Genomic DNA, 115,343 nt, shown 5'->3' with positions numbered 1-115,343 from the left:
CAAATAACAAAAAGCCCTTGGATCAGCCGTTTTGGTACTCGAATAACGTTGACTTCTATTCTAAATAAAAAGCAAATCACGTTATGGGTCGCTTTTGATAGTATGACTGAAAATGAGTGGCGTAACTTCTCTCAGTTATTAATGCAATATCCAGATATTTAATACCTGGATATTAAATTTATAAATTTTCTTCTACTTCACGTAGAATTTGCATACACCATTGTGATAAACGTTCATCAGTTTCTTCAAACTGGTTAACGTCATCTAATGCAAGACCAACAAAATGCTTACCATCATCCGATAAAGGTTTTGGGCTGATAAATTCATACCCATCAACAGGCCAGAATCCAATAAACTTAACACCACTTGGTAATAAATGATGGTAGAGCATACCCAGCGCATCAAGAAACCATTCGCTGTAATCAACTTGATCGCCCATTCCATACATTGCAATAAGCTTATTTTTTAAATTTAATGTCGGCAATGTATCCCAAATATTGAGCCAATCTTCTTGGATCTCACCAAAATCCCAAGTTGGAATACCTAAAATAAGGATGTCATATTGTTCCATAAGCGTGAGATCACACTCTTGAACATTATGAAGATCAACAAACTCTTCACCGAGAATATCACGAATTTTTTCTGCTGCCATTTCGGTGTAACAGGTGCTAGAACCGTAAAATAGACCAATTTTCATAAAGGTTTTTAGGATATTTTTGCCAATAAAGGTCACTATTGTACCAGAAAATTTTTTTTATAAGGCATAATGTAAAGGCGATAAGCTAAAGAGAGGGAGCGCAAGACCGTGTCACAAACTAAATTATCGACAAAAAAGACAACTCATACCAATGAAGATACTGATATTATCATTGAACAATTTCTCGACAATATTTGGTTAGAGCAAGGCTTATCCGCTAATACACTCAGCTCTTATCGCTTAGATTTACAAGCACTAGGCCAATGGCTTGCACACCAGCAATTAGATTGGTTATCAGCCACTACTTTGGATTTACAATCTTTTCTCGCGACACGTTTAGATGAAGGCTATAAAGCCAGCAGCGCCGCTCGATTGCTTAGTACAATGCGTCGATTATTCCAATATTTATATCGTGAAAAATTACGTTTAGATGATCCTAGTGCATTACTTTCAACGCCTAAGCTCCCAAAACGTTTACCAAAAGATTTAAGTGAGCGACAAGTTGATGACCTACTCAATGCCCCCTGTATTGATGAGCCACTTGAATTGCGCGATAAAGCAATGCTTGAAGTCCTTTATGCGTGTGGACTTCGTGTTTCTGAATTAGTGGGATTATCCCTTTCTGATATCAGCTTACGACAAGGCGTGCTACGTGTTATTGGTAAAGGTGATAAAGAACGATTAGTTCCTTTAGGTGAAGAAGCTATTTACTGGCTAGAGCAATATCTGCAATATGGAAGACCCACTTTAATGCAAGGGAAAACGGACGATATTGTTTTTCCTAGCTTAAGAGGGCAAAAAATGACACGACAAACATTCTGGCATCGGATAAAACATTATGCCGTGATAGCAGGGATTGATACTGAAAAACTATCACCCCATGTGTTGCGTCATGCATTTGCGACACATCTCTTAAATCATGGAGCAGACTTGCGTGTTGTACAGATGTTATTGGGGCACAGTGACCTCTCTACAACACAGATTTATACCCATGTTGCAACAGAGCGCTTGAAGGCGCTTCATCAGCAACATCACCCAAGGGGATAGCCGCTAAATAGCTGGCGTTAAATAGGAATTCAAATGAAAAAGAAATTATTCTGGTTGCCAATCTTATTAAGTATGGTGTCAATGCCAGTGCTTGCTGACAATACTTCTATTGAAGCGCAATTGGCTAAAATGCAGATTAAAGCAGAGAGTATTCAACCAACGCCGATTGTTGGATTAAATGCAGTATTATCAGATAAAGGCATTTTTTATATTACAGATGATGGTAAATATCTGACTGCAGGGCCTATTTATAATATTAGTAGTGGTGAGCCAGTTAGTATTGCTAATCAAGTTATTATGAAAAAAATAGACTCACTTAAAAATGAAATGATTGTTTATAAAGCGCGTAATGAGCGCCATATGATCACCATTTTTACTGATATCAGTTGCCCTTATTGCCAAAAACTTCACCAAGAAGTGCCTGAACTGAATAAACAGGGTGTAACAGTGCGTTATTTGGCATTTCCTCGTAACGGTGTTGGCAATAATATCGTGAGTAAAGAAATGAATGCTGTGTGGTGTAGTGGTTTTCCTAATAAATCATTAGACAGTGCATTTAAAGGTGACAAAATTATCCCCATTGATGAATGTGCAAAAATCAATATCAATGAACATTTTAAATTAGGCACCATGATGGGTATTCAAGGCACTCCTGCTATTGTATTACCTAATGCCAGTATTTACGGTGGGTATATTTCTGCTCAAAACCTTGTTGAATTATTAGATAAAAAAGAGAAGTAATTACGTTTTATGGTCACTATTGAACCGACACTGCGTCGTCGAATTGCAAAGGCAACTCAATTACCGGATAACTTAGATCCCTTATTACGACAAATTTATGCTAATCGCGGAATAACATCTGAAGTTCAACTAGAACGATCGTTAAAAGGCTTACTTCATTATCAAGCATTAACAGGAATAGAAACGGCAATTTCATTACTGATTGAGGCGTTACAGCAACAATCTCGTATTGTAATTGTCGGCGATTTTGATGCTGATGGCGCAACAAGTACCGCACTTGCGATTAAAGCATTACGGCAAATGGGATTTAAGCAAGTTAGCTATCATATTCCTAATCGCTTTGATGATGGCTATGGTTTAAGCCCTCAAGTTGTTCATGACGTTGCTAAAAAGGGAGTTGATCTTATTATCACCGTTGATAATGGAATTTCCTCTTTTGAAGGTGTGGATACCGCTCATGAATATGGCATTCGTGTCCTCGTTACTGATCACCATTTACCCGGACAAACCTTACCCGCGGCTGATGCGATTATTAATCCTAACCTGACAGATTGTTCTTTTTTATCTAAATCATTAGCTGGTGTTGGCGTTACTTTTTATTTAATGACGGCATTAAGAGCTGAATTAGAAAAACAAGGTTGGTTTGAGCAACAAAACTTAGTTCGCCCCAATATGGCGGATTTTCTTGATTTAGTTGCATTAGGCACAGTGGCAGACGTTGTTCCTCTCGATGAAAATAATCGTATTTTTGTTTATGAAGGATTACGCCGAATTAGAGCTGGTCGTTGTTGTGTAGGAATAAAAGCGCTAACGGAAGTCTCTCGAAAAGAACTCGCTCAACTAGTCAGTAGCGATTTGGGTTTCTCTTTAGGGCCACGCTTAAACGCTGCTGGGCGTCTTGATGATATGTCTGTGGGTGTTGCTTTACTTTTAACCGACAATATTGGTTCTGCGCGTGAAATTGCTAATGAACTTGATGGATTAAATCAAACTCGGCGTGAAATTGAAGCGGGTATGCAAGAAGAAGCTTCAACCATTTTCCGTCAATTTATGGGAACACAACATGATTTACCAAATGGTTTAGCGATCTATCATCCTGAGTGGCATCAAGGTGTTGTAGGTATTTTAGCTTCTCGTATTAAAGAAAAATTGCATCGCCCTGTTATTGCTTTTGCACCTAGCGGTGATGGTTTGTTGAAAGGCTCTGGTCGTTCAATAAGTGGTGTACATCTTCGAGATGCATTAGAACGATTAAATACGTTAAATCCGGGGTTGATGGTGAAATTCGGTGGGCACGCAATGGCTGCTGGGCTTTCACTTGAAGAAGAGAAATTCCCACTGTTTCAGCGTCATTTTTCGTCTTTGATGGCAGAGTTGGTTTCCGATGAACAGTTACAAGGCGTAATTTTATCGGATGGTGAACTAACCGATAATCAACTTTCATTACCTATCGCCGAAATGCTAAGAGAAGCAGGGCCTTGGGGACAGGCTTTTCCTGAACCTCTATTTGACGGTAAATTTACGTTGTTACAACAACGTATTGTAGGTAGTAAGCATTTAAAAATGATGCTTCAGCCAGTGAATAGTCATTTAATGATTGATGCGATTGCATTCAATGTTGATATCAATATGTGGCCGGATAACAGCATTAAAACGGTAGAGTTAGCCTATCGACTAGATGTAAATGAGTTTAGAGGACAACGTAATGCACAACTGCTTGTTGAGCACATTTGGCCTTGTTAACACAAATAAGTAAGTAATTTATCGTGATATAAAGGGTAACGTTGTTATGGTAATAACTATCTGGTAGACAATTGTATATAAATGCTATAAACCCGCTGATATATCCGTTACAATATGCGGTTCAAAATTTATTCCAACTGTTTTTTGAAAACAACATAAAGACGAAAAAGTATGTTTGAAATCAACCCCGTAAAACACCAAATAGAAGAAGTCTCTGAAAGAACAAATGTTCTCAGGGGGTATCTTTGACTATGATGCCAAGAAAGAGCGTTTAGAAGAAGTTAACGCTGAATTAGAGCAACCTGATGTATGGAATGAGCCAGAAAGGGCACAAGCATTGGGCAAAGAGCGTTCATCTCTTGAGGCCATCGTAGAAACAATCGATCAGTTAGATCAAGGATTAGAAGATGTTTCTGGTTTACTTGATTTAGCGGTTGAAGCTGATGATGAAGAAACATTTAACGAAGCTATTGCTGAATTAGATGGTTTAAATAAAAAGCTTGAGCAATTAGAATTCCGTCGCATGTTCTCTGGTGAATATGATAGTGCGGATTGCTACCTTGATTTACAAGCAGGCTCTGGTGGTACAGAAGCGCAGGATTGGGCAAGTATGCTGATGCGTATGTACTTACGTTGGGCTGAATCAAGAGGCTTTAAAACAGAAATTATTGAAGAATCTGACGGTGATGTTGCAGGATTAAAATCAGCGACTATCAAAATTATTGGTGAGTACGCTTATGGTTGGTTACGTACAGAAACAGGTGTTCATCGCTTAGTTCGTAAAAGTCCATTTGACTCAGGTGGCCGTCGCCATACCTCATTTAGCTCTGCCTTTATTTACCCTGAAGTTGATGACAATATTGATATTGAAATCAACCCAGCTGATTTACGTATTGACGTTTATCGTGCTTCAGGTGCGGGTGGACAGCACGTTAACAAAACAGAATCTGCGGTGCGTATTACCCACGTTCCAACAGGTCTTGTCACTCAATGCCAAAACGATCGCTCTCAGCATAAGAACAAAGATCAGGCAATGAAGCAGATGAAAGCGAAATTATACGAGCTGGAAATGCAGAAGAAAAATGCAGACAAGCAAGTAATGGAAGATAACAAGTCCGATATTGGCTGGGGTAGTCAAATTCGTTCTTATGTTCTTGATGATTCACGCATTAAAGATTTACGTACTGGTGTGGAAACACGTAATACGCAAGCAGTATTAGACGGTGATCTTGATAAATTTATTGAAGCTAGCTTAAAAGCGGGCCTGTGAGGAAAAACATGTCGCAACAGCAACAAGGTGCGGAGCAGGCACCTGATTTAAATAACGAACTGCAAACACGCCGCGAAAAATTATCCGCTTTACGCGATAATGGTAACGCATTCCCAAATGATTTCCGCAGAGACGCTCTGTCTGACGAATTACATCAAAAGTATGATGCAATGAGTGCAGAAGAGTTAGAAGCAGCGAATGTGGAAGTTTCTATTGCAGGTCGTATGATGACTCGCCGTATTATGGGCAAGGCATCTTTCGCTACATTGCAAGACATGGGTGGCCGTATTCAGCTTTATGTTTCTCGTGATGATTTACCAGAAGGTATTTATAACGAGCAATTTAAAAAATGGGATCTGGGCGATATCTTAGGTGCTCGCGGTCGTGTTTTCAAAACGAAAACAGGTGAATTAAGTGTTCACTGTACAGAAGTGCGTTTATTAACTAAAGCACTGCGCCCGTTACCGGATAAATTCCACGGTTTAGCTGACCAAGAAATGCGTTATCGTCAGCGTTATCTAGATCTGATATCTAACGAAGAATCGCGCAAAACTTTCCAAATTCGTTCACAAGTTATGGCGGGTATCCGTCAATTTATGGTGAACAAAGGCTTTATGGAAGTTGAAACGCCGATGATGCAAACTATCCCTGGTGGAGCAAGTGCGCGTCCGTTTATTACTCACCATAATGCGTTAGATATCGATATGTATCTGCGTATTGCGCCTGAGTTATATTTAAAACGTTTAGTTGTCGGTGGTTTTGATCGCGTATTCGAAATCAACCGTAACTTCCGTAACGAAGGTGTATCACCACGTCATAACCCTGAGTTCACCATGATGGAACTCTATATGGCGTATGCAGATTATCGTGACCTGATTGAATTAACTGAGGAGTTATTCCGTACATTAACTGAAAATGTACTGGGTTCTTCGTTAGTGAAATATGGTGATCAAGAGTTTGATTTTGGTAAACCATTTGCCAAATTAACCATGAAAGAAGCTATCTGCAAATATCGTCCAGAAACTGCAATGGCTGATCTTGATGATATGGATAAAGCGGTTGCTATTGCTCAGTCTATCGGTATTAAGATTGAGAAAAGCTGGGGCTTAGGTCGTGTTCAATGTGAAATTTTTGAAGAAGTTGCTGAAAGCCACTTAATTCAACCAACGTTCATCATTGAATACCCAGCTGAAGTTTCTCCACTGGCTCGTCGTAACGATGATAATCCATTTATCACTGATCGCTTTGAATTCTTTATTGGTGGTCGTGAAATTGGTAATGGCTTCTCAGAACTTAATGATGCTCAAGACCAAGCAGAGCGTTTTGAAGATCAAGTTCGCCAAAAAGAAGCGGGTGATGCAGAAGCGATGTTCTTTGACCATGACTACATTACGGCATTAGAACACGGTTTACCTCCAACAGCTGGTTTAGGTATTGGTATTGACCGTATGGTGATGTTATTTACTGACAGCCATACCATTCGTGATGTTATTCTATTCCCGGCAATGCGCCCTAATAAATAATTGTTATTTTAAATAAATCCTTAATTTAACAATAGCATTAACGAAGAACAATATAGTTACAAGGCCACCGAAAGGTGGCTTTTTTGTTTTTAAAAACAGTGAGTTGTCTTTTTTGCGATGATTAAGTAATCATTTAAATAAGAAGGGGATTGTCGTTCAATTAGGGAAGCGTATAATCAAGAAAATCAATTGCGGGCGTAGTTCAATGGTAGAACGAGAGCTTCCCAAGCTCTATACGAGGGTTCGATTCCCTTCGCCCGCTCCAAACTCAAGTCTCTCCCGAAGTCTACCAAACTTAATTTTTCCTTGATAAATCAGCAGTTATAGCATTTTATTACTCTATTGAACTCGGGGGGATAATTGCCCCCTGCTATGCTTTTTTAACCCAAGATGAATTGCCAGAGTTTCTTTGTATTCTGAACACCTATGCCAGTAGGGTGCTTGCTAAAATAGCAATGCAATTGCTTATTTTGCTAGGAATCAAGGAAACCCGCCAGACCGGAAATGGTCTCTTCCTAGAATTTCAGATTGCCATCGCTGCAGTATGTACAATATTGATCACTGGCATAGTGTGCATCGGGTTCCGACATCGCATTCCTCAGGCCTAACAATACTTTTCGTGTTTTGACATATGATGTCCTTATGGTGATATCCTGATTAATAAACATATTAAATATGTTTTGTGCGGGTGATGCATCAGATCAAAGAAAAGGTGAAGCTCCCAGTATCTCCAGCCAGAAATACCGGGGACTTATTTTACCTGGCGATGAGCGCGAACACGCCCCAGCCAAAGTATTCTCTCGTGTACGTTACGTGACGTTTTGGCGAGATGTTTAGCTCGGCTCTGACTTCTGCTGCAAAGTCATCATCAGGATTGGCGTCCAGCCAGCGACGCATGGTCAGCCATTTCGCTGCCTCATACCGGTCCCAGCCTTCCTGATCTGCCAGTACCATTTCCACCACGTCATAGCCGAGGCCGTCGAACTCGCTGACAAGTCCTGACAGCGTCAGGAAATCGCTCGTCGAGCTGACGCCACAGGCTTGGGCTATTTCGTCTGATGCTGGGAACTGACGCCAGTAGGGTTCACCGATGAGCAGGATCCCACCTGGTTTAAGGCTCCGCGCCAGCAACTCAACCATTCCAACAAATCCACCGGCAATCCATGTCGCGCCGACGCAAGCGGCTACATCGCATTTTTCTTCTGCCACATACCCGGCGGCATCGTTATGAATGAAATGAACACGGTTGCTTACGCCGAGTTCTTCCGCACGCCGTCTGGCTTGCTCGCTGAACAACTGACTCATATCGATACCGACACCAGTAATGGCGTGATCACGGGCCCAGGTACAGAGCATTTCCCCCGAGCCACTGCCAAGATCAAGGATGCGAGTATTCGGCTTCATGCGTAATATTCGACCCAGTGTGTTGTACTTTTCGGGCGTAAAAGGGTTATGAATGCGGTGTTCGCTTTCGCTAATAGTAAAAATACGTGGGATATCCATGATCCTCTCCTTAACGGTTATCGAGCTGGGCGCGGACGTTATTCAGTCCGGTAGTGTTAATGCGATAAGGCTGACCGTTGACGGATTTGATCAGCTTTTTGGCTTTGAGTTTTTTGAAGACGGTGAGCGTGCAGTCGACAAGTAGCAGCCCTTCGCGACTGTAGCATTCAACGGCGGTGACGCGACCTGAAGCATCGCGGACGTGTGCAATACGTCCACCTTTGGCGAGAACGTGTAAGGTACGTTGTTCCTGACGGGATAAATTCATACTGGAAAACCTGTTTCATCATCATGTGTAAAACATGCAAACATACAGCGGTGTCCGCATTCGATTTTAGCGCATTGATAATCAGTCCGGCCTGTAAAGGTCGGGGAAACTGATTATCAGATGATGACATTCTCCAGCATCGAAGCCTCGGGTTGAGTTGAAAGGTATTTACGTGGTGAATGATATCACCTGTTTGTTATAAGTGAAAAGGGCGGAGTGATAAATGTGATCCCAAACAGGCAATAAAGAATCACCTTGTTTTGGCGCTTGTCTGGTACTGGAAGGAAACCGACTGCACTATCTGGCTGACCGAGCCAGCATTATCGGTGAATTCAGTAACGCAGAATTTTTGAAGTTGGATGAAGTATTCCCACGTTTTATCAGCCAGATGGAATAGATGTTGATGTTGACCATTGGTGACATCGATTCTCGTCATGCCAACGGCGTCGCCCTGAACCAAAGAAGCCCAGCTTTGCTTCCTCACTCAAGGAAGGTAACAAAAACTCTCTTTCGTTATGGATTTAAACCAGATGGTGAAGTTTGTTTCGACGATATTTGTTTCCGCGCTTCAGATTATTTTTAGATAAAAATAGAATTATTTAATTTTATTTATATTAAATAGGTGAGTCAGGTTGTATCACCTCATGTAAACGCCTTCCTCCTAATATCTATAATCGCACCTACTTACTTAAAATAACTCGAGAGTAGCCACTGTGATAATCAAATAAATAGTATAAAGCTCAAATGCTAGTTAAGTGATAATAAGATTTATTATTGGAAGAATTTTTATTCTTTAAATAAATTATTAAAGAAAGTAACTATATAAACAATATAGTTATTATTTTATTTCTTTAACTATTATTATTCATTTTTATCACCACTTTATTTTAATGATATGATTTTAAATGATTTTATATTTTCTTCATCAAGTTATAAAAAATGATATATAAGTAACACTTTTGCTTCTCCCCTCTAACTATTTTTATGTATAGAAAATTAAAAATAAATTTATAAAAAAAATTAGTAAAAAATTAAAATAAATTGAAAAAGTGTCGATAAGAGTACATTACGCCCAATTGGGATTACTTTATCTTGTTAGTTGAGAAATTCGATGCAGAAACTTCGTAATATTACTATTCGTCTGATGATGATAATCATTCTGGGGATATTATGTGTGTTATTTGGCAGTGTCAGTCTTTATAGCGCATGGTCACTATCACAAATATCTAAAGGCAATCAATCTGATAATCAAATAATAAAACAAATGGCTGCACTCAGTCAGGGAAATGATCAGTACTTTCGATTCACTTCTCGATTAAATCGTCTCGTTAAGGAGAAAGCAGAAGGCAAAAAAGTCGATTTTACACAAGCACAACTGGCGATGGAAAATATGGAAAAGCAGATTATATATATGAAGTCTGTTTCTCCAGGGCCGATGGATGCAAAAGTATCAAAAGAGCTAATGGATGTATGGCAAGCTCTTTTTGAGCAAGGAGTAAAAAAGCAGATGGAATTAGCGCTCAATGGCACCATTGAGCAATATGAATATCATGCAAAAAATGTAACACCTGCGTTGAGTCGCGAATTAGGTAATGTGAGTGAGAACTTTAATAATACTGCAAATATAAAAATTGATAGCACCATTGAAGAAGTGGATGAGCTTATTGAAGTGACACAAATTGTTATTATTATTAGCGCCATTTTAGGGGGAGTTATTCTGATCCTCACTGACCGTTATTTACTGGCAATGTTACAAAAACCACTTGAAAGCATTCGCCAACATTTTGTGAAAATTACAGAAGGCGATCTGAGTCAGTCCCTTGAGCCTTTTGGTAATAACTGTGCTGGGCGATTAATACCGTTATTAAATGATATGCAAAATAGTTTGCATGAAGCGGTAAGTACGATCCGAATGGGAAGTGAAAGCATCTATCGTGGTGCATCTGAAATTGCCAAAGGGAATAACGATTTGGCTTCTCGTACAGAAGAGCAAGCAACGGCATTAGAGCAAACAGCCGCGAGTATGGAAGAGATAACAGCTGCCGTTAACCAGAACATGGAACATGCTTACCAGGCGAGAGAATTGGCTGAAGTTGCATCAGTGACTGTTGAAAAAGGCAATGAATTAGCTGAATCTGTTGTAACAACAATGGATGGGATCTCTGATAGTTCAAGTAAAATTGCAGATATCATCGACGTTATTAATAATATTGCGTTTCAAACAAATATACTTGCTTTAAATGCGTCAGTAGAAGCGGCAAGGGCAGGAAATCATGGGCGAGGATTTATGGTTGTCGCCAATGAAGTGCGTAATTTAGCAGGAGATAGTGCCAAAGCCGCTAAAGAGATTGAAGTGCTTATTGCTGACTCCACTACGCGAGTAAGAAAAGGTGCAAGCTTAGTCAGTGATATGGAAAAAACGATGGAAGACATTTTGACGGGAGTTAAACAGGTAACGTCAATAATGAAAGAAATCACTAGTGCGTCTGAAGAGCAAAGTAAAGGTATTGGTCAAGTGAGTGTGGCTATTACTCAAATGGATAGCGTAACACAACAGAATGCCTCTTTAGTTGAACAAGTTTCAGCAGCAGCCATTTCATTAGAAAGACAAACCGAAGAATTACAGCTATCGGTACAAAAATTCAATCTAGCTAATCGTTGATATAGAAAAAATTGATAAAGTATGTGTCTAATGTGGTAAGTTTTTACTCGTTAGACACAAAAATATAATAAATCTAAAGGTTAAATTTTTATTATTCTTGTTTTTATTTAACAGTATAAATAAGCTTAACTTGCTCATTGATTGAGTGTTAAAGTGGTTATGTTTTATTATTTTCATCATGTGAAAAAGAAAATTATTATCCAAATTAAACGTTCTATAAATAGCAATGTTATTTTATTTATATTCAATAAATTAAAAAGTACTTTCCATTTTAATTTTCATAATCAATCAGTGATTATGTTAAAGCTTGAAGCGATTAATTTTTTAAAGATGTAGATATAAATCCTCTCTAATATAAATAATAATAAAGAGAGGGTGATGAAGAATAGTGTCTCAATGCTTAGAGCATTTTTTTTATATATTGTTCTGTCTTACTTATAACATCTTGGTATTGAGGGTGATCGATATAAGCATCATTGATGGTCTTATGTACATCCTGGATCACTATTTCTTTTTGTTTATCTGTCAAAGTCAATAACAAGGCTTTCAAAATTACTTTTACTGCCGCAATTTCATACTCTATATTGACAACTTTTTTTTCCATAAGATCCTCAAAAGAACGACAATTTATTGCTGTGTGATAGATTATTTTTCATATTAATTAATTGTTTAATTAAATCCAAGAAAAAATTAAATTGATAAAAGAATATGCAATTTTATCAATTTTTTATTAAAACAGTAAATATGAGGATATTTTAGATGTGGAAAATAGACATTCAGTAAATTTAACTTAGTGTTGTATTAATGAAAGAAAAATCACAGTGTATCCTATATAAAATAATCAATAGGATGCTATTAGCACCCTATAAAATTAGGGTGTAAACTTAATAGCAATAGCAAATAATCGTTTTCATTAGGCTTGGGTAAGTTTCTTCACATATTGCTCAGTTAAGTTAATAACTTCATTGAGCTGAGGGTATTTGTTTGATGTGTCCTCAAGCACTATAGATATATTGCCCAACATATCCCTTCGTTGTTTATCACTTAGTGTGGAAAGTAAAGATTTGATAACAATTTTTAGAGCAGCAATTTCGCATTCAATTTCTTTTAAATTTTTATCCATGATTTACCTGCCAGTATTTAATGGATGAGTAATATAGGTAATTTTTTTGTTTATCACAATTGTAGATGCATATTATTTAGATGTGTATCGCACATATTTAGATATGTATCGCACATTATGATGGCTAATGTTCTAGCCTAATATAAATTATTAAAAATAATTATCAAATTGTAAATTTTATATGTGGTAGTAAGTTGAAGTCTTATTGATATTTTCTGGCTTTAGGGCTAATAAGATAAATGATTGAAATTGATCTCGGATCTAGTTCTATTTAAATTTATTTATTTTTGTTTATATAATAAACAATTCTTAATGGTTATAATAAAAAATATCTTTTAATGATAATCTATTTTTGTCTTGTGTTATTTAATAGTGAAGTAAACAAGGATATTGTTACTCTTTACCTATGAAATACTAAAATTTTTATTTACCAGTAGAGATATTATAACCAAATAAATTACATTAACTTTGATGATAAAAAAGAAAAAGAGCTTATGTTTTTTACATGAAGCTCTTTTTAGCTTGTTGGATTATTGATTATTTTGCTTCACAAAAGCAACGTAGGCATCAATCCAGTTTTGCATAAAAGTTGCTGTTTTCTCTGAAAACTGTCCATTTTCAACCATGCCATCATACCATTTTAGATAACATTCTGGTTGATTTAGAGTTGGCATATTCAAGAAGGCTAACGAATTACGTAAATGCTGTTGAGCTATTGCTGTACTAATATTACCAGTTGAAACCCCAATAATACCTGCTGGAATTTTATCCCAAGCATTTGTCCCATAAGGGCGAGAAGCTTGGTCAATAGCATTTTTAAGCACACCAGGTATTGAACGGTTATATTCAGGGGTGATAAAGATGATGCCTTGACATGCTTTTATTTGTTGTTTGAAATCGACAACAGAAGAAGGGGTATGACTGTCATCGTCTTGGTTATAGAGAGGGAGAGTACTAATATCGATAAACTGATAGGTAAATTCTTGAGGAAATAACTTAATTAAGGCATGTGCTGTTTGTTTATTAAACGAATCTTTTCTTAAACTACCGACAACGATACCAATTTTAAAATGACTCATCTTAGTTCTCCTATTTTTAAGGATAAAATGAATACCAAAGCTTATATTAGATATTCATTTTTTGATTTTATCTCGGTATTAAAAAACAGCAACAAAATATAAGAGTATTTTTCACACGTAAATTGCGTAAATAAATGATAAAATTTTTATTATTATTTTTATTATTATCTGGTATTATTCCATCAATATAAAAAACGATCAGTTTATATGACAACATTTTTACTAAATAAATCCGATATTCAAGATTTGATGCATTTAGTGTGATGTAAGTAGTATTTTAAGAAAAAATAAATGAAATGATAGGCACACTCATTGCAACCAAGGGTGTTAGCTTATTTATTTAGTATGCAGTAGGTAATAGAAAATTATAATAAAATGGCTTAAAATGCGACAACTCATATGCTCTTATTTAAGACTGATCGGAATTAAGGAAAAATGATGTCCTTATTACAAAATAAAAAGAATGTCCTCGCTGTATTTATGGCAACCAGCGTCCTCGCCCTATCAGGGTGTGCGTGGACTGATCACTCTCGTCCAATTGAAACGCCAGCGCCAGCACAAACCACACAGCCTGTAGCAACTGCTCAACCAGCGGCTGTTGCACAACCGCTTTCTATGGCACCAGCTGCAGAGCCTGCTGATAGTGGCGTAGATGCAAGAAAATTGGGACTGGCACCGCAAAGTGCTTGTATCAAACAACTTGATTCTTTGAAAACTTTTTCTCCATCTGATTATCAATCGATGATGAGCTCATTTAAAGAAATTAGCGAAATCAATGCGATGTACCGTAGTGTTCAAGGTACAGCAAGTAAAGATAGTTTAGATTTATTAAAAATGAGTATTGAATCAAAAACAGAAGTTTTATGTGCAAAAGTTCGCTATTTGTCGATTATGTCAGTTAATTCGACATTAAAAAAATTAGGTGAATAATTACTATGAAATTAAAGCAGAGTGTTTGTCTCGCTTTTATGCTGTTTCCAACACTGTCGTTTGCCAATAATGAGTTTAATTCTGTTATTGAAGATTTTGACCGTTATTTTGAAACACAAAAGCCAATTAAAATTGAGCCTAAAACATCTGCTACAATTTCATCGTCAACGAGAACCGGTCAGGCTAATCGTGGAGTAAACCGCACCACAGCGACTCAACAAACAAAACCAGAGCAACGAGTTAAACCTTCTACGCCAGCTAAAACAGATAATCAGGCAGTCGAACTTGTTAAGACTCCTGATATCACGCTGGCAGAAAATTGCCCTGTGTTACCTGCTGATTATTCAAAATTAAAGAGTGACTATACTCGTTATTTAACTCCGTTGCTTTCATTTATTCCGATTAAACCGCAATTTACACCAGAGGATCTTAATCGTTATAGCTACAGAAATAATGCAACGGTTTATAACCCATTAGCTCTGTATTCGAAAGAGAGTTATGCAAGGCCTCAACGTAATGACAATTTCTTGTTAGATATTATTCCAGGAACATTTTATTCTGTTACGGCCATTCCTTTCCACTTTGCATATCATTTCAATCGCTCTGTACTCGATCATAAACAACCTCTTTTTAATAAAGAGCTATTAAATCGTTTAGCAGATACGAGAAATAAATACCAAACGCTATATCAAAAATACACTGAGCAGGTAGCTATAACAAAAGAGCATTTAGAAAAACTTCAAAATGCGAATAGCCAAATTAAACAACTTGAATTAACGCTGGCTGAAACAGAAGCAGAATTAGCGACGGCGAACAACTTGCTTACCGATGACACGTTAAAACAGGCTGTAGCCAAGCTACAGAGTGATTTAGATACAATAAAAAAAGAACGTGACTTATTAGTTAAGCAACTAGCCGAAAAAGAGAATGTATTACAGGCAACAACAGTAAAAAATACAGAGTTAGCAAAACAGCAACAAGATTTTGAGCAACAAGCGGGGATACTTAAAACCTTAGAGGCGAAATATACTCAGCTTGAACAAGAAAAAGAGCAATTACAATCTCAGTATCAACAGGCTCAAGCTCTGTTAAAAGATGATAGTGCCAAAAAAGAGATTGATAAATTACAGAATTCACTTGAAAGCATAAAAGTAGAGCAAGAAAAGCTAATAAGTCAGTTGAATGAAAAACAGATATTGCTTGCTAAAATTGAACAAGAAAAAGAAGCCATACAAGCTCAGTATGTCGAATCTCAGCAATTGCTAAATGATAATAATAAGCAAAAAGAACAAGAGTTAGATAAATTAGAAGCAGCAAAAAATCAAGAAATAACAGTGCTAGAAAAGTCGTTATTAACAATAACGGCCGAGCAAGAAAAATTAACCAAACAACTTTCAGATGTACAAAATCAATTAGCAACGATAAAGAAAGAGAAAGAAGATGTGCAGACTCAGTTTGCACAGGCTCAACTATTGTTAAAAGATGACTCTGCGAAAAAAGAGATAGATAAATTACAAAGTACATTATTGAAGATCACATCAGAACGTGAAGATTTATCTAAAGAGCTTGCATTAAAAGTCGCAGAAGCAGAAAAGCAACAAGATACAAATAGCAAACTTGTTGAAGAACAACGCAAAGAAATAGCACAACTAAAAACACAAGTTGAAAAAAGTAATCAGGAACAAACTCAACTTAATAAATCGCTTTTAGCTGTTCAACAGCAAAAAGAGCAAGTAGATGAAAAACTAAAAGAGATCCCAGAATTAAAAGCACAGTTAGATAACAAGGTTACGGAACTTGCTGACTTGAAGAAGAGTTTATCTGCTGGCGAAAAAGCCGTTGATAATTTAATTACTGATAAAAATAATCTGATAGCTAAATTAGAGAAAGCGCAAAGTGAGCTATCGAATAAATATCAAACATTAGATGCACAATTTAAAGAGAATAATATTGCACTAGCTCAAGTCACCACGAGCAAAACAGAGAGTGAGAAAACTTTAGCATTGTTAGAAAAACAACTCACTGAAAAGCAAAATACAACGGATAAATTGAGTGCTCAATTAGCTGAAGCAAAAGTACAATTAGAAAAACAAAATACAGAAAATGCACAGCAAGTTAGTATGTTAAAGCAACAACAAACAGAATCTATTGCTAAATTAAATGAGCAAATTAAAGCAAAAGATGCTGAATTAGCAAAAGTTAACACAGATACTAGTAAGATTTTAAAAGAGAATAAAACGCTAAAAGAGCAGCTTGAGAAAATGGCAGGTGAAGGGCAAATGATTGCCGGGCAACTTGCTTATGCTTATTCAATTATTGGAAAAGATAATGCCCAGCGTAATAAATCCATTTTATCTGAGATCCAAAAACAGAATTACGTACAATATGACGATAACACCTACTTTAAAATATTAAAACAGGGTAAGCCTGTGGTTTCAATAGCAGGTAAAACCGTTGTATTTACAATGCATGAAGAGTTAACTGATGGCACTGTAACTCTTAATTATGATAAAGCTAAGCCACTTATTTTACCTTACCGACAATTGCCGTTACCACTGAATACCTTTATTGCAAAAGCAGGTATCAATGGTAAAGCCAAAATTTATATAAAACCAGGTGGCGGTTATGGGAAGAATGGTGTGCCAGGACAAGTGCCACCAGAATCCATGTCCATAGTGACAATTGAGATCTTAGATATTAAATAGAATAATTAATAATTATTAGGTAACATCAGCTCTTCTCTTTTATTCAGAGAAGAGCTGATATTTTATTATCGCCATAAAAATTCATCGTTCTTTAGACAAAGTTCTCTTTCTAGTAGCCAATCTTTTAATTTCTGGCAGTTTTCAGGATATTCTGGAATCCTATTTAAAATCATCCATAATGGTTTTATTAATTCAGAATTTGGCATTATTTTTTGGATATAATCTAAAGTGTTATTAATTTCAACATTAAAGATAGGCTCATTTTTCCAATTATCGAGGAGTAATTGGATATCTTTTTGTAATAAGTCATTGATAACAATTAGTCTGACTGTATCCGCATTAAGCTTAATATTGATATCATCTAAAGATAAAAAAGGATCACTTTTATTTGATAGTTGTTTTTCTTCAAATGACTTAATATTTTCACACTGTTTAATTTGAAGTTCGAGCTCTCTTTTAGTTTCATAAAGTGTAAAAAGCTGGGGAGTAATGTGTTGAGCCCACCAAATAAAAAGCGGTTTTATTACGGCTTGAATTAAGCGCATATGTTCATTGATATTGACTGTTGCTCTTAATGATTTATCCCAATCTGCTGGTGTTATTGTTGAATGTGGCTGTTCTGCATGAAATGAATGTGCAAAATTAATAACATCACGTACTTCTTCTTTAGATATAACAACAAAACAATATTTTTTTCGTAAAAACCAAGTGGACTGTAATAAACTGTCTAAGCTTTCACGGCACAAAACACGGGATAGTATTTTTATTTGTTGCTCATTAACATCATATGCAGTAACGATATTTTCATTAGAATGAAAAGAAAACTGTAGATTAAATAAGTTATCTACAGTTTCTTCATTGTTGGGTGCCATTATTTTTTTCAGTAAGGCTAAATAGTCATAATAATGGGCTTTGGTGCTATATGTATTTTCTTTTATCACGATATACAACTCACTCATAAGAACAAATTTTAAGTATTCTAACTATGAATGACTTTTAGATATTATGATATTCAGTCGGATTTTTTATAATTTTGATCTGAGATTTCTCGCTTTACTAGGTGTCATATTAAAACGACGATGATAGCTTTGTGTAAAGTAAGACTGACTTGAAAAGCCAGATTCCATTGAAATATCAACAATACTCATTTCAGTGGTTAATAGTAGTTGGTGTGCATAAATAATTCGTCTTTCACAAATCCATGTTCTTGGCGAAGTACCATAAACATGATTAAAAAGCTCTTTAAACGTAGTTAATCCCATTCCAAATTCACGAGCAAATTGTTTAAGCTTCCAATTTTTTAAATGATTTTTTTCCATAAAAATCTTTAAGCGATCAACTTGACGATGGCTAAGTTGGCGCAATAACGCCATTAAGTCAGAACCTTGATCAGTTGAAAGTAATAGAATTAAAAGCTCTTCAATGCGCAATTGTATGAAGGCTTCAGGGCAAGATTGAATAGTAAGATATTCAAAGCCATTACTACAAAATTGAATAAGAGGTGAATTTTGAAAACAAATAAAGGCACTTGAAAATTCTTCGTCTCTTTCTATTTGGCACAAGATCTCATTGTACTTAGACATGAAATCTCTTAAAAAATCATCAGAGAGTGGGATACAAATAATATCGGTAGGCTCTGTACCTTGTGTTTTTATCGTATAGTTACCTTGTTGTAGAAAAAGAACTTGATTATCACTCACCGTCACTGTATCAGTGCAATTTTGCAATATAAGTGCATTTTTTCTGATAAGAAAAAGCGCTTTTTGTTCATTTTCTAGTATTTGGTATTGTGGATAAAAATAAGATTTTTTCTGAATAGCACAATCATATTGATCGTTTTTTTCATATTGTATTGTATTCATGGTTCGCCCAAAATTATTATATAAGTATCACTGTATTTTTATAAAAATAAATAGAAGAATATTTATAAGAATACCTCTTTATTATTGAGTGCTATTAAAAATAAAAAAGAGACTATTTTCTTCAATTTGATGTGGTTTTTTTTTAGATATTAGGCATTACATTTTGTTTTACTAATTTAAGATAAGTTATTTTGTTAATTTAAAGACATTCCTTATAAATTGCAAAAAGAAATTAAATACGAATAAATTCTTTTTCAAGGTGATAGCTAATAGTACATGTTAGAATGTAATTAATAATTTACATTTTATATTTATTTGAATAAAGTTATTATATAACAAAGGGTTGTTATCGTTTCTTCACTTTACAGTGTAAAAAAATAATAAGTGCATTTTAAATGTTAATTTTATTGTAAAGTGTTTTGTGTAATTATTATGAAAAATAATTGTTATAAAGAAATTAAAAAATAGAGTGTAAAATATAAATAAAAAGAAGATTAAAATTGAATGATAAATTGATTTCTAATGTGATTTTAACGTGAGTTATCATAACGATGTTTTTTCTTTATATGGAGTAGGCAATAAATTATAAACAAAAAATAAAATACAAAAAAAATCACTATTTATTTGTTATTTTAAATTTTATTTTTATTGATATTGTGATGATGTTATCGTTTTTTTTATCAAAATTTAGATTGGATGATATTTTAAATATTGAATTTTTTTGAATGATTTTTCATGAAAATACGGGATAGAATGTAAAATGTTAATTTTTAATAAAAAATATTTATCTAAATAGACTGGTAATCATCACTATTTATTCACATCAAACGTAAATTATTAAAATAGTGATTTTATCACTTAATTTAATTAAATCTTATTTCGGTCAAGGAACAAATCAAAAAACTAAAAGGTAATAATAGCCTTATTGCTGGCATTATGCTTGCCATCTATTTATTAGAATGGTGAATGCATAAGTGTATTTATTGTCAGGGAGGTAAGGATATAGCTAATTATGGAGAATAAGCGAACACTGCGAAATATTATATTCAGCGGGATATGGATCATTTGGACTCTTGCATTAATTGCCTTTTGGCGTTATCAGATGGCAGGCGAGTTTTTGATTATTCTAATCCTAATTTTTAGTATTATTATTTATTCTATGACGTTGAGGTTAAAAAAAGCCGCTATGTTTAGTCGTAAAACTGAAACACCAAAAGCAGCAGAGCCTGTTGCACCAGTAATAACAGAAGAGAAAAAACCGATGCCAGAGCAAAAACTATACACGATTATTGCAAAAGGAACGGTATTCCAAGGCGATATTAATGTTGAAGGCGATATCCAAATTTGGGGTAAAGTAGCCGGCAATATTAATGTCAAAGATGGCGTTATTCGTGTTATGCATGCGGGACAAGTTGAAGGTGAATTAACAGCACCTGATATTATTATTGATGGTTTTGTAAAAGGCATCTGTGCTGCAAATAATTTAGATATCTTAGAACACGGTGAATTACGTGGTACTAGTCGTTGTGGCAGTATGTCTATTAAGCGTGGTGGTATTTTTACTGGGCAATCAGAGCAAGTTGAACATCAAGCTAAATCAGTTGCTCAACAACGTGTTGTTTCAATAAAAGAAAGCTCTAATGCAAATAAAGATAAAGTTGCTACTCCAGTAGAAAACCAACTAAAAGAAAATAAAAAATAAAGTACCATTTTTCTTTTCATTGTTCGTTGCTTATCCTATTTTATCGCTATTGTCTTAATTTTATATAAATAGAGAATAACGATGAATTTAGATACTCCCAGACTACACCTAAGAGAATGGCGTGAGAGTGATAAAGCGCCATTTTTTTCTGAAATTAACTCTTCACCTGAAGTGATGCGCTATTTTCCTTGCACTTTATCTCAATTAGAAAGTGATAATATGGTTGAGACTATCCGCAAAAAATTTATTCAGCAAAATGGATGGGGAATGTGGGCTGTTGAATTAAAAGAAACTCAAGAATTTATTGGCTTTGTGGGGTTAAATATTCCAGCAGCGCCTTTGCCATTTAATCCCTGCGTAGAAATTGGTTGGCGGATTGCGCAAAAATTTTGGCGAAAAGGCTATACCTATGAAGCGGCTTTAGCTGTATTTAAATATGCGTTTGAAACGTTGGGATTAGAAGAGGTTGTTGCTTTTACCGCGGTTTCAAACCTTCCATCTCAAGGTGTAATGCAAAAACTAGGTATGCATCAATCTGATAATTTCTTTCATCCAGCATTAGATAAAGCACATCCTCTCGCTGAGCATGTTTTATATCGCTTGAAGAAGTCTGATTTTACTTTTCAGTCGAACGAATAGTCCGTTTTTTTTCAGGAAGAGGAGGAACGGGTTTTTTATCATCAATAAGATGGCGTATTGCTAAGATTGGATGATAAATCAACATTCTTGGACCAGCCCATCGCATGATCTGTTTCATCACTTCTCGTTTGGCTGGTTGATAGCAATGAATAGGGCATTGTTTACAGGCAGGTTTATCTTCACCATAGCGACATTTATCTAATCGGTTATAGGAATAATTGATTAATTGTTGATAATAATCTGAGTCAGCTTCAGGATGCGAATGAGCATAGAGGTGCACCATTTTTTGAATGGTTTTTTTCTCACGATTTATTCTTTTTCCTGACATATCTTCCTCTCTTAGTAATATGTTGCATTTATTATGCATCTTATCATTAAGCCGATAGAGACGCTAAAATATTATTTAATGCGTAATCATAAAAATTATGTCAAAAAGACTTTTCTTTTTTCTTAGAATATAATACTGTATTTATATACAGTTTATTTACCTTTAAATGGTGAAACCAATGCGTGTGGAAATTTTATTTAATAAACAATCTAAGATAACCGACTCATTATTTCCGCTCTTAGAACACGAACTGAGAAAAAAGATCATTCCAGAATATCCAGATATGCAGTTTCGTATTGCCTTTAGTAGCATGAACTCGATTCAAGTCACTGGCATAAAAGATGAAACTAAGCATGAACACATAATGGAACTTATTCAAAGCGTTTGGGAAGATGATGGTTGGTTGCAAACAGACGATGAATAAAGTGCAGTAAAAATTTAGTAAATAAAGTAATTACGATTGTCAGAATGAATTGGCTTTTTACTTGTTTATATAAAAAGCCAATGACATAGAAAAGGAAATCACTGGCAATCGGGCTTTAAAACTGTATATCTATCAATGATGACAAATCTTATTTTCACTCGTTGTAAATCCACCCTCTGCTGGAATAAATTTACCTTTCCTTTCTAAGAAATCAACTAATTCAGTCGCTGTCATATTTTCAGCTGAGCACGTATGAAAACGTGAGTCATTGCCGAATTGTTTATGGATAGCATCAATTAGCGATGTTTTAGTAAATGCAGTCTCTGAAGAAAGGATCATTTGTAAAACTTCATGACCATGTATTGATGACATATTGAGTACCCTAAAAAATAAAAGATATATTAATTATGCATCTTTATGAGAGGGTATCTTTGTTTTTAATCATAAAAAGCGATGACATTATATCATCGCTTAAAAAGAGCCTTATTTTTCACTTCGCTGAAGTATTTTTTGCATTTCATCTTTAAGGTGAAGCTTTTCTTTTTTTAGTTTGGCAACTTCGTCGTTATAGCCAGCTCCGTTTGGACCTTCTAGTTTAGCAATTTCTTGATCGAGTCGATGATGTTTATCGTAGAGAGCTTCAAAGCGGGGATCACTATTTCTTAATTGAGAAACAAGGGATTGTTGATCTGAGAACATATAACCTCCTATGAAAAGAAATTGGGTCTCTATTTCAGTATAATCATAGATTGGTTAGCTGCATGGTAGAGCATCACAAATTTACATTTCATGAAAAAACGTGATTTTTCTTTTTAAAACATTCAGAATTATCCACTCATAGTATTATTTACTAAGATGTTAGCATTCAAACACTAAAAATATTAGTATTCGGATAACGAGTAATAAAAACATCTGAATAATTTTGTTAACGGCGAAGTGTTCGCTGTAAATATGGAGAGAGTGATGAACAAAGTAATATTATCTTTAGTAGCAGCAATGTCTTTATCTGCGTGTGCACAAGCTACCGACAGTTTAGATAAAGTTGCACCTTATCCTAAGGCTCAAGAAAATCAAGTTCGTCATGTTATCGAGTTAGAGAAAAAAGATAATGAAAGCAATTACCAAGTTGAATTAATTATTGGTAAAGAACTGAAAGTAGATTGCAATCATCAGTGGTTTGGTGCGGATTTAGATGAAAAGAATTTAGAAGGTTGGGGTTATAGCTATTATGTTGTTGGCGATTTAAATGGCCCAATGTCAACAATGATGGGATGTGCTGACAATACGAAAAAAGATGCCTTTGTACAGGCAAATATGGGATCAGATGCCTTTATTCGTTATAACAGTAAATTACCTATTGTTGTTTATGCACCAAAAGATGTTGATGTGAAGTATCGTATTTGGTCAGCAGCTGAGACGACTCAAGATTCAGTTAAAAAATAACGACCAACTTTATTTAGAATAGATCACAGTTTATTAAAAAGCCCTTTGTTGTTGAGACAAAGGGCTTCGTTGTTATTTTAGCTAGATATTAGCGAATAACTAAAACTGACATTTTGGCATGGCGTACAATTGATGACGCTGTTGAGCCTAATAAATAAGAGGAAACATTAGGTCTATGTGATGCAATCGCAATTAAATCAGCATCAATGTGGCGGGCATATTCTAAAATTTCATCTTTTGCGTTACCAACGCCAACATTACATACAATTTGCTCATCAGGAATTTTTGCATCTTTAATCATTTCTTGTAGTGCAACAAAAGCAAGACGAGTACGTTCTGAAGAATCTTTGAATTTTTCAGGAATTGCAGCAAACTCGATACCAAAGAAAAGTTCAGCATTAGGAATAACGGTGAGGAAGTGGATCTCAGGTTTACCCACCTTTGCTATTTGTTCAATGTGAGCGATCAGTTCCTGAGAAAGTTCATCTTCTAAAATATCAATGGGAACTAGGATTTTCTTATACATTACAAACCTCACTTAGCGTTAGTTTAAAATATTTACCATTATCGCTTAATAGTAAAAAATAGCTGTGATCTGTGTTTTAAATAAGAGTGAGAATGATTATTTACTGCTTTAGATTATTAAGCATTAAAAATTAAAAACAGACTGAAATAATATTAACAATATAATGAAAAATAAGTTATATACCTTAACTTGTTGACAGAAAAGCACATTAATAATGTCGCATTAAAAATAAACTTCTCTTTTTTTCATTAAAAATAGAAAATGCATAAAAGAATGATTATCAATTATATTATTGTTCTGTATCTATAAGATTTTATTGATAAAAACAAGAGACAGAAAGATTTAAATATGGCATATTAATAGGCAATGGCATCTCAATATGATGTCTGGACAGCAATCTTAGTCCCTAAACTGGATTGTTATTCAGAGTCGTCCTTTATCCTCACCAATGAGTTATGGAACCTGAAATAACCTATGGAACTCTATTTATCTATGGTAATAGAGTAGGCTATTTAAAACCAAATAAGATTATTATTATGACACATAATCACATTGATGATATTGAGTTAGATCGGGCTGATAATAAACAGTCTGAAAAATTTAAGGCAGCTAAAAAAAGCACGTTAGTGAGTGTTTTTGTCAATATCGTTTTATCCATTTGGCAAATTACAGTGGGCTTTTTCTCACACTCTCAAGGTTTAATTGCTGATGGTATTCACTCGCTTTCTGATCTTATTGCTGACTTTGTTGTTTTAATTGCCAATAAAGGTAGTCAGAAAAAACCAGATGCGGATCATCCTTATGGGCATTTTCGCTATGAAAATGTGGCATCACTTATTCTTGGGACTATTTTATTAATTGTTGGTTTAGGAATGGTATTTTCTGCTATTCATAAAATTTTAGATCCATCTACTATTCCTGAAGTTCATAGTGTTGCTTTATATGTGGCTTTACTTGCATTAGCGGCTAAAGAAGGATTATTCCGCTATATGCTTGTGGTTGCAAAAAAAGTGGACTCAAATATGTTAGTTGCAAATGCTTGGCATGCGCGTTCTGACGCAGCTTCTTCATTAGTTGTTGCAATTGGTATTATCGGAAGTTTGGCGGGATTTAAATTTTTTGACCCATTAGCAGCATTAATTGTCGGACTATTTGTCGGTCGTATGGGATGGCGTTTTACTTATCAAGCTCTGCAAGATTTAATGGACAGAGGGGCAGATGAAGAAACGCTAGAAGAGATTAAACAGATGCTGGTTTCAACACCGGGCGTGCAAGGCGTTCATGATTTAAAGACTCGTCGTTCAGGTGATTATTTACTTGTAGATGTTCATCTTGAAATCCAAGGTGACCTCACTGTCAGTGAAAGTCATGAGATTGTTGTAAATGCACGTAATAAGGTCTTGCAAAATAAAGAGATCCTGAGTGTGATGGCGCACGTTGATCCCGCTTAAACTTATTTGAGTACCTAATAAAAAAGGTAATGATAGATTTTCATTACCTTTTTTTGTATCTCAAAAAGCACTTATTACCACTTTAGAAATTGACGCAGTTTTCTTTTATATTATTACTCAGTGCCGCAATCAGATTATCGACTGCACATTCAGCCATCGCATAGCGAGTCTCTTTTGTTGCAGAGCCAATATGCGGAACAGCAACGACATTCTTCATCGTTAATAAAGGTGAAGATGAAGATAGAGGCTCTTTTTCAAAAACATCCAGCCCAGCACCAGCGATCTCTTTTTGTTCTAATGCACTGATGAGTGCCAATTCGTCCACCACAGCTCCGCGCCCTGCATTAATTAAATAAGCATCAGGTTTCATCATCGAAAATTGTTTTTCACCCATTAAATGATGCGTTTCTGGTGTTAATGGTAACGTGATACATACGAAATCAGATTGCTGTAATAAGTCTTCTAAAGAGCAATGCTTTGCAGAAAATTTATCGTTCACTTCTGTATATTCTGTACGTGAATGATAAAGAATATTCATATTAAAGCCAAAGTGTGCACGTTGTGCCAAAGCTTTTCCTATTCGACCCATACCAATAATGCCCATGGTTTTATGATGAACATCAGTACCGTACCAATCAGGAGTGATACCTTTAACCCATAAACCTTGTTTAACATTATTAGCAAGTTCAGGAACACGTCTTGCTACGGCAAGTACTAATGCCATCATGGTATCTGCAACGGTATCTGTTAACACGGTTGGAGTATGCATTAGTTTGATATTACGTTTGGTGAGTGCATTAACATCAACATTATCATAACCAACAGAAACCGTTGAAACGGCTTTTAAATGAGGTGCTAGGTTAATAAAGTTTTCATCAATATTGCCACCAGCACCTAGTAGTCCAGAAGCATTGGCAAGTGCGGAACGAAAATCATCAGATTCTAAAGAGAGAGTTTTAAATTGTTTGATATCAGCAAAATCAGATAGTTTTCTGTACAGTTTTTCAGGAAGATCTTGGTAGAGCAAGACAATCGGTTTCATTATGTTCTCCATTCGATACTCGTCATACTTCGATACTTGCCATATTTCAAGCTACAGCGTTGTTGGCGCACTAGTCTATGCTCCTAGCGACTCATTCACTTGTTGCTGCCTAGCTGTGACTTGAATTATTTAGAGTATCTATGCAATAAAACACTTATTAAACTGCAAGTATTTATTGAGAGTGTTCTTACTCCGCTTAAACATATTAGCGGGGAAGTTAATAAGGTATGATAAAACGTATTGAATGTCAGTTTTATCATGTAATTAAGTAATTGATTGGAATGTAATCGTTTACTTTTAATGGGTGTTATTTTGAGTGATGAAGAGGCGGGGGGTATTACGTATTTTATTAACTTACTGTAATACAGTTCTAAACTAAGATTTTTATAAAATTTAAGTGTATGCGAAAAGCGTGTAAACGTTTACATTAAATGTCGGTTTGATCACGAAATGATTCGATTGATCTTGCTAAACTCTGTGTCAGTGAACAGAAACCGTCTTGCGCTTTTCCTTTGAATTGAATCAAAAGAGGTGAATGTGGAAATATTAGTGACAGGTGGTATGGGATATATCGGTAGTCATACTTGCGTACAAATGATTGAAGCAGGCATGACACCAATTATTTTAGATAACCTTAGCAATGCGAATGAAGAAGTACTTAATCGTATTGAAGCCCTAACAGGTAAACGCCCTCTGTTTTATAACGGTGATATTCGTGATGATCAGTTATTAGCATCAATCTTTGCTAAGCATTCTATTCAGTCTGTTATTCATTTTGCGGGATTGAAAGCGGTTGGTGAATCTGTTCAGAAGCCAATTGAATATTATGACAACAATGTTAATGGCACATTGGTACTAGTGCGTTGTATGCGTGATGCGGGCGTAAAAAGCATTATTTTTAGCTCATCTGCAACAGTTTATGGTGATCCTCAAGTTGTTCCTATTACTGAAGATTCGCCAGTAGGGGGCACAACTAACCCTTATGGTACCAGTAAATATATGGTTGAGCGCATTTTATCTGACTTATTTGTTGCGGATGAAAGTTGGTCTATTAGTTTGCTACGTTACTTTAACCCTGTAGGGGCGCATCCATCAGGTACGATGGGGGAAGATCCTAAAGGTATTCCAAATAATTTAACCCCTTATATTTCTCAAGTGGCAATTGGTCGTCGTGAACAAGTGGCTGTTTTTGGAGATGATTACCCAACAAAAGACGGTACAGGTGTTCGTGATTATATCCACGTTATGGATCTGGCTGATGGTCATATAGCAGCATTAAATGCGTTAGGTAAAAAAGCGGGCTTACATATTTATAATCTGGGAACAGGTAACGGTACTAGTGTGATTGAAATGATTGAAGCATTTCGTAAAGCTAGTGGTAAACCTATCCCCTATCAATTACAAGCTCGTCGTCCTGGTGATATTGCAGAATGTTGGTCAAGCCCTGCAAAAGCAGAGAAAGATTTACATTGGAAAGCTATTCGTTCAATTGATGATATGGCCGCAGATGCGTGGCGTTGGCAGTTACAAAATCCAAATGGTTATCTGAAATAAGATTTTAAGTATTCAGATAATCTTGAATAAATAAGAGAGAAGGTTATGTCGAAACTGATTTTTGATCCTGTTGAACATCCTCATCGTCGTTATAATCCGCTAACTGGCCAGTGGATTTTAGTTTCGCCACATAGAGCGAAACGACCTTGGAATGGTAAAGATGAAAAGCCTCAGATTGCGACACTTCCCTCTTATGATCCTCACTGCTATTTGTGTCCGAATAACACCCGGGTCTCTGGTGATAAAAATCCAGATTACACCGGAACGTATGTCTTTAATAATGACCACTCTGCGTTGTTACAAGACGAATATTATGTTGAGCCTTCATCAAATCCTTTATTTCAAACTCAAGCAGTAAGAGGAATTAGTCGAGTCGTCTGTTTCTCTCCTGATCATGGAAAAACTATTCCTGAATTACCCGTTAGTAGCTTACGTAAAATCGTTGATACTTGGGATAATCAAATAGAAGAGCTCAGCAAAGAATATCTTTGGGTTCAAGTGTTTGAGAATAAAGGTGAAACGATGGGGTGCTCTCAACCTCATCCTCATGGACAAATTTGGGCGAGTGATTTCTTACCTAATGAATTAGCGCGAAAAGATACGCAATTAAAAGCTTATTTTGAAAAATACGGGCGCAATCTATTAATCGATTATGTTGATGCTGAATGTAAAGATACAAGTCGCACTGTAGTTGAAACAGAGCATTGGCTGGCGGTAGTACCTTATTGGGCTTCTTGGCCTTATGAAACGATGTTATTACCTAAAGTACATATTCGCAGAATGAGTGAATTAAATAGTGCTCAGCGAGATGATCTTGCTATTGCAATGAAAAAATTAACTAGTCGTTATGATAATTTATTCCATTGTTCTTTCCCTTATTCTATGGGATGGCATTTTGCGCCTTCTTTTAAAGACAATAGAAATATCGATCACTGGCAATTGCATGCACTTTATTACCCGCCATTATTACGCTCAGCCACTGTACGCAAATTTATGGTGGGATATGAAATGTTGGCGGAATCGCAAAGAGATCTAACACCAGAACAAGCTGCGAATAATTTACGTCAATTAAGTGACATTCATTATAAAGAGCAACGTTAATGACCTGCAATATGGCAAGGTATTTTAATTAATCTGCTTTTTGCGCACGAAATAAATTAAATCAAACATATCATTATTTACATAATGTTGTGGTGGGATTTTTATTACTTAATTTTAAGCTAAGGATTTATTATGCAGGCACTTATTAATAATGTGACTCGTTCATTTTCATCTATTTTTGGTTACGCACCTACACATTTTATTCAAGCGCCTGGTAGGGTAAATCTTATTGGTGAACACACTGATTATAATGATGGGTTTGTTTTACCTTGTGCCATTAATTATCAAATGGTCGTTGCCGCAGCAAAACGAGAAGATAACATTATTCGTGTCATTGCGGTTGATTACCAAAATGAAGTTGATGAATTTAACCTCGATAATAGTATTGAGTTTTTACCTAATAAAATGTGGGCTAACTATGTTCGTGGTGTTATTCATTTTCTACAAAAAGATAACTACTCTTTTCATGGTATGGATATCGCGATATCTGGAAATGTTCCTCAGGGTGCAGGGTTAAGTTCTTCTGCTGCGTTAGAAGTTGCTATTGGTCAAACGCTTAAAACACTTTATCAATTACCTATTAGCCAAAAAGAGATCGCATTAAATGGTCAAAAAGCAGAAAACCAATTTGTTGGTTGTAACTGTGGCATTATGGATCAGCTTATTTCGGCTTGTGGTGAAGAAAATCATGCATTATTAATCGATTGTCGCTCATTAGAAACTTCAGCCGTAACGATGCCTGAAAATATGGTTGTGATGATTATCAATACCAATAAAAAGCGTGGCTTAGTTGATAGTGAGTACAATACCCGTCGCCAACAGTGTGAAGAGGCCGCTCATATTTTAAATGTGACTGCATTAAGAGATGCCTCATTAGAGGATCTAGTCGCTAAAAAAGCATTAATGAGTGATGTGGTTTATCGTCGGGCACGCCATGTTATTACTGAAAACAGCCGTACATTAGACGCCGCAGAAGCCTTACGCCGTGGTGATTTAACCACATTGAGTCAGCTAATGATGCAATCACATCTCTCAATGCGTGATGATTTTGAAATCACAGTCAAAGAGGTTGATTCATTGGTTGAAATCGTGAAATCGGTGATTGGTGATCGTGGTGGAGTAAGAATGACTGGTGGTGGATTTGGTGGTTGTGTCGTAGCATTAGTGACACCAGATTTAGTTGATAAAGTCGTTGACTCTGTTAAGGCGCAATACGAAGCTAAAACAGGATTAAAAGAAACTATTTATGTCTGCTCTGCAAGCCAAGGAGCGGGCTATTCGGAGGCAAAATAATGGCGACTAATGAGCTTCGTTTTCTTGAACCTGAACAAATGACAGCACAATCTGCATTAGATGGAAAGCCTGCACAAGTAGTGGTGCTTAAAAATCGTTTTGGTATGTCTATCTCTTTAATGGATATTGGTGCAACGTGGTTAACTTGTATTGTACCAGTTAATGGATACCGTCGAGATGTGTTGTTAGGCTCTGCGGATATGAATGCACATAAACAACAAACCGCGTACTTAGGTGCAACGGTTGGGCGTTTTGCTAATCGCATTGCAGGGGCTAAGTTTGTAGTAGAAGGTCAAGAATATAAAATTAGTGCGAATGAAGGCAAAAATACCTTACATGGTGGTAAGCAAAACTTTAGCCATCTACGCTGGGGGATCACTGCGCAATCTTCTCAATCTGTTACTTTCTCACTGATTTCTAATGATGGTGATCAAGGTTTTCCCGGTACTGTGAAAGTAAGTGTGACCTATACACTGACAAATAATAATGAAGTATGCATTGATTATCAGGCGATGAGTGATAAAACTACACCATTAAGCTTAACTAACCATGCTTATTTCAATCTTGCGGGTGAACATACTGAGCGCACAGCACTCGAACATGATTTAAGAATTTGTGCGACTCATTATTTGAAAAATAGTGAAGGCAATATTCCTACGGGTGAGTTTGCAAGCGTAATAGGAACAGGGTTTGATTTTCGAAAATTAAAACGTATTGGCCTTGATTTTATGGTAGATGAGTGCCAAAAAGCCGCAAATGGCTATGATCATGCGTTTATTTTAGATAAAAAAGTGATTGAAGATAAAACCCCTGTTGCAACCGTTATTGCACCTGAGGGTGAGCTCAAAATGGATGTCTTTACAACCATGCCTTCTGTCCAATTCTATACGGGCAACTTTTTGGTAGGAACAAGAGGAAAGAGTCGTGATTACGGCAATTACTCAGGATTGGCATTAGAAACACAATATTTTCCAGATGGCCCTAATCATCCAGAATGGAATGAAAACCAAGGTATTTTACCTGCAAATACATCGTGGAATAGCCAAACAATCTATAAGTTTTACTCGTAACAATAAAAGGAAAGTGTAAACGCTTTCCTTTTCACTATTTATTTGATCTTTTTGCTTTTTAAATTTTACTTCTTCGCTGATAATCATGCCACTTAAATTCTATAACTCCCTTTTTTCTTTGTTTGTAGATTAACGGCTCGTTATTTCTTAACCATGAATAAAGGTGATCCATAAGGGGTGGATATGGCGACTATCAAAGATGTAGCAAAAGAAGCGGGTGTTTCTGTTGCTACTGTGTCTAGGGTCATTAATAACTCGCCGAAAGCAAGTCAAACATCTATCGAAACCGTTAATGCAGCGATGCAAAAATTAGGTTATCGACCTAATGCGGCAGCAAGGGCTTTGGTTAGCCAAAGTACGCAAACCCTGGGTGTTTTAGTACACGATGTTTCTGATCCCTTTTTTGGCACACTAGTGAAAGCTGTTGATAATGTTGCAAGACAATCAGGAAAACACATCTTGGTTTGTAATGGTTATCATGATGCTCAAGATGAACGCCAATCTATCGAGCTATTGATTAATAGTCGTTGTGATGGCCTGGTGATCCACTCAAAAGCACTCTCTGATGAAGAATTGCTAGCTTATGCTCATGAAGTTAAAAGCATGGTGTTGATTAACCGCTTTATTCCTGAAATTGCTGAACGTTGTGTCGCTTTAGATAATTATAAAGGGGCATGGATGGCAACAGAGCATCTGATCCGTCAAGGTCATACCAAAATTGCTTATATTTCATCTACTCATCATATTGAAGATACAACTCAGCGTCTTGCAGGTTATAAAGCTGCATTAGAAGCCAATAACATCAAGTTACCTGAAAGCTACATTGAGTATGGTGAGCCGGAAGGTGAAGGGGGCGAAAAGGCAATGATGCATCTGCTAACTAAATCAATCGATTTTACGGCTGTAGTGACTTACAACGATTTTATGGCTGCGGGGGCTTTATCTGTTCTTGATGAAAATGAAATCCCTGTTCCCGAAAAAATTTCCGTTATTGGCTTTGATGACGTATTAATTGCACGTTATATTCACCCTCGTTTAACCACAGTGCGTTATCCGGTACAAATGATGGCAGAACAAGCCGCAACACTTGCTATCAGGCTTTCTAAGGGTGAAATGCTCGAACAAAAACAACGTATTTTTTCACCAACATTAGTTCAACGTAATTCTGTTTTTAATCTTAGCCACCTTTCTTAATCTTAATGACCCCATGTATTTTTTAGTCTAGTTAACCCTCTTAATGGCTTTATCAGATTAAGAGGTTATTTATTTTTGCCTAATTTGTGTAATCGTTATCATTTGTTCGTGCTTTTTCGACAGTTTTTAAAATGGTGGATATTAGCTGTTTAGGACTACTGCCATGTTTTAAGCTTAAATCCTGCATTACTCGTCATAGTAATCGTTTGTTTTTCTATTTTATGATCTATTCACGTAATATAAGCGATAAAATTGTGAACAGAGTAACGGAAAAAGACTGTGAAAACGTTTACATTAAAATCCTATTCTCTCTATGGGTCTGAAAGGAAAATATTATGCATACAGAAGGTGTTGGGTTAAGCACAATAGACTATGCAATTTTTGCCCTCTATGTCGTGATCATTATTAGTCTAGGATTATGGGTTTCTCGTTCTAAGGATGGTGAGAAAAAAGGAACAAAGGATTATTTTCTTGCAGGTAAAACCCTTCCTTGGTGGGCAATTGGTTCTTCGCTTATTGCAGCTAATATTTCAGCAGAACAATTCATTGGTATGTCTGGTTCTGGTTTCTCCATTGGTCTTGCTATCGCATCTTATGAATGGATGGCAGCACTGACATTAATTATTGTTGCAAAATACTTTTTACCTGTCTTTATCGAAAAAGGTATTTATACCATTCCTGAATTTGTTGAGAATCGTTTTAAAAGTCGTAACTTAAAAACCATTCTTGCGGTGTTCTGGTTAGCGTTGTTTATCTTTGTTAACTTAACATCGGTACTTTATTTAGGTTCATTGGCATTAGAAACCATCCTTGGTGTACCAATGATGTATGCCATTATAGGTTTAGCATTATTTGCGGTTATCTATTCACTTTATGGCGGACTCTCTGCTGTTGCGTGGACAGACGTGGTGCAAGTATTCTTCCTTATCCTTGGTGGCCTATTTACCACAGTATTAGCCGTCAGCTATATCGGCGGAGATGGTGGGATCATGGAAGGTTTGAGCAAAATGACACAAGCTGCGCCAGATCACTTTAAAATGATTTTAGAGAAAGATAACCCGCAATTTATGAACTTACCGGGTATCGCAGTGCTGATTGGGGGTTTATGGGTTGCTAACCTTTATTATTGGGGCTTTAACCAATATATCATTCAACGTGCTTTAGCGGCGAAATCTATCAATGAAGCTCAAAAAGGGCTAGTGTTTGCTGCATTCTTAAAACTGATTGTTCCTGTCCTTGTGGTTGTGCCTGGTATTGCTGCATTTGTTATTACCACTAACCCTGAATTAATGGCCGGTTTAGGGACAATGGCACAAGAACATATTCCAACGTTATCACAAGCAGATAAAGCCTATCCTTGGTTAACTCAGTTCTTGCCAGTAGGTGCAAAAGGTATTGTTTTTGCTGCACTTGCCGCTGCAATTGTTTCATCTTTGGCATCTATGCTTAACTCTATCGCGACGATTTTCACGATGGATATCTATAAAGAATATATTGGACCAAAAGCTTCTGAAACACGGTTAGTGAATGTGGGTCGTATTAGTGCAGTAGTTGCTTTAATTATTGCTTGCTTTATTGCACCATTATTGGGTGGTATCGATCAGGCATTCCAATATATTCAGGAATATACAGGTTTAGTGAGCCCTGGTATTTTAGCGGTATTCCTATTAGGTTTGTTCTGGAAAAAAACAAACGCAAAAGGTGCAATTATTGGTGTGGTCTTATCTATACCGTTCGCATTGTTCCTAAAATTAATGCCATTAGGTATGCCATTCCTTGATCAAATGATGTACACCTTTATGTTTACAACAGTCGTAATTGCGTTAGTTAGTTTAACTTCAACGAAAACAGATGATAGTGAAGGCGCGATTACATTAACAGATAAAACCTTTAAAACACAAAGCGGATTCAATATTGCTTCCTACGCCATTATGGTCATCTTATGTGTGCTTTATGCAGTATTCTGGTAATAACAAGATTGTGATTGGTTAATTTTCTAAATCTAAAAATACTCTACAAAACGATATAAAGCAGATGGTTATGCCATCTGCTTTTTTTGTGTTCGAGATCCACTATTTCAATGCTTAATAGGAATGACGTCAATTTTCTTTGATGCAGATTAAAAAAAAACATCAAATACGAAAAGAAAATCATTCTCATGATTATTTGATTAAGATAATATTAATCATTCTCATTATTATAAACGTTATAAATTCAGGGGATCTTTATGAACTTTAAAATGGGCGTATTAACAGCCTGTATTTTATCTGCCTCTTACCCGCTGTATGCACAAGAAAACAAAGAAGAAAAACTTGTTGTGTCAGCATCAGGGTTTGCTCAACAAATTACAGATGCACCAGCAAGTATCACCGTGATCAGTAAAGAACAACTGGCGAAGAAACCGATTCATGATTTAGCGGATGCTGTAAAAGGTGTTGAAGGCGTTAGCATTAATGGTAATGCCAATAAACAAGAAATCACGATGCGTGGTTTACCAGGCGAATACACTCTTATTCTTGTTGATGGGCGTCGCCAAAATAGCCGTGAGTCACGTCCGAACGGGAGTGGAGGTTATGAAGGTGGTTTTATTCCACCAGCAGATGCGATTGAACGTATAGAAGTTATTCGTGGACCAATGTCATCTCTGTATGGTTCAGACGCTATGGGTGGTGTTATCAATATCATCACAAAACCAGTAACAAAAGAGTGGCATGGTTCTGTTGCACTTGGCGGTACACTGCAACACAACCGTGATGCAGGTGACTCTATTAATGGTGATTTTTATCTTTCAGGACCTTTAATTGAAGATAAATTAGGCTTACAGCTTTACGGTAGTAGTTACTTACGTGCGGAAGATAAAATCACTTATGGTCAAGGTCGTAATGACAATAAAAACATTACGGCGAAATTGGCATTCACACCAACTGATAATCAAACCATTTTATTAGAAGCGGGTCGCAATACGTTACAGCGTACAACGACTCCGGGTAAATCCATGAGTGAATTTACCAATCGTGGGGGGCGCCTTGATAAAAATAAAATGCTAGAAACTAATAATGACCGTAATCATTGGGCATTAACTTATAAAAATCAATTTGATATTCTGCATTCTGAATTAAGTGTCTACCAAGAACAGACTAAGCGTATTCAAAAAACAGAAGCGGTTGATAAGGCAACTGGGAATAGCTATAAATATTACGAAGCACGTCGCCCTGAAATTACCAATACTGTTTTTGATGCAAAATTTACCGCTTTTTTACCTTCAAATGTGATGACTTTTGGGGGGCAATATCAATATTCACGTTTAAAAGATGAATCGTCTCTTGGTGGAAAAGAAATAAAACAATCAACAATTACGGCTGATCAAAAAGCTTTATTTATTGAAGATGAATATAGCGTAACAGACAACCTCGCGTTAACTGGCGGTGTGCGTCTTGATGATCACGAATATTACGGTAATCACTGGAGCCCAAGAGCCTATGCCGTTTATCATTTAACGGATGAATTCACTTTAAAAGGGGGCGTGGCGAAAGCCTTTAAAGCACCAAGTTTACGTGAAATTAGTCCTGAGTACGGCACTTCAACTGAAAAAGGCCGTGCAATTATGTACGGTAATCGTGATTTAAAACCTGAAACATCAGTTAGCCAAGAAATTGGTATTGGTTATGATAATGGAGATGGCATTACTGCGAGTGTGACTTTCTTTCATACTGATTTTAAAGATAAATTAACGAACTATGACACTGGCGAAATAGATCCAATTACAGGTTTAAAACTGTATCAATTCGATAATGTGGGTAAAGCAAATATTAAAGGGATTGAAACGGCGGTTGGTTTTCCAATTACGGAAAGCTGGCATGTCAATGCTAACTACACTTATATTGATTCAGAACGTAAAAGTGATGATGAAAAGTTAGCTTCTGGTGAGTCATTAAAAGGCTACCCGCTTGATATGACACCAAAGCACAGCGCGAATGCGCGTGTGGATTGGCAGTTTGATGAAGCGACCAGTTTTTATGCCAATACCGCTTATACCGGAAAACAAATTTGGGCAGCACAACGAAATAGTCATTCAGGGGCGCGTTATCGTAGTGGCTACACAACTTTTGATTTAGGAATGACCTACAACTTTAATAAAAATACCATGTTTAACTTTGCGGTATTAAATATTACAGATGAAACAGGCCCTGCTGTAAACGATAAAGGCGGTAACTGGGTTGTCGATGAAGGCCGTCGTTATTGGGCGAATATTAAATATAGCTTCTAATTGAGCCTAAATTAACATAAACCCCGTATTAAATATGGGGTTTATTTTTTTATGTCTCTCTATTATTTTCACCTTAATGGTTCATTTTTAAAATTACCGACAGAGTATCTGATTTATGCGAATACTAATGTTATGTGGAATGATTATGTTATCTGCGGTTGCTCAAGCTAGGCCTAACCAAGAAGTTCCTGAAATTGAGTCTCAGGCTCACTCTTATTATCAAATTACAAATAAAGAAGTGGAATATGAAGGAAAACAATATCGCCTTTTTCTTGCTATTCCTAAAAACACGACTAAGACAGCGTTAATTTATAGTGTTGATGGTAATGCCCAGTTTCCGTTGATGATAAACGAAGCCATAAAGCAGAAAAATAAACCATTGCCTGCCATTATCAGTGTGGGATATGTGGGTGATAAAGCTTACTTTATTACAGAGAGAACGCATGACTATACACCAAGTGTAAAAGGTGAAGCATTTAGCCGAGGCGGAAACGCAGAGAATTTTTATCAATTTTTCTTAACGCAAGTAAGGCCTTATGCGTTAGAGGAACTCGCCAAAGAACAAGTCTCTATTACTCAGCAATCTCTGTTTGGTCACTCTTTTGGTGGTGTATTTACCCTCTATGTTTTATTCAATCATCCTGAAACATTTCAACGTTATATCGCAGCAAGTCCGTCATTATGGTGGGGGAAAGGCGAATGGGTGAAAAAAGAGCAATGGCAGGCTATTTCTAATGATATTTCTATTACAATAGCCTTGGGTGAAAAAGAAGAAAGTCCTGATTTAAGTCGATTAAGTGAAGAACAACAAAAAAATTATCAAGAGCGTAGTAGTTGGTTAACACAACGTCAGTTATGCCAATATCTATCAGAAGCGGGAAAACAGTGTGAGTTTTATCTGTTTGAGGGGAAAGGCCATGGGGGTTCAATTCCGGATGCGATTAATATTGCTTTAGAAAAAAGCATAGAATAAACAAAAGCATTTCTTTATTTTTAGCTATCCTATCGAGTAATGATAGGATAGTAATGAATATTTATTATTGTGGTTTTATTTGATACGTATTTATTCGTAATTTTCTTAATAAAAAATACTTATCTTTTAATAAAAATAAATATCAGATTAGAGCTATTTCTTTTTGGTGGAAAAAGGCGATAATCATGATTGATATAAATAAAATTGTTTTCTGGCATTAGATTTTATAATTTTATTTATCGTCATTTAAACGCTATATTCGCGTCTCCTGAATTTAGGGACGCCATCCACTGTTTTCACCTTTGTTTCTTTTATCTTTCCTAGATAAAAGAACAGCCTCTATCAGGCATCGAGAAAACAGCGCATTATCAACCGTTTTGATTGTGGAGACGAGGGTAGTGAAACAGAACACTACTTTGGTACGCCAAGGCGACAGTACATTAGTACCTGTGGCTGGGTTAACGGTATTTGCTATCGCGTCAGGCTATTTAATGAGTTTAATTCCACTGTCTATGAGCAGTTTTGGAATGGACACACTCTATGCTAGCTGGTTAGCAAGTATTTATTTTATTGGATTATTAATAGGTTCAGTCATGATAGAACCTATTATTGCAAGAATAGGGCATCGTCTTTCTTTCATTGTATTTTTATTATTACTGGCAGTGACTGTCGGTGTGTTGCCTTTAATGCCTTATTTATCTGCGTGGATGGTATTGCGTTTTATTGGTGGCATGGCAGTTGCAGGTATATTTGTTGTTGTCGAATCATGGCTATTAATTGGCGATAACCCTAAAGAGCGAGCTAAACGTCTAGGTTTTTATATGACCTCGCTTTATGGGGGAACAACATTAGGGCAATTGGCGATTGGTGCAATTGGTGCACAAGGTGCTATCCCATTTATGGCGGTATTAGGTTTATTATTAATCGCCGTATTACCACCTCTGTTTTTTAAACAAGGGCAACCACAAGGGCACGATCATAAAAGTTTGTCACTTAAGCAGATGAGCCGATTAAATAAAGCGGCTTTAGTAGGCTGTATGGTGTCTGGCGTTGTGATGGGCAGTATTTATGGCATGATGCCATTGGCTTTAAATCAAGGGCAATTTACAACAGACCAAATAGGTGTGTTGATGGCAGCGATTATTTTAGGCGGCATGGTGGTTCAGCCTATTATTAGCAAATTGTCTGTGATGATAAGCAAAACACTGTTATTAGCGATGATGTGTTTAGTGGGTGTGTTTGCTATGGGACTGACATATCTTTCTAGCGATTATATAGTGCTTATTATTGCACTGGCGCTATTGGGAATGTCTTCTTTTGCTCTTTATCCTATCGCTATTACATTAGCGTGTGATCATGTGAATGCGAGCTATATTGTCGCTATTACACAAGTAATGCTATTAAGTTATAGCATTGGTTCTGCAATTGGACCTTTAGGGGCGGGTATGTTTATGGCACAAGCCAATAACGGCATTATGAACTTCTTCTTTGTGGTGTTATTAGTGACGGCAATTTACATGCTCTTTGCAAGTTTACGTCGTAAAAGCCATATTGTGTTGAATTAAACCATTTTTTCTTACTTGTTCTCTTTCTCTTATTTATCAGCCGAGCTTACCGTAAAGGTGGCTCGGTTTTTTTATATCTACTCTAAAAACGAATTAAGACTTCCCTTATATTTTTATGCTGTGCTTTATCAGTATAAACAGATAATGTCATTCTTTTCGTAAATAATGGATTTAACTTTTTCATGGAGAACACGGTGAATATAATGAAAATTAGCGTTTTACTCTTACTCACTATGTCTTTTTCAAGTGCCCAAGCGATAAACTCAGAACAAAATAAAAAGCTGGTGGAGTACGCCGCTGATTTACCAAGAGCCGTATTTTACGACGCGGATTATCGTAAAATAGATTACCCAATGGGAGATGTACCAGCCTATAAAGGGGTATGTAGTGATGTGATCATTCGTAGCTATCGTGGCATTGATATCGATTTACAAAAATTATTGCATGAAGATATTAAAGCAAATTTTTCAGCTTACCCAAGTAAACGGATGTGGGGATTAAATAAACCTGATACGAATATAGATCACCGTAGAGTTCCTAATTTAGAAGTTTTTTTTACACGAAAAGGAAAAGTAAAACCGATTACAAAAAATGCAGAAGATTATGTACCAGGCGATATTGTTAGCTGGCGTTTAGATAATGGACGGCCTCATATTGGGATTGTCGTAGATAAGAAAAGCGGGGATAACCAACGCTACCTAGTTATGCATAATATCGGGTTTGGTCAAGTTGCTGAAGACGTTTTATTTTCATGGAAAATAACTGGTCATTTTACCTACTAAATAGGTGAATGAGGAAAAATTGAAGCGTTTAGTCTTTTGTGGAAAATAGAAGTAACAGCAGTAAAATAAATCTGAAATTTAAACAATAAGTAAAATAATGCCCATACCGATTTTGTCTAAAGTATGGGCATTATCTCTGGGGGAGAATATTTTCATTAGAAATATTCATAATTATTCCTCTAAGCCACCGAGTAACATACTAACGACAGCAGTAGAACAGATAAAAGAAAGGAAAAGGATAAAAAAAGAGCTACTGATCATAATGCCCTCCAAATTTATAGCTATTTTTAAATAAAAACCTCACTAAATACACGTTATTAATTCATTACCTTATATACTAGGTTATTTAAAAATAAAGTCAAACTAACGTATTATTTAATAATGGTTTTTTGTTTTTTAATTTTATTTTTTATAAAAATAAATATATTGGATGGTATTAAATGATCAGGAGGGGCTTAACCCCTCTGATGTCTTACGCGGTGTGAGGCAAGATGGTATGAGTTAATGGAGGTAAACCATAAGCTGCTCTTGCACGATCACAAGCTTCATTAGGAATGCCATTTACCCAAGATTGTTGAAACTCACGACAAGGAGAAGGGCGTTGTTCGTAGATAGAACAGCTTACACACTCTCCAACTTCACCAATCAGTTTGTCACAACGTGGTTTTTTAGAGTTGGTTCCTTTCATGCAAGAGAGAAAAGGCGTTAACGGTTCTGTTAATTCATCAGGAACCACACCTCCACCACTTACCATTTCTGCCCAATAGAACGAAACTCTAAAATAGGCGCAACAAGCACCACAATGCATACAGGGATTATCCTGCATATAAATAAAATCGTTAGAATGTTTGCTCATACCAGATACCATTTTATCTGACGTTAAAGGGATAAAACGCACGTTTTAAGAGTGCTGTAGCTTAAGAGAAGCAAAAAAAGACAGAGAAACGATGCTTCTCTTAGAGTAATCATTATGCGCCGAATGAAAAAAATTTTTCAAGAGAAATATTTCTGCATATAGAATATATTTATTACAAAACAGACTATTATTTTGAAAAATATATATAGATAGACTATGTGACTTAATGGTAAGCAGTAATGCTATTTAATCCTCTGTAAAAACCACAGTATATATAGTATTAAAAATAATCAAAATATCAGGTTTTAGATAAAGAAAAGCCTTATCAATTTTGATAAGGCGATAATAAAAGAAGCGTAGATGAGACGCTGAAAAAACGAGTTAACGATATCTACTAATAGGCTTTTCTAAAAGGGACCTTTAAAAATAAATAAGGCACCAGCACCAATTAAAAGAAAACCAATAAAATGATTTAAGGTGAAGTTTTCTCCCAAGTAAGTGACCGAAAAAATAGCGAAAATAGTTAATGTGATCACTTCTTGTATGGTTTTTAATTCTGCTGCACTGTAGTAATTATGACCAATACGATTTGCGGGTACAGCAAAACAATATTCAACAAACGCAATCAACCAGCTTAAAATAATGACAACAATAAGAGGTTTATTGCCATATTTTAGATGACCATACCAAGCGAACGTCATAAAAACGTTGGAAATAATTAGAAGAATAATAGGCGTAAATTTGTAGAGCATATTGGTGATACCACGGGTCGTTTTTAGGCAAAATTATTGCCAATAAGAAAGGTATGAGATTACTGCAAAAAAAGTGGATTTTCTATTGTGATGATAAGAAAAAAACAGCCAAAAATTAAAAGGTTGGTCTTTCTTTCCCTATAAGAAAGTTTGTGATTTTATCAAGAAAAAACAAAGTTGAAGTAATAAATATCTATTTTTAAACTATTGGCTGAGTTTTAATCTATTGATATTGTGTTAAATAACATTTTTTCAATAAAAAATAAGCAAAATAGGTTCAAACCCAAAAGGCATTAATAATGTTTTCTTATTATTACTTGATTGAAATTTAAATTTATCGAGTAAGATACGATATATCCTAAAATGATGCTGTTCGCACTAATAGATGTGATATTAGTTATTTAATACATTATGTTGAATATAAATTTTATTATAAATTCCTATAAGGAGTTCGCGTGAAGATAAGTTTATTTCTGATCTCTTGTAGCTTACTTACAGTTAGTTTTTTCTCTTCGGCACAAGGCAAATACGATCCTTTAGCAAAATGTTATGAAGTGACAGCAAACGAGCCGAGAACAGCGGTGCAGGCTTGTTTACTGGATGAATTAAAACTGACAGAGCAGCAAATGAGTGTCATTTATGACAAAAGTAAGAGTGATCTTGAAGATACTGACTCTGTTGCTGCAAAAAGTGCCATTGATGCATTAGCCAGTTCTCAGCAGCATTTTATTCAATTTCGAAGTGCTGAATGTCAACGACAATCCGCATTATTAATGGGGGGATCAGGGGCTGGAGATGTTTTGTTAGCATGCGAAATAAAATTAAATCAATGGAGAGCAAAAGTTTTATTGAATAATTAATTGGCGAATAATAGAGAAAAACCCAAAAGCGATTAACTTATCTTTTGGGTTTGATTTAGGAGTCAATGATTGACTCTGACTGTTAGTTATTTTGTTATCGTTTTAATGTTATTTTATTTTGAATTAGCAATCTTCAATAATAAGATAAGCCGCATGAACAGGGCCATGAACCCCCCATACTTTAATCAATTCAATGTCTGCCGTAGAACTTGCACCACCAATTAAATTGATACAAGACGGCATTCTCACGCCTTCTTGCGCCATCTTATGTAGACGTTCAGCAATTTGTGCCACGCGGGGCAAAATATCGCTTTTACGTAGGATAACAATTGAGGTTTCAGGTAATAAACTAACGGCACGCCCTTTTTCTGGAGATGAAAATAAAACAATCCCACCAGACTCCGTTAAGCCCGCTTCAGCATAAACAATCCCGATTTGCGATCGTTCAGCATAAACAATGTTTTCGCGCCCAAGGGCTGGATCCCAAATATAGGTTTCGTACTTTTCGCTAACCGCTTTTGTGACTCCTAGTGCATCTAAACGCTCATCACCACTTATTACCACCGAGCCTTTACAATCATAACTTTCACAGAGTTCAATTAGGCTATTAATGACTTCATCAGGTTTGCTAACAACACATTTCACCATTTGAGTCTGTGCAAAGTCAGTAAATTCTTTGCATAGTTCATCTTGAGTTAAATTAGTTAAGCGAGTTTTCGCTAAATCATTAATCGGCGTAGGCTGTGGCTGTGGCTTATGCGCAATAGGACGCCCTAATTTTTCAGCAATAGTTTGCAGAAATTCATTACGGTTTTGTTCGTTTAACATATTATTTTTTTCCTTCTGCTTTATGGCGTTTAAACCAACTACGGAAGCTATAACCATCTGGTTTAGGAAGATCACGCGATTCCATCCAATCATTCAAAACACTGATTTTGATTGGTGTAGAACCATTTTTGATCATTAATCCCGCCATTTTCGCACCAACATTCATACCCACTTTCCAAAGAGCTGGGTGTGAGTTGAGGTAGTTAAACATACCAGTGACTCGACGCTCTGCTTTCGGTGTTAAACCTGTTTCAGCCATTACTCGACGATGTTTTAAAATCAACTGAGCTAAAGGAATTTTGACTGGGCAAACCACATTACAAGCATTACATAATGAGCATGCATAAGGGAGATCGTGGAAATCTTTATAACCTCCTAATAGTGGTGAAATTACAGCACCAATTGGGCCCGGATAAATTGAGCCATAAGCATGACCACCAATATTACGATATGCAGGACACGTATTAAGGCAAGCACCACAACGAATACAACGTAAAATATCTTTAAATTGTGAGCCTAAAATTTCAGAACGACCATTATCCACAATCACTAAATGGAACTCTTCAGGACCATCAACATTGCCTGCTTCACGAGGACCTGTCACCCAAGTGTTATAACTGGTTAAACGTGAGCCAACAGCGCTACGACATAACATGGTTATCAGTGGATCGACTTCTTCAAAAGTGGGGGCTACACGTTCCATACCCATAACTGCTATATGGGTTTTAGGCAATGTTGTGGTCATCCTTGCATTACCTTCATTGGTGACTAAACAGACAGTACCTGTTTCCGCCACAGCAAAGTTACAGCCTGTGACACCAATATCAGCAGAAAGGAAATCTTGTCTAATACGTTGTCTAATGAAAAGCGTCATATCTTCCGGTGTTTCACTACCTTCGTAATTGAGTTTTTCATTTAATACTTTACGAATTTGATAACGGTCTTTGTGGATCGCAGGAACCACGATATGCGACGGTGGATCGTTATCCAATTGAAGAATATATTCACCTAGGTCAGTTTCGATGATCTCAATGCCTTCATTTTGTAAGGCTTTATTCATCCCAATTTCTTCGGTGACCATGGATTTAGATTTTACAATCTTCTTCGCGTTTTTCTTCTTGGCAACTTCACAAATATAACGAGAGGCATCTTCTGCTGTTTTTGCAAAATAAACATGACCTCCATTTTCAGTCACTTTTTCAGACAATTGATAGAGATAAGCATCTAAGTTTTCAAGAACATGGTTACGGATTTGTTCAGCGCGATCACGCCATTCTTCCCAATTACCTAGCTCCTTCACCATGATTTGACGGTTAGCCCCAATACGTTCTTGCGCCATAACAACCGCATTACGCATGATTGTGTCTTTCATTTCATGTTCTAGACGAGGTCTGAAATCTATATCACTGGTTTTGATAGACATAAGCAGGCTCCCTTATTGGCTCATTAAAACTTGTGCAATATGCAACACTTTTACAGGGCGCTTTTCACGACTTAAACGACCTTGAATGTTGATTAAGCAGCTTGTGTCAGCACCAATGACATAATCAGGGCTCACATCCATAATATGTTTTACTTTTTCAGTCACCATTTCACCCGAAATTTCAGACATCTTCACGGAGAAGGTACCCCCAAAGCCACAGCAGGTTTCTGAATTTGCAAAAGGCAACATTTCAAGACCTTCAACATGTTTTAATAGCGTTAAAGGCTCACTTACAACACCTAACTTTCTGGTTAAACTGCATGATGGGTGATAAACAGCTTTACCCGGAAGGCGAGCACCTACATCGACAACACCAAGTGTGTTAACAATAAAGCTGGTTAAATCAATAAGGCGATCGGCGACACCTTGTGCCCGTAATGCCCATTGAGGTTCATCAGCAAGATAAGTTGGATAACCTTTAATGGCATAAGTACAAGAGCCAGCGGGTGAAATAATGGGATAGTCGTTCACTTCCAATGTTTCAATTAACGATTTCATGGCAGGTTTCGCGTTATTTACATAACCGCTATTAAGCGCTGGCTGACCACAGCAACCTTGGCGTTCTTGAAATAAGACTTCACAGCCTAATTTTTCAAGTAACAAGACCGTGTCTCGGGCTGAATCTGCTTTCAGAACATCACCAAGACAGGTCGCATAAAAATTAACTTTCATTAATCGAACTCCAAAACATCGCTCAGATGTTGTCATTTTTACTAAAGATAAAATTCTTTTATTGCTTCGTTATAAGAGGAGAAGGGAGTGGAGTAAACACGCTCCCTTTTCCTTATTAATTAGTTCATTAGGTGATAAATAATGCCAATTTTTGCGCCAAGAATAATTATATAAGCAATACAATATTTTAAGGTTTCACGCATAATGGCACTGCTTTGACCATCCATTTTTGTCGCTGAAACAGCAATGGCGATACTTTGCGGTGAAATCATTTTACCGCCCGTTGCACCAGAGGTATTGGCTGCGGCCAGAATGAATGGATCAATATTAAGTTTAGCTGCTGCGCTGGTTTGTAACTTACCGAACAGCACGTTAGAGTTGGTGTCACTACCTGTTACAAAGGTTCCTAATGCACCGATCACTGGAGCAATAAAGATAAAGCCTGCACCTGTGAAATCGACTAAGGTTTCAGCAATACTGCCAATCATGCCACTGAAATCCATAACAGTTGCCATCGCTACGATTGCCGTGATAGCAATAATGGAATTTTTCAGTTGGATAGTGGTTTTAACCAGAACAGAGATAAGTGTTGAAATACTTGCACCTTGAATGGTGCCACCCACAAAGCTTGCAAGAATAATCAATACACCCGGAGTACTTAACCAAGCAATAGTTTGATATTCCGTTTGTGTTTCACTTAATACAAATGGGATCTTTGTGGAAATTGCGCCCGCCATGCTTTGGAGCGCAGGAAATAAAGGTGAGCACGCTAAGATAAAGATAAAGGTAAACAGATAAATAGAACTTGCTACTAACAACTCTTTCCCAGTGTGCTTTTTGACATTTTTTTGTTTGTCACCACTGTTTTTCATGCGTTTAGCAAGGAAAATAACCACAATTAAGCTGACTAAGCTGCCTGCAAACGCCGGTAATTCAGCACCTAAATTAGCAGCAACGATATATTGAGGGATTAGTGTACTAATACCACACATTAAGGTAATAAATCCGACACCTTTAATCGCTTTAATTCCGCCACCCGCAATGGCAACAATAACGAAAGGTAACAAGATATTGAATAATCCCAACTGAATAATAATGGTTTTACTCAGTACTAATACATCAAGCCCTGTATTTTGCGCCAAAATAGAGACTGGAATACCGACTGCACCAAACGCAGTAGGAACAGTATTAGCAACTAAAGAGGCAACGGCGGCTTTAAAAGGATCAAATCCGAGTGCAATTAAAATACCGATAGGGATGGCAACAGCAGTACCGTAACCCGCAACTGCTTCAAGAAAGCCACCAAAACACCATGAGATAAGCAGAACTTGTACTCGCTTATCATCACTTATTCCAGCGAGTACATCTTTAAGTACATCCATGCCGCCTGTTTTTAGCATTAAGTTATAACTATAAATAGCAGCAAGAATCACAATGATTATCGGCCACAATCCTTTAACTGCACCATAAAGGACAGAGACTGAAGCAAATTGAATGGTGTTGTTCCAATGGAAAATAGCAAGTGCAACAGTTATCACTAAAGATACAAGCACAGCATGGTGAACGGCTGATTTCATTTTTAAGATCATAAAAATCAAAACCGCTAAAGGCACAATGCCTAATAAGAATGATAAGTAGTCTGACATGATTATTTTTATCCTTAAGTTTGCAATTTTTATCGTTTATAACTGCGTTAGCAAACCTATAAGTTGCTCATTATATAATTGTGTAGGGTACTAGGTTTTATTAAAGCTCTACTTTGCTGAAACGATAAATCATAAATAAAAAAAGATAGTTACTAACCTAAACAATGAAAGGTATCATTACTTAGGAAATTGTCAGGTTAGATTAGTTGGCTATTGTAGGGAATATTTATTGATATGTAATAGAATAAAATCAATTGTGTGACAAATATAAAAAAATTCCTTTTTTCTCATTATTTGCTTGTTAATTGTCGTGTTTTTTGATGTTTGTCAATGTAATTAGATTGCTAATGTTGTTATCAAATTGGTTTTAGATGAAAAAAAGAGCGATATTGGTAGTTTTAGCTATGTAATAAAAAGATGAACTTAAGTCTAAAACGCCATTTTTGATGATGAAAATGGCTATCAACACCCAGAATATACATAAATTAAATTAATGATTTATTTGGGCGGCTATTTAATTAACAAATAAACTAAAAGTTTTTTATTTTAATATTTAATTATTCTAAAGTTAATCTTTTAAATTATTTTAATTTTTTATTATTTTACTTTTATAATATTTGCTCCCTTTTTTTATGTTTTATTTTGTTTTATCTTTAATATACTGTTATTTGATTTTATTTTTCGTTTTTATATTGAAAGTTAACTTATTTTTTCTTGTTTTTTTTTCTTGTTTTTTTCTTGTTTTTTATCGATAAAATATAATTTTATTTTTCGTTCTAATGTGTAAATATTTTTACCTATTATATAAATTATAATTAATTATTATTGGTTTCTTTTTTTATTCCTTAATTTGGTAATTTTAATTATACAAAATTAATATTTTTATATTAAATGTTTAAATAAATAACAATATAAATTTATCATCAATGATTGACTTCTTTTGAGCTCTAGAGTCGTGAAATTGCTAGGTTTGTCGCTAATGTTAATTGTAATACAAATCAGGTAGATAATGAAAATATAATGAGTGAGATAAATAGTAAATGAGAATGCTTCTTTCTAATTTTATGCGACTAAAGGTATAGGTAAAGTGATCTTGATCGTATCGATAAAAATGAAAAGTTTATTTTTGTTCTTTTTTATACTTCAGAAAGTGTGAAATAAATTATTTCTAATGATAGAAAAATATTTATTTAATGATATTTGTTACCTTTTTTAAAGTGTTTAAGTTGATTGTTATAGAACAAAGATAGGTTGTGAAATATTTTTGAAGTTACAGTCTCATTTTTCGATGAGATATTAATTTCACTTTAAAAATTGTCATACAAATATAGGAGAAAAAAAAGTGATTAAAAAGTGAATTGGTAGATAATTATTTTTGTTTTAACTACGTAATAATCTCTAGCGAAATGTTTTCTTTAGTGTGTGGATGTATTGCTGTCTCTTTTTAACTCTATAATCTTGCCTCACAATAAGTGGCATTATCCCCAGATTATTATGGGAACATTAATAGTGAAAAGATTATTATCATCATTAAATAGCCCTGTTTTGATAACGGAAATCAGCGATTATGTTAGCGATGTTTTAGGATTTAACATTTGACGCTTGCCATTACCTCTGAAATAAGTTGGCAAATACAAACAGTTTGTCTGATATTGGTAAAATTGTTTACATTTTATTACCGAGGTTGTTACAGATAAAAAAAAGAACCAAAGTGTGAGCTAGGTTCCTTTTTTTAGTGTGTACGAATAGGGGGGTAAAGAGTAAGCCAAGCTTTTTTGTGACTCTCTTTTGACTTTAAATTGAGAAAAAACCAGTAATAAACCAATAATTCCAACTAAGGTCGCGCTTAAATTGACAATGTTATAACTGTACTTTAAAGCAATTCAGCAATAACGGCCCCAATAGCATTGCCTAAATTAAATGCACCAATATTCACTGATGAGATTAAACCTGGAGCATTGTTTGATATTCCTGAAGGGGTATCATCAAATAGTGGTGAGACACTAAGACGCTTATGTATTAATGGTGAAGGTATTGCTTGTTTATCCGATTTTATACTGACAGAGGATCTTCAATAGGGATGGAGGGGCGAATTATTCCGCGAGAAATTACACCCAGTATCTTTGGCATTTAGTACAGTTTATTATAATGATAGAGTGGTAAGTCAACGCATTCGAGTATTTATTGATAGTTTTGCGGATTGTCTATCTGGTACTTTAAAATTGTAGCTAGGATAATACTTGCAATTTGTCTGACTGTATTATAGTCACATCGTTAACCAGCGGCCTTATTTTTAAGGCCACTCTTTTATCTTATCGAGTGGCCTTGATATATAAATGAATTAAAGAGTGCACTAGGCGCGACGGATCTGGAAATAATTCACTAATTTATTCAGATTAAGTGCTTGTTCATTAAGTGAACTTGCAGCAGCCACGGATTCTTCTACTAATCCCGCATTTTGTTGCGTTGTTGAATCAAGCTGACTGATAGCATTATTGATTTGTGATATACCATCGCTTTGCTCATTACTTGCTTGCCCAATTTCTCGTAATAATGCGCTGATCTCTTCAACATCGGTGATCATTTTTTGGATTTGTGAGCCAGCTTGCTCAACTAATTCCATGCCTTCTTGTGTTTGAGTTGATGAATTATCGATAAGAGTGCGTATATCATTAGCGGAGTCTGCACTTTTTTGTGCCAGCAATCTGACTTCACCAGCAACAACGGCAAAACCTTTACCGTGTTCACCTGCTCTAGCGGCTTCAACAGCAGCATTTAGTGCAAGAATATTCGTTTGGAATGCAATGGCATCAATTAAGTTAATAATATCTGTCATTTGAGATGATGAGCTATTAATTGCTCTCATTTTTTCTGTCAGCTGGAGCATCATTTCGCCATTATGGTGCACAGCGATTTCAGTTTTTTCAGCGACATTAATTGCATCAAGAGTATGCTCTGCAGTATTTTTAACCGTTGATGTCATTTGCTCCATTGAGCTTGCGGTTTCTTCTACGGAGGTTGCTTGTTCTTCTGTTCTTGCCGCTAAGTTTTGGCTACCAGCAGTAATTTGCTCTGCTGCTGACGAAATATTTTCAGCGCCGTTTTGTACATTTTGCACAACATCTAATAGGTGCATTTTCATTTCTGCAAGGGCTCGTAATAATATCCCTGCTTCATCATGATAATCAGTCTTCACTTCTTGTGTTAAATCGCCATTTGCAATGGCTTTTGCAAAGTTGATTGCCTTCTCTAATGGGAGAGTAATACCTTTAGTAATAAACCAGCCTAAAATACTGCCCACAACAATACTGACAAGAGTTAATAATACTAAAAATATTCTTTTTTCAATAAAGTCACTTTCAACTGCGTTGCCTGCTTCTTCCATCTTTTTATTTTGTAATTCGATAAACTCTAATATTTTATCGCGATACCTTAACTGAATAGCGGAAGTTTTCGTGATCAGTTCATTGACTGCGGCGTGTCTGTTATTTTCATTAAATGCCTTCACAACAAAGTTTTGAGAGGTTATATATTGCTGACGAATATCATAAACCTCAGCTAAGATTTTTTTTGACTCAGCATCGTGTGTGGTTTCATCTAATTCTTTCAGCAATTGTGCAACTTTAGCGGTGATCTCTGCTTTTTTGCTCTCTTGCTCAGCCGCTAAACTTCCTTGCTCATCAAGCATAGTGAGTTGCTGGAATATAATAAATTCATTGAAATTATTAATCAGTAAATTGGCTTTGACTGTGGCTGGATAGATATCATCAACGACATTATGAATATCTTGATTCGCACTGTTTAAACCCATTAATGCGAAACCGGAACCCAACATAATTAACATCACAAAAGTTGTAAATGCGATAGTTAACTTTGTACGAATTTTAAAGTTTTTAAAGAACATGCTTAACCCTGGATAAATAATAATTAATAAGTATTGGTAACTTATTAAAGAACAAACAGTATCGGTAAGCAGTGACAGAACTTTAGTCATTAAACCAAATAAAGGGAGATAAAAAGGCTTGCATTGATTTTTAACACACTATTTTTATTGTGAAAAAGAGATCTCCTCCCTTTTTTTATCTAAATGTGCTTAGTACTTAAGTTTCATTCAACTTTATAAAACTAAACAAAAAGTAATTAAAAATTAAAGAGATCCTTTATTTTCCGTTAACAATTGTTTGATCGATTTTAATATTTGTTAATTAATCTTGAGGGGTTTAGAAGGTAGAATAAAGGTAAAAGAGATTATAATAGTGGCTAAATGTACGCTATCTAAGACTCGCTCACCTCTGAAATGCTTTTGGTTATGATAGACTGGATGACTTAAAACAGGTGAGTTTATGGTTACTGTTAGATGTGTTTTAACACTCCATATTTCTTATACTCAATCGACTTAAAGGTAACGCTGTATGCGCAGTGTATTTATATTTTTGAGCATATTTATTTTAGGATTTAGTCATATGGCGTATTCCGATCAAACACTTGTCTTTATAAGACATGGTGAAAAACCTGATAATGATAGTGGGCAACTGACCTGTAAAGGATTAAATAGAGCATTGGCGCTACCTGATGTGCTTATAAATCAATTTGGCAAACCTGATGCATTATTCGCTGCTGCGCCTAAACAAAGTAAATTAGGTAATTCATTACGTTCACTTCAAACAATTACTCCTCTCGCCATTAAAACCTCATTGCCTATCCATCTTCAATATCATGCTAAAGAGATAAAAGAATTACGCGAAGATCTGCTTAGTCAGCAATATGAAAATTCAGTTATTTTTATTGCATGGGAGCACGATAATTTAGTTAAAGTTGCACGAGATATCATGAAACAAGAGGGTGGAGATCCTAAATTAATCCCTAAATGGAAAAATAGTGATTTTGATAGTATCTATATCTTAAAGATTATCCGAGAGGATGGTAAGAAAAGCGTCATATTTGAACAAAGACCGCAAGGGTTAGATAGTGTATCGGAAGTTTACCCTAATTAGTGAGCATCTTATCTAATACTAAAAAACAAGATATTTAAATAGAGTTAGACCAGATAGAGTTAGAACACTTTTTTACACACAGACTTAATGCTATTTGAAGCAATGCGAGAAATATATGCAAAATGAAGTTATACGCTCAGTAGAGCACGAGATCAAAGTACACCTTGTAAACTCATTTACTAAAAATAATAAAGGTGGCAATCCTGCTGGCGTAGTACTTAATCCCCCTCAATTAAGCAATGAACAGAAAATGGCTATTGCTAAAGAAGTCGGCTTTTCTGAAACGGCCTTTGTTTATCAAGGCGAAGAGACTGATTTTAAGGTTGATTTTTTCACTCCAGAAGGAGAAGTTGATTTCTGTGGTCATGCTACATTAGCCGTCTTTTTCACTTTATCTTCACTCAACTTATTGGCTTCTGGTCATTACACACAAAAAACGAAAGCAGGTATTTTAAGCGTAGCGATTGATACTGAAAATGTCGTTATGGAGCAAACACTACCCATTTCACGACAAGCTCCAAGTGTTGACGCTGTGGCTGCTGCGTTGGGAATAAATCGCGAAGTTATCTTAGAAACCGGTTTGCCCATTGAAATATTTTCAACGGGATTATCCGATATTTTGATCCCCGTGCAATTTGGGCAATTAGATATGCTAAAGCCTAATTTTGATACAATAGCAAATCTAAGTCGTGAATTTAATACTATCGGTTTTCATGTTTTCGAGCTTAGCCAAGATAAAGAAACTGCTGCACATTGTCGCAACTTTGCACCTTTATATGGTATCAATGAAGAGTCTGCAACAGGGAGTTCTAGTGGCGCTTTAGGCTGTTATCTTGTTAAGTATGTTTTCCCTCATAAAACCCATTTTCTATTAGAGCAAGGGCGTGCAATGCAATGTTCCTCTCTTATTCAGGTTATTATTGATTCAACGGAAAATACGATCAGTCGAGTGAGAGTGGGCGGAAAAGCGACAATGATAGGTTCGAAAATTATTACTCTTTAAATTACTTGCGGTATTTTATATCAAGTTATTCCTAATAGGCTCTAGTATCAAAGCTAGGGCCCTTACCTAATAAATTTTATCCACTCGTATATAGATATTTCTTTTGTAAAAATGTCTACACGCCGTTATTGGTTAGTAGGTTTATAGTACATAGCAATTTTTGATTTAATTGATGATATAATTTTTTTCTTCCACGGTAGCATTGATTTTCTATTCATCATAAATAAATTGCCTATAGCAAGACTATCAACAAGTTTAATTTTATAAACAGTATGTTTGAACGGTTGATTTTCTAGCCACGGTTCAGGCACAACAGCTATATATGGGCAACTATTAATAGCGGGTATAACTTGTGCGTATTCAGGACATTTAAATCCGATTGTTCTAAATAATCCTCTTCTACGCAATTGCCTATCAAGTTCATTATCATCTTGAGACCAAGGTAAACAATAGACATGTTTATAAGAAACCAATTGTTCAAAACTAAAATCGTCAATATCTTTTAAAGAGGATCTTAATGGTTCTCCATAAATAATTATGAGCCTACTTGTTCCTATAGTTTCAAATTTTAAAGACGATACTGGGTTTTGATCTCCGCCAACAGCAAAGACTAAATCTACAGTACCATCAAGCACTTCTTCTCGCCAAGAGCGGCGTTGATATGGAATACACTCAGCATAAAAGTCCAACTCAAAAGAGAGTTTAGATAGTGTTGGGGTAATAATATCCATTAAAGCTGGGGGGCAAACCACCTTAAAATTTCTTGAGCCATCAAATGTATCGGTAAATAGATCATCATTTAGAGAAATAAAAAGAGGAACCAATTTTGCTTTTAGCGTTAAAGCAAATGGTGTGGGGACTTGAATATTATTTTCTCGTTTAAATAAAGGATCACCCAGTGTTAAGCGTAGTCTACTTAATGCATGACTTACCGCTGATGGTGAAACTCCTAGTTTATGAGCCGCTTCTTTCGTACTTCCTGTCAAAAGCAATGCATAGAGCACTTTGAGGAGATTAAAATCAAATTGAGCTAGATTCATTTTGTCTCTTTATAAATGAGCAGGATTCTATTTATTTATACTATTATCTCGGCTTAATGACAAACAAATGATGGTATATATGAAAAAGCTAACATTAATTGCATTGCTTTATATGCAAGGATTGGTTACGCCAATCGCAGTCCATGCATCGCTGCATCCTGAACAACCTTTATCAACAGCACCACCCAAAAGTATATTTAAACAATGGGCTAAACCTATAGCACCTTTTAAAATAGCGCCTCAAGTTTGGTATGTGGGAACAAAAAACTTAACTTCGATATTGATCACCACAGAGGAAGGTCATGTTCTTATTGATGCTGGTTTAAGTGAAAGCGCAGAATTAATCCAAAGTAATATTGAAAAATTAGGTTTTAATATTAAGGATGTTAAATATATTCTTAATAGCCATGCAAGATTAGATCAGGCTGGTGGTATAAGAAAGCTAAAGGAAATAAGTGGTGCCAGTGTTATTTCGAATACAATAAATGCAGAACAATTAGCGTTAGGTGGTGCTAATGACTTTGCTTTAGGTAATGCATTATTATTTCCTCCAGTGAAGGTGGATCTAATATTAAATGATAATGAATCTTTTGAGCTTTCTGGGGTTGTTTTTACTGCTTTACTAACGCCTGGGCATTTGCCAGGAAGTACTTCCTGGAAAGTTAAATTAAATAATAATGACATACTTATTTATGCGGATAGTTTAGCAACACCGGGATATTACTTGGTTAATAACCTTAATTATCCAGATATTGTTAGTGATCTTCATTACAGCTACCAAATATTAAATAATCAAGAAGTGGATATATTTATTGCTAGTAAAGGAGACCGATTTAATTTATTGGATAAAATAAAAAATTTAAATAATGGGGACGAAAAAGCGTTTTATGACGCTAACGGTCTTAAGTTATATGTCGAAAAATCAAGAGTGTCCTTAATAAGTCAATTAAATAAATAATTTTTTAATAAAGAATGGAATATATATGTCATTTAAATATTTAATCCCCATTTTTGGTGTTTTTCTGTGCTCGAATTCTTATGCTGGTGAGTTAAAAATAGGTGCAGGTATTGGCATGTCTTCGCCATACGAAGGATCGGATAAGTATATTTTAATTCCAGATGCTATGTTGCAATATACAACAGAAACAAATAGTTTTGGTCTATTCAGTATAGGTACTAGTGGCGCGAGGTGGCAATTTAATCTTTTTGATAATATTCATATTGCACTACTTGGAACGTATATGCAGGGGCGTAAGGAAGAAATCGGCTTCTCTAGTGATAAAAACGAAGACTTAAAAGGAATGGGAGATCTTAAAGGAGCCGCAGGTGCAGGTGTTGAACTGAGTTATAGTATTGTAGGGCATTCTTTTTATATAAATTCACTGACCGCACTTGGCCATCGAGATTATGGTGGAAAAAATATTGATAATGCTACTCGGTTTGAACTTGGAATTAATTCACATTTTGAGATAAATAAAAATTGGTCTATTGACTCTAATATATCTACAAGATATATAAACAAAAATTACAGTCAGGCTTATTTTGGTGTCACGGAAAAGCAGTCACTTAATTCTGATTACTCTATTTATACACCAAACTCTGGAATTAAAGATGCCGGTGTTTTAATTGGAGTGAATTATAAAATAAGCGAAAGACTCTTTGTTAATCTAAAATCAGGTGGTTATTATTTGTTTGGTGATATGGCAGATAGTCCAATTACAAAACAAAAATATGGATTAGTAAATATAATCGGCCTATCATATGTTTTTTAAAAATTATGAAAATAAACACTAAATACTTTTTATTTATATCTATGTTTATATTAAATGGATGTGTTGTTGGCCCTGGTTGGTATAAGGAAGGTATAAGTTATGAAAATTCTCAAAATATATTAGCAAAATGTAAGTATGATATTGGTATTGCCAAAGTAAGTTCAAATGAAAAGCCAGAGCTAATAGCTGAGTGTATGAAATCTCAAGGATACAGATACAAAAATTATTCACATAGTTATTAGTTAAATGTTTTTTGTTAATAAAAATAGGTGTTGGTTTATAGTATCTTTTCCATGTTTATATTAATGATTACCTATTTTCTATAAATTGAATAAAAATCAGTCCATATAAATTAAAGCGGTTTGTATCGATACGGATACAAACCGCTTAATTATAGATAAGGATACGATAAAAAATTAATACATATATTTAATACCAAATACTTCCTGTGCATCGCTATAGCCAGGATCCCCGATCTGTTGAGATACGTTTCCCCATAAATTTAGATTTTTATTGATCTGACCTTCAATACCAATTTTCACTTCCCCGACATTGCGGTTTCCGGTGACATTAAACTGTTTACCATCCATTTTCACGCCATATTGTTTACTGTTATAAATCCAGTTTGTTTCCACAAAAGGCTCGAAGTTACGATCTTTATCAATAGCATTATGACCATATAGGTACGCCCTTAATCCCAAGCGTGTGCGGATATTATTTTCTCCACAGCTACTTATCTGGGTTCTGTTGGCTTCGGTATGATCATTGGTGGTGTATTTCCCTATCTTAAAGTATTTATGTGCAGTGATTGGTTAGTTGATTTTTTATTATTACGTTGTCATTTTAAAGAAAGGTGGCAATAGAATGAAGGTTAATAAATTATAAATGATGACTAAATTTTTAACTTATCTCTTCGTTAAAATATTTTCGATAATGTAGATGGCAGAAATTAAAATTACGTAGTTTATAGTATTTACTAAGCGTTGTTTATTTTTAGGATTTAGTTATATGGCGTACTCAGATTAAATGGCTAGTATGTTATAGATGGGTATTCACTTATAAGATTAATAATTTTTTGCTTTGAATAAAAGGATTTTCTCTATGTTTAAAAGATATAATATCAAATTAACTATGATTAGATTAATAAGTATTTCACTTGTTTGTTCTATGCTATCTGGTTGTTTATCATTTGGTTTATTATATACTACTGGCCGTGATCCTGATTATCATAAATCTAATTGGGGTTCAGATACTATTATCGCTCTTTCGTTAGCGAATGATATTAATGGAAATACTGGGTGGGTATTTGTTGGGGAAAATTTTGACTACTTACTGAGTAGTGGCGGTGATAATATCGTAAGTATGTTGAAAGATCCGGTTATATTCCGAGACAAAATTATCGTTGAACAACAAGCTCAATTTGTTATTGATCCAAAAAGAAAAGAGTTTTCAGGAAGAATGGAACTTAATTATCGTTGGACTGAAGAAAAGGATAAAATGGCAATCATAAAATACGGCTTTTCATGTAATGATAATACAAAGATGTGTTCAGCATTGATACAAAATTTAGTCGGTACTATACATAAAAAAAATAAAGAGCAAGATATAACCTATTTAATGCAATTCTATCATCCATTCAAAGTTGAGTTTTACCAATATAAGCAGGACTTTTTTGGTCCAAGATCTGCTCGAGTCTTACTGCCAGTAACATTAGCGTTAGATATCGTGACATTACCTTTGCAGTTTCTTTTTGTAGGGCATAGAAGGTAGTTGATTAACCATTGTTGTAGCTGGAGCTTGTATCGACCTATAACAAATTGAATTTGCAATTGAGTAATATCAGCATATTTTCTTGCTATAGGTTGAATCAGAAAGAAAAAAGAAAGCTGATTGTTGTACTTTAGTTTTAATATAAATATTCAATGCTTAACCCTTTTATTTTTTATTCTTTAAAAATTGCAATAAAAACAATATTCTATACATTGACATTTTTAATAAGGTAAAAATAGTTAAACGTTGCTAACACCTTGCTTTAGCTTGTTTTTTCACGATAGTGCTAATGTTCAATTCAACTTTTAAAAAGTGCCTAATAAGGTGCCTAAAAATATTTTGATTGATTCTTAGGCATGTAATTGGTTACTTATTGCAAGTTAAGTGTAATGACTCTTTAGTATAAGGGAAATGATATCAAATACAATTGATACTGTATTTGTATAAATTCTAATTCGCTGAAATAGTCATTTAATGATAATTATTTCAATTTTTTGTAATACTAGTTGCTTATTTTAGTACTTGGATCGCACTTATTTTGTTTAATGTTTAAAATTTCTAATGTATTTGATATAAGTACTATAAGAAATATAAATGCATTGAACACTTAGTGGAATAAAAAATGCCCGTTGAGCGGAAGAATACTTTAATCAATGACCCCGATTGGGGGTGTAGTCATTCCGAATATATCTATGAAGATAGAGAGCTGGCTATAGCTGCTTGTATTGTCCATGTAACTGAAGTTGGTATTATAGCATCTGAACTTGCTAAATCAGTTTTGGATACTTCATGGATCGCTTCTCTTGATAGTGGCACTCAGCGTTCCTATAGCTATACAGTTAAAGAAACGGTAGAAGTTCTAGTTAAAATTTTTAAACAGGCCGCTGAAAATAAATCTATAGGAGATGAGTTTGGTGAACTTTTGGTCTCTATAGGATCTTCTCGTGCATTGAACCAAGTATTTAAGCATATTTCACTACCTATTGCTGAGTTATGGAAACCCCAAATAAAACAGAATGAGGGATTTGATTTTCATACAGTTTGCCTGAATGAATTTATAAATTTTGGTGAGGCTAAATTTTCCTCATCAATAAATCCTCATGGGAATGCTATAAATCAAGCTAATGATTTTATTAATAAAGATAAACATTTTAGGGATCGTGTTCACTTAGTTAATCTATGTTCTTCTCGTTCAATAAGTAATTTAGATAAAGATGAATTTGGCTTAATAGCTGCTTTCTCTATTAATTCAAATGATTGTGAAAAGATCATGGATAATGCAATTAAAACTGTTAAAGAGATGAAACTTTTGAAACGGGTTAAGCATATTTACTTGGTGGGGGTTAAATGTTAAGTATTAATACGATACAAGTTGATCCAGCACCAAAGGAAACTATAGGGAAACTTATAGAAGAATTACATAAAAATGGGCCAGTTAATAATAAATTATTAGAATGGCTTACTTATTATAAAGAATTTCATGCAGAATGTTTTGCAGAATATGAAGAAAAAATAATTTCAGTTCTTGGATTATTTTATAAAAACACAGAACCTTCAAATCTTTATTCATTCATTCTCGGAGCTATAGGAAAAGAGTACAAATTAAGGTATGGTGAATATTTAACACCTGTTCAGGCAAGTATTAGAAATGCAGTAGAGAATAGTAAATTTATTTCAATTTCAGCACCAACTAGCGCAGGGAAATCTTTTTCAATAAAAGATTACATTAATATTCAAACTGGCGATTCTGTAATCATTGTACCATCAAGAGCATTAATTGCAGAATATATAGAAAGCTTAAAAGAATATTTTAGAGATGATAAAAATGTAATGATTAGCTCATTTGTCGATTATGTTTTTACTGCTCGGAAATTGAGACGAATTTTTGTACTCACTCCTGAACGAACAAAAGATTTATCAAATTTTAGCCATAGACTGAATGTAGAGTTATTCTTTTTTGATGAAGCACAAGTTTCAGAAGAGCAAGATAGAGGGGTGATTTTTGATGTTATGGTAAGGCGTGTTCAACGACTATTTCCTAATGCCAAATTAATTTTTGCTCATCCGTTTGTTGATAATCCTGAAGCTCAGTTTAAAAAACATAATATTGATACTTTAAAAAGCTATTCTCGAAGTTATGCTCATAATTCAGTAGGAAAAATTTTTATACATAAACATAAAAATGGTAATGACTACTATTTCTCCCCATACTTGGCTAAAGGATATCTGCTATCTAAATCAATAAAATATGATGGTGATTTTGAGGATTTTGCCTTCTCTGGTGACATGTCAGTTCTTGTTTATGTGTCAAAGAAATCCGTTTATGATGGACGATTTATTAAAAAATTTGAAAAATACACGAATAACTTTAGCAAAATAGAAGATGAAAGCGCCTTAGAAATTATTCATAGCGTTGAAAATATATTAGGCGCAGATAATAAAGAGCATAAATCTAAACTAGTAGCATTATTGAAAATTGGTGTAGTTATCCATCATGGTTCTGTTCCATTGGAAGTAAGGTATCTAATCGAAAAATTTATTAAAGGTGGATATGCTCGAATTTGTTTTGCGACTAGTACCTTAGCACAAGGGATTAATATGCCCTTTGATATTGTTTGGCTTGCTAATATGAGAATGAATGGTGATTCTGAGCAAGAAAGATGCTTAGCATTTAAAAATTTAATTGGACGTAGTGGCCGCTTATCAAAAGAAAAGAAATTTGATTATGGCTATGTTTATACACATAGCGCAGAGCTTTTATCTAATCGATTACGAACACCATTTAAATTAGAAGAAAAGTCAATTTTAGAGTCTCCAATTTCCACTGATAATGATAACAAAGAGTTAATAAATTCCATCATAAATGGGGATTTTAATGAAGACTTAAATCTTCCAGCTTCTAAAATTGATAGATTAAAAAAAGACGATATATATGAAAGTATCAAGTTTATTTTTAATGTTGTTTTTAATGGCGAGTTTGGGGAGAAATTATCAGGGGCTGAAAATAAAGAGTTGAGAGAAAGTGTTAAATTAAGATTTTTATATATATACGAGGTTTCTTTGGGACGGAAATTATTTGATGGTGAATTGAAAGTTTTCAATTCTGCTATTGAAATTATATTTCACGTTATAGCAGGTCGTAGCTTTAAAGAGATAGTTGGGATCAGATATAGTTATATTTCTGGTCGAGATAGTAAAAGTGATGGTATGTCTAGATTTTCTCAACCTGCCAATAAATTGCCTGATAGTAAGTTGGTTAAAACATATCCGTTATTTGGTTCAATCAAGTCAAGTGAAGTCAGTTATGATACAGTTGTCTTTGATACATATGATTATCTAGACACCGTTATTTCATTCTCTTTAACAGATGTTTTCATAGGTACTTTAAAGTTATATCTTACTGATACTAATGATGGAAGAGCTAACGTGTTTATTGATTTTCTAAAATATGGGACTATAAACAATGAGAATATATTGCTAATGCGTTATGGGATTTTACCTGAAGATGTTGCCGAAATAGCTCCATATGTTAATCAGATCTCTGAGGAAACTATTGAGCTAGATCCAGCTATTTATTTAAGTGATGAAAAGATTTTACAGAAGGTTGAGTGGTATCTTCCTTGACTTTGGATGTGTTTTACTGGAATAGCACAATATTTTTAATAGTGCAGTATAGTTAGTGGTTTTTGTTATTTTTATGATAGGAATCGATTGGTTTAACAAAAAATAAAGCGACTAACAAATAAATGGCAAGCACATTATTTTATGAAAAAACAATGTGCTACTATTATCTATATTCTTTCTCTTCCAGAGAAATGCTCATGCATCTTTTCTGTCATTACCCACAGCGCCTTATTCAATTTAATATCACCATCAATGCCATTAACTGAACGAGTATGTGCTCGCTTACCTTTTGCATTTCTGCCTGATAGCCCACCTTTAATTAAATTCTCCTGTAGACGTTGATATATCGTCCAAAGATCATCTTTCTTATCTTCCCAACGACGAGGCTGTAATACTTGTTCTTCAGTAATTGGTTGATGTTCCTCACCAAAGCAATACGTTAAAGCTGCTTGTGCCAAGGCTTGCTGTGCTGATGAGGGTAATAGAAGAGATTGCATTTGTTCACGCTTTTCAGCTACTGCATCAAACGTTTCTAGTACTTCATATGCTCCCTCAATTACCTTGCCAACAACATCACCTTTGTGCGGCACTCGCACTTCACCAAAGGTATCACTGCAAACCAAACTATTTTGGTATACTGTTCTAAATAAGCCCGGTAACATTTGATAACTGCTTGAGCCATCGTGACTATTTAAGAGAATAATTTCAGGTACTTGACTACCTGTAATTTGGTCATATCGTCTCAGGCGAAGCATGTGTTTGGTGTGCATCTTTCGACTGCTGTCTCTCACTCGTGTTTGACAAGCAAAGAACGGATAAAACCCTTCTTTTTGTAGGCTATCAAGCAAGGTAATGGTGGGGATATAGGTATAACGGTCACTACGTGATTCATGTTTTTCTTCAGAGAAGACACTAGGTACAGTACAAAATAGTTTTTCAATTGTAATTGGGCGGTCACGACGAATACTGTTGGCACGCCCAAAGCATGAGGCTATCGCGATATTTAGGGTTTAAAAATTATATCCATCACACTGTCTATGATAACGGCACACGTAATTCTCACGAAATAAAATCATTCATGACGTAAAACGCACTACTTCGCATCCACCTGCACAATTTGGATCTAAAAATTATTTCGGTTTGAATTTTTTACAAAACATATTGCGAGGTCGCGCTGTGATTGGGTTCTTTGTGTAGGCGTCAAACTAAAATGATTGTAAAAAATTTCAGGTTATTTCAGTTTGAGAGATAGAAAAAGGATCGCGATGAAAAATTAACACATTGATAGCAAAGGCGATTTCACACTTTACGTGGGATTAATGATCCACATTTTACGCGAGAGTATTTTAGGGAATATATATTTTTCAGTGGGTTATAGATTTTTGAAGCTGAAATAGAAGGGAATAATTTTATGTTAAGAAGAATTAAACAATATCATTTGAAACCGAAATTAAACAGTAACCGATATCGACGTAAAAATTTTCCGTGTGGACGTAATGTGGACATTCCAAAAATTAAGGGGCTACGTTTTCACGTAACCCCTTGTTTTATTTGGTGGAGCTGGCTTGAAGCTCCTCCCTAATATAACTGTTTGATTCTTCTATCTATGTCGATGAAGTTAATGGCACAATAGTGTGGCACAGTCGGTTTGTGACTGCAAGCATGGGGTATTGAGGATTGTAGTGAGTTCAACTCCCTTTGGGGGAACTGAATTCTTTTTCTTTGCTCCAAATAAGTTTGCTGATAGCCTTAAATTTTGCTATCCCTAATTGCCTTTTTATATTTCGTAAATTTGAGCCCGGGGCTTCCAGCGCAGCCATAACTGTATTTCTTGTGGCTTCATATATAGCAAATGCATCGTAATTTTCATCAAGCTGAACAAAAATAACGAAATCAAATTGCTTGGATACATCAATAGATCCCAATCTTCCTGATACTTTTTTGGGATTAGGCATATAACGGCCTTTAATTTGTATTTTATCTGTCAGCCCATCTCTATTCCTAATTGCATCATAACCAGCTTGACGAGCTTCACATAGCTGCAATCCAAGAATTCTTGCAGCCTCGTATTCTGAAATTTCGCCTGTTATGCCGAGTGGCTTATTAGTAATTTTATAGTATTCCAGAGCAATATTTTTGGCTTCTTCAAGAATAATTTTGAGTCTTTCATTGTTATCAAATTGCAAGGTTTAGCCCTCATATTGTATCAGTGTTTAACTGACGTAATTTGGCTGACAGATTAATGATAATGCATCTTTCATTAGCGAGTCATTAGGTGCAAATCTTGACATATGCCTAACACAAACAATCGGTATTTTTATATTGTTAAATGTTGCCATGAAGGAGAACGTTGTGTAGTAACCTGTATTTTGTGAATATCTAAGGGAATTGATATCCCCAAAATGCTTAAGCAGTAAACTAGCTGTTGAAAGCCCATTTAAGCTATTGCCATAAGCGATTATCATCTCCGGTTCACACAGAGAGAAGGTTACTTCATTAAAAAAATGCATCGAATTACGGATTAAATTTTCGATGGGAATACCCGCATCAAATGTTTCCTTTTTCAAAGATGACATATCTTTAGAGCACATTAATAAAGCGTTTGTGTATATGACATCTTCCCATTTGTAATTAAATTTGCTTGGAATATTTTGCAGTCGTTTAGCTAAACGTGTGATCCCCCAATTTCCTAACGTTCCTAATTTAATATTTGAAATATCTGGTTTTTCATAATCATCTAGAACTGACTCCGTGTTTGTCTTCGTTTGATCTGCTGAAGAGCCATTAAACCCCATAATGACCAACTTTTTTCTACTTGGAGGCGCAGCAAGTAGCTCAAATGCTGAATCATAAGGCCTCCCCTTTAAGTTGTTCAATGAAAAACGGCACAATCCGTCTAGAATAAAGTTTTTTGTATTATCCATAAGTGTCACCTAAAAATATTAAGTCCTTATTGATTAAAAAATAATAGTCATACTTCTTGAGTTTCATTAAACAACACCATGAAAAATAGAATGATATCGCCATATTCGTTGTATCTAATAATAAGTTCAATGTGGTGACAGGCTCTATAGGTATAGTCTTCATTGTCGTTAGAAATCTGAGTGATATTATAAGATCTGCTTTTGTGTCTTATGTCGCTACCACTAGACTTGCTATAAAGGTACAATCAGTTAACTTTTTAATTTTCAATGTGCTGATTACAATGACTAATAACAATTTCTCTTCAACGGCTGCATTTTTATGGTCAGTAGCTGACCTGTTACGTGGTGATTTCAAACAATCCCAATATGGACGTATTATTCTTCCCTTTACGCTATTAAGGCGTTTAGAGTGTGTCCTTGCTGCCACAAAGCCAGATGTGCTGGCCAAGTATGAAACAGTAAAATCAATGCCGATTGAGGCACAAGACAAATTACTCACGCATGCGGCACAGTTAAGCTTTTATAACACTTCTAAAATGGATTTAAACCGTCTTGGTGAAACTGGTGTTGCTCGCAACTTAGAGAATTACATTCAATCGTTTAGCCCAAATGCACGTGAAATTTTTGAGCACTTTGATTTTTTTAATACGATTGACAAGCTCGAAGAAGCTGACCTGCTTTACAAAGTTGCAAAACGCTTTGCGACCACAGATCTTCACCCTGATACCATCAGTAACTACGGTATGGGTTTAGTGTTTGAAGAGCTGATCCGACGCTTTGCTGAAAGCTCAAATGAAACTGCAGGGGAACACTTTACACCAAGGGATATTGTTGAGCTAACAACGTCATTACTTTTCACTAATGAAAAAGAGTTAACCAGTTCGGGTTTGGTGCGTTCAATCTACGATCCCACAGCAGGTACAGGTGGCTTCTTATCGTCAGGTATGGAGTATGTCCACAAACTCAACGATAAAGCTTCTCTATCTGCATTCGGTCAAGAGCTGAACCCTGAGTCATACGCAATTTGCAAAGCAGACATGCTGATTAAGGGGCAGAAAGTCGATAATATCAAGTTGGGGAACACCTTATCGAATGACCAACTCCGTAATGACAAATTTGACTATATGCTGTCTAATCCGCCGTTTGGTGTCGATTGGAAGAAAATCCAAAAATACATTACTGATGAACATATCCAAAAAGGTTTTGAAGGCCGCTTTGGTGCGGGTTTACCACGTGTGTCTGATGGTTCATTGCTGTTTTTGATGCATCTGGTTAGTAAAATGCGCCCTCAACATGAAGGTGGCTCACGTATTGGTATCATTTTGAATGGCTCTCCACTGTTTACAGGTGGTGCAGGTAGTGGTGAGAGTGAAATTAGACGCTATATTCTGGAAAGTGACTTACTGGAAGCGATTGTGGCGCTACCTACCGATATGTTCTACAACACAGGAATTGCCACTTATGTGTGGGTGCTATCTAACCATAAGCCAACTAGCCGTAAAGGTAAGATTCAACTGATTAATGCGTCCAAAGAGCGGGCGAAAACAGGTGGGCGTGGACGCAGTGGGGGCGGTGAAGTTGAAGGTGATGATGAGAATGTGTTTTATGCTGCCATGCGTAAATCATTGGGTAGTAAACGAAAAGAACTGACACCTGATGCCATTGAAACAATCGTCCAAACATATGGTCAGTTTGTAGAAAATGATTTTAGCAAAATTTTTGATTACAAAGAGTTTGGTTATCGCCGAATCACCGTTGAACGTCCACTGAAATTAGCAGTTTACCCGAAAGATGCCTCGCGCCTTGAAGCTCTGCAAATGGATAGTGTTTGGCAGAAAATAGATGGTGCCACTCAACAAGCTATTCTTGGTGCTCTCGCTTCATTTGACTCAGAAAAATATTTGTCTCGTGATAAATTCCTCAAACAGTTAAAAACTAAGCTGGTAGACGTTAAATTAAGTGCAGCACAGCTAAAACTAATAGTGAAACACCTTGGTGAGCACGATGATGAGGCTGAAGTTTGCAAATCCAAAGGCCAGATTGAAGCTAACTCTGATTTGCGTGATAACGAAAACGTACCACTCACTGAAAATATCGCTGATTACTTTGCTCGTGAAGTCCTGCCACACGTATCGGATGCTTGGATTGATGAAAGCAAACTAGACCCGAAAGATGGTGAAGTGGGGCTTGTCGGCTATGAAATCCCATTTAATCGCCATTTCTATGTCTATGAGTCTCCGAGAGCATTAGAAGAGATTGATGCTGATTTGGATGCGATATCGGCTGAGATTATGCAATTGCTTAATGAGGTACATTCATAATGTCAGGGAGTTATAAAGTATATTCTGAATATAAAGATTCAGGTATTGATTGGCTACACGATATTCCGCTAGATTGGAAAACTATTCAAATAGGTCGTTGTTACCGCAGAGTTAAGCGAGCTGGATTTGAAACTGAAGAGCTTTTGTCTGTTTATCGCGATTATGGTGTAGTTCCCAAATCAAGTAGAGATGATAACAATAATAAACCTTCGGATGACCTTTCACCATATCAGCTAGTCTGCGAAAATGATCTAGTCCTAAATAAGATGAAAGCTTGGCAAGGTTCTATTGCTATCTCTGAGTTCAGAGGAATTGTTAGTCCCGCCTACTTCGTTTATGAACCGATGAAGAAAGCGAATTCTCTTGTGTTCTCTAAATATGTACATTACTTGTTGAGACACCCTATTTATATCAATCAGTATATGAGTCGCTCTAAAGGTATCCGTGTTAATCAATGGGATCTCGATCCTGAAGAGTTCCAAAGAATTGAATTGTTACTACCTGAAAAGGAAGAACAAAAGAAAATCATCAGGTTTCTTGATCACGAAACCGCTAAGATTGACACCTTAATCACCAAGCAAGAAAAATTGATTGAATTACTACAAGAAAAACGTCAAGCGGTGATTTCTCACGCAGTTACTAAAGGACTTAACCAAGATGTACCAATGAAAAATTCTGGTGTGGAATGGTTGGGTACAGTACCTGAGCATTGGGTTATTAAAGCATTAAAACACATAACTAGTATCTATGGACGCATAGGTTTTAGAGGATATACGACAGCTGATATTGTTGATGAAGGCGAAGGGGCTATAACGATGAGTCCTAGCAATATCTATAATGGTATGGTTTCTTTCGAAAAAGTTACTTATCTTAGTTGGGATAAATATCATGAATCTCCAGAAATACAATTAAAGAAAGGTGACGTGGTAATCGTGAAAACTGGCTCAACTCTTGGAAAAGTAGGTTATATAGATGAGTTAATCAGCCCTACGACACTTAACCCTCAATTGGCGGTATTTAAAGATACGCTGTGCTGTAATAAGTGGTTATATTATTTACTAAGTAGTGCACTTGTACAAGCGTATGTAGATAACAGCAATTCAGGTGGGACTGTTCCAACGATGTCACAAGAAAAGATACGTAGTTATGTAGTTCCAGTTCCTACATTAGAAGAACAAAAGGGAATAGCGCAATACCTAGATTCACAAATAAAAAAAATAGATTGCCTTATTTCTAAGCAAAACAAAATGATTCATTTAATGAAAGAACGTAAAGAGGCGCTAATTTCAGCCGCAGTAACAGGCAAAATTGATGTGCGTAACTGGCAAGGAGGATGCTAATGTCTGATGTGGTACAAGAAAAGATATTTCAAAATGACATCCTTGGCCAAATGCAGTCTCATGGTTGGTTATTAGGCGAATCGAGCAAGTACAACAAAGAGTTGGCACTTTATCCTGATGATGTGATTACGTTTGTGAAAGGCACGCAGCCAGAGCAATGGGATAAACTCGCACAGCACTTTCCTGATACTGAGCGTAACCCAAATGCGACCGCTAATGCGCTACTCAAATCATTAGAACAAGAGCTTAAAAGTGAGGGCACTCTCTGGGTTTTGCGGAATAAGGTTAATAATCGAGGAGCTAAGTTCAACCTCTGTTGTTTTAAGCCAGATCACGACTTGAACCCAATGGCAGCGATTCACTATCAGCAAAACATTTTGCGAGTTGTTCCTGAACTAGTTTACTCACCCAATGGCTATGAGGGGCGTTTAGATTTAACCTTATTTGTTAATGGCATTCCTGTGGCCACTTGTGAGCTTAAATCTGAGTTCAAGCAGTCGATTGATAATGCTAAAGTCCAGTATATGAAGGATAGACAGCCGAAAGATCCCGTAACACGTAAAGCAGAGCCATTGTTGTCCTTTAAACGTGGTGCATTAGTTCACTTTGCAGTCAGTCAATATAATGTTGCGATGACAACGTGTTTAAATGGCACTAATACGTTTTTCTTACCCTTTGACCGAGGGACAAGCGATGGGGGTAAAGGTAATGATATCCCAAAGGATGGCAGTTATGCGACCTCTTATCTTTGGAATGAGATTTTTCAAAAAGATAATTTGATGCTTATCCTTGGGCGATATATTCACCTTGAAGTGAAAGATATTCAAAATATCGATGGCTCAATTAGCCAAAAAGAAACCCTGATTTTCCCTCGTTATCATCAATGGGCTGTGGTCTCTAAGTTACTCAAAACGGTCGACTGCGAAGGGACAGGACATAAATATCTGATCCAGCACAGTGCTGGCTCGGGGAAATCCAACTCGATTGCATGGTTGTCTCATCAATTAGCGTCAAAACATTATGACATCAATCACCCTGAGCTTAATAAACAGGCAGGGGATAAGGTGTTTGATTCTGTTATTGTGATCACTGATAGAACCGTATTAGATAGCCAGTTACAAGAAACGATTTACCAGTTTGAACATAGTGAAGGAATGATTGCTCGCGTTAATCGAGAAGAGGCTCACGGCTCTAAATCCAGCCAATTAGCGGGAGAGTTGAAGGCCTGCACCTCTATTATTATTGTGACTATTCAAACCTTTCCTCATGTATTAGAAGCGATACGCCAAGATTCAACCCTAGCAGGCCGAAGTTATGCTGTTATTGCTGATGAAGCACACTCAAGCCAGACAGGAACAACGGCTCGCAAACTGCGTGAGGTTCTCATGGCTGAGCAGTTAGACGATGATGAAGAGCTAGACAGTGAAGATATGTTGCGTTTATCACTTGAAGCTCGTAAAGGTTCGAATAAACTCAGCTACTTTGCTTTTACGGCGACACCAAAGGCGAAAACATTAGAATTGTTTGGTCGTCGACCTAACCCTGACGAACCTGCAAGTGACACCAATAAACCCCAGCCTTTCCATGTGTACTCCATGCGTCAAGCGATTGAAGAAGAGTTTATCCTTGATGTTTTGCAAAACTACACCAGCTACCGCGTGGCTTATCAATTAGCACATAAAAATCCAGATTTAGACCATGAGGTAGACAGTAAAAAAGCAGCATCGAAAATGGCAAAATGGGTTCGCTTCCACCCTTACAACATAGCTCAAAAAGTGGAAACCATCATTGAGCATTTCAATGATAAGATTAAGCATTTGCTTGGCGGTGAAGCCAAAGCGATGGTTGTCACCAGTAGTCGGTTAGAAGCGGTACGTTACAAACTGGCGTTTGAAAAATATGTGCAAGAGAAAGGCTATACTAATGTGAATGCGATGGTGGCGTTTTCGGGGGAAGTGAATGATCCTAATTTCCCTGACCATGCTTTTACTGAAAACAACATGAACCCGAATCTCCGTGGGCGTGATATGCGAGAAGCATTTGATACCACAGATTATCAGGTTATGTTGGTAGCGAATAAGTTCCAGACAGGGTTTGACCAACCGAAATTGGTGGCAATGTATGTTGATAAGCCTTTAAAAGGTGTTGAGTGCATTCAAACCCTTTCAAGGCTAAACCGTATCTACAAAGGTAAGGAACAAACCTTTGTGCTTGATTTTGTGAATGACCCTGAAGATGTTTTAGCTGAGTTTAAAGTATATTTCCAAACGGCTGAATTGGCTGACGTATCTGATCCAAACATTGTCTATGAGCTAATGAAAAAGCTCGATAAAGTTGGAATTTATCAGTGGGGAGAGGTTGAAGCATTTGTTGAGGCTTATAACAGTAAGCAAGTTAATCAAGCTAAATTAGCCAACTTGTGTAAACCTGCTGTTGACCGTTTTTCTGTCCGCTATAAAGAAGCATCTCAAGTTCTTCGAACTGCACAAGCGGAACTGTCGAAAGCAAAAAATGAAAAGAACGATAAGAAAATTCAGTATGCTGAAAACAGCGTAAAACATGCCAAGGAAGCCCGTGATATTCTTGAGGTGTTTAAGAAAGATTTAATTTCTTTCTATCGATACTATGAATTTACGTCTCAAATTGTCAATTTTGAAGATTACGAACTCGAGAAGCTGGGTATTTTTGCCAAATACCTCCACCCGTTGCTTCGTCTCGATGTCGTTGAGGACGAAATTGATTTATCTGATGTGGTTATGACACACTACCGACTTCATGAGCAACGTGAAGCCAATTTACAGCTGGGCGTTAAAATTGGTGAGGAACCAAAACCTTATCTACCCGCCGCTAAAGAAGGTGCGGGTGCTGTGCCAAAAGACCCTAAAACTGAACTGCTTAATGAAATTATCCAGCGAATGAACGACTTGTTTATTGAAGATGGTTTGTCTGAAAATGATATGCTGAATTATGCCAATACTATTGCAGGCAAAATCTCAGAAAATGAACGAGTGATGGATCAGCTTCGCAGTAATACCAAAGAGCAAGCGATGCTTGGTCAATTCCCTGAATCAATCAACAATGCCATTATTGAGAGTATGGATGTTCATAACGAAATGGCAATGAAACTTTTATCTAATGAAGCGATAGCTAAAGGGTTTGCTGGCTTGATGTTTGATTTATTGATGAAGGGACTTGGGAAATCGAATGAAGCTTAGTCATAGTTTATCGCCTTACAAATCAGTCCAAAACAGTGTGTCTGGTAGTACAAGCTTAAGCTTCTAGTGTTATAGCAAGTCCATTATGTTTTGGACTTGCTGTTTTAATTGGAAATTAATCACACTTTTTTTTGGATTGGCACGCAGAAAAACACAGCATGCATCGCAGGTTCATTTTCCATATTTTTAGCCATTTCTTTTATAGCACCTACACATGTTTCATATTCATCGTCTTCAAAGATGTGAAGTTCTGAATAAGGGGGGGTTTTACCTGCTTGGGTGCCTTTTCCACCAGCAAGGACACCGTTGAGGTAAGGTCCTGAAGGGTAGTACATCGGTGTTTCTCTGCATGTGGATTTTATAGACATGCCTTTCGTGCCTGCAACGGTTAGTTGGCTTTGTGCTTGTTTGCATGTTTCCATGTCATTGTATGTGCCTACAGGGTTTGTTCCCATCGCAACGGAGCCTAGCATAAATGACAGATATAATGATGCGTACATATTGACCTCTTCATTAAAGAGTTTATTGATTTTGATTGTGAATAGGGGCGGTTCGTGTGCCTATGATTATTTTGCTAACCGCCATATATTTGAAGGTTGTTATTTAGATTTCGATCCTTTTGTCTCAGTAAAGCCTTGACCAGCAAGATTACCCATGCGTTTACCAAATACCTTACCTGCAGCAGCTCCAATTCCACCCCCGACGATTGTGCCAACACCGGGGAGAAAGAATGAACCGATGATCGCACCTGCCTTGGCTCCTGCAACAAATCCACCTACGTTACCCGCCAATTCGCCATACTTCGCTTCCTTGCTGTCAATTTGACCTGATACAACACCAATATCGACGTTAACTTGTACGACTTCATCAAAGTTTTCACAGGGAAGATTGGCAAGCTGATAATCGGAAAAGTCGGCTAATAACTTGTTAGGTGGTACACCTTGGTTAATGAGTTCATCACAGACACCAAGCACTAAATCAAGACCGAATCCACGATATAAACGAGTGATCTTTCTAACCAGTGGATTCTCATCATATTGTTTAGTGATGGTATCTCGTATAGTTTTACCCAGTGGGTTTGAAAATAGATTATAGAGATGAGCAGCTTGACTTAGCCAATTATCGTTATCCGTTAGCATAGCTGTAACTGCATTGATGCTTTTCGCTCTTTGCTCATCAGTTAGCTTTAAGTGAGTATAAAGCTCCGAATTGTTCGCTTCGCAAAGTGATTTGCACAGTGTGTAGGGGATATCCACAAGACAAGCGGTATCCTCTTCTTTTTCAATGAATTCGGTAGCTTGCATTATCATGATGGTTAATGCGGTGGCTTCAATGCGTTGAATATCGTCCATGTTAACTACCCTAGAAATTTATGAAAGAAACTGGATAATCCATCAACGTGTTCGTCAGTGAGGTTATCACCAATCATTGCGATATGTTCAGATGAACCATCGACAACATCATGCAATGTCATCCCTTGAAAATCGGGTATAGACATGGCTTGAAATGAACCCGTCGAACTCAAGTAGTCAACGCCACCAAAGATGTTAGGTCTCGCAAAGCCCTCTAGCTGCCCCATATCACCGTGAAACATTCCAGTGTCACCTAAGGTGCTAGTGTGGCCTAGAGACTCTCCAGTTGCTCCAGAGAGGTTATAACCACCGAATACGTTTGGCATTGCTGAACCGACATACTGACCATCTTTCATGAAAGAGATACGGTCTGCAAAGTTTGTCATTGTATAAAACGCCATGATAATTTCCTTATAATGAAAGTCTTTTATGATTGTTAACAATGCGATAAATGCTAGTGATACTAATATTTAGCTGCTTTGATATTGTCGGTTTGGTTGCCCCTTGAGCGAGTAAATCCAAAACTTCTGCTGTTTTCGCTCTGGCAGTGGCTTTTCGCCCTGTATAACGACCTTTTAATCGAGCAAGTGCAATACCTTCTGCTTGCCTTTCTAACATGATTTCTCTTTCGAATGTCGCAATGGCAGCGATGATGCTTATCATTAATTTGCCTGTTGGGGTTGCGGTATCAATACCGATATTCATGATGAGCAGTCTGACCTGCTTAGATTCAAGGTAATCGGATATTTCGAGGAGGTGTTTTGTATTACGGGCGAGGCGATCAAGTTTCGTGACTTTGACGGTATCGCCTTCTCGAACATAATCAAGTAGGGCTTCTAACTCTGGGCGGTTGTTTTTTGCTCCACTGATGACTTCTTTAAATATTTTGTCACAATCTTGCAGCGAGTTAAGTTGAGTCTCTAAGCTCTGTCCTCGTGTTGATACTCGTGCGTAACCAATCATTGCCACAATGGCCTCCTTACCCCTAGCAATAGGGCATGGTATGATGGATTTCTATACCAAAGCTCAAATAGCCACTTTTGCTATGGTGGGATAACTTATTGAGCTATTGAGCTGGTGGTATGATATCGAAGCATGCTTATTGGTAGGGGTGATAATGAAATTTAAGTTAGGTTTAGTTGTATGCCGCCGATACAACTTTTAGTAGATGAAAGGCAAATGTGATAAGCCCTTTTATTAATGCAGTGAGGAGGATTGCTTTCATAGCAGACCTTTTTCTGCAAATGACATTGTTTCTCCACCAGCCACAATAATGTGATCAAGCAGCGTTATATCGAACAACTGCATGACTGTTTTCAGCTTATCGGTAACTTTAATATCGCTTTTTGATGGAGTTACCGTACCAGAAGGGTGGTTATGGGCACAGATAATATTGGCGGCGTTGAGTTTTAAGGCTAACTTCGCAATTTCACGGGGATAGACGTTTGTGTGATTAATGGTGCCGTTAAACATCTCAACGTACTGTATGACTTGATTTTGGGCGTTCAGATAGATTACTGAAAACACTTCTTGCTCTTTATCACCGAGTTGAACAGCGAGGAAGTCATAGGTGTCTTGGGGGGAGGTGAGTTGGTCAGTCAGGTAAAGACGGTTGGATAAGTATTCTCGAACCTCGTTAATTTTTGCTTGCATGGATAGAACCTATTTTGTTGAACTTAATTACCTTATACCCATTTGGAGGGTAATAATTGAATGCGAACAACTTATAAGAACAAAAAACAGAATGTAATTACCAGTAACTTAATTCTAAAAGGACTGTTAAATGATAAAAAATAATTCGCTTAGCATGAAAGCGGTTGATCAATATGAATTTTTATTCGATTTATTGGTATCAATTAACAAAAATCAACTTTGGATTGATCCAGAGGACCGATTTCATCATTTAATGAAAAATAATAACGAGAATGAATTACCTGAAATGCCAACAATAAACTGGGTTCCACGGATTGAAACACCAGAAGATTCGGAAGTGGTGTGTGATTCAGTTATTGAAGCGCCGAAAGAATCGGTAATAGAATTGTTATGCCATATTTCATATATGATAAAAAATGAAATAAAATTACCGAAAGTAATAATTGACTATCTTTGTATTATTATTCATTCAATTATGAAAGATGGTTATGAATTAAAAAAAACATTCAAATTTAAAGTAAATAAAGAGAATGTGGATGAAGAATATGCCAAACATTATTATTATATACGAAGCTATATCTCTATGAGAGTATCTATTTTGTACACTTTAGGTATAACGTGGGATAAAATTATAAATTCGAAAAATAAAAAAGGCTCAAGATTTTTTCAAGAAATATCTGATGAGCTAAACTTTATATATAAATCAGATTGTTACCTTGATGATAGCGCCAGTTCTAAATCATTGGTTTCACTAAAAGAAAATAGAATAAAAAAAATCATAACAACATCGGGTGTTCGGTATGCATTAAAATTTCGTAATTTTGATGTTATGCCTATTGGTAATAATTTTGATAAGAAACTAGTTGAACAATATAGGCTTTATTTAGAAGAGAGAATAAAACCAGTATATGATAGCCCTCCATTAGGTAATAAGGATGCTAGGAATCGCCTCAAAGAGTTGGACTTAATTGAGGAATATTTAAATTTAAAAAAAGATGAATTACCGCGAGATAAATCATTTAAGACTTGGCTCTCAATGAAAACCCTTAGCATAAATAAAAAATAAAATCAAATAGGGGGGTGTTGCGTAAGTACTATGTTATTCGCCCCTATGAAAATTTTCTATTATAGATTGGTTCTCGCGAACAAAGCAGACAAACCATCTAATTAATAGGAAATATTATGAATTATCAATTAAGAAATTTAAATCTCTATACAAGAATCGCTGTATTTCGTGGCCTTATGACTCAAGATGATAAGCTGAACTATATGCGTCAGTTGGTTGAAGATATTCTGCCAGTGCAGGATCTTCCTGTTGTTTACGATGAAGATCTTGACTGCTACAGATACATTAATGGTGATAATAATTACTTCTTTAAGCTAACGTTTGATGAATGTGGAAACATTGAAGAGTTTTCTATAAAACAAAATTAATCAACTAGTGCCTCACTCAACCGGGTGAGGCTCATCAAATTTTTATCTTAAATACTCATTGGAGTTAAATATGACTATTGATGAACACAATCAATATGCATTTGATTCGTTATTACAGTTAGCTAAAGAACGTCAACTTGCTGCTGAAGATGCAGAAATAAAAGATATTAAGGTCGACTATCCTCGTTTTAAAGATACACATGACAAAGAAGGAGAAACTAGTGGGTATATAAAAACATTAGCCGATGAAGACGGTAAGATTCATTGGTTAATGGCAAAAAGCTATCATAAGGAATTAAGTGAAATTATCTGGCGTAGTGATGGGCTAAGTTCAGTATCAGTAGAACAGCAAAATATAAAAATTGGTGAATATACCCAGTTGAAAGAAGCCAAGGAAACGGCTCGACAAACTCAATTTGAAGAAAACAGAGCAGAATTAAGCGAACATATTCAAAGGTTCCCTTTAGCTTCAAATAATCATCCTTATTTGTTGCGAAAAAAAGTGGAGGCGCACGGTATATTAGTCAATGGTAATCAATTGGTTATTCCATTGAGTGAGTATCAAGGTAGTTTCATTACGGCTCAACGTATTTGGCCTGATGGTACTAAACGCTTTTATAAAGATTGTGGCAAAAAAGGGGCTTGCTATGTGATTGAAGGTGATAGCAGCACCATATTGATAACCGAAGGGTTTGCGACAGCGGCATCCTGTTATGAGGCGACAGGGTATACCTGCATTATGGCGATTGATTGCGGTAATTTGCCTGAAGTAGTCAAAGCTGTGCGAAGTAAAACAAATGTACCGATTGTGATTATTGCTGATAATGATAAGTATAAAGAGCGAAATGCTGGGGTTGAAGCTGCGGAAAAAGCGGCAAAGTCACATGATTGTTCGTGTTTTATACCTCAGTTTCAAGATGAATCAACACAACCGACAGATGCCAATGATTTAGCTGTTTTAGAAGGGATTGATGAGCTTAAACGTCAGTTGTACCCTGTTATTTCTCTGGCTCGAATGGGGATACCAGCTGATTATTTTTTCAATAATGGGTGGTTGTATCAAAAACGAACTACGGATAAAGGAACGTATGACGCACAAATTTGTTCTGCATTGTATCCGCAAGCGTTGTCACGTGATAAATCGAACGAAGAGTGGGGGATCGTTTTCAAGTTTGCCGATTTAGACAGTCATGAGCATATGTTTGCTTTGCCACGGGCTGCTCTTGTTAAAGACCCATCAATAATACTGGAGCCTTTAGCGTCTAGAGGCTTGCATTTCAACCCGAGTGAATACAAAGCGTTACTAAGTTTTATTTCAACTGTTCAACCAGTAGAACGTGCCCGCAATGTATCTCAAACGGGCTGGTATGGTGAAGTATTTGTTTTACCGAATGAAGCTATTGGGGCGAGCTCTGAACGCGTTGTTTATCAGTCTATGTATGGCGCTCCGGCAGGCTATGAACAATTGGGGACGCTAGAAGAATGGCAGCGTAATGTAGCAGCTTATTGCCAAGGTAACAGCCGATTAATTTTGATGGTAGCTGCTGCTTTTGCGGGACCATTATTGGATTTAGACCATGCATTAGAATCGGGTGGCTTTCATATTCGAAGTGAAAGTAGCCGAGGAAAAACAACGGCATTACGTCTGTGTAAATCAGTATGGGGGCCAGCGGATAAATTGGTGACATGGCGTGCGACGTCCAATGGGCTTGAGAGTGTCGCCTATGCTCATAATGATGCAACGCTTGTCATTGATGAATTAGGTCAGATGGCAGATGAAAATCCCAGTGAAGCAGCTCAGACAGTGTATATGGTGGCTAATGGGGCAAGCAAGCAACGGGCAAACCGTTCCGGTGGGGCGGCATCGTTGAAAACATGGAGGCTCATTTTTGTTTCAGCAGGTGAAGTTTCCTTATCTAATTTAATGAGCCAAGCAGGAAAAATGGTCAAGGCGGGACAAGAAGTTCGTTTTATCGACATTCCTGCAGATGCTGGAAAAGGTTTAGGCATCTTTGAAGATCTTCATAGTTTTTCTGATGCAGCAAGTTTTGCTGAAATGTTAAATAGCAATAGCAAGCAATACTATGGTGTTGCGGCTCGAGCATTTTTGACGGAGTTAGCAGGCAATAAGACTGAGTACTCAATAAAGCTGAGGGAGCTGATGACAGAGTTTTTACAATATGTGCCCGATAATGTGGATGGACAGATAAAACGTGCTGCAAATCGGTTTGCCCTCGTTGCGGCTGCGGGAGAGTTGGCAGCAAACATTACTGGCTGGGAAAAAGGTGAGGCTTTTCGTGGTGTGAAAACCTGTTTTGATGCATGGCTCTTAGAAAGAGGGGAAGGCTCACACGAATCTAATCAAGCACTTGAAGTTGTTAGAGGCCGATTACTCAAATGGGGAGACTCTAGATTCGGACAAAATACGAATGGACCTGTTTGGGGCTGCAAAGACGGTAACGATTATTGGGTCTACCCTGAATCATTTCGAAACGATATTTGTGAAGGATTAGACCATAAAAATGTCGCCAACATATTAGTTAAACTTGGCTTTTTACCCAAAGCTTCATCGGTAAGTAAACGGTTGATAAGTAGTGGTGTTCGACGTGTGTATCCCATATCGGGACGAATACTTGATGTTGAGCAGGCAGAACAACAATCCTATGTTGTATCAGGGACACGCTTAGGGCAAAGCGATGAAGAGAGTGAGGTACTGGAAAACTATACAGTTTAGTCATGAAAGTTAACAAGGAGAGGGTTACCTCTCCTTGTTACGTTACACCACCAGCGAGATGTAACAAAAAGTACTTCAATGTTAGCTTGTATCGTTGTTACGCGTGTAACGCAACTAACTACGTAATAATAGAAATGATACTTAAACTATCTTTGAAACAGTTCTAATTTTCGTTCAGATAGGTATTTCTATAACGTAACAGGCGTAACAGCGATACACGTTGATATCATGGGGATCTGTTGTTACGGCATTTTATGTTGTAACGTTACTAGAGGGATAAATAATAATGGCTTCATACCCTGTTATAAATACTTTCAGGGCTATAAATGCTGTTGTTTCTCCAGTTCATTTCTAATAGTAGTTTTGATGTTTTTTCATACATTACTTTTGGTTGATCTCCTTTGTATTGCAGATATGCGCCCCTACTATTAATTGTAAAAATGCAGCTAGTGCTATTTTCTGACAACTCTAAAATATCATTAACTGATAAGAGATATTCTATTTTTGTGGTAGAGTTTAGAGCCAGTACGCGGATCTCATTGGATGCTTTTATCAATTGAACGTTATCAAATGTGTACTCGTTTTTCATTGTTCATCCCTAACTATTTACTGAATATGTCTAAATCTATATAATTCATTGATTAATATAATATTGTTGTTATTTTTTTGTCAGTTTCACTATGTCATGCGATTGAAATATTTCATTTAAACAATCAAGAGCATCTTAAGGCTGAAGTTTGTAAGAAAAGCAAAGCAGTCTATCGGCTTATTATCCACTATTAGTGGAAGATATCCAACGTTTCATAAGGCTTTACCTGAACAATAATGGTAGAAAAATCGACTTTGTTCACGAGTTCATGCATGGCTTGTTGTTCCTTTGGTAAGGCTTTACCGTAAGAACTGGTTTGGTGCCCCATAATCTTATTCAAATATTCATCAGACGGATGTAGGGCGAGTAGCTTATCTCTAAAGTAATGCCGAAAGCTATAGAGCGTGACGTGCTCAGGAAGCGATTGTCGGTCTCGTAAATTACGGTTGAACCATTCACCCGGCTTGGTAGCAAAAGAGTCTTGAATGAGCATAATTTCAGGGAACAGGCGTGTATCTTCACGGTGTGTGCCTGCCTTATCTTTCACAAATACTAAGAAGCCTAAATCAATAAGTTGTTGATGGATTGGGATGTAGCGTTTGGCATTTGGTGTTTTCAACCGCTGTTTTTCATATCGGTTATCCACACGAATACACCAAATGTCATTCACCTTTTCAATGTCATTAGTGAATAACTGGCAAGCTTCACCGGGGCGCATACCCGTAAATAAACACAATAGCGGTAACCAAAAATGGTAAGGCTGCTGTATCTTTTTGGTTTTGACGCCTTGATGCATCGTAAACAGGGGATGCTGAAAAACTTGTATAGCTTCCTCGTCAGTGATGACGGCTCTATCGTCTTTATGGTTAACCCGTGGAGCCGGAAGCGGCTCTTGAGGGATAGGATTGTGGGTTAAATACCCTAAGGACACTATCCAATCAAAAAACTGGGACACTTTTTGCAGGTGTGAATTCGCTGTTTCTACCGATATGGTTTGAGCGTGTGGGTGTTTTTTTATGATTTCACTCAGTGGCTGTGCCAGCATCTCTTTTGTTTTAATCCCAAGAGGAAATGTCTTTAAGCACTCTCGAAAATGTCTGCCTTGCTCGGGTGTGATCGTATCAACAAGCACATCACCAAAGTAGCTAATTGCTAAGGCGAGGCATTGAGCATACTTATTTTGGGTCTTTTGACTGTGTCCTTTTTGCTGGCTTTCTTCTTGATATTCGCTAATCAGTTTAGATAGGGGGTAACGTGGTTTATCATCAATGATTGATTCAACCTCAAAGGTTGTGGGTGCGTTTAACCAGTCTGGTGTTGGGTTTGATAAATACGTATTGAGTCGTTGATAGTGCTGCAAAGACGCTTGGTCAACCATAAGAGCCAGTTGCTGATAGTCTTGTTCGGTTAAGTTAGAGGTGATATCCGATTGTTGCTCTTGGATTTCATCTAATAACGTGGCAGCTATTCTCTGGTTTTTGGCATTATCTCGATACTCTTTTTTAATAATACGCTTGTGATGAAACTCAATAAGCCCCGTTGCGACGTGCTGTAAATCATTGAGCTCATCAATTCCCTTATCAAGGTTGCCATGAAAATCATCCATTTCACGCTGCCACCATCTGTTGACTAATAACTTGAGTTGCTGCTGAAAAAAGGCAATGTGTTCCTTGGTCATTTTCGGGCTTCCTGAATATTGGGCTTTCCAGTGATTATATTGACTATTGAGGATTAAGGCTAATGATCGGGCTGCATGCAGTTGCTTTGTTTTGAGGCTCAGCCGGATGTCATGGCGAGCGTTTACAGTCGGGATGGTTTTACGAAACCACCACGTATTAGCACGTTGGTAAAGGTAGTGGGGGAGTTTTAATGTCGTCATGCGGTACATTCCTGCGGCACAATTTCGACATGATAGAAAGAAAAACGACCTGAAACTTGTTAAGAATCAGGTCGTTAGATAGTGGTGGAGCTGGCGGGAGTTGAACCCGCATCTGAATAGTTCTAGTTGTTTGATTTTTAATGACTATTTATACACCATTTGTATGGCGTGCATTCCGCGTGCATTTCGTAGTCACTGTACTGTCTATGTGTAGACTACTTAGAGTTAATTACTTTCCCTTGTTTTGTTGTATTGCCGTCATATTCTTTTAGATAAGATCCATAATGCCTAAACAGCATTTCAGGACCCTTATGCCCCATTTGCCCTGCGAGCCAAAACAGATTAACTCCTTGGCTAATATTTCGGGTGGCGAACGTATGTCTTGTTTGATAGGGGTTTCTATACCTTACGCCAGCTTTCTTTAATGTTGGAACCCATGCTTTTTTTCTAATTGCATCAGCACTAGCCCAAGCTTGATTAGTTTTAGGATCTTCAAAAATGACAACATCTTTCATAAACGTAAATTGTTTTTGTTCATTAAGTGCTTTCATGGCCTCATCGTTTAGCTCAACCTTCCTTGTTCCAGCTTTAGTTTTTGTTTCTTTGATAACGCCTACAACACTTGCTGATTGAACGTGGGCTGTGCGCTCAATGAAATCTATATCACTCCACTTTAAGGCACATAGTTCAGAGCTTCGTAATCCCGTATTAATCGCGAACCTAAATAAGTTTTTCCATTGCTCATATTTAGCGGCAAGAAGTAGTGCAGACACTTCTTTTGGTGATAGTGGATCAACAATATAACTACTTTCTGTGGTGCCACCTTTTGATTGATACCGAGAAGCTGAAACTAAACTAACAGGGTTAATAGATATTGCCCCATCAGTAATTGCTTCATCTATTGCACTTCGTAAAAATGAAAGCTGATTCCGTATCGTTTTTAATGATGTAGATTGTTTTTGTATCCAATTTTTCACGATCGCAGGTGTTAATGATGTTACTTGTAATTTATGTAGGTCAGATAAGGCGCTCTTGCATTTTTTATACCCACCAATAGTTGATGGCGATAAATTTCTTGTCTCACATATAACGAGATACTCATCTAAATAATCAATAATGGTTTTTATTTTATTATTAACCCCAAATAATGGGAGTTTTTTAGATTCAGGGAAATACTTCGCATAGCTAAAAGTTGATCGTTCAATATTATTTTGGATTTCAGCCAGTAATCTTTCAGCATATTTTATATTCTTATTATCAACAGTTAGTCTAGACAAGGGCTCTCTACAGAGAACCCCTTTATAGGTAAACGTGATGACAATAGTTTGTTTGGTTTTATTATTACGAACAGTTACTCCTCTTGGTAATGAGTATTCTGCTTGTTTTTGCGAGCCCATTTGTTCACCTCTGCAATATCGATCCATCGTTCTTTTGAGCCTTCCACTTTTAAGACATGCACACCTTCAATCCAAAATTGTCTTTGTAAGCGTTTGTTAATGGCTTCAGGTGTTTCTCCATATAAATTGCAATATGCCGAAATGGGTAAACATTCATATAGCATCATTACCTCCCTTCCTATACCCGCTCTCCATAATAGCCTGTGCGATAATTGCTGGCGGGTTATCCCAATGAGCATCAAAAATGATATCGTTTAAATGATATTTGCTAATGTCATCCAATGTCTTAGGCAAATTGTCATGAGGTAATTTTAAATAAATAGAATCACCGGTCATGCTCACCGTAATATCAATGATCTGCTCAGTGGTAAAATCTGTTTTACGATAACCGGCTTTCCAAATTGCATCTGTTATGTCACCAGGATCAGCAATGTTGTCTGAAATTAATTTAATTAAAACAGGATCAGTCGTAGTCATGATCTACCTCCAAGACAGAGACTAATTGCGCGCTAGCTTCTGTTTCGGCCTTATTAACAAGTTGCATAAACTCTTCGTGAGTAATGAGCTTTTTAAGTTCAGCAACTAAAATTTCATTTCTGAGTATTCGGCGTGAATAATCGACCTCTTTACGTTGGCGTTTTAAGATAGCCAGCTGATCGCAAATCGCTCTACGTTGCCAGTTCAAATATTTACGAGCTGTTCTTGCACGTATCGCCCAATCTGAGTCACTTTCTTGGTGTCTATCTAAACTGGCATCAATACGCATAATAGAAGAATTGCAATAAGCCAAAGCTCTCAGATAGTCTTCAAGTATTTTTAGTTCATCTAAAATTAAGCGGTTATCTTTATCAAATTTCAGCATGGCGAGCTCCTTTCGATTTACGTTTTTTCTTTTTAATGGTCGGTGTTAACTTTGGCTTAGTAATTTGTTTAGGGTTAGGGCGGGGCTTATATACCCCGTCATGGATAAACCGCCTAAAATTTAAGTCATGAAGATAAGGTTCGACGTAACAGCAACCATCATCAAAATGGTGAATGGCTTTAATAAGCGGATCGTCATATTCATTAATCTCATAATCAGTATTGTTCCTCTCAATCACTGGTTTGCCTCCTTGCAGATGAGCTTATATGCACGTAGAACGTGGTTCGATTTTCCATAAATAGTGGTGGTGCGAAAAAAGAACCCGGTAGTGCTCTCGTGAACAGGGGTAAAAAGTAATGCCAGATCAACTAACCGATTTAGTCTTCTGCGTTCAGTGATGAAGGAAAAAATAACCACTTTTGCCACGCTTCCCGCTTCACTGGGGATGTATTCAATTTTCATTAGTCATTCCCTATGATTTGGTCTCGTAAGGATTGAGATAATTTGTGGACATCTTTTTTCATGGACATGGCGATTAGGATAGGCTCTCCATACATTTCCGATGTTAAGGCATCCATGGCAAACATCACGGATAGCTCGTCTTCGCTAGGCAAAATATCCACGCTACCTCTGCCAAACATTAAATAAGGAAGAGCTAAATAGACTGATGCTATATAAGGTGTTTTTCCTTTTTTATATTTTCGGTCCAGCAAGTCGCCAAAATTGGGGTAACTCCCTCGCATGAGAATTAATTCTGACTTCTCAAATGGCCTAAATTCCTTATCTTGATCATAACGGTAATAGGTAACAGTGTGGCTTCCATCATCATGGCTATTGATATCAAGAAACTCAGCCTCATCAGGTACTGAATATACAAACTGAACAGCAATATCCTGGTTGAACTCTGCATTATGTTTCATTTTAATTAATGCATGCCCGTTAGTTGCTTCTATGTATAGGTTATTAATGTGAACAACCTTTGTGACTATGCGCGGATCATCATTCGCGGATATTAAGGCTAAAGCAGCGCGGATTAAGTCAGCATCAGTGAGTGGTAATTTTACTTTCATTATTTATCCTCCCAGCCAATTGCCTGAAACAATCCCATTTTCGGGTGATACCAACGAGTGCCGCGTTTTTCTGCTTCACCCATCATGAGTTTCATTGCCACCATGAAGTCAGCCTCATGAATAATGGCCATAGGTCTAGGCATACCTTCGGGCGTAAGAATGGTTATTTGGTCTTTTCGGACGCTGTATTGCTTGGCAAGCGTCTTGCATTTATCAATCGTCATACCTGATTTAGTTCTCGCTAGAGAGTACCCAATCCAGCCAGCAGGGATGGTTCCTTGTTTTATTTGCTCAACGACTTCATTCACTTGTTCAACTTTTTGCTCTACATGAGATATACGGCGTTCGCTTTCTAAGTTAGCCAGCGCCATAGCAGCAATAATTTCTGCCTGTGATTTTGGCTTGACTCGTTCATCTTCAAGTTCTTTCCAGCGATCAACTAACCGAGCTGTAAATTCAGGGTAGAGTTGGGCCACTACAATGATGCTATCTCGTTTTCCTTTCTCACCTGAAAAAACATAATGTTTTGGTATTACGCCATTGGCTGATTTAATCCCATCCTCCGTCGGAGGTTGGGAAATAACACCGCTATTAGCTAGTCTTTCAATAGTTCTTTTTACATTATCTTCACGGCTACCAACTAACTCAGCGATCTCTTTCGAGGTCATTGACGCATTGGTGCTAATTAAATTATTCATATTAACTACCCTTAGTGTATTAACTGACTTTTACCTTGTGAGATAAGCAAAGTGGCGCTATTGATGAGTAGTTGATCAAGCATGTCTTGCATCCACTTATCACCTTCTTCGCCTTTTGCTTTATTGCCTTCGTAAAAACGGAACAGAGCGAATACGCCATCATCTGATTGATCGAGAATGACTGACTCAACTTTTACAATGAGTAGCTTCTCGACAATTTTTAAATCTAAATCGACAACAATGTTTTTGTGTCTAAACGAAAATTGCTCATTAAGACCAGGGCCGAATCGCATTGCGCAGGAGATTAAATATTTATTTGCTTCAAGTGTTCTTAAATTATCAACAATGTACTTAACAAATATCTCTTGTTCTTCTGGTGTTAATTTACGATTTGACTTAATGGCTTCTTTATCTAATAAAGAGGCTGGGAAACCTTTTTCTTTTAAATATTCGATGATTTCATCTGGTGTCATTTTTTTAGTATTCATAAATAACTCTCCGTCACTTTAATTTTTGCTTTATCTAAACAACGCTTAGATGATTGATTACTTATTTTTTGTTGATAACTCATTGCGCCTTTAGCTGGTGGATCTGCGATAATAAAAGCTTGGTTATATTGCTCTAGTGCGCGTCTATAAAATCCTTTCCCCTCTAATTGCTTACCTTTTTTCATGAATTCAGAATACGTCATGATATTTATATTCCTCTCCATTTAAGTAAGGAGGTAAATACTCAACAATATAATCAATCATGAATTTACCCATTTCAGAAATAGAGCCGTTAGATTTATATAAACGCTCATAGGTGTTATAGATATCTTTATCACTCCACTTACAACGTTGACGGCAATCTTTTTCTTCATAGACATCACGGAAGAAATTATTTAAATTTTCAAAGCTAATTTCTGTAATAACAGTTTTATTATTTAACTTTGATTTAAACTCAGCTTTCTTTCCATTTTGTTTAATATAAATAAGCACTGAGTTGATAAAACGCTTTCTTCTTATTTCAAGTAAATTAATTTTGTCCATGTTGCTTACTCCTGATTTAGAGCGCAGCAATCCCTAGCATGAACGCTATAATTAATTTTTATTTAGTGGATGATTTATTTATTGGTTAAAGCATTATTTAATTCGTAATATAGTCTATCAGCTTCTTTTTCTGCATCATCATATTTAGCGACAGCTTTAGCATATTCTTTTTGTAATCGTTCAATATTACGCTCTTGCTTTAATCGCTCTTGGAGTTCGGTTAGTTTAGCTTCCTTGCGATCCATAAAGTGTTCGGTAGGTTCGCCACGCTTAAAAGCGATTGTGCCATTTTCAAGTTCGCATTGTTCACCTTCATAGTTAGTCTCAATGCCTTCCTTATGAAGTTCACGCTCGGTGAGAATATTTGCTAGCTTATTTAATGCTGAACGCTCACTTAAGTAAGCACGATTAGCACCTGAAATAATATAAACAGGGCGCATAGCAATAGTAATTTGATTATCAGTTGCTTTCTCAATAGCTTCGTGTTGGTTATTCATTCCCGTGTTCCTTTTATTTTTCGATTTGATATTTCGTATTCAATTCCACCAAGTTTGTCATTTAATATTGATATCAATAATGACACTTGGCTTAAAAATAATCCCACATCACCAAGATGATCTTTACCATTGGGATAATTTTCATTAGCACCAGCCCAAAACATAAAATCGCCGAATACCTTCATTCCTGTAATGAGTGAATCAATAGATAAGTCTAAGTTTGCTCTTAATTTTCCCAACTCGCCTTCCGATAATTTGTTTAAATCAGGAAGAACAATTAATTCATCGATATTCATTGCGCCTCCGTGAAACTTACTTTTTCATAAACGGTTTCTAAATTTAATTTTGCTGATTGGATTAAATTTGTAATTTGAATGTCGTAATTTTTAATGTGACCACTTTCTTCAGCTACTTTTAAATTAATTGCAGTTTCTAATGTGTTTAAAATACACCCGACAGCCGTTTCAATTGTATCGTTATCACTGATTTTAATTTCACCGATAGGCTTTGGTGATTTATCAGTATTAATATTCGATACACTTTCTTTAGCTCTTTCTATATTGGCTACTGCTGATTCAATCGCATTAAACATATTATCGCTAGGTGTTACGTTATCATTGATAATGAGATTTAAAATAGAAGTTGCATAAAGTAATTCATCACAAGCGGATTCTTTTAACTTAGTGTTATTCATCATTTAAAACCTCATCGATTTCATCTTCTGCTTGAGATAATAAGCTAAGTTGAATTGCTCGCTCTTCGCTATTACGAGAAAGAAACTGAGCTAAAATTAAGAATGCTTTTACTCGATGTAATGTATCTGGCATTTTTCCGCTATCTACATTAATTATTTCTTTTGCCATGATCATTATCTCTCTGAGCATTTTCTTCAAGAATCCAGTTAACAACATCACCAGATAATTCATGCGCTAGTTCTATTAAAGTTTCAACATCAGGGCTTTCAGGAATTCGAAGATTATTTAGTTGAAATAACAGTGCATTTAATTGAGAGCTTTTTTTTGCAACAGATTCTAAGTTGAGTTCGTGAGCCATAATTAAGCCTCGCAAGGAAATTGAGCAGAGAAAACAACATTGCTACCGAGTAACTCTTTAGCTTGTTCTGCACTGGTAGCCATAACTTCTTTTTTCTCTGGATTCTCAGTTTTAGTCCAGAAACGAAACAAGAACATAGGTAATATTACGCCTGTATGTACGTCAGGTTTCGGTAAATTAGGGATTGCAGTAGAATGTAGGATGGTCATCTTATAACTCCTCTGTTTTTGAGGTGCAAAAATCTGTCATTTCGCCTGCACCGTAACGTAACCATTGATAGTTAACGCCAAGTGCTTGGGCTATTTGAAATGCATATTTAGTTGGCTTTTTACCTTTCGCATTGATGATGTTACTTACAACACCTTGAGATACCCCTATGCACCCTGCTAACTCAGCCTGAGTCACCCCTGATTGATACAAAGCCACCTTTAGGCGTTCTGCAAACTCAATGCAGGCTTGTTGATAGTAATTGTTTACTGTTGGCTTACCTGTGTTTTTCAGCTCGTCAATGTTGTTTTGAATATCATTATGCAGAGATGAGCAAAGATTTAGTGCCACTCCAACCATTTCAGTTAGATCTGCATGAGAAAAACCAGACATGGAAAGCTCATAAACTCCAGTCATTTGAGATGTTAGTTGTTTAGATTTTAACAACAAGCTATTAATATCCATTTTATGTACCCGGTTGGTTAATTTGATTTTTATTATGTACCATTTAGGTACATAGTCAAGTATAAAAAAACCCTTTTATTAAAAAAAGGGTTAATTAAATGATATTTAAAAGTTTATTTTTTCCTTGCTCGTCCAGAGAAAATGACGGTACCCATTAAATTACAGTTCCCATTGATAGGAATGTATTGATTTGGCCAGTTTGGGTTAAGTGCCTTTAGCATCTTTGAATACCCATCATCAATAAGACGCTTAAATGTTGTTTGTCCTGTATCTACAAGCATTGCTACAACGTCATCGCCAGTAAGTGCGGGAACCTCTGGATCAACAAAAATAATTTCACCAGGCATGTATTCTGGGTACATAGATTCACCTACAACGCTTAGGGCAAATGTCCTTTCGCTACATGGTACGGGGCACGGATATTTCTTTATAAAATCCTCATCGATATCAATTGGTTCACATTCAGTCCAAGCTCCAGCCTGCACCCATGTTAGTAAAGGGACTAATCTGATTTTAGATTCTTTTACAGGGGACTTTATTTCCGGTGGGTTGGTTTTGTTATCTCCATGCTCCTGATCTAACCAGGCTTTAGGTAAACCAAAACACTTTTCAATATGGCGAGCCATTATGTTGCCAATTTTTTTAGTTGGGTTTATTCCAATTAAACGACTGACTTGAGTTGGCTCGCGATCAATGTGCGTTGCAAACGCTGCATTTCCACCCACGGAGTCCCTTAGTTTTCTGGCATTCTCTGCCCTGATCTGATCGATAGTTTTCATGTTCATGATTTAATCTTATGTACCTTCAAGTTACAAGTTTCTTGCAGGTACATTTTTAATGTGCATAATGTACCTAGGAGGTACAAATTAATGTACGACTTTTGGAAAAAATTATCAAATGAAGAAAAACTAAACTTCGCTTCCAAGTGTGAATCGTCAGTCGGTTATTTGAGATTGGTTTTTTCTGGACATAAAAAACCTGGGTACAAGATGTGCAAACTTATTGAAATAAATTCAAAAGGCCAAATTCGGAAAAGTGATTTAAGACCTGACATTTACTCGATGGATAACTCTCATGCACCAAATCAACATGCCGATGCCTGAGCATTACTTCCCTGATGATGCTAAGTGGATTCAGGAACAACTTACGAAGTTAAGCCCAAGTATGAGGCAAAAGGCATTAGTTAAATATTCAGAAGTGTATCAAACGGAATGGGAACGAGAACAAGTTCCCTACCGTAAAGACAACAAAGCTCGTCATGAGGCTAACGTCAGATTGAGAGAATTCATAAAGCGTTATCAGAGAGCAATGCAAGGGTACACAGCAAAGCCGTTATCGATTTAGCAGTAATTAAATTTAGGAGGCATTGGAAGTTAAGACGTTTAGCCGTCTAGATTGTTTTCTGGGGAAGAGGGGAAAACTTTCTAGGGGGGAAAGGGGGGTGATCTTTGAAAGGGGTGTTAGGGAAGGCACAGCCAAGGGAGTGAGTAGATCTTAAATATAGATCTCTATAGGAGTTAAAAAGCCAACAGCCGTTTAGACGTCCAAAGAAATAAAAATAAATCCCTTCCTTTGGCAGTGCTAATTTTCAGATGAGGAAACCGATGTTAACAATCACACCAAATTTTGCACAGGAACGCGGATTGACGATGTTACGTCAGGCATGGAAGCAAAATAGAACATTCATGATTTATAGCCCAACAGGAAGCGGAAAAACGGCGTTAGCGGCGTTTATTACTGATGGACATGTTCAGCATGAAATGAGAGTAATGTTTCTTGTTCCTTACACCATTTTGATTGATCAAACAGCCAGTCGCTTTATTGAGTATGGTTTGCCAGCAGAAGAGATTGGTTATGTATGGCGTGATCATCCTAATTATGATCCAACTCGTTTAATTCAAATCGCATCAGCAGACACAATTATCCGTAGAGAATTTCCAGACAACATCGATTTATTAATAATCGATGAAGCACATTTACGCCGTAAGAAAATATTAGAAGTGATCAGAGAAAGCGAATTCAAGGTAATAGGCTTATCTGGTACGCCTTTTGCGCCATTCCTTGGTCATTACTACGAAACATTGATCAAACCCACCACAATGAAAGAATTAATTAAACGTGGTGATTTAAGCTCATACGAGTTCTATGCGCCGACTAAACCCGATTTATCAAAAGTAAAATCGTCCAGCAACGCTGAGTTCGGTAGTGATTACAAAGAAGCTGAGATTGCTGAAATTATGAGTGGTGCTGATTTGGTGGGGGATATTGTTGATAACTGGCTTGTGAATGGGCGAAATCTCCCTACGATTTGCTTTTGTGTCACAGTCAGTCATGCCAATTTTGTCACTGTCGAATTTAATCGTGCAGGTGTGAATGCCGAGGTGATCACTGCAGATACGCCACATGATGAGCGTCAAATTATTATCCATCGGTTTGAACAAGGTGCGACGAAGGTACTTGTAAGTGTTGGAACATTGATTGCCGGTTTTGATAGCGATGTTCGTTGCATTATTTACGCTCGCCCAACTAAATCAGAAATTCGCTGGTGTCAGGCGATTGGAAGGGGATTACGTACCGCACCAGGAAAAGAGACTTGCCTTATTTTCGATCACTCTGGTTCTGTTCACCGTTTAGGTTATCCCGATGATATTGAATATGACGAACTGCCTACTAAAAATGATGGTATGAGTGAATCTTCATCTATCCGAGAGCAAGAAAAACGAGAGAAGAAACCCAAAGAATGTTCTTCTTGCCACTACATGAAGCCTGCGGGTGTTTATGTTTGCCCTAAATGTGGGTTTAAACCTTTAGTTGGTGAAGATATCGATGTTGATACTAGCCGAAACATCAAAAAACTGAATAAAAAAGAGCGCATTTACACCCGAGAAGACAAGCAAAGCTGGTGGTCCCAATTGAAATACTACCAGAATCAACGTGCGACACAGGGTAAGCCGATCAGCGATGGTTGGGTTTCTAATACTTTCAAAGATAAATTTGGTGTATGGCCACAAGGTTTTCATAACACACCACAAGAAATCACGCCTGAAGTGAGCAACTTTATTAAATACAAACAAATCGCCTTTGCTAAGTCTCGCAAGAAGGCACAAGTCAATATTCAAAATTTACGTACTCAAATTAGCCACCAGCCACAGCAAGGAGGTTTACTGTGAATACAATTGATGCCGTAAAAGGGCTATGGGCAAAAATATTTGCACATTATGGATTACCTCCTATAACGGGGCGTAAGCACTTTAAAGGAAAGTGCCCTATCTGCGGGCAAAAAGGAAAGTTTCGTATTGACGATAAAGACGGGCGAGGAACTTACATTTGTACGTGTGGTTCGGGAAATGGCTTTCAATTACTGGAAAGAACACAAGGTAAAGACTTTAAAACATTAGCAGATGAAATTGATGTATTGATTGGCAATCACCGAGAAAAAGAAATACCAACAACAAAAGAGAAACCAAAAGGGAATTTATTTCAGCGTATCACCGCCTGTTATTCAAAATTACCCATACTGAAAAATACACCTGCCATGCAGTATTTGCAGAATCGAGGTGTTTTTGAGTTACCACTTGATAACGTCCGTTATTGTGAACATCAACCTGTTCGTAATAGTTCTGACAAATTTCAAGCTATTTGGTCACTAGCTACTGATGCAAAAGGACAGCTTTGTTACTTGCATAGAACGTATTTACAAGGGAATAAAAAAGCACCGCTTGATATCGTGAAGAAAATGACAGCAGTGCAGGATGTTAACTATTTAAAGTCTGCGGAATCTGTCGCGATAAGAATGTTTCCAGTGGATACCACACTTGGCATCGCTGAAGGTATCGAGACAGCACTTTCTTGTAAGCAACTCTATGGTGTGAATACTTGGTCGGTCATCAATACTAACTTCATGAAAAAATTCAAAGCACCAAAAGGTGTTACCCATCTTGTTATCTTTACAGATATGGATTGGAGTGCGGCAGGTCATGCAGCCGCGATGGAATGTGCACATAAAAATCTACTTTCTAATAATGATGTAGAGACGGTCAGTGTGAGATGGCCCGATATAGGTGACTTTAATGACATGCTAACAGAAGCCTGTGAAGTAAGAGAGTTAGTATTTTCAAGACAACATAAGGAAGTGGCGTAATGAAATTAGAGTCAGCATTAAAACAATTTTATCCAAAGTCACCCACATTCAGTGACAGCTCATGCTCTACTTCACCTGACAGACTAAAAGGGATGGATAGCGCTGGGGCACTAGGTATGACAGAACAACGTGCTAAGTTTGGCATGTCTGCGTTTTTTGCTAAGAATGACGTGAGTGAAGAGGACAAGTTCAGCACCGTAGAGCAGTTAACGCAATACGCACTTAGAGTAACACCCAAGCTGGTGGCGAAATCGGCGGGAAATAAGTTGGGTTACTGTTTAGTGATCCTCGCTAAGATGGCGTTTGAAGATTACGCTCGTTCAGCGGGTTCTGTGTGTGAGTGTTCTGCGTGTGGAGGCAAAGGACTAATTTACAGTTGCAAGGATGTCGTTAAGTACCAAGGGAAAGCAAGCATTGATGGAACTGTCGTCATTGAACCTTGGACTGAAAAAGAAAATGTCGGTGAGCTGTGCAAAACGTGCAATGGAAAGGGGAAATTAAATTACCGCTGTCGTTGTAAAGGTCGAGGTAAAGTATTAGATGAAGAACAAACGGAATTACAGGGTGGTATTCCTGCGTTTAAAGATTGCCCCCGTTGTTCTGGGCGTGGTTATAAGAGAATGCCTTCTTCAGTCGCATATCAAGCGATAAAACATATAGTGCCTGAGCTAACACAACCTACATGGTCACGTAACTGGAAGCCGTTTTATGAGAAGTTAATTAGTAAGTGTTTTATTGAAGAAAATAGTGCTGAGGTAGTATTTAATAAAATTACAAAATAGCTGGTTATACAAACAGTAGGCTTGCTTTTTGAATAAGATTGCCTTATCATCTTTAAATAGTGGGCGATTTATTACTTACCACACTAAATTTTATCAAGACCTCGCTTCGGCGGGGTTTTTTTATGTCTAAAATTCACCAGGAACTATCAGAATGCTCATGGGTCTATGAACATTCTGATGGTTTCATTAAGTATTTTTTTATCCATTAACAGCGAGAAGTCACATGAAAAAAATATTATCAGCGTTATTACTATCTTCAATTTTTACTGCCTCGGCGTTTGCTGCGGAACCTACTGCATTCAACCAAACAATAACACAAATTAAAGCCGATTATTTAGCTGACTCCGGAAATGAATCAAAGTATTTATACCAATTCTCTAACTCTGGGTGTGGCGACAGTTGGATAGTGTCAGCTGATGACAATGTAAATAAACTGCTTTATATGGCCTATTTACTCCAGACCCCTGTAGATGTAGGCATAAATGGTTGCAGTATAATCACAACGGTTGTAGCTTCCAACACTAATTAACAGTAATTTTTATCTCAATCACTGGCTGAAATCAAAGGCCAGTGATAACAATTGATGAGATAGGTATGGATTGTTTTTTTAGCATTAATTTTAAACTACAGGTGATTATATGAATATAAAGTTAATTATATGTATGGTGGTGTTCTTATTTTCCGGAACATGCATGGCGCAGCCGGGTGAGTTCTTTGCCGGGCAATTTAATCTCAATATTGATGGAAGAACTGATACACCCTATCCGGCTCTTCCTAATTACAATACAGCACTAACACAAAGTGGCAGCGGCCCAGACTATACGGTTCAAATGTCAAGACACCATATTATTCCAATGAACCGGTTAATTGCCTTTTATAACCTCGTATCACAGAATAACCGATTGAGAAATCTAAGTGGTTTTTTAAACACGTATGCGAATAACGTGCGCTTCTATGCTAATAGTAATGGTGTGAACTGTCAGTCTTTGCAAAATGATTTACTTAACACTGGAAATTTAGCCCAAGCACAAGCTTTGGGGCTGGCAAGAACAGGAGGACAAGTACGTCCGGAATCATTTGACTCATTTCAAGATTTTTATACCTGGCTTCCGGGGAATATTTTTATTGGGCCACGTACGCGCTCTGACGATCCTGGTGAAGGTTTTGAATCTAACGCCTACGTTGTTGTGGGCGCTGAAAGATTTGATATTCTGAGTCGTATAAATCGAGATATGGAAAGCTACATTAACGGCGGTGGCAATGACAATACATTATTGAATGCGATCAATGTCAATTTGAACAAAATAGCCGCCCAAAAATCCATGTACCCATTAAAAAAAGAAAACTGGGTTTTGGTTCATGGTGAATACAAGCTTAACACCGGATCTCGATCCATTTTCATTGAGCCAGATGAGGTCGTACAAACCAGTGATATTGGTATCTGCAGTGATATGGCACCGACAGAACAAGCCGCTGTCATAACGATAATTTTGCAGTAACTAAGGGCGTAATTGATTAATTTATCGTGTTAACCAATTAAAACCAGAAAAAGGTATAAATAAATTCTCAAAAACGCCACGTGAGAGGGATTCTTTCAGTGAGTCCGTTTTTCGGGAGGATTTATGTGCGTTTCTTTATCTAACATATTGATATTTTTCCATGTCAGAATTCCGGTAATGCTATTCTAACTCTCCGGAATTTCCGGATGGTTCACATATTCGGTTATTCCGAACAACCTATTTTGAAGATCGAGTAAGCGGTCTTTTTTCGTATATGCCGACCACAGAATCAATCACAACACCTCACGTTCACGCAAGGGCTGTGAGTCGGCTCCTATTAACTAATCAGGACTACATATATGCAAGAGCCGTTAACAGGCACAGCAACCGCCTCGTTAGCGGGTGTCTCTATTGTAGGTCTCTATTCAGGTATGGACGCAGGCGTTGTTATCGGCGCGTTCGCAGGGGCGGTGATATTTGTATTGTCTGCTCATGATATTCGTCTATTAAAGCGTTGGACTTATTTTGCAGTTGCTTTCCTTATTGGTATTTATGGCGCTGATTTTATGTCGGGTATTCTTAGCGATATAACCGGTGGCCGTGATGTTGATAAATCAGTAGGGGCAATGTTTTCGTCAGCAGGGCTGGTGGGTGTTTTAGTCTCAATATCAAAGCCGGGTGCAATGACTGACGGAATAAATAAATTTATTAATAATCTGATAGATAAATTCAGAGGAGGTGGCAGATGAACATCTCAATATTTTGGATTTACATCAATTTCTTTTCTTGTTTACTCGCAGTGATCCGCTTAATTAATTACCGTCGTAATGGCGCTCAATATAAATTCGGAGCGTCATTTATTGCGTGGGTATTAATTATCTTATTGGGTTCGGTACCACTGCGGATATTAACAGATGACTATTCTCATGCTGATCCATTTGAAGTCGGCATTAATTTATCACTATGCGTACTCATCTTATTGAGTCGTGGAAACATAATGCAAATATTCAGAGGTGTCAGACATGGCAAAGATAGCTCGCGGTGAGCGTAATAACAATCCGGGTAATATTGATTATAACCCACTTAATAAATGGAAAGGTTTGGTCGGTATTGAAACAGGAGTGCCTAATCCTCGATTCTGTGTCTTTGAGTCACCAGAATACGGCATCCGAGCAATTTATAAATTAACCCAAACCTATCAACGTAAATATGGTTTGAACTCAGTATCATCAATCATTAATAAGTATGCACCGCCAGTTGAGAACAACACGAGTGGTTATATTAGCCGTGCATCAAAAGAGATTGGTGTTGGTATTAATGACAAGATAGATACTCAATCAAAGTCGGTTGCTATCTCTTTAGCAAAAGCAATCGTAGGTGTTGAGTTGGGCTATCAACCTTACACAGATAAAGTCTTTGAAGATGCTTGGTTGTTGTTATGAGTAAATATATCCTATGGTTTTTTCTCCTACTTTTAAGTGCTCTATTAATGGCATTAAGTTTATCAAATGCAAAAATAAAAAAGCTGAGTAGCGAAAATGAATTACTCGGCAAGAATTTATCAGAGCAAATTAATATTAATAGCGATTATAAAGAGCGCATAGAGCGACTAAATCAACTTGATACAAGGCACACACAGGAGCTTGTTAATGCAAAGAATGAAATTAGTCGCTTGCGTGATATTAGTGAGCGTAATCCTGAGCGGGTGTACATCAAAGCCGAGTGTCCAAAGAGCTCCAATAATTCCACCACCAGCATGGATGATGCAACCACCGCCCGACCTACTGACACCGCTATCAGAAATTATTGGTTACTCAGAGAGCGAATTGCACAGTCAGAGCAAATAATTAAAGGGTTGCAGGATTATGTAAGGCAGGAGTGTGTAAATTAATGGCAGTATTCAAACGACTCACTAAAGAGCAAATAACGCGAGATTACGATCATTACGCATTATTTATGGGAATAGTGCCAATTTATGTTGGTGATGCTTACGGAGAATGCAGGGTTGCAGTTCGTAATTGGTGGCCTGATTGGTTATTAGATTTAGCTGAGGTGATTAGCTCACTAACGCCATATGAGGAATGGGTTATAAGATTAGGTAAGAAAATTAAGAATTAAGGATAGCGACAGCGAAAGCTATGGCGTGCTCTGGCGAACTTTTACGTAATAGTAAATATGCGATTGTTGCTAAAATGGTTTTCAATAATATTTCAAATGTACGAACCATAAATATCTCCTTATGTTGTTTTAAATGTCAGAACGATTAATTACTTCTATACTGGTACTTAATAGTGAGGGTCATTAAACTAATTGATTTTTAAGTAATTAATTCAAATTTTATGACAGTGTTAACAAGATAAGGAAAAGAACATAGATAGCCATTAGTTAATCACTGATGGCTTTTTTATTGGAGATAGATATGTCAGATAATACTATTCAATTAAAAGTCTCAGTAGATACAAGTGAGTTAGATAAGTTAGAAGAACAACTCACTCGCATTAAACAACTGATGCAAGATGTAGGAGTGAAACCTAAATCAACTCCACCTTTCTTCATTCAATCCGCAGGAGAGTTTTTTATTAAAGATGCCTTTATTAATTCGGCTGAGTTCAAAGGTTTACTTGTCAGTAATAAGTCAGAGCAGAGCGTTAATGCTCAACTAGCAGATTTACGTATGCGAGCGGATCGACAAGATAATGATATAGCTGAACTCATTAGATTAATGACAGGCAGATCAACAGGCATGGTCTGATGCTATTAATCGAACATGGTGCAGTCAGAGATAAAAAATGAAAAAACGCAATGTCTATGGTGGTCGATGGGCAAAGGTGAGGTTAGCTTTTCTTAATGAGAACCCGCTCTGTGTTATGTGCCAAGAGCAAGGCCGTATTACTGCAGCTACTGTTGTTGACCACATTATTCCGCATCGACTTAGAGATGCAATTCAATCTGGCGATAAGAGCCTTATCACAAAAGCACAAGCCTTATTCTGGGATAAAAATAACTTCCAAAGCTTATGCGAACTGCATCATAACTCAACAAAACAGCGAATGGAAAAGAGTGGCAAGGTTGTTGGTTGTAATGCGGATGGCATTCCTCTTGATCCTAACTCTCACTGGAATAAGTAACACAGCAATCACTGAGTAATTCATAACAACACTAAGGAGAGATTACAGTGACATTACTTGACTTACCTGAAGCTCAAAATAAAGACCAGGCAACACTATTTGCAAAAGCTTACGCAGATAACATTAAGGCATGTCCTCAGCTAAGACGACTTAAGTGTGCTCTCATCAAGGCGCAAAAAGAACAAGCGCCTGAGTGGTTCTTGAGAATGTTATATGTTGATACCGATAATATCTTGTTCCGTATAGATCAGCTTCATCATTGGGGACGTGATTACGATCCTAGAGGGTTCGCATTAAATACCTCGCAACGCATTCGTATCGCGGTTGATATGGTATCTAACTTCTTGAATCCATCAAGAATGTATTTTGGTGGGATTAAACGAACAGAAACATGGCTTGCTGAAGGCGAAAGCGAATCAATGAAGCCCGAGCCTCAGAGTATGAGAATTTTGTAGTTTAAGCCCAGCTTATCAAGCATAGAGGAAAATATGATAATGAGTAAGCAAGTTAAATTATCTAAGTTAATAAAGAATGGCGTTCATATTGGTTATGGACTCAGTGTTGACGGGGAATTGTTAGCGCATCAAGAAAAGCTATTTATTAATTCAACACCATTAGATGTTAATAATTCAGTAACAGTTACATTTAAATGCAAACCGTCCATGTTCAGTGATGCGCCTGACGTTCATCTGGAATAAGTAAAGTAATACCAATTGTAATTATAACGGTGGGGGTGGGGTAAAAGTTCAAACATTTTTGCTCTGATTACCTAGCCCCGTCATTTGTGTGCACAACCGCGAAATGAAAAGTTTTTTTCTGGGAGGTTCCGATGGCAGGAAGACGCCCGAAACCGACCCACTTGAAGGTGGTCACCGGTAATCCGGGAAAACGAAAACTTAACGATCAAGAACCACAACCTAAACGTGAAATTCCAAGCCCACCTGAACATTTGACGGACTGGGGGAAAATGGCATGGGTAAAGTTAACGCTATTGTTGGATGGAATGGGCGTTCTGACCATTGCTGACGTATTTGCGCTAGAAAGGTTGTGTGATATTTATGCCGATATTCTTCAGTTGCGAGACACCATTGCTATTGAAGGTCGGACATATACAACAAAAACCCAATTAGGGGATTTTTTAATTAAAGCGAATCCTGCAGTGGCCATGCTGGCTGATGCGGATCGACGTTTTAAAAGTTATTTAGTCGAGTTTGGTTTAACACCAGCATCTCGCTCAAAGGTGAAAGTAGATGGTGGAGAAGAAGAGGAAGACCCACTCAACCAATACTTCGGTTGATCCTGCAACTCAATACGCTCAAGACGTTAATAGTGGAAAGATACTGGCTGGCCCTGATATCAGAAATTCTTGCGCAAGGCATCTCAAAGATCTAAATGAAGCTAAAAAGCGCGGTTTAGTCTGGGATGTTGATGCTGTACAGCGAGCCATTGGATTCTTTGCAAAGGTGTTAAAGCTTAATGGTGGTGAGCATGAAGGGAAGCCATTTATCCTATTGCCTTGGCAATGTTTTGTCATCGGCTCCATCTTTGGGTGGAAAATGGAAGATGGTACACGTCGATTTCGCATGGCGTATGTTGAGTCAGGAAAAGGCTCAGGCAAGTCTCCATTAGCTGGTGGTGTTGGTCTTTATTGCTTAGTCGCTGATGGTGAGCCTCGTGCTGAAGTTTATGCAGCAGCAACAAAGAAAGACCAAGCCATGATCTTGTTTCGTGATGCAGTGGCAATGGTTGATCAGTCACCTGCGCTTAGTCAGCGTATCACTAAATCAGGCGGTGCTGGCAAAGAGTGGAATTTGGCTTTTTTAAAGACAGGCTCATTCTTTAGGCCAATTAGTTCTGATGATGGGCAATCAGGCCCTCGACCACACTGCGCCCTTATCGACGAAATTCATGAGCATCGAAATAACACTGCTGTTGAAATGATGCGTGCTGGTACAAAAGGTAGGCGACAAGCACTGATATTCATGATCACAAACAGTGGCCATGATAAAACCAGCGTGTGTTATGACTACCATGAATACGGACGAAAAGTTGCTGAAAGCACCATTGAAGATGACAGTTTCTTTTCTTATATCTGTTCTCTTGATGAAGGAGACGACCCGTTTAAAGATGAATCGTGTTGGGGAAAAGCAAATCCTTCTCTAGGTTATACCTTCACGGATCGCTATTTACGTGAACAAGTCACACAAGCCCAAGGAATGCCAGCAAAAGAAAGCATTGTTCGTCGTCTTAACTTCTGCCAATGGGTAGATGCAGATAATCCGTGGATCAATGGTGACACTTGGATGAATCGAGAGAAACTCTTTACTTTGGAAGATCTACAAGGTGAAGAATGCTATGGCGGATTAGACTTATCAGGAACACGAGATTTAACTGCACTCGCGCTTTATTTTCCTCGCATCAAACACCTATATGTTGAATTTTGGACACCCAAAGACACTTTATTGGAAAGAGCTAAAACTGACAGGGTTCCTTATGATGCTTGGGTTAGGCAAGGGTTTATTCATACTACACCGGGTAAAGCAGTCAAATATGAATTTGTTGCAGAGCGTCTATCTGAAATAACTCATCATGTTAATTTACTTGCAATTGGATTTGACCAATATCGCATTAAATATCTCGAGCCTGAATTAGATGAGGCTTCAGTAACAGTGCCTCTCATTCCTCATGGGCAGGGGTATTACAAAGCTAAGGATTCAGGGTTATGGATGCCTCACTCAATCGAATTATTTGAAGAACTCATAGATGATGAAAATATCGTTATTCATGCTAATCCTTGCTTGAGGTGGAATGCAGCTTCTGCCGTTTTAGAGGCAGATCAAAAAGAAAATCGTATTTTTGCTAAAAAGAAAAGTACCGGTCGAATTGATGGAGTAGTGGCCTCTGCAATGGCGATTGGTACTGCTGAAGGTGGAGTTGATGATGATGGAGATATTGAAGGGTTCTTTGATGATCCAATTATAGTGGGGATTTAGATGGGTACATTAAAAAAACCAGGGAGAGTGAAGTCCGCCATCCTCAATTGGATGGGTATCCCTATTAGTTTAGCGGACGGTACTTTTTGGGGGGAGTGGTCAGGAAAGAGCAGTAGTGGTAAGACCGTGACGGCTGATAATGCCTTACAGCTGTCAGCTGTTTGGTCTTGTGTTCGGTTGCTTAGTGAATCCATTTCAACGTTACCGCTTAAAATCTATAAAACAAATATAGATGGCTCTCGTGAACTAGCAAAACAACATCCTGCCTACACCGTGTTGTGCCGAAGACCAAATTCAGAAATGACACCTTCTCGATTTATGTTAATGGTCGTTGCCAGCTTATGCTTAAGAGGAAACGCCTTTATTGAGAAGTTATATATTGGTTCTAAATTAGTCTCCCTTAATCCATTACTACCGCAAAATATGATAGTAAAGCGCTTAGATAATGGACGATTAGAATATACTTACACTGATTCAAAATCAGTCAAGAGAGTTATTCCTGATAAAAATATAATGCATATCAGAGGGTTTGGTATGGATGGTATTTGTGGAATGATCCCCATTCAAGTAGGGAGAGATGTTATTGGCACGGCACTATCAACGGATGAAGCTGCTGGAAAGGTTTTCGAAAATGGGTTACAAACCAGTGGGTTGCTTACGTCAAAAGCAGCATTAAAGCCAGAACAGAGAGAGCGTTTAAGAAAACATTTGACGACTTTTTCTGGCTCAAAAAATGCTGGGAAGGTAATGATACTTGAGGCAGATTTATCTTTTCAAAATGTAACAATGAATCCTGAAACAGCTCAGCTTTTACAAAGTCGAGGATACAGCATTGAGGAGATTTGCCGTTGGTTTCGAGTTCCTCCCTTTATGGTTGGACATGCTGATAAGCAAAGTAGTTGGGCATCGAGTGTAGAGGGGATGAATATGCAATTCCTCACTAACACACTTAGACCTCTATTGGTTAATATTGAACAAGAAATCAACCGATGCCTGCTTGATAATGACGACGATTATTATGCTGAATTCTCTGTTGAAGGTCTATTACGGGCTGACAGTGCAGGGCGTTCTGCTTACTATACAACGGCATTACAAAATGGCTGGATGAGTCGAAATGATGTTCGACGGTTAGAGAATTTACCGCCGATTGAGGGTGGTGATATTTACACTGTTCAGCTTAATTTAACGCCACTTGATCAGCTTGGACAAGAAGCTTCTAGCAATGAAGCTGAAAAACTTAAAGCGCAGATCACCAACTGGTTATTCCCTGAAGGCAATCCCGTAGCCCCACACTCTCAAGCCAATCAACCTCACTCTGAGGAGTAAATTTATGAAAAAAAGTCATTTGCCAGTTGCGCTGGAGGATCGCCCCTGCGCATCGATTAGTTACGAGCTAAAATCCAAAGCACTGGATAAATGGAATAGCAGTATTCGTGCATCAAGTACAGATAACACCATCTCGATATTAGATGTGATTGGTGAGGATTATTGGGGAGAGGGTGTTACTGCAAAACGTATTTCTGCCGCACTTCGCGCCATTGGAAATAATGATGTAGTTGTCAATATTAATAGCCCCGGTGGCGATATGTTTGAAGGGTTAGCCATTTATAACCTACTTCGCTCTCACAGTGGAAAAGTGACCGTCAATATTTTAGGTATTGCTGCTTCAGCCGCGTCCATTATTGCAATGGCTGGCGATGTAGTTCAAATGGGCCGAGGTGCCTTTTTGATGATCCATAACTGTTGGGCTGTCGGTGTGGGTAATCGGCATGACTTTGCAAAATTAGCTAATGATCTCGCCCCTTTTGATACGTCGATGGCAGATATCTATGTGGCACGTAGTGGGCAATCTAATGAAGTCGTGAGTCAGATGATGGACGACGAGACCTATATTGGTGCGAGCGAAGCGATTGAAAAAGGGTTTGCTGATAATTTGCTTACTGCAGATATCGTTGATGATGGTGATGAAAGCCCACAAGCCGCCATTCGTAAATTAGATGCGTTACTTGCTAAGGCGAACACCTCTCGCTCTGAGCGTAGAAAACTTATTAGTGCTTTAACACGAAGTATGCCGAGCGCTACTTCCAACCCTCATGGTACGCCAAGCGCTACCTCTGAAATTAATCCTGAAACTCTTTCTGAATTGGAAAAGGCGGTAAATGCCTTTGCCACAGCTAACTAATTGGAGACATTATGTCTGATACAAATGAATTATTAAAAAATCTATCGGCAAAAATTGAAGAAGCCAATGGCAAATTTAATGCTAAAGCCGAAGAAGCCTTAAAAGAAGCGCAAAAGGTTGGTAGTTTAAGCACTGAAACTAAAGCTGCAGTAGATAAGATGGCAACCGAACTGAATGCATTGCGTGAATCTGAAAAAACACTCAAAGCTTCATTAGGTGAATTAGAGCAACATGTCGCACAAATGCCATTGAATAATGCGGTTCAGGCAGCCAAAACAATTGGCCAGCAAGTCATTTCTGCAGATGTACTGAAAGAAATTAACTCTAGTATTCAATCAAGTAAACGCATTTCTATTCCAGTGCAAGCCGCATTAACTTCAACCGGTGTGGCTGAAGGTGTTGTTGAACCTCAGCGCTTACCTGGTATTGATGTTGCGCCAAAACAGCGTTTATTTATCCGTGATCTGATTGCACCAGGCAAAACTACTTCACCAGCTATTTTCTGGGTTCAGCAGACGGGCTTTACGAATAAAGCTTCTGTGGTACCAGAAAATACCACTAAGCCTTACAGTGACATTGAGTTTGCAACCAAAATCACACCTGTAACCACTATTGCTCATATGTTCAAGGCATCTAAACAAATCCTAGATGATTTTGCACAGCTGCAGTCTTTAGTCGATGCTGAAATGCGTTATGGCTTGAAGTTTGTTGAAGAGCAAGAAATCTTGTTTGGTGACGGTTCTGGCGCTCATTTACATGGCATCATTCCTCAAGCCTCTAAATACAAACCTGAATTTAGTGTCGAAAAGCAAAGCGGCATTGATGATTTACGCCTGGCAATGCTACAAGCTCAATTAGCTCGACTACCTGCCACAGGGCATGTTTTGCATTTTATTGATTGGGCGAAAATTGAATTAACCAAAGACTCATTAGGGCGTTACATTCTGGCCAACCCATCTGCATTAATTGGTCCAACTTTATGGGGTCTGCCTGTTGTTGCTACTGAATCAACAGCGTTTAAAGGTAAATTCTTAACAGGGGCATTTAACGCGGGTGCGCAGTTATTCGATCGTGAAGAAACCAATGTAGTGATTTCTACTGAAAACACCGACGATTTTGAGAAAAACATGATCTCAATTCGTTGCGAGGAGCGTTTAGCGTTAGCAGTAAAACGTCCTGAAGCCTTTGTTTACGGTGACTTCACCGTACCTACATCAGGGGAATAACCAATAGGGAGAATGGGGCGGTCTTTATGACCGCCTTTTCTTTGGGGGGCAATATGAAGTTAATCGTATTACGTGCCATTTACTTTGGCAGTGTCGTTGTTACTGAGGGAAAAGAGATTGAAACCTTAGAACAACATGGGCGTGAGTTAATTCAAAAAGGCTATGCAAAAGAAAAGGAAGTTGTACATCCTGAGCCTGAGCCTGAGCCTGAGCCTAAAAAAAACACCAAGGCTAAAAAGGAGAAATAATGCTTTCTCTGGAATTAGTAAAACAACATTGCAATATTGATCCTGATTTTACGGATGATGATAAATTGCTCGCTCTTTATACCAACTCTGCAGTGAAGTTTGTCGAGAACTACACTCGCAGGACGCTTTATGAAAAGGAAGTATCGGAAGGATACCAAGAAGATGCCGATCATCTATTACTGACAGATGATGTTTCTGCTGCCATGTTATTACTGATTGGGCAGTGGTATGAAAATCGCGAAGGTGTGATCTCAGGACGCTCGTTTTCAACTCAACCCTTTGCGATGGAAGCGTTATTGCAACCTTATCGAATTTACGGTGTGTAGGAGGTTGTATGCAAGCTGGAAAATTACGGCATGTCATTAAAATACAAAAACCGACATTAGCGCCCGATGCCATTAGCGGTAATGAAGTAATTTGGGAAGATTTCTTACCAAAAGTACGCGCATCTATTGCACCTTATCAGGGGCGTGAATACTTTCAGGCACAGCAAGTCCAAAGTGAAGCCAGCACACGTATTCTTATTCGCTACGTGCCAGGAATAAACACGTCAATGCGTGTCGTTTATGGTGAAAGAGTGTTCGATATCATCTCAATTATTGATCCGAAAGAACAGCACAGAGAGCTACAACTGATGTGCAAGGAAGGAGTTAATGATGGGTGAGATTAAAATCAGCGGATTGTCTGAAATACAACGAAAAATGCAAGAAGTTGCACGCAAGGTTAGAAACCGTAGCGCACGCAAAGCAATGAATGCAGGGGCATCGACATTAAAAAAGGAAATTAAGAACCGCGTACCCATTTTGAAAGAAGATGTTCCACATCGACGCAAAGGGACGATTAAACGTAACATTCGCTCTAAAACAAAAGTACAGCGTAACGGGCAAACAAAAACACGTATCTGGGTAAAGTCTTTACCGGGTAAAAAAATTACTGCATTCAAACAAGCGACAGGAAAAAGTGCCGCATTAAACCCGAATGATCCTTTTTATTGGTGGTTCGTCGAGTTTGGTACTTCAAAGATGCCAGCTCAACCTTTTATGAGACCGGGTTTTGAAGCTAAAAAAGAGGCCACCGCAAAAGTGATTGTTCAAACGTTAAAAGAGGAAATTGAGAAAACAAGGTAACAATATGATTTATCAATTAAAGGAAGCCCTTTCAGCGCTAGTCGATGAAAGGGTTTTTTTTCAGGTATTGCCTGAAGGTAAATTGGTTTACCCCGCTATTGTGATCCAATTTTCCAGTATCACACCGAATAACGCGCTGGTGGAGATGGATCTTGATGATTATCGCGTCCAGCTCGATGTGTACGACTCTAACCCCAAAAACCTAACAACAATGCGTAAGAAAATAAACTCAATTATGGTCGAAAGCATTCCTTTTTCTCAGCGTATTAACACGTTTTTCGAATATGAACCCGATGTCAAATTACATCGGCTCATTCTGGAATTTACTATCTCATCAGATAAATAGGATATTGATATGGCAAAGCCAAAAAATCATAAAGCAACCCCCTTCCTTGGCACAAAACTGTTTGTTCAAACAGGATTAGGTGAGGAGGTGAGCATTACTGCAGTGACACTTTCTCCCGCTACGCTCACCATCGAAGGGAGTAAATTAAAAGCTGATGACATGATTGTGTTATCAGGTTTAGGAGAACTCAATGGGCGCTTTCCTGTCGCCAGTGTTGAAGGCGATAAGGTGACCCTGTGTGACGAAGTGGATTGGAGTGATAAAACGCTACCTACGGATTTTGCAGAAGCAAAAGCACAACGTATTCAATGGTCTAATAACTTTTGTGCCGTGAAAAGCTTCAGTAAAGACGGCTCGACGACCGAACAAATCGACGTTACCACTATTTGCAGTGACGGCAAAGAATATGAATCCGGTGATACGGAATACGGCTCAATTAAATTAACGTTTTTCTTGCAGTATAGCTCTAGTGCTGTTCAGCGATTATTACGTAAGTATGAGAATAGCAAAGAAAAATTTGCTGTAAAAATGGTGCTCACTCGTGATGAAGGTGCCATGTTCTATTTCGGCTCGATCGAAACGGGGATGAATATTGAGGGGAGTGTTGGGCAGATGATGGACTCAGGTGTGTCGATTAAATTGTCTGGTCGCGACTATTTAAATGTTCCTTTAGCCTCCGTATAAAAACTAACTTTAGCAAAACAAATTAAGGGCTACCATGTCGAATACATTATTACGTGAGTTAGTGTTAAATCAAGCGCTTAAAATCACTCCTTTTACCTATTTAGATAACACCTTTTATGTCAAAGAGCTGGATGTTGGCACAATGAATTACATTCAGCGAAAATTACGTCAAATAAAAATGAAGCTTGCAGAAGAGCAAGATATTTATTTAGACGAAGAAGATGCTGATCAATTCAATGAAGCAATGAATCGAGTTTATGACGAGTTTGATGTGGCACGTATGCTCGCCTTTAAACTCTGTGATGAAAAAGGGGAACTCCTTTTTGATGCTGAAAATAAAGATGATCTAAAAGGTCTTAATCGCTTAGGGCAAGGGTTCTCTAATGCTGTTTTTAATGCGGAGGGCGGTAACGAAAAAAACTCACAGACCGGCGACAATTCCAAATAATATTGTCGTTGGCACTGGGAAAAACCCTCGTAGAAATAGAGCAAATGCCCGAAAGTCACTTGTGTGAATATGAAGCCTTTTATCGCAAACAACCCTTTGGTTTATGGCGAGAGGATTACCGTATGGCGCAAGTGGCTCATCTTTTAGCAATAGCGAATTGCGATCCGAAATCTACCCCACCTAAATTAACTGACTTTATGCCAATGTGGCAGAAAAAAACATCAGAAACTGAAGAGTGGGATAGCGTTACTCAGAATGTTTTAGCTCATCGTTAGCCCCTTGCTGGGGCTTTTATTTTATTGTTTTTAAGGAGTTTCTATGGCTGGCGCATTGGGAACATTAAATATTGATTTAACGCTGAACACGGCTAGTTTCACCAATGCGATCAACCGTAGTCAGCATCAAACAGAACGATTTAATCAAAATGTTCGTGTGAGTTTGCAATCTATTACTGTTCAGCAAGAGCGTATGGCGTCACAGACGGCAAAATCAGCTTCATCATTTGCTAATTTTGCCAAAGTTGTTACCGGCGCATTGTCGGTGAAGCAAGTGATTAACTATGCTGACGGTTGGACTGACCTACAAAACCGACTGAAATTAGTCACAGATAGCACTCAAGCCCTAAACAGAGCGACCAATGATGTCTATACCATTGCCCAAAAAACCTACCAGTCACTCGATGCAACTGCACAGGTTTATCAGCGTTTTTCAGATAATGCAGAACGCCTAGGTATTAATCAGCAAAAAGTAGCCGAACTGACAGAAACGGTATCTAAAGCGGTCTCTCTTTCAGGAACCAGTGCTGCCTCTGCTGCGATGGGGTTAACACAGTTTGGCCAAGCATTAGCGGCAGGCCAGTTGCGTGGGCAAGATTTAAACTCTGTTATCGAACAAATCCCCGGTTTAGCACAAGCCATTGCAGAAGGCATGGGGATCTCCATGGGGGATTTAAAAAAGAAAGCCCAAGACGGTGAAATGGCGATTGATAAAATCATTCAGGCATTGGAAAAAGTCAAAGATTCTGTTGATCAAAAATTTGCTACCAGTGTGACAACTGTTAGCCAAGGTTTTACTAATTTACAATCAGCAATGACAAAGTTTGTTGGTGAAGCTAATCAAAGCACTGGTGCAACTCAGCTATTAACCACTGGTTTATCTGCGTTATCTAATAACTTTTCTGAAGTAATGAAAGTGGCAGAGGCATTAGCAGTTACAGCTATTGTGGTAAAAATAACAAAATGGACTCAAGCCACTTATGCACAAACAACAGCAACAAAATTAAAAGTTCAACAAGATCTTATTGCTGCCAAGGCAACGCAAGCAAAAATGACAGCCGAGTTAGAATTGGCTCGTGTTGAGATGCGTTCTTTACAAGCACAACTTCAACTGGCTCAGACAGAAGCTCAGCGCAGTAGTATTAGAATGCGAATGAAAGCACAGTCTTCAATTATTGTATCGGCCACAAATGCAGAAACATTAGCGATACAACGATTGAATGCAGCACAAAGAGCCAGTTCAACATTAGGACGTGGATTTGGAGGTGCGCTTGCTTTTCTTGGTGGGCCATTAGGGATCGCGACGGGCTTATTGACTGCAGGTGCAATGGCTTATTATGAATGGCAACAACAAGCAGAGCAATCAAGACAAAAGGCTCTTGAGTATGCCGAATCATTAGATGTTGCAACAGAGTCATTAAATAAACTTAGTGATGCTGAGCGTCAGGCGTCAATGGTAAAGCTTGCAGAAGGTTTAGATGCAAGAGTCACAAAGATTGACGAACTTACGCAGAAGCAAAAAGAGTTAATTGAGCTTTCTAAGGTAGATCTAGCCGATAAAGGATTACAATTTTACTATACTAATGATTTTGATTCTTACTCTTCAGGAATGTTTAAAGCGCAAAAAGAGGAAATTCAAGTTACAGCTGATCTTGAGGCTGAAAAAAGAAAATTAGGTATAGAACGAGGAAAGATGGCGACATTGATGGACGCGGAAGTCCAAAAAAACGGCATGGTTTCTAATGCTTATGCACTTTACGCAAGTCGTATTTATGATGCTTCAGTAAAATCTGATGAATTGGTTGGTAAGCTCCATCTACAAGGTTCTGCTTTTGATAATTTAGCGCAATCTATTCGCTCAGCCACTCAAGAACAACAACAGTTTTCAGCTAATTCTTTAATTATAGTATCTGCTGACGCTCAAAAATCAATAGATGCCTCTCTTCGAGCTATTGAGAAAGCCAAAGCTACTGGCGAAGCGTTGGCTAAGCTTAATGCAGAAGATGTCCTCGCTAGCAGAAAAGTAACGCCTGATATGCAAGGCTATGATAAAGCGTTACAGGCTGAAATTGACGCACAGCTTGCCTTACAATCTAAAAAAATCAAACCACCCAAAACGCCAAAATCAAGCATTGATTATGCCAAGCAATACACAAAACTTCTTTCTGATTTACAAGAAAAACAAGCCTCATTAATTGCAGATGGACAGAGTATTCAGCTGTATGGCACTACATCTTCATTTAATGAATATAATTCTGCACTTGCTGATATCAAAAAGAATAAAGAAAAATTCGACGAAATATTAAAGATAGATCCAAAAGCAATCGAAACTATTAAAGAGAAAGCAAAAGCCATTGATGATATGGCTCGCGCTAATTCTGTTGCGCAATTTGCTTATGATCGCGGTAAAGAAGTTGAGCAAATGCAGTTTGAGACTTCATTAATAGGAAAATCAAGGGCGGAACAGGAAAGATTAAATGCTTTGAGGGAAGTTGATTTACTGTATAAGCAGGCCAGTGTGGATTTAGGAGACAAGGAGCTTGCAAACTTACAGCGCAATGTCGAACTTACAAAGCAAAAAATTGATGCCGAATTACAAAAACGGGAATTAATGAAATTAGATCCTGTTGAAGGTTTAAATCAGGGGCTTTCGGATTTTAGTGATTCCGCTACCAATGTGATGGAAAACGTCAGAAACGTCACCACCAATGCCCTTAATAATATGTCTGATGCATTAGCCGATTTTGCTTTAACGGGCAAAGGAAGCTTTAAAGATTTTGCCAATGCGGTGATTTCCGATATCACTCGAATGGTAATGAAAATGCTGATTTTCAAAGCCATTGAAGCAGGCGGGCAGGCAATGGGCTTTGATATGGGATGGATGAGCAAAGGGCATGCTTACGGTGGTTATACGGGGCATGGCGGGAAATTTGAGCCTAAAGGGATTGTGCATGGTGGTGAGTTTGTTTTTACCAAAGAAGCGACGGCTAAATTGGGTGTCGGCAATCTCTATCGCTTAATGCATGCGGCGCAAGGTTATGCTTCGGGGGGCTTTGTGGGAGCGGTCGCAGGGCGAATACCCGTTACACCACAACCAACGTTAGCCCGTGCGGGTGGTGTACAAATGACGGTCGTTAATCAAATTACAGTGACAGGTAATGGTGATGCTGTTCTTGCTCAAGCAATGAAAGAAGCGGCAGAGCAAGGCACCGAAGCTGGTGCACAAAAAGCAAGGGCGATTATATTGCAAGATTTTCAAAGTAATGGAACTGCACGTAGAACGTTAGGAGTGTAGATGAATATTTTAGCATGGCCAGAAGATGTATGCCCTATTAATGAAGATTGGCAATTACTCAGTAATAGTAAAACGTTCACTTCTCCGTTTAATGGTAGTAGTCAAACAGTTCGTTTTCCGGGAAGCCGTTGGCGCTGTGAGTTAACGTTTAGTAATTTAAGTGAAGAAAAATCACGTAAACTTGAGGCTCTTGTTGCTGCACTTGATGGTATGTCAGGAAGAGTAAGAATATCGAGCTGGATCAGAAAAGGGAAAGAAGGGTACGGAACTCCTAAAGTTGCTTTAGCCAGTCAGTCTGGTGTCTCTTTACAAACATCAGGCTGGAAGCGAAATATGCGCGTTTTACAGCAGGGTGACCGCCTCACGATTGGGAATGAGTTGAAAATGGTAGTAGCCGATGTTGTTAGCGATAACGAAGGGCGAGCTGTCATTTCAATTTCTCCCATGCTCAGAACTCCACCTGCATTGAACGAAGAGGTGATCATCAAAGCCCCTTTTGGTGTTTTTCGATTATCAGACAATGAGCAAGGGAAGTTTCAACATCGTCGGTTGGGATACTCTAATGTTACCCTTTCATTTGAGGAGGTGCTGTATTAATGCAATATCATCCATTTTCTGACGGTATGGTAAAAGCAATCAATGAGGGTGCTTATATCGTACTTGCAGCTCGACTAAACCTAAAATCAGGAGTCACTTGTGCGCATACTGGTGTTGGTCAACTTGTTATTGCTGGAGAGACTTATTTAGGCGTTGGAAGTCTCGGTGAAATTAGCCAACTTAATGAAAACAAGACAACAAGCCCGCCTCAATTACAGCTTAAACTAGCTGGTTTTGACAAGTCCCTTGTCGGTATGGTGATGAATGAACAAAGCCGAGGGAGAGAGGTACGATTAATGATGGTAGCGATTGGAGAAGATGGTAAGCCACTATTAGCGGAAATTTTGTTTGTTGGGCAGATCTCATCAATTAGTGTTGTTTCTGGTGAAGAGAACGCTGTTTGTGTTAATGTTTCTAATCGATTTGAACGATGGTCAATTGGTTTACCTGATAGATTTACTGATGAGTCATGGTCATCAAGAAGGCAGGGTGATCGCATCTTTCGGTATGTTGCTCAAATGGCTGAGCGTGCTATTTACTGGGGAAGCAAGAAAGACGCACCTGCATTCATTTATAAGTAACATTTATTTTATTAATTAGGACAAGACATGGATCCATTCTTTATTGTGTACATCATTCTTTTAATAATCTCTATTGTGTTTTGGTTTTTCTTAAATAGAGCCAGTGTTAGAGCCGATAGAGTAGTGGAATTATTAGAAGCTATTGATAAAAAAAACCGCAGGCAAGTTGAGTTACTAACGTCGTTATTAGAGTCATCTTCAATTACACTTAGTAATGAAGAAAAAGAAAAATTGGTCATTGATTACTTTCGCGAAGCACAAGTTATTGGAGATAATATTCTTTCAAGTGATGGTAAGTTAAATGAATCAATGATTATTAAATTTGCTAGATATGGTAATAAATATATTGAAAGACAAAAATCACAAGGTGATGACATTAGTGAGGCTATTGATTTATTTACCATGTTGAAAAATGAGAAATTCTCATTATTACCACCTAAAAACAAGAAGATAGCTAACGAATTATTTAAGCAAAATATAAATTTTTAATAGTATTTTATTTTTCTTACAAACCCACTTCGGTGGGTTTTTTGTTTTCTAAGAGGTCTTAATGAAACAACCAAGCTGGACACTCCAGCTACCAGAAACCATAAGGGCGGCCATGAGTCGCCCTTTTTCATGGGGTGAATTTGACTGTTGTATTTTTGCCTCTGAATGTATTTACGCACAATGTGGTTTCTCGCCAATAAAACCCTTTCTTGGAAAATATAAAACCAAAGCCGAAGCCTTCAACCTTATCAAATCTAAATTTGGCTCACTTGATAGAGCAGTTTCCCGCCACTTTAAATCTATTTCTATTGATTCTGTACAGCGTGGGGATCTTGTCATGTTCAAAGGTGATGATGGTGACAGCATGGCCGTAGTATGGGCGGGTAATTATTGGGGAGTTACTTCTATTGGTGTTAGGCCGGTGCAAATTAACCCTATCAAAGCGTGGAGAGTGGAATAATGGGCGGTAGTGGTGGATTAATTACAAAAGTAGTTGGTGCTGGTTTGATGGTTGCGGGATTGTTCACTGGAGGAACAACTACCGCACTAGGTATCGCATTAATGTCGGCAGGTGTTGCTGTTCAAGTTGCCGGATCTTTAATATTCAAACCCAAAATTCCGTCAATGGATTATCGTGACACTAGCGAACGTAAGCAAATGTTACGCTCTCCCTCAGCTTCAGAAACCGTCATTATTGGTAAAACTATTGCATCAGGCTTGCTGTTTTTTGCAGAAGAAGAGGAAGGTGAGCAGGACGAAAATGAAAAAATCACACTTGCGCTTGCTTTAGCTGGGCATCCTATAGATAGGGTGGGGAAAATTTGGCTTGGTGATGATCTCATTGAGACTTTTGGTGACAAGGCTTCATGGGAATTACATAACGATAGGAAAGACGCTGATCCCTTTATGCTAAAAAACTGCCCGTCATGGAAAGAGGATATGATAGGGCGCGGTATGGCTTGGTTACGCGTGACGCTCACATTTGACCAAGAAAAATTCCCTTATGGTTTACCCAATGTGAAATGTGAAATTTGGGGTAAAAAACTCTTTGATCCACGTACAGGGAAAACAGAATGGTCGAATAATGGTGCGTTAGCTATTCTTGATTATTATAGAGATTATTTAAAGGTTCCTGATAGCGATATTGATTTTGAGAGCTTTAAACAATCCGCAGATTTATGTGATGAAAGCGTAAGTAATGCTGAAAATGGTTCAGAGCATCGATACACGTTAAATGGTGCTTATGATCTAAATGAAAGCCCATCCGGTGTGTTGGAAGCAATGCATAAATGTATTAATGCGGAGCCTACATTTACAGCAGGAAAACACGGTATTCAAGTTGGTGCATATTACGGCCCAGCATTGAAAACTATTACAGAATCACAACTCATTGATACTGTAACTTGCACCCCTGAAACGGGGCTGAAAGATGCTACTAATGCGGTGTATGGTACTTTTATTGACGCCGAGCAACTCTATACCAAGACAGACTTTACGCCTGTCATTGTCAATGAATGGATAGAAGAGGATGGTTTAGAAATCAGGGAAAACGTTGATTACCGATTTGTTACTAGTCCTTATCAAGCACAACGATTAGCTCGACAATATCTCCGTAAAAAGAAAGCCGGTAGGCGCGTCCAATTGACGATGAATTTAGATGGCTATGCGTATCGCCCCGGTGAAGTTGTTTTATTAGATTTACCTTCTTTAAATATTAGAGGTCTTGAATTTCGTATTGCAGAATGGACATTTCATGCTTTAGATGGTGTATCTTTAACACTTGAAGAAGACGGTGCTTATTTATATGAAGATGTCATTGGGAAACCTTTTGTTAGACCCCCATTCACTAAACTACCCACTGGTGGCGTTGCCGCGCCTATTAATCTGGCTTTTGTTCCTCTCTCGGTCACAGATATCGTTCAAGGATATATCTCGTGGCAGAACGTGGCATCTGATGTTCGCTATAACACGGTTAATATTCTCCAAAACGGCAAAGTCATTCAGTCTATTCAAGTACCGGGTGAGCGTGTTGATATTAATGGTTTAACTCGAGGCACTTATCGTGTCGAAGTGAGAGCAATTAATGTCGCTGGTGCTATGTCTGCTCCTGCTATTAGTGACTTTGCTATTCAAGCACCGCCAGCACCAATCGGTGTTGAAATAACGCCGGGTATGTTTAGCCTGACGGCATCACCCAAGCAAGGCGATAGTGCTGTCTTTGGTTATACGTTTGAGTTTTGGTTTAGTGACAAAAAACTCGCTAATCTCTCTGAAAATGAAGTGATCACCAAAACAAACAAAGTTGGTCAAGGAAACTTCTGGACGCAAGAGAATTTAAAAGCTGGGCACACGTATTATTTTTATGTTCGAACAATTAATAGTTATGGTAAATCACCTTTTGTGGAAGCTTCGGGTGTTCCTGTCTCATTACCCTCAGATATTTTTGATGATTTAGATAACACAGTTAGAGAAACGGACGCGTTTAAGGAGCTGGATAAAAAGCTTGATTGGAATGCTGAGACAGCAATTATTTTAAGTAACACGAGCTATCGTAACTTCAGGCAGTTGCTAATAAAACATGCTGAATCTCAGGCTGGTATTAATGAGTTATGGCAAGCTAACGCAACTCAAGAGGAAGCATGGGCACAGGAAGTTAAAGAAATTTACTCCGCTGTTGGTGATAACACGTCTGCAATTAAAGAGACTCAAACGTCAATTACCAATCTTGATGAGGCTATCGGTCAGCGCTTTACTGAAATACGTACTGAGGTTAA

123 protein-coding genes, 1 tRNA gene and 1 pseudogene (1 of these 125 running past the window's edge) are annotated in these 115,343 nt (G+C 37.3%); 75 read left to right on the top strand and 50 right to left on the bottom strand.

Translation table 11 applies throughout. The features are described 5' to 3' along the window. Positions 1 to 162, top strand: partial view of a protein YgfX gene (locus DK857_RS14910; RefSeq protein ID WP_109392903.1) — the final stretch only. Its footprint begins 246 nt before the window's first position; only the last 162 of its 408 coding nucleotides appear in the window; the start codon falls outside the window, past its left edge; it ends in the stop codon at positions 160 to 162. A 16-nt stretch (positions 163 to 178) separates the two neighbouring features. Here the strand turns inward: DK857_RS14910 and fldB are convergent, their stop codons facing one another. After that, complete coding sequence (fldB, locus tag DK857_RS14905; RefSeq protein WP_109393078.1) at positions 179 to 697, bottom strand: flavodoxin FldB; 519 nt, start codon at positions 695 to 697, stop codon at positions 179 to 181. A gap of 108 nt (positions 698 to 805) precedes the next feature. On the opposite strand from fldB, the gene xerD reads away from it, so the two are divergent. From xerD to DK857_RS14875, 6 genes are all read left to right on the top strand, one after another. Continuing rightward, positions 806 to 1,744 (top strand): site-specific tyrosine recombinase XerD, encoded by a 939-nt coding sequence (gene xerD, locus DK857_RS14900; RefSeq protein WP_109402584.1) that lies wholly within the window; start codon positions 806 to 808, stop codon positions 1,742 to 1,744. 33 nt (positions 1,745 to 1,777) lie between these two features. Next, positions 1,778 to 2,485, top strand: a complete 708-nt coding sequence (dsbC, locus tag DK857_RS14895; RefSeq protein ID WP_098942227.1) for a bifunctional protein-disulfide isomerase/oxidoreductase DsbC — start codon at positions 1,778 to 1,780, stop codon at positions 2,483 to 2,485. Positions 2,486 to 2,494: 9 nt separating this feature from the next. After that, on the top strand, positions 2,495 to 4,228 hold the full coding sequence (recJ, locus tag DK857_RS14890) for a single-stranded-DNA-specific exonuclease RecJ (RefSeq protein ID WP_109402583.1): 1,734 nt from the start codon (positions 2,495 to 2,497) through the stop codon (positions 4,226 to 4,228). A gap of 171 nt (positions 4,229 to 4,399) precedes the next feature. After that, positions 4,400 to 5,498 (top strand): peptide chain release factor 2 gene (gene prfB, locus DK857_RS14885; protein WP_099659329.1). Its coding sequence is split into 2 segments (ribosomal slippage): positions 4,400 to 4,474 and positions 4,476 to 5,498, totalling 1,098 coding nucleotides; the frame shifts between segments, so codons are not numbered across the junction. Positions 5,499 to 5,506: 8 nt separating this feature from the next. Beyond that, complete coding sequence (gene lysS / locus DK857_RS14880) at positions 5,507 to 7,021, top strand: lysine--tRNA ligase (protein WP_099659330.1); 1,515 nt, start codon at positions 5,507 to 5,509, stop codon at positions 7,019 to 7,021. A gap of 191 nt (positions 7,022 to 7,212) precedes the next feature. Beyond that, positions 7,213 to 7,286: transfer RNA gene (locus DK857_RS14875), tRNA-Gly, on the top strand. Positions 7,287 to 7,777: 491 nt separating this feature from the next. Here the strand turns inward: DK857_RS14875 and DK857_RS14865 are convergent. Both DK857_RS14865 and DK857_RS14860 read right to left on the bottom strand, forming a co-directional pair. After that, on the bottom strand, positions 7,778 to 8,524 hold the full coding sequence (locus DK857_RS14865) for a methyltransferase domain-containing protein (RefSeq protein WP_109402582.1): 747 nt from the start codon (positions 8,522 to 8,524) through the stop codon (positions 7,778 to 7,780). A 10-nt stretch (positions 8,525 to 8,534) separates the two neighbouring features. Next, complete coding sequence (locus DK857_RS14860; RefSeq protein ID WP_099659332.1) at positions 8,535 to 8,792, bottom strand: YjhX family toxin; 258 nt, start codon at positions 8,790 to 8,792, stop codon at positions 8,535 to 8,537. Between the two features lie 271 nt (positions 8,793 to 9,063). On the opposite strand from DK857_RS14860, the pseudogene DK857_RS14855 reads away from it, so the two are divergent. After that, positions 9,064 to 9,186: pseudogene (locus DK857_RS14855) on the top strand (type IV toxin-antitoxin system YeeU family antitoxin); the annotation flags it as partial. Positions 9,187 to 9,903: 717 nt separating this feature from the next. Next, positions 9,904 to 11,454 carry a methyl-accepting chemotaxis protein gene (locus tag DK857_RS14850; protein WP_109392908.1) on the top strand — a complete coding sequence of 517 codons (1,551 nt, stop codon included), beginning with the start codon at positions 9,904 to 9,906 and terminating at the stop codon, positions 11,452 to 11,454. A 400-nt stretch (positions 11,455 to 11,854) separates the two neighbouring features. On the opposite strand, the gene DK857_RS14845 is transcribed toward DK857_RS14850, so the two are convergent. The 3 genes from DK857_RS14845 to DK857_RS14835 all read right to left on the bottom strand — a co-directional run bounded on the left by DK857_RS14845 (position 11,855) and on the right by DK857_RS14835 (position 13,656). Beyond that, positions 11,855 to 12,058 (bottom strand): hypothetical protein, encoded by a 204-nt coding sequence (locus DK857_RS14845; protein ID WP_109402581.1) that lies wholly within the window; start codon positions 12,056 to 12,058, stop codon positions 11,855 to 11,857. Positions 12,059 to 12,367: 309 nt separating this feature from the next. Continuing rightward, positions 12,368 to 12,577 (bottom strand): sigma-S stabilization anti-adapter protein IraP, encoded by a 210-nt coding sequence (locus tag DK857_RS14840; RefSeq protein WP_098942235.1) that lies wholly within the window; start codon positions 12,575 to 12,577, stop codon positions 12,368 to 12,370. Positions 12,578 to 13,107: 530 nt separating this feature from the next. Continuing rightward, positions 13,108 to 13,656: an NADPH-dependent FMN reductase gene (locus tag DK857_RS14835; RefSeq protein ID WP_109392910.1), complete on the bottom strand. Its 549-nt coding sequence runs from the start codon at positions 13,654 to 13,656 to the stop codon at positions 13,108 to 13,110. A 438-nt stretch (positions 13,657 to 14,094) separates the two neighbouring features. On the opposite strand from DK857_RS14835, the gene DK857_RS14830 reads away from it, so the two are divergent. Continuing rightward, complete coding sequence (locus DK857_RS14830) at positions 14,095 to 14,586, top strand: hypothetical protein (protein WP_227003182.1); 492 nt, start codon at positions 14,095 to 14,097, stop codon at positions 14,584 to 14,586. A 5-nt stretch (positions 14,587 to 14,591) separates the two neighbouring features. Then, positions 14,592 to 17,291 (top strand): sugar transporter, encoded by a 2,700-nt coding sequence (locus tag DK857_RS14825; protein ID WP_109402579.1) that lies wholly within the window; start codon positions 14,592 to 14,594, stop codon positions 17,289 to 17,291. 65 nt (positions 17,292 to 17,356) lie between these two features. Here the strand turns inward: DK857_RS14825 and DK857_RS14820 are convergent, their stop codons facing one another. Both DK857_RS14820 and DK857_RS14815 read right to left on the bottom strand, forming a co-directional pair. After that, positions 17,357 to 18,232, bottom strand: a complete 876-nt coding sequence (locus DK857_RS14820) for a T3SS regulon anti-activator ExsD domain-containing protein (RefSeq protein ID WP_227003181.1) — start codon at positions 18,230 to 18,232, stop codon at positions 17,357 to 17,359. A gap of 84 nt (positions 18,233 to 18,316) precedes the next feature. Then, positions 18,317 to 19,153 carry a helix-turn-helix transcriptional regulator gene (locus DK857_RS14815; protein ID WP_109392914.1) on the bottom strand — a complete coding sequence of 279 codons (837 nt, stop codon included), beginning with the start codon at positions 19,151 to 19,153 and terminating at the stop codon, positions 18,317 to 18,319. 1,012 nt (positions 19,154 to 20,165) lie between these two features. Here DK857_RS14815 and DK857_RS14810 point away from each other — a divergent pair. Together DK857_RS14810 and DK857_RS14805 are read left to right on the top strand one after the other, a co-directional pair. Beyond that, positions 20,166 to 20,855 (top strand): bactofilin family protein, encoded by a 690-nt coding sequence (locus DK857_RS14810; protein ID WP_075670892.1) that lies wholly within the window; start codon positions 20,166 to 20,168, stop codon positions 20,853 to 20,855. 81 nt (positions 20,856 to 20,936) lie between these two features. Continuing rightward, the gene (locus DK857_RS14805) at positions 20,937 to 21,494 is read left to right on the top strand and encodes a GNAT family N-acetyltransferase (protein WP_109392915.1); all 558 of its coding nucleotides are present in this window, start codon (positions 20,937 to 20,939) and stop codon (positions 21,492 to 21,494) included. Here DK857_RS14805 and DK857_RS14800 read toward each other — a convergent pair. Next, entirely contained in the window at positions 21,472 to 21,822 is a 351-nt protein-coding gene (locus tag DK857_RS14800) for a nitrous oxide-stimulated promoter family protein (protein WP_109402577.1), read from the bottom strand. The genes DK857_RS14805 and DK857_RS14800 overlap by 23 nt on opposite strands. 178 nt (positions 21,823 to 22,000) lie before the next feature. Here DK857_RS14800 and DK857_RS14795 point away from each other — a divergent pair, with 178 nt between their 5' ends. After that, on the top strand, positions 22,001 to 22,246 hold the full coding sequence (locus DK857_RS14795) for a DinI-like family protein (RefSeq protein ID WP_036934877.1): 246 nt from the start codon (positions 22,001 to 22,003) through the stop codon (positions 22,244 to 22,246). A gap of 132 nt (positions 22,247 to 22,378) precedes the next feature. On the opposite strand, the gene DK857_RS14790 is transcribed toward DK857_RS14795, so the two are convergent. Together DK857_RS14790 and DK857_RS14785 are read right to left on the bottom strand one after the other, a co-directional pair. Further along, entirely contained in the window at positions 22,379 to 22,618 is a 240-nt protein-coding gene (locus DK857_RS14790; protein ID WP_023581559.1) for a YecH family metal-binding protein, read from the bottom strand. Between the two features lie 111 nt (positions 22,619 to 22,729). Next, positions 22,730 to 22,945 carry a DUF465 domain-containing protein gene (locus DK857_RS14785; RefSeq protein ID WP_006533649.1) on the bottom strand — a complete coding sequence of 72 codons (216 nt, stop codon included), beginning with the start codon at positions 22,943 to 22,945 and terminating at the stop codon, positions 22,730 to 22,732. A 264-nt stretch (positions 22,946 to 23,209) separates the two neighbouring features. On the opposite strand from DK857_RS14785, the gene eco reads away from it, so the two are divergent. Beyond that, positions 23,210 to 23,689, top strand: coding sequence for a serine protease inhibitor ecotin (eco, locus tag DK857_RS14780; RefSeq protein WP_036912483.1), 480 nt, complete (start codon positions 23,210 to 23,212; stop codon positions 23,687 to 23,689). 88 nt (positions 23,690 to 23,777) lie between these two features. On the opposite strand, the gene DK857_RS14775 is transcribed toward eco, so the two are convergent. Next, positions 23,778 to 24,215, bottom strand: a complete 438-nt coding sequence (locus DK857_RS14775) for a universal stress protein (protein ID WP_036934874.1) — start codon at positions 24,213 to 24,215, stop codon at positions 23,778 to 23,780. 536 nt (positions 24,216 to 24,751) lie between these two features. Between DK857_RS14775 and DK857_RS14770 the strand changes: the two genes are divergently transcribed. Further along, positions 24,752 to 25,666, top strand: a complete 915-nt coding sequence (locus DK857_RS14770) for a cation diffusion facilitator family transporter (protein ID WP_109402601.1) — start codon at positions 24,752 to 24,754, stop codon at positions 25,664 to 25,666. Between the two features lie 82 nt (positions 25,667 to 25,748). On the opposite strand, the gene ghrB is transcribed toward DK857_RS14770, so the two are convergent. After that, a complete protein-coding gene (gene ghrB, locus DK857_RS14765; RefSeq protein WP_109392918.1) occupies positions 25,749 to 26,708 on the bottom strand; it encodes a glyoxylate/hydroxypyruvate reductase GhrB in 960 nt (319 codons plus the stop codon). A 537-nt stretch (positions 26,709 to 27,245) separates the two neighbouring features. Here ghrB and galE point away from each other — a divergent pair. The 10 genes from galE (at position 27,246) to DK857_RS14715 (ending at position 40,507) form a co-directional block, all read left to right on the top strand. After that, complete coding sequence (gene galE / locus DK857_RS14760) at positions 27,246 to 28,262, top strand: UDP-glucose 4-epimerase GalE (RefSeq protein ID WP_109392919.1); 1,017 nt, start codon at positions 27,246 to 27,248, stop codon at positions 28,260 to 28,262. 45 nt (positions 28,263 to 28,307) lie between these two features. Continuing rightward, the gene (locus tag DK857_RS14755) at positions 28,308 to 29,363 is read left to right on the top strand and encodes a UDP-glucose--hexose-1-phosphate uridylyltransferase (RefSeq protein WP_109392920.1); all 1,056 of its coding nucleotides are present in this window, start codon (positions 28,308 to 28,310) and stop codon (positions 29,361 to 29,363) included. Positions 29,364 to 29,495: 132 nt separating this feature from the next. Then, positions 29,496 to 30,656, top strand: coding sequence for a galactokinase (gene galK, locus DK857_RS14750; RefSeq protein ID WP_109402576.1), 1,161 nt, complete (start codon positions 29,496 to 29,498; stop codon positions 30,654 to 30,656). Beyond that, positions 30,656 to 31,726: a galactose-1-epimerase gene (gene galM, locus DK857_RS14745; RefSeq protein ID WP_109402575.1), complete on the top strand. Its 1,071-nt coding sequence runs from the start codon at positions 30,656 to 30,658 to the stop codon at positions 31,724 to 31,726. Before galK ends, galM begins: the two co-directional genes overlap by 1 nt. A gap of 183 nt (positions 31,727 to 31,909) precedes the next feature. Then, positions 31,910 to 32,920, top strand: a complete 1,011-nt coding sequence (locus DK857_RS14740) for a substrate-binding domain-containing protein (protein ID WP_109392923.1) — start codon at positions 31,910 to 31,912, stop codon at positions 32,918 to 32,920. 335 nt (positions 32,921 to 33,255) lie between these two features. Next, on the top strand, positions 33,256 to 34,890 hold the full coding sequence (locus DK857_RS14735; RefSeq protein ID WP_109402574.1) for a sodium/sugar symporter: 1,635 nt from the start codon (positions 33,256 to 33,258) through the stop codon (positions 34,888 to 34,890). A gap of 257 nt (positions 34,891 to 35,147) precedes the next feature. Further along, positions 35,148 to 37,187 carry an IreA family TonB-dependent siderophore receptor gene (locus DK857_RS14730; protein ID WP_109392925.1) on the top strand — a complete coding sequence of 680 codons (2,040 nt, stop codon included), beginning with the start codon at positions 35,148 to 35,150 and terminating at the stop codon, positions 37,185 to 37,187. Between the two features lie 115 nt (positions 37,188 to 37,302). Then, positions 37,303 to 38,160, top strand: a complete 858-nt coding sequence (locus DK857_RS14725; protein WP_227003180.1) for an alpha/beta hydrolase — start codon at positions 37,303 to 37,305, stop codon at positions 38,158 to 38,160. Between the two features lie 398 nt (positions 38,161 to 38,558). Continuing rightward, the gene (locus tag DK857_RS14720; protein ID WP_109402572.1) at positions 38,559 to 39,725 is read left to right on the top strand and encodes an MFS transporter; all 1,167 of its coding nucleotides are present in this window, start codon (positions 38,559 to 38,561) and stop codon (positions 39,723 to 39,725) included. A gap of 203 nt (positions 39,726 to 39,928) precedes the next feature. After that, positions 39,929 to 40,507, top strand: a complete 579-nt coding sequence (locus DK857_RS14715) for a DUF1287 domain-containing protein (protein ID WP_227003179.1) — start codon at positions 39,929 to 39,931, stop codon at positions 40,505 to 40,507. A gap of 472 nt (positions 40,508 to 40,979) precedes the next feature. Here DK857_RS14715 and DK857_RS14705 read toward each other — a convergent pair whose 3' ends face one another. Together DK857_RS14705 and DK857_RS14700 are read right to left on the bottom strand one after the other, a co-directional pair. Further along, positions 40,980 to 41,363 carry a YkgJ family cysteine cluster protein gene (locus DK857_RS14705; protein ID WP_088496001.1) on the bottom strand — a complete coding sequence of 128 codons (384 nt, stop codon included), beginning with the start codon at positions 41,361 to 41,363 and terminating at the stop codon, positions 40,980 to 40,982. A 407-nt stretch (positions 41,364 to 41,770) separates the two neighbouring features. After that, positions 41,771 to 42,115 (bottom strand): DMT family protein, encoded by a 345-nt coding sequence (locus DK857_RS14700; RefSeq protein WP_006533623.1) that lies wholly within the window; start codon positions 42,113 to 42,115, stop codon positions 41,771 to 41,773. Between the two features lie 455 nt (positions 42,116 to 42,570). Here DK857_RS14700 and umoC point away from each other — a divergent pair, with 455 nt between their 5' ends. After that, positions 42,571 to 42,975, top strand: a complete 405-nt coding sequence (umoC, locus tag DK857_RS14695; protein ID WP_109392930.1) for a lysozyme inhibitor LprI family protein — start codon at positions 42,571 to 42,573, stop codon at positions 42,973 to 42,975. Positions 42,976 to 43,098: 123 nt separating this feature from the next. Here the strand turns inward: umoC and DK857_RS14690 are convergent, their stop codons facing one another. The 4 genes from DK857_RS14690 to DK857_RS14675 form a co-directional block, all read right to left on the bottom strand. After that, positions 43,099 to 43,803, bottom strand: coding sequence for a LutC/YkgG family protein (locus tag DK857_RS14690; protein ID WP_109402571.1), 705 nt, complete (start codon positions 43,801 to 43,803; stop codon positions 43,099 to 43,101). A 1-nt stretch (position 43,804) separates the two neighbouring features. Then, complete coding sequence (locus tag DK857_RS14685) at positions 43,805 to 45,226, bottom strand: LutB/LldF family L-lactate oxidation iron-sulfur protein (protein ID WP_075670932.1); 1,422 nt, start codon at positions 45,224 to 45,226, stop codon at positions 43,805 to 43,807. 12 nt (positions 45,227 to 45,238) lie between these two features. After that, complete coding sequence (locus DK857_RS14680) at positions 45,239 to 45,958, bottom strand: (Fe-S)-binding protein (protein ID WP_099659343.1); 720 nt, start codon at positions 45,956 to 45,958, stop codon at positions 45,239 to 45,241. Between the two features lie 119 nt (positions 45,959 to 46,077). Continuing rightward, entirely contained in the window at positions 46,078 to 47,604 is a 1,527-nt protein-coding gene (locus DK857_RS14675) for an L-lactate permease (RefSeq protein WP_109392932.1), read from the bottom strand. Positions 47,605 to 49,511: 1,907 nt separating this feature from the next. Here DK857_RS14675 and DK857_RS19155 point away from each other — a divergent pair. Continuing rightward, positions 49,512 to 49,682 carry a type 2 periplasmic-binding domain-containing protein gene (locus tag DK857_RS19155; protein WP_157957614.1) on the top strand — a complete coding sequence of 57 codons (171 nt, stop codon included), beginning with the start codon at positions 49,512 to 49,514 and terminating at the stop codon, positions 49,680 to 49,682. Between the two features lie 275 nt (positions 49,683 to 49,957). On the opposite strand, the gene DK857_RS14670 is transcribed toward DK857_RS19155, so the two are convergent. Then, positions 49,958 to 51,508, bottom strand: a complete 1,551-nt coding sequence (locus DK857_RS14670) for a methyl-accepting chemotaxis protein (RefSeq protein WP_109402570.1) — start codon at positions 51,506 to 51,508, stop codon at positions 49,958 to 49,960. 508 nt (positions 51,509 to 52,016) lie between these two features. On the opposite strand from DK857_RS14670, the gene DK857_RS14665 reads away from it, so the two are divergent. Both DK857_RS14665 and DK857_RS14660 read left to right on the top strand, forming a co-directional pair. Continuing rightward, positions 52,017 to 52,598: a histidine phosphatase family protein gene (locus tag DK857_RS14665; RefSeq protein WP_109392934.1), complete on the top strand. Its 582-nt coding sequence runs from the start codon at positions 52,017 to 52,019 to the stop codon at positions 52,596 to 52,598. A 115-nt stretch (positions 52,599 to 52,713) separates the two neighbouring features. Further along, a complete protein-coding gene (locus DK857_RS14660; protein ID WP_109392935.1) occupies positions 52,714 to 53,601 on the top strand; it encodes a PhzF family phenazine biosynthesis protein in 888 nt (295 codons plus the stop codon). Between the two features lie 125 nt (positions 53,602 to 53,726). Here the strand turns inward: DK857_RS14660 and DK857_RS14655 are convergent, their stop codons facing one another. Continuing rightward, positions 53,727 to 54,641 carry a LysR family transcriptional regulator gene (locus DK857_RS14655; protein WP_109402569.1) on the bottom strand — a complete coding sequence of 305 codons (915 nt, stop codon included), beginning with the start codon at positions 54,639 to 54,641 and terminating at the stop codon, positions 53,727 to 53,729. A 112-nt stretch (positions 54,642 to 54,753) separates the two neighbouring features. On the opposite strand from DK857_RS14655, the gene DK857_RS14650 reads away from it, so the two are divergent. Then, positions 54,754 to 55,599, top strand: coding sequence for an HARLDQ motif MBL-fold protein (locus DK857_RS14650; protein ID WP_227003185.1), 846 nt, complete (start codon positions 54,754 to 54,756; stop codon positions 55,597 to 55,599). Positions 55,600 to 55,624: 25 nt separating this feature from the next. Next, a complete protein-coding gene (locus DK857_RS14645) occupies positions 55,625 to 56,413 on the top strand; it encodes a MipA/OmpV family protein (protein ID WP_109402567.1) in 789 nt (262 codons plus the stop codon). A 416-nt stretch (positions 56,414 to 56,829) separates the two neighbouring features. Here DK857_RS14645 and DK857_RS14635 read toward each other — a convergent pair whose 3' ends face one another. Then, positions 56,830 to 57,198 carry an autotransporter outer membrane beta-barrel domain-containing protein gene (locus tag DK857_RS14635; RefSeq protein ID WP_227003184.1) on the bottom strand — a complete coding sequence of 123 codons (369 nt, stop codon included), beginning with the start codon at positions 57,196 to 57,198 and terminating at the stop codon, positions 56,830 to 56,832. Between the two features lie 316 nt (positions 57,199 to 57,514). On the opposite strand from DK857_RS14635, the gene DK857_RS14630 reads away from it, so the two are divergent. From DK857_RS14630 to DK857_RS14620, 3 genes are all read left to right on the top strand, one after another. Further along, positions 57,515 to 58,183 carry a YidX family protein gene (locus tag DK857_RS14630; RefSeq protein ID WP_227003178.1) on the top strand — a complete coding sequence of 223 codons (669 nt, stop codon included), beginning with the start codon at positions 57,515 to 57,517 and terminating at the stop codon, positions 58,181 to 58,183. A gap of 622 nt (positions 58,184 to 58,805) precedes the next feature. After that, on the top strand, positions 58,806 to 59,537 hold the full coding sequence (locus DK857_RS14625; protein WP_109402564.1) for a hypothetical protein: 732 nt from the start codon (positions 58,806 to 58,808) through the stop codon (positions 59,535 to 59,537). Then, entirely contained in the window at positions 59,531 to 61,807 is a 2,277-nt protein-coding gene (locus DK857_RS14620; protein WP_109402563.1) for a DEAD/DEAH box helicase, read from the top strand. The genes DK857_RS14625 and DK857_RS14620 overlap by 7 nt, the downstream gene beginning before the upstream one ends. Positions 61,808 to 61,974: 167 nt before the next feature. Here DK857_RS14620 and DK857_RS14615 read toward each other — a convergent pair whose 3' ends face one another. The 3 genes from DK857_RS14615 to DK857_RS14605 form a co-directional block, all read right to left on the bottom strand. Further along, complete coding sequence (locus DK857_RS14615) at positions 61,975 to 62,808, bottom strand: DUF932 domain-containing protein (RefSeq protein WP_109402562.1); 834 nt, start codon at positions 62,806 to 62,808, stop codon at positions 61,975 to 61,977. A gap of 687 nt (positions 62,809 to 63,495) precedes the next feature. Next, positions 63,496 to 63,993: a DUF6998 domain-containing protein gene (locus tag DK857_RS14610; protein ID WP_109402561.1), complete on the bottom strand. Its 498-nt coding sequence runs from the start codon at positions 63,991 to 63,993 to the stop codon at positions 63,496 to 63,498. Positions 63,994 to 64,020: 27 nt separating this feature from the next. After that, the gene (locus DK857_RS14605) at positions 64,021 to 64,731 is read right to left on the bottom strand and encodes a hypothetical protein (RefSeq protein WP_109402560.1); all 711 of its coding nucleotides are present in this window, start codon (positions 64,729 to 64,731) and stop codon (positions 64,021 to 64,023) included. Between the two features lie 281 nt (positions 64,732 to 65,012). On the opposite strand from DK857_RS14605, the gene DK857_RS14600 reads away from it, so the two are divergent. The 3 genes from DK857_RS14600 to DK857_RS14590 are packed head-to-tail and all read left to right on the top strand — an operon-like array spanning position 65,013 to position 71,607. Further along, positions 65,013 to 67,052, top strand: a complete 2,040-nt coding sequence (locus DK857_RS14600) for a type I restriction-modification system subunit M (RefSeq protein WP_109402559.1) — start codon at positions 65,013 to 65,015, stop codon at positions 67,050 to 67,052. After that, on the top strand, positions 67,052 to 68,392 hold the full coding sequence (locus DK857_RS14595) for a restriction endonuclease subunit S (protein WP_109402558.1): 1,341 nt from the start codon (positions 67,052 to 67,054) through the stop codon (positions 68,390 to 68,392). The genes DK857_RS14600 and DK857_RS14595 overlap by 1 nt, the downstream gene beginning before the upstream one ends. Continuing rightward, positions 68,386 to 71,607, top strand: a complete 3,222-nt coding sequence (locus tag DK857_RS14590; protein WP_405124804.1) for a type I restriction endonuclease subunit R — start codon at positions 68,386 to 68,388, stop codon at positions 71,605 to 71,607. The genes DK857_RS14595 and DK857_RS14590 overlap by 7 nt, the downstream gene beginning before the upstream one ends. A gap of 119 nt (positions 71,608 to 71,726) precedes the next feature. On the opposite strand, the gene DK857_RS14585 is transcribed toward DK857_RS14590, so the two are convergent. The 5 genes from DK857_RS14585 to radC form a co-directional block, all read right to left on the bottom strand. Continuing rightward, positions 71,727 to 72,107, bottom strand: coding sequence for a hypothetical protein (locus DK857_RS14585; RefSeq protein WP_109402556.1), 381 nt, complete (start codon positions 72,105 to 72,107; stop codon positions 71,727 to 71,729). A 99-nt stretch (positions 72,108 to 72,206) separates the two neighbouring features. Beyond that, a complete protein-coding gene (locus DK857_RS14580) occupies positions 72,207 to 72,959 on the bottom strand; it encodes a glycine zipper domain-containing protein (protein ID WP_109402555.1) in 753 nt (250 codons plus the stop codon). A 5-nt stretch (positions 72,960 to 72,964) separates the two neighbouring features. Next, positions 72,965 to 73,360 carry a hypothetical protein gene (locus DK857_RS14575; RefSeq protein WP_109402554.1) on the bottom strand — a complete coding sequence of 132 codons (396 nt, stop codon included), beginning with the start codon at positions 73,358 to 73,360 and terminating at the stop codon, positions 72,965 to 72,967. Between the two features lie 10 nt (positions 73,361 to 73,370). Next, positions 73,371 to 73,922, bottom strand: a complete 552-nt coding sequence (locus DK857_RS14570) for a recombinase family protein (RefSeq protein ID WP_227003183.1) — start codon at positions 73,920 to 73,922, stop codon at positions 73,371 to 73,373. 258 nt (positions 73,923 to 74,180) lie between these two features. Further along, on the bottom strand, positions 74,181 to 74,612 hold the full coding sequence (gene radC, locus DK857_RS14565; protein WP_109402552.1) for a RadC family protein: 432 nt from the start codon (positions 74,610 to 74,612) through the stop codon (positions 74,181 to 74,183). Between the two features lie 130 nt (positions 74,613 to 74,742). Between radC and DK857_RS14560 the strand changes: the two genes are divergently transcribed. The 3 genes from DK857_RS14560 to DK857_RS14550 all read left to right on the top strand — a co-directional run bounded on the left by DK857_RS14560 (position 74,743) and on the right by DK857_RS14550 (position 78,780). Then, positions 74,743 to 75,678: a hypothetical protein gene (locus DK857_RS14560; RefSeq protein WP_109402551.1), complete on the top strand. Its 936-nt coding sequence runs from the start codon at positions 74,743 to 74,745 to the stop codon at positions 75,676 to 75,678. A gap of 116 nt (positions 75,679 to 75,794) precedes the next feature. Then, a complete protein-coding gene (locus tag DK857_RS14555; protein WP_109402550.1) occupies positions 75,795 to 76,046 on the top strand; it encodes a hypothetical protein in 252 nt (83 codons plus the stop codon). Between the two features lie 70 nt (positions 76,047 to 76,116). Further along, complete coding sequence (locus DK857_RS14550) at positions 76,117 to 78,780, top strand: DUF927 domain-containing protein (RefSeq protein WP_109402549.1); 2,664 nt, start codon at positions 76,117 to 76,119, stop codon at positions 78,778 to 78,780. Positions 78,781 to 79,559: 779 nt separating this feature from the next. Here the strand turns inward: DK857_RS14550 and DK857_RS14540 are convergent. From DK857_RS14540 to DK857_RS14450, 20 genes are all read right to left on the bottom strand, one after another. Beyond that, entirely contained in the window at positions 79,560 to 81,047 is a 1,488-nt protein-coding gene (locus DK857_RS14540; protein ID WP_157957613.1) for a site-specific integrase, read from the bottom strand. A 416-nt stretch (positions 81,048 to 81,463) separates the two neighbouring features. Beyond that, positions 81,464 to 82,645: a site-specific integrase gene (locus tag DK857_RS14535; protein WP_109402546.1), complete on the bottom strand. Its 1,182-nt coding sequence runs from the start codon at positions 82,643 to 82,645 to the stop codon at positions 81,464 to 81,466. Next, complete coding sequence (locus DK857_RS14530) at positions 82,600 to 82,809, bottom strand: excisionase (protein WP_372841976.1); 210 nt, start codon at positions 82,807 to 82,809, stop codon at positions 82,600 to 82,602. The genes DK857_RS14535 and DK857_RS14530 overlap by 46 nt, the downstream gene beginning before the upstream one ends. Further along, complete coding sequence (locus DK857_RS14525) at positions 82,799 to 83,122, bottom strand: hypothetical protein (RefSeq protein WP_109402545.1); 324 nt, start codon at positions 83,120 to 83,122, stop codon at positions 82,799 to 82,801. Before DK857_RS14525 ends, DK857_RS14530 begins: the two co-directional genes overlap by 11 nt. After that, positions 83,109 to 83,507, bottom strand: coding sequence for a hypothetical protein (locus tag DK857_RS14520; RefSeq protein WP_109402544.1), 399 nt, complete (start codon positions 83,505 to 83,507; stop codon positions 83,109 to 83,111). The genes DK857_RS14525 and DK857_RS14520 overlap by 14 nt, the downstream gene beginning before the upstream one ends. Further along, entirely contained in the window at positions 83,494 to 83,745 is a 252-nt protein-coding gene (locus DK857_RS14515; RefSeq protein ID WP_109402543.1) for a hypothetical protein, read from the bottom strand. Before DK857_RS14515 ends, DK857_RS14520 begins: the two co-directional genes overlap by 14 nt. Further along, positions 83,742 to 83,969 carry a hypothetical protein gene (locus tag DK857_RS14510; protein WP_109402542.1) on the bottom strand — a complete coding sequence of 76 codons (228 nt, stop codon included), beginning with the start codon at positions 83,967 to 83,969 and terminating at the stop codon, positions 83,742 to 83,744. Before DK857_RS14510 ends, DK857_RS14515 begins: the two co-directional genes overlap by 4 nt. Continuing rightward, positions 83,969 to 84,577 (bottom strand): hypothetical protein, encoded by a 609-nt coding sequence (locus tag DK857_RS14505; RefSeq protein WP_109402541.1) that lies wholly within the window; start codon positions 84,575 to 84,577, stop codon positions 83,969 to 83,971. Before DK857_RS14505 ends, DK857_RS14510 begins: the two co-directional genes overlap by 1 nt. Next, the gene (locus DK857_RS14500) at positions 84,577 to 85,275 is read right to left on the bottom strand and encodes a Rha family transcriptional regulator (RefSeq protein WP_109402540.1); all 699 of its coding nucleotides are present in this window, start codon (positions 85,273 to 85,275) and stop codon (positions 84,577 to 84,579) included. The genes DK857_RS14505 and DK857_RS14500 overlap by 1 nt, the downstream gene beginning before the upstream one ends. Positions 85,276 to 85,286: 11 nt before the next feature. Continuing rightward, entirely contained in the window at positions 85,287 to 85,763 is a 477-nt protein-coding gene (locus tag DK857_RS14495) for a hypothetical protein (RefSeq protein WP_109402539.1), read from the bottom strand. Next, positions 85,760 to 85,966: a hypothetical protein gene (locus tag DK857_RS14490; protein WP_109402538.1), complete on the bottom strand. Its 207-nt coding sequence runs from the start codon at positions 85,964 to 85,966 to the stop codon at positions 85,760 to 85,762. Before DK857_RS14490 ends, DK857_RS14495 begins: the two co-directional genes overlap by 4 nt. Further along, positions 85,953 to 86,306, bottom strand: coding sequence for a hypothetical protein (locus tag DK857_RS14485; RefSeq protein ID WP_109402537.1), 354 nt, complete (start codon positions 86,304 to 86,306; stop codon positions 85,953 to 85,955). Before DK857_RS14485 ends, DK857_RS14490 begins: the two co-directional genes overlap by 14 nt. A 74-nt stretch (positions 86,307 to 86,380) precedes the next feature. Beyond that, on the bottom strand, positions 86,381 to 86,803 hold the full coding sequence (locus tag DK857_RS14480) for a hypothetical protein (RefSeq protein WP_109402536.1): 423 nt from the start codon (positions 86,801 to 86,803) through the stop codon (positions 86,381 to 86,383). Then, complete coding sequence (locus DK857_RS14475) at positions 86,800 to 87,099, bottom strand: hypothetical protein (protein ID WP_109402535.1); 300 nt, start codon at positions 87,097 to 87,099, stop codon at positions 86,800 to 86,802. The genes DK857_RS14480 and DK857_RS14475 overlap by 4 nt, the downstream gene beginning before the upstream one ends. Then, on the bottom strand, positions 87,096 to 87,500 hold the full coding sequence (locus tag DK857_RS14470) for a hypothetical protein (protein WP_109402534.1): 405 nt from the start codon (positions 87,498 to 87,500) through the stop codon (positions 87,096 to 87,098). The genes DK857_RS14475 and DK857_RS14470 overlap by 4 nt, the downstream gene beginning before the upstream one ends. Further along, positions 87,490 to 87,666, bottom strand: a complete 177-nt coding sequence (locus DK857_RS19270; protein ID WP_167394845.1) for a hypothetical protein — start codon at positions 87,664 to 87,666, stop codon at positions 87,490 to 87,492. Before DK857_RS19270 ends, DK857_RS14470 begins: the two co-directional genes overlap by 11 nt. Next, a complete protein-coding gene (locus DK857_RS14465) occupies positions 87,647 to 87,856 on the bottom strand; it encodes a hypothetical protein (protein ID WP_072065075.1) in 210 nt (69 codons plus the stop codon). Before DK857_RS14465 ends, DK857_RS19270 begins: the two co-directional genes overlap by 20 nt. A gap of 2 nt (positions 87,857 to 87,858) precedes the next feature. Continuing rightward, a complete protein-coding gene (locus DK857_RS14460) occupies positions 87,859 to 88,065 on the bottom strand; it encodes a hypothetical protein (RefSeq protein ID WP_109402533.1) in 207 nt (68 codons plus the stop codon). A gap of 1 nt (position 88,066) precedes the next feature. Continuing rightward, positions 88,067 to 88,456 (bottom strand): helix-turn-helix domain-containing protein, encoded by a 390-nt coding sequence (locus DK857_RS14455; protein ID WP_157957612.1) that lies wholly within the window; start codon positions 88,454 to 88,456, stop codon positions 88,067 to 88,069. Between the two features lie 185 nt (positions 88,457 to 88,641). Continuing rightward, positions 88,642 to 89,307, bottom strand: coding sequence for a LexA family protein (locus DK857_RS14450; protein ID WP_109402599.1), 666 nt, complete (start codon positions 89,305 to 89,307; stop codon positions 88,642 to 88,644). 295 nt (positions 89,308 to 89,602) lie between these two features. On the opposite strand from DK857_RS14450, the gene DK857_RS14440 reads away from it, so the two are divergent. The 34 genes from DK857_RS14440 to DK857_RS14275 form a co-directional block, all read left to right on the top strand. Then, entirely contained in the window at positions 89,603 to 89,872 is a 270-nt protein-coding gene (locus DK857_RS14440; protein WP_075673914.1) for a hypothetical protein, read from the top strand. Positions 89,873 to 90,132: 260 nt separating this feature from the next. Then, positions 90,133 to 91,698, top strand: a complete 1,566-nt coding sequence (locus DK857_RS14435; RefSeq protein ID WP_109402530.1) for a DEAD/DEAH box helicase family protein — start codon at positions 90,133 to 90,135, stop codon at positions 91,696 to 91,698. Beyond that, positions 91,695 to 92,669 (top strand): DUF7146 domain-containing protein, encoded by a 975-nt coding sequence (locus DK857_RS14430; RefSeq protein ID WP_109402529.1) that lies wholly within the window; start codon positions 91,695 to 91,697, stop codon positions 92,667 to 92,669. The genes DK857_RS14435 and DK857_RS14430 overlap by 4 nt, the downstream gene beginning before the upstream one ends. Beyond that, positions 92,669 to 93,451, top strand: a complete 783-nt coding sequence (locus DK857_RS14425) for an antitermination protein (RefSeq protein WP_109402528.1) — start codon at positions 92,669 to 92,671, stop codon at positions 93,449 to 93,451. Before DK857_RS14430 ends, DK857_RS14425 begins: the two co-directional genes overlap by 1 nt. Before the next feature lie 223 nt (positions 93,452 to 93,674). After that, positions 93,675 to 93,980, top strand: coding sequence for a hypothetical protein (locus tag DK857_RS14420; protein ID WP_109402527.1), 306 nt, complete (start codon positions 93,675 to 93,677; stop codon positions 93,978 to 93,980). 109 nt (positions 93,981 to 94,089) lie between these two features. Then, a complete protein-coding gene (locus DK857_RS14415; RefSeq protein WP_157957611.1) occupies positions 94,090 to 94,950 on the top strand; it encodes a hypothetical protein in 861 nt (286 codons plus the stop codon). A gap of 359 nt (positions 94,951 to 95,309) precedes the next feature. Then, a complete protein-coding gene (locus tag DK857_RS14410) occupies positions 95,310 to 95,699 on the top strand; it encodes a putative holin (protein WP_109402525.1) in 390 nt (129 codons plus the stop codon). Next, positions 95,696 to 95,995, top strand: coding sequence for a phage holin family protein (locus DK857_RS14405; protein WP_109402524.1), 300 nt, complete (start codon positions 95,696 to 95,698; stop codon positions 95,993 to 95,995). Before DK857_RS14410 ends, DK857_RS14405 begins: the two co-directional genes overlap by 4 nt. Beyond that, positions 95,973 to 96,392: a structural protein gene (locus DK857_RS14400; RefSeq protein WP_109402523.1), complete on the top strand. Its 420-nt coding sequence runs from the start codon at positions 95,973 to 95,975 to the stop codon at positions 96,390 to 96,392. Before DK857_RS14405 ends, DK857_RS14400 begins: the two co-directional genes overlap by 23 nt. Beyond that, a complete protein-coding gene (locus tag DK857_RS14395) occupies positions 96,389 to 96,841 on the top strand; it encodes a lysis system i-spanin subunit Rz (RefSeq protein WP_109402522.1) in 453 nt (150 codons plus the stop codon). The genes DK857_RS14400 and DK857_RS14395 overlap by 4 nt, the downstream gene beginning before the upstream one ends. Next, on the top strand, positions 96,841 to 97,068 hold the full coding sequence (locus tag DK857_RS14390) for a hypothetical protein (protein ID WP_109402521.1): 228 nt from the start codon (positions 96,841 to 96,843) through the stop codon (positions 97,066 to 97,068). Before DK857_RS14395 ends, DK857_RS14390 begins: the two co-directional genes overlap by 1 nt. Before the next feature lie 301 nt (positions 97,069 to 97,369). Continuing rightward, positions 97,370 to 97,702 (top strand): hypothetical protein, encoded by a 333-nt coding sequence (locus DK857_RS14385; protein ID WP_109402520.1) that lies wholly within the window; start codon positions 97,370 to 97,372, stop codon positions 97,700 to 97,702. Between the two features lie 37 nt (positions 97,703 to 97,739). Then, positions 97,740 to 98,078, top strand: a complete 339-nt coding sequence (locus DK857_RS14380) for an HNH endonuclease (RefSeq protein WP_109402519.1) — start codon at positions 97,740 to 97,742, stop codon at positions 98,076 to 98,078. Between the two features lie 47 nt (positions 98,079 to 98,125). Next, entirely contained in the window at positions 98,126 to 98,533 is a 408-nt protein-coding gene (locus DK857_RS14375; protein WP_109402518.1) for a hypothetical protein, read from the top strand. A gap of 33 nt (positions 98,534 to 98,566) precedes the next feature. Further along, entirely contained in the window at positions 98,567 to 98,776 is a 210-nt protein-coding gene (locus DK857_RS14370) for a hypothetical protein (protein ID WP_157957610.1), read from the top strand. A 131-nt stretch (positions 98,777 to 98,907) separates the two neighbouring features. Then, positions 98,908 to 99,375, top strand: a complete 468-nt coding sequence (locus DK857_RS14365) for a phage terminase small subunit P27 family (protein ID WP_109402516.1) — start codon at positions 98,908 to 98,910, stop codon at positions 99,373 to 99,375. Further along, positions 99,329 to 101,071, top strand: coding sequence for a terminase large subunit (locus DK857_RS14360; RefSeq protein ID WP_109402515.1), 1,743 nt, complete (start codon positions 99,329 to 99,331; stop codon positions 101,069 to 101,071). The genes DK857_RS14365 and DK857_RS14360 overlap by 47 nt, the downstream gene beginning before the upstream one ends. Then, positions 101,072 to 102,397, top strand: coding sequence for a phage portal protein (locus DK857_RS14355; protein WP_109402514.1), 1,326 nt, complete (start codon positions 101,072 to 101,074; stop codon positions 102,395 to 102,397). Between the two features lie 4 nt (positions 102,398 to 102,401). Next, a complete protein-coding gene (locus tag DK857_RS14350) occupies positions 102,402 to 103,253 on the top strand; it encodes a head maturation protease, ClpP-related (RefSeq protein WP_109402513.1) in 852 nt (283 codons plus the stop codon). A gap of 11 nt (positions 103,254 to 103,264) precedes the next feature. Further along, entirely contained in the window at positions 103,265 to 104,479 is a 1,215-nt protein-coding gene (locus DK857_RS14345; RefSeq protein WP_109402512.1) for a phage major capsid protein, read from the top strand. Between the two features lie 53 nt (positions 104,480 to 104,532). Beyond that, positions 104,533 to 104,727 (top strand): DUF7210 family protein, encoded by a 195-nt coding sequence (locus tag DK857_RS14340; protein WP_109402598.1) that lies wholly within the window; start codon positions 104,533 to 104,535, stop codon positions 104,725 to 104,727. Further along, positions 104,727 to 105,053, top strand: coding sequence for a head-tail connector protein (locus DK857_RS14335; protein ID WP_109402511.1), 327 nt, complete (start codon positions 104,727 to 104,729; stop codon positions 105,051 to 105,053). Before DK857_RS14340 ends, DK857_RS14335 begins: the two co-directional genes overlap by 1 nt. Before the next feature lie 8 nt (positions 105,054 to 105,061). Continuing rightward, positions 105,062 to 105,391, top strand: coding sequence for a phage head closure protein (locus DK857_RS14330; protein ID WP_069368413.1), 330 nt, complete (start codon positions 105,062 to 105,064; stop codon positions 105,389 to 105,391). Beyond that, positions 105,384 to 105,854: an HK97-gp10 family putative phage morphogenesis protein gene (locus DK857_RS14325; protein WP_223672409.1), complete on the top strand. Its 471-nt coding sequence runs from the start codon at positions 105,384 to 105,386 to the stop codon at positions 105,852 to 105,854. The genes DK857_RS14330 and DK857_RS14325 overlap by 8 nt, the downstream gene beginning before the upstream one ends. Further along, positions 105,838 to 106,200 (top strand): tail completion protein gp17, encoded by a 363-nt coding sequence (gp17, locus tag DK857_RS14320; RefSeq protein WP_223672408.1) that lies wholly within the window; start codon positions 105,838 to 105,840, stop codon positions 106,198 to 106,200. Before DK857_RS14325 ends, gp17 begins: the two co-directional genes overlap by 17 nt. A 9-nt stretch (positions 106,201 to 106,209) precedes the next feature. Beyond that, on the top strand, positions 106,210 to 106,884 hold the full coding sequence (locus DK857_RS14315) for a hypothetical protein (RefSeq protein WP_069368416.1): 675 nt from the start codon (positions 106,210 to 106,212) through the stop codon (positions 106,882 to 106,884). Positions 106,885 to 106,918: 34 nt separating this feature from the next. Continuing rightward, a complete protein-coding gene (locus DK857_RS14310) occupies positions 106,919 to 107,332 on the top strand; it encodes a hypothetical protein (protein ID WP_109402510.1) in 414 nt (137 codons plus the stop codon). Between the two features lie 44 nt (positions 107,333 to 107,376). Next, a complete protein-coding gene (locus DK857_RS14305) occupies positions 107,377 to 107,607 on the top strand; it encodes a phage tail assembly protein T (RefSeq protein WP_193528605.1) in 231 nt (76 codons plus the stop codon). A 43-nt stretch (positions 107,608 to 107,650) separates the two neighbouring features. Beyond that, on the top strand, positions 107,651 to 110,902 hold the full coding sequence (locus DK857_RS14300) for a phage tail tape measure protein (protein WP_109402508.1): 3,252 nt from the start codon (positions 107,651 to 107,653) through the stop codon (positions 110,900 to 110,902). Next, complete coding sequence (locus DK857_RS14295; protein WP_109402507.1) at positions 110,903 to 111,499, top strand: hypothetical protein; 597 nt, start codon at positions 110,903 to 110,905, stop codon at positions 111,497 to 111,499. After that, positions 111,499 to 112,080 (top strand): hypothetical protein, encoded by a 582-nt coding sequence (locus tag DK857_RS14290; RefSeq protein ID WP_064720823.1) that lies wholly within the window; start codon positions 111,499 to 111,501, stop codon positions 112,078 to 112,080. The genes DK857_RS14295 and DK857_RS14290 overlap by 1 nt, the downstream gene beginning before the upstream one ends. 27 nt (positions 112,081 to 112,107) lie before the next feature. Then, a complete protein-coding gene (locus tag DK857_RS14285; protein WP_109402506.1) occupies positions 112,108 to 112,569 on the top strand; it encodes a YebO family protein in 462 nt (153 codons plus the stop codon). A gap of 61 nt (positions 112,570 to 112,630) precedes the next feature. Next, the gene (locus DK857_RS14280) at positions 112,631 to 113,029 is read left to right on the top strand and encodes a DUF6950 family protein (protein ID WP_109402505.1); all 399 of its coding nucleotides are present in this window, start codon (positions 112,631 to 112,633) and stop codon (positions 113,027 to 113,029) included. Then, the coding region (locus tag DK857_RS14275; protein ID WP_109402504.1) for a phage tail tip protein J-related protein at positions 113,029 to 115,343 on the top strand (2,315 nt) is incomplete at its 3' end. The genes DK857_RS14280 and DK857_RS14275, both read left to right, overlap by 1 nt.

It is taken from the genome of Proteus terrae (assembly GCF_003144325.1).
GTDB lineage: Bacteria > Pseudomonadota > Gammaproteobacteria > Enterobacterales > Enterobacteriaceae > Proteus > Proteus terrae.
This window is presented reverse-complemented; position numbering and strand designations above follow the sequence as displayed.

Excerpts from the sequence above, each read along its gene's own strand:
- fldB (WP_109393078.1), bottom strand. The coding sequence starts at position 697 with ATGAAAATTGGTCTATTTTACGGTTCTAGCACCTGTTACACCGAAATG.
- dsbC (WP_098942227.1), top strand. The coding sequence starts at position 1,778 with ATGAAAAAGAAATTATTCTGGTTGCCAATCTTATTAAGTATGGTGTCA.
- recJ (WP_109402583.1), top strand. The coding sequence starts at position 2,495 with ATGGTCACTATTGAACCGACACTGCGTCGTCGAATTGCAAAGGCAACT.
- lysS (WP_099659330.1), top strand. The coding sequence starts at position 5,507 with ATGTCGCAACAGCAACAAGGTGCGGAGCAGGCACCTGATTTAAATAAC.
- DK857_RS14865 (WP_109402582.1), bottom strand. The coding sequence starts at position 8,524 with ATGGATATCCCACGTATTTTTACTATTAGCGAAAGCGAACACCGCATT.
- DK857_RS14860 (WP_099659332.1), bottom strand. The coding sequence starts at position 8,792 with ATGAATTTATCCCGTCAGGAACAACGTACCTTACACGTTCTCGCCAAA.
- DK857_RS14850 (WP_109392908.1), top strand. The coding sequence starts at position 9,904 with ATGCAGAAACTTCGTAATATTACTATTCGTCTGATGATGATAATCATT.
- DK857_RS14845 (WP_109402581.1), bottom strand. The coding sequence starts at position 12,058 with ATGGAAAAAAAAGTTGTCAATATAGAGTATGAAATTGCGGCAGTAAAA.
- DK857_RS14840 (WP_098942235.1), bottom strand. The coding sequence starts at position 12,577 with ATGGATAAAAATTTAAAAGAAATTGAATGCGAAATTGCTGCTCTAAAA.
- DK857_RS14835 (WP_109392910.1), bottom strand. The coding sequence starts at position 13,656 with ATGAGTCATTTTAAAATTGGTATCGTTGTCGGTAGTTTAAGAAAAGAT.
- DK857_RS14830 (WP_227003182.1), top strand. The coding sequence starts at position 14,095 with ATGTCCTTATTACAAAATAAAAAGAATGTCCTCGCTGTATTTATGGCA.
- DK857_RS14825 (WP_109402579.1), top strand. The coding sequence starts at position 14,592 with ATGAAATTAAAGCAGAGTGTTTGTCTCGCTTTTATGCTGTTTCCAACA.
- DK857_RS14815 (WP_109392914.1), bottom strand. The coding sequence starts at position 19,153 with ATGAATACAATACAATATGAAAAAAACGATCAATATGATTGTGCTATT.
- DK857_RS14810 (WP_075670892.1), top strand. The coding sequence starts at position 20,166 with ATGGAGAATAAGCGAACACTGCGAAATATTATATTCAGCGGGATATGG.
- DK857_RS14805 (WP_109392915.1), top strand. The coding sequence starts at position 20,937 with ATGAATTTAGATACTCCCAGACTACACCTAAGAGAATGGCGTGAGAGT.
- DK857_RS14800 (WP_109402577.1), bottom strand. The coding sequence starts at position 21,822 with ATGTCAGGAAAAAGAATAAATCGTGAGAAAAAAACCATTCAAAAAATG.
- DK857_RS14795 (WP_036934877.1), top strand. The coding sequence starts at position 22,001 with ATGCGTGTGGAAATTTTATTTAATAAACAATCTAAGATAACCGACTCA.
- DK857_RS14790 (WP_023581559.1), bottom strand. The coding sequence starts at position 22,618 with ATGTCATCAATACATGGTCATGAAGTTTTACAAATGATCCTTTCTTCA.
- DK857_RS14785 (WP_006533649.1), bottom strand. The coding sequence starts at position 22,945 with ATGTTCTCAGATCAACAATCCCTTGTTTCTCAATTAAGAAATAGTGAT.
- eco (WP_036912483.1), top strand. The coding sequence starts at position 23,210 with ATGAACAAAGTAATATTATCTTTAGTAGCAGCAATGTCTTTATCTGCG.
- DK857_RS14775 (WP_036934874.1), bottom strand. The coding sequence starts at position 24,215 with ATGTATAAGAAAATCCTAGTTCCCATTGATATTTTAGAAGATGAACTT.
- DK857_RS14770 (WP_109402601.1), top strand. The coding sequence starts at position 24,752 with ATGACACATAATCACATTGATGATATTGAGTTAGATCGGGCTGATAAT.
- ghrB (WP_109392918.1), bottom strand. The coding sequence starts at position 26,708 with ATGAAACCGATTGTCTTGCTCTACCAAGATCTTCCTGAAAAACTGTAC.
- DK857_RS14755 (WP_109392920.1), top strand. The coding sequence starts at position 28,308 with ATGTCGAAACTGATTTTTGATCCTGTTGAACATCCTCATCGTCGTTAT.
- galK (WP_109402576.1), top strand. The coding sequence starts at position 29,496 with ATGCAGGCACTTATTAATAATGTGACTCGTTCATTTTCATCTATTTTT.
- galM (WP_109402575.1), top strand. The coding sequence starts at position 30,656 with ATGGCGACTAATGAGCTTCGTTTTCTTGAACCTGAACAAATGACAGCA.
- DK857_RS14740 (WP_109392923.1), top strand. The coding sequence starts at position 31,910 with ATGGCGACTATCAAAGATGTAGCAAAAGAAGCGGGTGTTTCTGTTGCT.
- DK857_RS14735 (WP_109402574.1), top strand. The coding sequence starts at position 33,256 with ATGCATACAGAAGGTGTTGGGTTAAGCACAATAGACTATGCAATTTTT.
- DK857_RS14730 (WP_109392925.1), top strand. The coding sequence starts at position 35,148 with ATGAACTTTAAAATGGGCGTATTAACAGCCTGTATTTTATCTGCCTCT.
- DK857_RS14725 (WP_227003180.1), top strand. The coding sequence starts at position 37,303 with ATGCGAATACTAATGTTATGTGGAATGATTATGTTATCTGCGGTTGCT.
- DK857_RS14715 (WP_227003179.1), top strand. The coding sequence starts at position 39,929 with ATGAAAATTAGCGTTTTACTCTTACTCACTATGTCTTTTTCAAGTGCC.
- DK857_RS14705 (WP_088496001.1), bottom strand. The coding sequence starts at position 41,363 with ATGAGCAAACATTCTAACGATTTTATTTATATGCAGGATAATCCCTGT.
- DK857_RS14700 (WP_006533623.1), bottom strand. The coding sequence starts at position 42,115 with ATGCTCTACAAATTTACGCCTATTATTCTTCTAATTATTTCCAACGTT.
- DK857_RS14690 (WP_109402571.1), bottom strand. The coding sequence starts at position 43,803 with ATGTTAAACGAACAAAACCGTAATGAATTTCTGCAAACTATTGCTGAA.
- DK857_RS14685 (WP_075670932.1), bottom strand. The coding sequence starts at position 45,226 with ATGTCTATCAAAACCAGTGATATAGATTTCAGACCTCGTCTAGAACAT.
- DK857_RS14680 (WP_099659343.1), bottom strand. The coding sequence starts at position 45,958 with ATGAAAGTTAATTTTTATGCGACCTGTCTTGGTGATGTTCTGAAAGCA.
- DK857_RS14675 (WP_109392932.1), bottom strand. The coding sequence starts at position 47,604 with ATGTCAGACTACTTATCATTCTTATTAGGCATTGTGCCTTTAGCGGTT.
- DK857_RS14670 (WP_109402570.1), bottom strand. The coding sequence starts at position 51,508 with ATGTTCTTTAAAAACTTTAAAATTCGTACAAAGTTAACTATCGCATTT.
- DK857_RS14665 (WP_109392934.1), top strand. The coding sequence starts at position 52,017 with ATGCGCAGTGTATTTATATTTTTGAGCATATTTATTTTAGGATTTAGT.
- DK857_RS14660 (WP_109392935.1), top strand. The coding sequence starts at position 52,714 with ATGCAAAATGAAGTTATACGCTCAGTAGAGCACGAGATCAAAGTACAC.
- DK857_RS14655 (WP_109402569.1), bottom strand. The coding sequence starts at position 54,641 with ATGAATCTAGCTCAATTTGATTTTAATCTCCTCAAAGTGCTCTATGCA.
- DK857_RS14650 (WP_227003185.1), top strand. The coding sequence starts at position 54,754 with ATGCAAGGATTGGTTACGCCAATCGCAGTCCATGCATCGCTGCATCCT.
- DK857_RS14645 (WP_109402567.1), top strand. The coding sequence starts at position 55,625 with ATGTCATTTAAATATTTAATCCCCATTTTTGGTGTTTTTCTGTGCTCG.
- DK857_RS14630 (WP_227003178.1), top strand. The coding sequence starts at position 57,515 with ATGTTTAAAAGATATAATATCAAATTAACTATGATTAGATTAATAAGT.
- DK857_RS14625 (WP_109402564.1), top strand. The coding sequence starts at position 58,806 with ATGCCCGTTGAGCGGAAGAATACTTTAATCAATGACCCCGATTGGGGG.
- DK857_RS14620 (WP_109402563.1), top strand. The coding sequence starts at position 59,531 with ATGTTAAGTATTAATACGATACAAGTTGATCCAGCACCAAAGGAAACT.
- DK857_RS14605 (WP_109402560.1), bottom strand. The coding sequence starts at position 64,731 with ATGGATAATACAAAAAACTTTATTCTAGACGGATTGTGCCGTTTTTCA.
- DK857_RS14600 (WP_109402559.1), top strand. The coding sequence starts at position 65,013 with ATGACTAATAACAATTTCTCTTCAACGGCTGCATTTTTATGGTCAGTA.
- DK857_RS14595 (WP_109402558.1), top strand. The coding sequence starts at position 67,052 with ATGTCAGGGAGTTATAAAGTATATTCTGAATATAAAGATTCAGGTATT.
- DK857_RS14590 (WP_405124804.1), top strand. The coding sequence starts at position 68,386 with ATGCTAATGTCTGATGTGGTACAAGAAAAGATATTTCAAAATGACATC.
- DK857_RS14585 (WP_109402556.1), bottom strand. The coding sequence starts at position 72,107 with ATGTACGCATCATTATATCTGTCATTTATGCTAGGCTCCGTTGCGATG.
- DK857_RS14580 (WP_109402555.1), bottom strand. The coding sequence starts at position 72,959 with ATGGACGATATTCAACGCATTGAAGCCACCGCATTAACCATCATGATA.
- DK857_RS14575 (WP_109402554.1), bottom strand. The coding sequence starts at position 73,360 with ATGGCGTTTTATACAATGACAAACTTTGCAGACCGTATCTCTTTCATG.
- DK857_RS14570 (WP_227003183.1), bottom strand. The coding sequence starts at position 73,922 with ATGATTGGTTACGCACGAGTATCAACACGAGGACAGAGCTTAGAGACT.
- radC (WP_109402552.1), bottom strand. The coding sequence starts at position 74,612 with ATGCAAGCAAAAATTAACGAGGTTCGAGAATACTTATCCAACCGTCTT.
- DK857_RS14560 (WP_109402551.1), top strand. The coding sequence starts at position 74,743 with ATGATAAAAAATAATTCGCTTAGCATGAAAGCGGTTGATCAATATGAA.
- DK857_RS14555 (WP_109402550.1), top strand. The coding sequence starts at position 75,795 with ATGAATTATCAATTAAGAAATTTAAATCTCTATACAAGAATCGCTGTA.
- DK857_RS14550 (WP_109402549.1), top strand. The coding sequence starts at position 76,117 with ATGACTATTGATGAACACAATCAATATGCATTTGATTCGTTATTACAG.
- DK857_RS14540 (WP_157957613.1), bottom strand. The coding sequence starts at position 81,047 with ATGACCAAGGAACACATTGCCTTTTTTCAGCAGCAACTCAAGTTATTA.
- DK857_RS14535 (WP_109402546.1), bottom strand. The coding sequence starts at position 82,645 with ATGGGCTCGCAAAAACAAGCAGAATACTCATTACCAAGAGGAGTAACT.
- DK857_RS14530 (WP_372841976.1), bottom strand. The coding sequence starts at position 82,809 with ATGCTATATGAATGTTTACCCATTTCGGCATATTGCAATTTATATGGA.
- DK857_RS14525 (WP_109402545.1), bottom strand. The coding sequence starts at position 83,122 with ATGACTACGACTGATCCTGTTTTAATTAAATTAATTTCAGACAACATT.
- DK857_RS14520 (WP_109402544.1), bottom strand. The coding sequence starts at position 83,507 with ATGCTGAAATTTGATAAAGATAACCGCTTAATTTTAGATGAACTAAAA.
- DK857_RS14510 (WP_109402542.1), bottom strand. The coding sequence starts at position 83,969 with ATGAAAATTGAATACATCCCCAGTGAAGCGGGAAGCGTGGCAAAAGTG.
- DK857_RS14505 (WP_109402541.1), bottom strand. The coding sequence starts at position 84,577 with ATGAAAGTAAAATTACCACTCACTGATGCTGACTTAATCCGCGCTGCT.
- DK857_RS14500 (WP_109402540.1), bottom strand. The coding sequence starts at position 85,275 with ATGAATAATTTAATTAGCACCAATGCGTCAATGACCTCGAAAGAGATC.
- DK857_RS14495 (WP_109402539.1), bottom strand. The coding sequence starts at position 85,763 with ATGAATACTAAAAAAATGACACCAGATGAAATCATCGAATATTTAAAA.
- DK857_RS14490 (WP_109402538.1), bottom strand. The coding sequence starts at position 85,966 with ATGACGTATTCTGAATTCATGAAAAAAGGTAAGCAATTAGAGGGGAAA.
- DK857_RS14485 (WP_109402537.1), bottom strand. The coding sequence starts at position 86,306 with ATGGACAAAATTAATTTACTTGAAATAAGAAGAAAGCGTTTTATCAAC.
- DK857_RS14480 (WP_109402536.1), bottom strand. The coding sequence starts at position 86,803 with ATGAATAACCAACACGAAGCTATTGAGAAAGCAACTGATAATCAAATT.
- DK857_RS14475 (WP_109402535.1), bottom strand. The coding sequence starts at position 87,099 with ATGAATATCGATGAATTAATTGTTCTTCCTGATTTAAACAAATTATCG.
- DK857_RS14470 (WP_109402534.1), bottom strand. The coding sequence starts at position 87,500 with ATGATGAATAACACTAAGTTAAAAGAATCCGCTTGTGATGAATTACTT.
- DK857_RS19270 (WP_167394845.1), bottom strand. The coding sequence starts at position 87,666 with ATGGCAAAAGAAATAATTAATGTAGATAGCGGAAAAATGCCAGATACA.
- DK857_RS14465 (WP_072065075.1), bottom strand. The coding sequence starts at position 87,856 with ATGGCTCACGAACTCAACTTAGAATCTGTTGCAAAAAAAAGCTCTCAA.
- DK857_RS14460 (WP_109402533.1), bottom strand. The coding sequence starts at position 88,065 with ATGACCATCCTACATTCTACTGCAATCCCTAATTTACCGAAACCTGAC.
- DK857_RS14455 (WP_157957612.1), bottom strand. The coding sequence starts at position 88,456 with ATGTCTGGTTTTTCTCATGCAGATCTAACTGAAATGGTTGGAGTGGCA.
- DK857_RS14450 (WP_109402599.1), bottom strand. The coding sequence starts at position 89,307 with ATGAAAACTATCGATCAGATCAGGGCAGAGAATGCCAGAAAACTAAGG.
- DK857_RS14440 (WP_075673914.1), top strand. The coding sequence starts at position 89,603 with ATGCACCAAATCAACATGCCGATGCCTGAGCATTACTTCCCTGATGAT.
- DK857_RS14435 (WP_109402530.1), top strand. The coding sequence starts at position 90,133 with ATGTTAACAATCACACCAAATTTTGCACAGGAACGCGGATTGACGATG.
- DK857_RS14425 (WP_109402528.1), top strand. The coding sequence starts at position 92,669 with ATGAAATTAGAGTCAGCATTAAAACAATTTTATCCAAAGTCACCCACA.
- DK857_RS14420 (WP_109402527.1), top strand. The coding sequence starts at position 93,675 with ATGAAAAAAATATTATCAGCGTTATTACTATCTTCAATTTTTACTGCC.
- DK857_RS14415 (WP_157957611.1), top strand. The coding sequence starts at position 94,090 with ATGAATATAAAGTTAATTATATGTATGGTGGTGTTCTTATTTTCCGGA.
- DK857_RS14410 (WP_109402525.1), top strand. The coding sequence starts at position 95,310 with ATGCAAGAGCCGTTAACAGGCACAGCAACCGCCTCGTTAGCGGGTGTC.
- DK857_RS14405 (WP_109402524.1), top strand. The coding sequence starts at position 95,696 with ATGAACATCTCAATATTTTGGATTTACATCAATTTCTTTTCTTGTTTA.
- DK857_RS14400 (WP_109402523.1), top strand. The coding sequence starts at position 95,973 with ATGGCAAAGATAGCTCGCGGTGAGCGTAATAACAATCCGGGTAATATT.
- DK857_RS14395 (WP_109402522.1), top strand. The coding sequence starts at position 96,389 with ATGAGTAAATATATCCTATGGTTTTTTCTCCTACTTTTAAGTGCTCTA.
- DK857_RS14390 (WP_109402521.1), top strand. The coding sequence starts at position 96,841 with ATGGCAGTATTCAAACGACTCACTAAAGAGCAAATAACGCGAGATTAC.
- DK857_RS14385 (WP_109402520.1), top strand. The coding sequence starts at position 97,370 with ATGTCAGATAATACTATTCAATTAAAAGTCTCAGTAGATACAAGTGAG.
- DK857_RS14380 (WP_109402519.1), top strand. The coding sequence starts at position 97,740 with ATGAAAAAACGCAATGTCTATGGTGGTCGATGGGCAAAGGTGAGGTTA.
- DK857_RS14370 (WP_157957610.1), top strand. The coding sequence starts at position 98,567 with ATGATAATGAGTAAGCAAGTTAAATTATCTAAGTTAATAAAGAATGGC.
- DK857_RS14365 (WP_109402516.1), top strand. The coding sequence starts at position 98,908 with ATGGCAGGAAGACGCCCGAAACCGACCCACTTGAAGGTGGTCACCGGT.
- DK857_RS14360 (WP_109402515.1), top strand. The coding sequence starts at position 99,329 with ATGGTGGAGAAGAAGAGGAAGACCCACTCAACCAATACTTCGGTTGAT.
- DK857_RS14355 (WP_109402514.1), top strand. The coding sequence starts at position 101,072 with ATGGGTACATTAAAAAAACCAGGGAGAGTGAAGTCCGCCATCCTCAAT.
- DK857_RS14350 (WP_109402513.1), top strand. The coding sequence starts at position 102,402 with ATGAAAAAAAGTCATTTGCCAGTTGCGCTGGAGGATCGCCCCTGCGCA.
- DK857_RS14345 (WP_109402512.1), top strand. The coding sequence starts at position 103,265 with ATGTCTGATACAAATGAATTATTAAAAAATCTATCGGCAAAAATTGAA.
- DK857_RS14340 (WP_109402598.1), top strand. The coding sequence starts at position 104,533 with ATGAAGTTAATCGTATTACGTGCCATTTACTTTGGCAGTGTCGTTGTT.
- DK857_RS14335 (WP_109402511.1), top strand. The coding sequence starts at position 104,727 with ATGCTTTCTCTGGAATTAGTAAAACAACATTGCAATATTGATCCTGAT.
- DK857_RS14330 (WP_069368413.1), top strand. The coding sequence starts at position 105,062 with ATGCAAGCTGGAAAATTACGGCATGTCATTAAAATACAAAAACCGACA.
- DK857_RS14325 (WP_223672409.1), top strand. The coding sequence starts at position 105,384 with ATGGGTGAGATTAAAATCAGCGGATTGTCTGAAATACAACGAAAAATG.
- DK857_RS14315 (WP_069368416.1), top strand. The coding sequence starts at position 106,210 with ATGGCAAAGCCAAAAAATCATAAAGCAACCCCCTTCCTTGGCACAAAA.
- DK857_RS14310 (WP_109402510.1), top strand. The coding sequence starts at position 106,919 with ATGTCGAATACATTATTACGTGAGTTAGTGTTAAATCAAGCGCTTAAA.
- DK857_RS14305 (WP_193528605.1), top strand. The coding sequence starts at position 107,377 with ATGCCCGAAAGTCACTTGTGTGAATATGAAGCCTTTTATCGCAAACAA.
- DK857_RS14300 (WP_109402508.1), top strand. The coding sequence starts at position 107,651 with ATGGCTGGCGCATTGGGAACATTAAATATTGATTTAACGCTGAACACG.
- DK857_RS14295 (WP_109402507.1), top strand. The coding sequence starts at position 110,903 with ATGAATATTTTAGCATGGCCAGAAGATGTATGCCCTATTAATGAAGAT.
- DK857_RS14290 (WP_064720823.1), top strand. The coding sequence starts at position 111,499 with ATGCAATATCATCCATTTTCTGACGGTATGGTAAAAGCAATCAATGAG.
- DK857_RS14285 (WP_109402506.1), top strand. The coding sequence starts at position 112,108 with ATGGATCCATTCTTTATTGTGTACATCATTCTTTTAATAATCTCTATT.
- DK857_RS14280 (WP_109402505.1), top strand. The coding sequence starts at position 112,631 with ATGAAACAACCAAGCTGGACACTCCAGCTACCAGAAACCATAAGGGCG.